Here is a 115343-nt window from a genome sequence, read left to right as displayed (position 1 = left end):
TGATATTCTGATTGCCGGGATCGGCGACGACACCGTCTATGGCGATGGCGGCAACGACATCATCGAAGGTGGCTTCGGCAACGACATCCTCAACGGTGGCGACGGCGACGACATCATTAAGGACATGGGCGGCGACGACAATATCAAGGCCGGCAAGGGTAATGACGTAGTTCACGCCGGCCCTGGCCTCGACCTCGTCATGGGCAATGACGGCCAGGACTTCATCTTCCTCGGCACCGACATGGGCTCGGAAGTGTTTGCCGGCACCGGCGACGACTTCATCTATGGCAACCGCAACGCGGAGCGCATCCTCGGCAACGAGGGCAATGACTGGATCGAAACCGGCACATTCGACGGCGCCCCCGGCGACAACTTCGACGAAATATTCGCGCATGACGATGTTGACGGGCACGACGTGTTCCTGGGTGACGGCGGCTTCGACGAGTTCATCGGCGAAGGCGGCGACGACATCATGGTGGGCAGCACCGGCCGCGGCAAGATGGCCGGCATGTCGGGCTTCGACTGGGCGACCTACAAGGACAACACCTTGGGGGTGAACGCCGACCTGTCCATCCCGATCGTATTCGATGAAAGCCCCACTCTTCCACAGAATGCGGCACTCGACGAGTATGCGTCGATGGAAGGCCTGTCGGGCTCGCGCTTCAGCGACACTCTGGCAGGCTCGGACGCGGTGGCAGCCGATCGTCTTCCGGCCTCGCAAGGCGGCACGGAAGGGTATGCCGGCAGCGCCCTCGACGCGGCGGGTATCGCCCTGATCAAGGGTCTGCAGGAAGTCCTCGGTGCTGGGGTCACCTCCTTCAGCGCAGGTGACATCATCCTCGGCGGCGACGGCAACGATGTCATCAGAGGAAATGGCGGCGACGACATCATCGATGGCGACAAGTGGCTCGATGTGCAGATTGGGGTCTTCGCCCCTGGTGATGTCAACCATACCGGGACGCCAATCGCACTCCATAACAGCATGACGACGCTGGCGGCCAGCATGTTTAGCGGCGCCATCAATCCAGGCCAGCTCTCGATCGTCCGTACGATCAGGACGGACACGACTGCCGGCGACGTTGATATCGCAGCTTTCTCCGGTGCGAGGGCCGAATACGATGTCACCCTCAATGCGAACGGCACCGTCTCGGTGGTTCATGCCCGCGGCACCCAAGCCGATGGCACGGACACGCTTCGCAATATCGAGCGGCTCCGGTTCTCCGACATGGAGATCGTCGTACCCATACCGCCCACCGATATCCAGTGGAACGGTGTGACGCCGGATGATGGAGTTGCCTTGACCGGCAACCTTGCGAACGGACTTCCCTCGGCAGGGACCGTCATCGCTAATCTGGCCACAACTGATGCCGACACCAACTCGGGATTTATTTACGCTCTCGCAGCAGGAAGCAGCCCCGGCTTCGCAGTGAGCCCGGCAGGTGTCGTCACGCGGATCGGTTCGCCCATGGCGTCGAGTGCGACCTACACGCTCAACATCAGTACGACGGACACGACCGGCGCAACCCGTACGGAGACGTTCACTATCACGACCGGAACGAACTCCGTCGTCTTCGGTACAAACGGTGCCAACAACCTCACGGCAGGGGGCACGGACAGTGTCGTCTATGGATCGGGAGGCAACGATACGGTCACCGGCGGCAACGGTAACGACAACCTGTTCGGGCAATCCGGCAATGATACCCTGAACGGCGGGTCCGGCAATGATAACCTGGCCGGCGGAGGCGGCAACGATAACATCAACGGCGGTTCCGGCAACGACACCATCGTGGTCGATATTAACGGTGATCCCAACGAAAATGACGTTATCTCCGGTGGCGCCGACACCGATATGCTGTCGATTATCGATACGGGCGCTGACGGTGAAACCCTCACGGTGGCGTTTGATGGCACCCGCATCACTCAAATCGAAGGCAGCGGCTCCATCGCTGTCGACGTCGAGGCGGTAAATGCCAATCTCGGGGTAGGCGCTGATACCCTGTCGTATGCCGGCTCAACAAGCAGTGTCACGGTCAACCTCGGGACTGCAGCGGCCTCCGGCTTCGGCTCGATCACCAGCATCGAGAACGTCACGGGCGGATCGGGCGCCGATAACCTGACGGGCGACGCCATTGGCAACAGCCTCAACGGCGGGGGAGGTAACGACACTGTCAACGGCGGCGATGGCATCGATACACTCAACGGCGGGGCAGGTAACGACACTGTCAACGGCGGCGACGGCAACGACTTCATCGACCAGGTCAGCAATGAAGGTCGTGACTTCATCGATGGCGGTGCCGGCGTCGACACTTACCGGCTTTCTGGTGTGGCAGGTGGGGAGGTCTTCCGGATCTATACGAGAGAGGCGGCGGCCACTGCCGGCATGACGGGGTTGGGCGCGGCGACCGAAATCGTCGTGACCCGAAACACCAACGGACCTGGCGGCGCCGTTACCAATGCTAACATCATCGCCGAGCTCGACAACATCGAGGAGATCAGCGTCAACTTTCTGAATACTACCGCAAACAACGGCAACAACCCCAACCAACCTGACGGTGGCAGCAGCAATGGCGACACGATCCAGGTTATCGGCAGCTTCAACGGGACGAGCCTGAACTTCAGCACCATCACGGTCGACGGCAATGCCGGGAATGACACGGTGGACATCACGTCGCTGCAGTCGGCGCACCGGATCGTGTTCAAGTCCAACGGCGGCAACGACACTATCGTCGGAACGCTGAGGGATCAGGACGTGATCGAGCTGGCCCCGGGGCTGGATGTCGACGACTACGCCAAGATCGTCAACGCCAATGGCACGGTGACTTGGAAGAGCGCCACACATTCCGTCACCTACGCGAGCGACGGGAATCCCAGTCTCAAGAAGCATGAAAAGGAGGATGACGGCGACGAGGAGACTCCCGACAACGAGGGTCCCGTTGTCATCGGGGAGCGTTTCACGGTCCAGAAGGGGGAGGTTCTCCAGCTGACGGCAGCGCAGCTGCTGGCCAACGACCTCGACCTTGACGGCGGCACGCTCTCCCTCGTCGACCTCGACGAGGACGAGCATGGGACAGCAGTTCTCAATGAGGATGGCACCATCACCTTCACGCCCAAAGCCGGCTTCACCGGCGAGGCCTCCTTCACCTACACGGTGGCGGACGGCCAGGGGGGCTCAAGTGAAGGCACGGTAACCATCACCGTCGAGAAGCCTGCTCCGGGTACGCCTGCCAATCCTGCGCCGGTTACCCCGTCCGATCCCGATCCCGTTCCAGTCGAGAATGTGATCGAGACCGGTTCCAGCTTCAGCTTCGCCTTCAGCCAGGCCAGCGTGAGCTATGCCGGCGGCCATATCGTCATCACCGGGCCCAACGGAGAAACGGCCGATGTCACGAAGGCTCAGCGCCTCACCTTTACTGATGGCACTATCGAGCGCACCGACAACAACCTGCTGGTGGACGACCTGTTCTACTATGCCAACAACAAGGATGTCTGGCAGGCCGGCCAGGACGCCGAGGCGCACTACTTCGCCTTCGGCGAGGCGGAAGGACGCGATGCCAACGCGGTCTTCGATGCGGCGGCTTACCTCTCCGCCAACCCGGACGTGAAGGCCGCCGGCCTGAGTGCTCTCGACCACTATGCCCGCTACGGTGCGGGAGAGGGGCGTGATGCCTCCGCGTCCTTCGATACGCAGCAGTACCTGCAGGCCAATCCGGATGTGGCAGCAGCCGGCGTGAACCCGCTCGCCCACTACGTCACCTGGGGTCAGTTCGAGGGTCGGGCGACCTTCGCGGCGGTCGGCCGGGACATCGTCGGCGGCTTCGACCGGGAGTATTACCTGCTGGCCAACCCGGATGTCGGCGCGGCTGGAATAAATCCTCTCGTGCACTTCAACACCTATGGTTGGAAGGAGGGCCGTAATCCCAATGCGGTGTTCGACACCAGCTACTATCTGGAGACCAACCCGGATGTAGCAGCCGCCGGCGTGAACCCGCTCGAGCACTACTTCCAGTTCGGCGCGAAGGAGGGCCGTGATCCCGCGGCCGGGTTCGATACCACCGCCTACCTGGAGGCCAATCCGGACGTGGCCGCGGCTGAGGTCAACGCTCTCGACCATTTCCTCAACTTTGGCATCTTCGAGGGTCGCATCGCTCCTGAAGACGACATCCCGGTCCTTCAGGGCGTTAAGGAATCCGATCTCGACAGCAGCGGCTTCATCTTCTGACGCTGGTTCGACATCGGTGTGACCTCGCCGGGAGCTATGCCCCCCAAAGCTCCCGGCGGGGTTACTCAAACAAGTTCGGTGCCGCCAAAGGCACTTCACGTGACGCACACTTCCCAAGGTACAAGTCGATGACCAGCCCCCTCAAGAAGCGTCTCAGCCTCATGGCCTCCTGTCGCGGTGCCTTCCTGGGCGTCGCAGTGTTGAGCGGCCTGATCAACCTGCTTTACCTCTCGGGCTCCATCTTCATGATGGAGGTCTACGACCGGGTTCTTCCGAGCCAGAGCATCCCGACGCTCGTGGGTCTCTCCGTCATTATCGTGGTGCTCTACCTCTTCCAGGGCCTCTTCGATGCGCTCCGTGGTCGGATCATGGCGCGCGTCGGCGCAGCCATCGACGAGGACCTGAGCCAGCAGATCTTCCAGGGGCAGCTCAAGGCGCCTCTCAAGGGCAAGGTCGACGGCGACGGGCAGCAGCCCCTGCGCGATCTCGATCAACTGCGCGCATTTCTGGCTGGTGGCGGGCCGTCGGCACTCTTCGATCTGCCCTGGATGCCTCTGTATCTGTTCATCTGCTTCGCCTTCCACCCCTGGATCGGCCTTGCGGCCCTGGGCGGTGCATGCCTTCTCGTGGTGATCACGCTGTTGACAGAAGTGATGACCAAGGAAGCATCAAAGGCAGCCGTGGGCGCGGCCCTCGTGCGCAACGGGATTTCTGAGGGCGCGCGCCGCAACGCCGAGGTCGTCCAGGCCATGGGCATGGCCAGGCGCATCGGCGTGCGCTGGGGCGATGCCAATGCCAGCTACCTGTCTCATCAGCAGCGGACCTCCGACGTGGCGGGTGGCTTCGGCGCCATGTCGAAGGTGCTGCGGATGCTGCTGCAATCCATGGTGCTCGCGATCGGTGCCTATCTGGTCATCGACGGCCAGGCGACCGGCGGCATCATGATCGCCAGCTCGATCCTCACCTCGCGCGCCATGGCGCCGGTCGAGCTCGCCATCGGCAACTGGAAGGGCTTCGTCAGTGCTCGCCAGGGCTGGCGCCGACTTAAGACGCTCCTTGAGGCGAATGCCCAGACTGACGAGCCCCTGAAGCTCCCAGCACCCCGGTCCATCCTGTCGATCGAGAATGCCGGCTCCGGAGCTCCGGGTGGGCAGAGGTTCTCGGTGCAGGACGTGTCCTTCGAGCTGAAGGCCGGGAGCGGTCTGGGCATCATCGGCCCCAGCGCCTCAGGCAAGTCCTCGCTCGCTCGCATGATCGTCGGCGTGTGGCCGACCTGGCGCGGCAAGGTTCGCTTCGACGGCGCTGCCGTCGAGCAATGGCTGCCGGAGGATCTCGGGCAACACATCGGCTATCTCCCGCAGGACGTGGAGTTGTTCGCCGGAACCGTGGCGCAGAACATCGCGCGGTTCGATCCCGAGCCGAAGGCGGAAGCCATCATCGCCGCCGCCAGGGCCGCCAATGTCCACGAGATGATCCTGCAACTGCCGGACGGCTATGAGACGCAGGTCGGCGAGGCGGGAGCGGCCCTGTCGGGCGGGCAGCGCCAGCGCCTGGCTCTCGCCCGCGCCCTGTATGGTGATCCCTTCCTGGTGGTGCTCGACGAGCCGAACTCCAACCTCGACAACGAGGGCGAGCAGGCCCTGACGGCTGCGATCATGGGCATCAGGGCGCGGGGAGGGGTCGTGGTGGTCATCGCCCACCGGCCGAGTGCGCTTGCGGGTGTCGATCTGGTGCTGGTGATGGGCGAGGGGCGGATGCAGAGCTTCGGCCCGAAGGACGAAGTCCTGAGCAAGGTGCTGCGCCCGGTTCCGGCCCCGCAAGTCGCCGAGCCACGGGTGGCGACCGCTACTGCGCTGAAAGCCGTCTAGGATTGAGTCATCAAGGATCTGGGGGAATGTCATGAAGTCCGAACGCAAACCAAGTGCCCGTGCCGCGATCCGCCGCTACTCGCTGGTGGGGCTCTCTTCCGCCTTCTTCCTCGTCGGCGGTCTTGGAGGCTGGGCAGCCGTGACCGAGCTGTCCGGAGCCGTGGTGGCACCGGGCGCCATCGTGGTCGACACCTATGTGAAGAAGGTCCAGCATCCTACCGGCGGTGTTGTCGGTGAGATCCTCGCCCGTGACGGCGACCGGGTCAGGGCAGGCGACGTGGTGGTCCGGCTCGACGAGACCGTTGCACGGGCGAGTCTGTCGATGGTGTCCAAGAGCCTGGATGAGCTGGCCGCCCGCCAGAGCCGCCTCGAAGCCGAGCGCGATGGATCGCAAAAGATTGCTTTCCCGGCTGCTTTCAAGAGCCGTCTGCAGGATGCCGAGCTTGCCAGCCTGATCCAGGGCGAGACTAACGTGTTCCAGGATCGTCGCGAGGCCCGGGCCGGCCAGAAGGCCCAGCTGCAGGAGCGCATCTCGCAATTGCAGGAGCAGATCGACGGCCTCAAGCTGCAGGCCTCAGCGAAGGGAGACGAGATCCAGCTGATCCAGGACGAGCTGACTGGCGTCGAGCAGCTCTGGAAGAAGAACCTCGTGCCGATTACGCGCGTCACATCTCTCAAGCGTGAGGAAACGAGGCTGCGGGGCGAGCGCGGACAGCTGATCTCGAGCATCGCTCAGGCCAAGGGGCGCATCAGCGAAACGTCGCTTCAGATCCTCCAGATCGATCAGGATCTCAGGAGCGAGGTGTCCAAGGAACTGCGCGAGGTGCAGGCCAAGGCGGCGGAGCTCGTCGAGCGCAAGACCACGGCCGAGGATCAGCTCAAGCGCATCGACATTCGAGCCCCACAGGACGGCGTCGTGCACCAGTCAATCGTGCATACGGTTGGCGGCGTGATCAATGCCGGCGAATCCCTGATGCTTGTCGTTCCCGAGGCGGACGAGTTGTCCATCGAGGTGAAGGTTTCCCCGCAGGACATCGACCAGCTCCGCCCCGGTCTCGACACGGTGCTGCGCCTGTCGGCGTTCAACCAGCGAACAACGCCTGAACTCAAAGGCAAAGTGAGCATGATCGCGGCCGATCTGGTGACGGATCAGCGCACAGGCATGCAGTATTACCCGGTGCGCGTGGCCTTCGCGGACGGTGAGCGGGAGCGTCTGGGTGATCTCAAGCTGGTTCCGGGCATGCCCGTGGAGGGGCTGATCCAGACCGGCTACCGCACAGTGTTCTCGTACCTGACGAAGCCGGTCGCCGACAACATGGCCAAGGCTTTCCGCGAGGAGTGAACGCTACAAGGACCGGGGTGCCTCAGCCCCGGTCCTTGTTGTCTCAGCTTAACGTCGCGACGCTCATGTCCCCCTGTTCGGACAGACGAGGGCCGAACTGGGAGGTGCTGATGGTTGGACGGCCGGTGATGAGTTCTGCGCAACGGCTCCCAAGCATCATTGCGGGCGCATTCGTGTTGCCCGCATTGATGTTGGGCATCGCCGAAAGGTCGCAAACCCGCAGGTTCTCGATTCCGCGGACCCGCAGCCTGGAATCGAGAACGGCCATTTCATCACTGGCTCTCCCCATGCGGCAGGTCCCGCTCGGGTGGTAATTCGTTTTCACGAAGCGGCGGCAGTGCTTCATGATCGTCTCGTCGCTGAGATCGTTCGGGTCCGGGATGGAGATGCGCTCGATCCGATCGGCGAGCGGCGTGGTCTGGAAGGCACGGAGGAAGAATCGCTGCCCATCAATCATTGCCCGAGCATCGTCAGGATGGCTCAGCAGATTGGGCGAGACGAGGGGCATATCATCCGGGTTTGCTGAGCGCAGGCGGACATAACCACGGGATTTGGGCTTCACCACGACGGTGGTGATTGTCAGTCCATAGGTGTCCTCGACAAGATTGAGAGTGTCCCGATCCAAATAGACGATCGGGACGCAGAAGGCCTGGATCGTCGGCTCGGCGTCGGGATCGGCCGGGTTCACGAAGGCGCCGGCCTCGACGCCTGCCGAGAGGATCGGGCCGGAGCCGAACAGCCGGAAGTGAATCCCGTTGAGCAGCATGCGCCAGCCGACGCCCTGCTTGTAATAGCCATAGGGTCCGTTGGCTTTTGCGATCAGTGGCACCTCCGGGTGGTCGATGAGGTTCGCGCCGATGCCGGGAAGATCGGCGATGCAGGAAATGCCGTTCTCCCGCAGTTGATCGGCTGGGCCGATGCCTGAGAGCATGAGAAGCTGGGGCGTGACGAGGGCGCCGGATGCCAGAATCACCTCGCCGTCCGCATAGACTTGGTGGTCCAAACCTTTGGCATCGCGATAGGTAACGCCGACGGCGCGCCCGTTCTGGATCTCGATCTTTCTCACCCGCGACTGCAAACGGATAACGAGGTTCGGATTGTCGGCGAGTGGCGCCAGGAAGGCGTAGGCCGCGCTGCTGCGCCGGCCGCGCCGGTTCATGAACTGATAGAAGCCGACGCCGCGCTGCTTGGGGCCATTGAAGTCGGGGTTGAAGGGCTCGCCCAGGGCCTGCACGGCCTGCACGAACCAGCGCGACATGTCGTTGATGTGGCCGGGATCCGATACCAGCAATGGCCCGTCGGCGCCATGCAGATCGTTATAGAACCTGTTGTTGCCTTCCATGGTGCGGAAGTGGGGCAGAACGTCGGCCCAACTCCAGCCGGGATAATCGTTCTCCCCATGCAGCGCCTCGTGCCATTCGTCGTAATCGGATGGGCGGCCGCGCATATAAACCTGTGCGTTGACAGAGGAGCCTCCGCCGAGAACGTTGGCTTGAGGGATGTCGTGCACGCGCCCGTCCAGATGCTCCTGGGGAACCGTCTGGTGATAGCGCATGTATTTGCTGCCGTTGATCATCTTGAAGATGCCCGGCGGCATGTCGAGAAGCGGATGGCGGTGGGAATAGCCGCCCTCGAGCAGCAGCACGCGCCTGCCTTCATTGACGAGGCGAGCGGCGGCCACGGAACCGGATGATCCGCCGCCCACGACGATGTAGTCGAAACGCTCTTTCATTTCTGCATCCTGCTTCACGTGCGCCGGAGGATCTTCGATGCCTCAGGCCCTAATCTTGTCGAGACCGCTCCAATCGAAGGCAATGCCATGGCCAGGGCGATCGGGCGCCAGGGCGAAGCCATCCTGAATCTGCAAGGGTTCGGCGATATAGCGCTCAAGTCCGAAGCCGTGGGCTTCGAGATAGGAGCGGTTGGGGCAGGCAGCGAGGAGGTGCACGGTCACGTCATGGGCGCCGTGGCTGGTCACCGGGAGGTTGAAGGCCTCGGCCAGATGGGCGATCTTCATGAACGGGGTCACGCCGCCGCAATTGGTAACGTCCGGCTCAGGATATGTGACCGCGCCGCCGGCCACGTAGAGCTTGAACTCCCAGAGCGTGCGCAGGTTCTCGCCGGCTGCAATCGGCAGCCCGCCCTCGCGCACGATGCGGGCGTGGCCCGCCGGATCGTCGGGAATGGTCGGCTCTTCGAGCCAGGTGAGGTCAAAGGGCTGGAGCGCGCGCGCCGCACGGATGGCGCCGTCGACGCTCCACTTCATGTTCGCATCCACCATGAGCGGGAAACCGGCGCCAAGATGCTCGCGCATCGCCTTCACCCGCTCCACATCCTCAAACAGGTTAGCGCGCCCGACCTTCATCTTGATGGCGCGAAATCCTTTCCCGAGGTTGTCGTCCGTCTGGCGCAGGAGCTTGTCGAGAGGCAGGTCTAGATCGATGCCGCCGGCATAGCAGGGCACTTTGGGGTCAAAGCCCCCAAGTGCCTTCCAGAGCGGGAGGTTCGCACGTTTGGCCTTGAGGTCCCACAGGGCCATGTCGAAAGCCGAGATCGCCAGGACCGTCGGGCCGCCGCGGCCGCCGTAATGGAGGGCCCACCAGGCCTTGTGCCAGAGGCGCTCGATCTCATCTGCCTCTTCGCCATCCATGATCTCGGGCAGCTCTCGAGCGAGGATCGTGTCGATGGCAGCACCGTTGCGCCCGACCGTGAAGGTGTAGCCGACGCCCTCGGCGCCGTCGGAATCGCGGATGCGCACCGTGTTGAGCTCGAAGGCACGCATCTCGCCATGCATGGAATCGGTCAGTACGGTCGGCAGCGGGATGCGGTAAAAGCCGGGTTCGATGGAGGTGATCCGGGGCATGATTGTCCTTCTCGATAATTGAATGTGTCGCCGTCAGGCAGCCTCTTCCGTGCGCATGCTCAGCCGGGCTTGGATGGCGACGACGAGCAGCAGGAACGCGCCACGGATGACTGATTGCCAGTAGGCCGAGAGGCTGATCCAGCCGAGGCCGTTCTCGAAATTCAGGATGTTGAAGATCAGGCCTAGCAGGAGCACGCCGGCCAGCGTCGAGCCGACGGAGCCGACGCCGCCAGTCAGCAGCGTGCCGCCGACGACCACGGCCGCAATGGCGAACAGCTCCCAGCCGACGCCTTCGATGGGTTGGCCGGCACCAAATTGTGCCGCGAGGATCACGCCTGCAAGGCCTGCAAGGCCGCCGCTCGCCAGATACACGAGCGCCTTCGCCCGCTGGGCCGGCAGCCCCATGAGACGCGCCGCATCCTCGTTGCCGCCGATCGCAAGCACGGTGCGTCCAAAGGAGGTGAAATTGAGAATGAGGGAGCCGAGAAGATACGCGATTATTGCAATCCAGGCTGGAATGGGAAAGCCGAGGAAATCGCCCTGGCCGAGTTCGACGAAGCCCGTCTCGTAGGAGACAGAGACCGACTGGTTGCCGGCCAATAGCAGCGCGCAGCCGCTTGCGGCCAGCATGGTGGCAAGGGTGGCGATGAAGGGCAGTATATTGAGCCGCGTGATGATGAAGGCGTTGCAGGCGCCGACCGCCAGTCCGGCTGCCAGTCCTCCGAGCAGTCCGGGCATAACGCCATAGGAGGAAAGCAGGGCGGCAACGACGCTGCCGAGGGCTGCCGTCGATCCCACCGAGAGATCGATCCCCCCGGTGATGATGACGAAGCACATCCCGAGCGCCACCAGGGCGAACATGCTATTGTAGCGCAGCACCGAGAGCACGTTGAAGGCGCCTAGGAAATTCTCGTAGCGCAGCCATCCGAAAAGGATCAAGGCGATGAGGGCGAGGAGCACGCCGTAGCGTCCGATCCCTTGGAAGAGTTTGAGTGGAAATGTGCTCATCGGCGACCTCAGCGATGGCTCTGCCGCTGCAACCACACGGCCAGCACAATGATGGCGGCTTTCGCCACAAGTGCGGCCGCGTCGGGAACGCCGTTCGCCAAGAGCGTATACCGGACGAGCTGGATGATCAGCGCGCCGACCAAAGTGCCGATGACCGTGGCCCGCCCGCCGGTGAGGAGCGTACCGCCCACTGCTACTGCCGCGATGGCATCGAGCTCCATGCCGAGACCGACGAGATTGGCATCTGCGGCTGAGTTGCGGGCGATAACGATCAGACCCGCGATGCCGGAGAGAAGGCCGCTGATCAGATAGACCCGCTGCTTCACGGACGCTACGTGAATGCCGGACAAGCGGGCGGCCTTCTCATTGCCGCCGATGGCGAGGATCTGTCGGCCGAAGACTGTCCGCCTGAGCATCCAGGCTGCTGCTGCCACGATGATGATCATCAGGATGGCTTGAAACGGGATGCCGAAGACGCGCCCAAGACCGATGAACTGGAAGCTCGGCAGGTTGAAGACCTGCAGATTGCCGTTGGTAAAAACTTGGGCGATGCCGCGCCCGGCGATGAAGAGCACGAGGGTGGCGATGATCGGCTGGATGCGCAGGCGCGTCACCAGCCAGCCATTGAACCACCCGAGTGCTGCCGCGACGAGAACCGGCACGACGAAGGCCAGCGCGATGCCGACGGCCGGGTGGGGCAGGGGGAAGAGCTTGCCGAGGAAGATCAGCGGTGCCAGCGCCCCAGCAATGGCCATAAGAGCACCGACCGAGAGATCAATGCCGCCCGTGGCGATGACAAGGGTCATCCCAACCCCGACGATCACGATCGCGCAGACCTGTGTGAGGTTGACGTTGAGCGTCTGCCACGTGGCAAAGTTCGGGGTGATGGCGAGGTTCACCAAAATCAGGAGCGCCAGGGCAATCCAGGCACCGTAGCGGGTCAGGATGTTTCTGACATCAAAGCGAGGTGCTCCATGTGCCGGAGGCAGGGTGGTAGCGGTGTCAGCCATGAACACCTCCCTGGGTGCTCTCGTGCCCATGGGCCATGGCGGCCATCACACTCTGCTCGTTCACGGCATCGCCCTTCAGCTCGGCTGCAGTGCGGCCGTCGCGGAGCACGAAAATTCGGCTGGCCGCCTCCACGACCTCCTCTAGTTCCGAGGAGATCATCAGGACGCCAAGACCCTGTCCGGCCAGCTCCCGGATCAGGCTGAGGATTTCGGCTTTCGCGCCGACATCGATGCCTCTGGTCGGTTCGTCCAGAATGAGGAGTTTGGGATTCATGCAGAGCCAGCGAGCCAGCAGGACCTTCTGCTGGTTACCGCCGGAGAGTTCACGGATCCGCTGTTCCGGACCGGCGCAACGGATGCCGAGACGCTTGATGAAACGGTCGACGATCTCTCGGCTACGAGCCTCATCCACGATACCGCGCCGGGCCAGCTGCGGCATGAGGGCAAGCGTCAGATTCTCGCGCACGGACATATCGGGAATGATACCCTCGAGCTTGCGATCTTCAGAGCAGAAGCCCATGCCTGCCCGGATGGCATCCGAAGGTGCCGCGATGGCATTCTCGCGCCCTGCGAAGCCGATGGTGCCAGCGCCCGGTTTGTCGGCTCCGAACACGGCACGAACGGATTCCGTTCGTCCCGCGCCCAGAAGCCCGGCGAGACCGACGATCTCCCCAGGCAGGACTTCGAATCTGACATCACGGACCTTGCGGCCGACCGCAAGATTCCGGACCTTCAGCACAGGCTCACCCACCCCATCTGCATCGGCCGTGTCGTGGCCCTCGTGCAGAACCTGCGACAGCTCGCGCCCGAGCATGGAGGTGACGAGATCGAGCCGGGAGAGTTGGTCCATCGGGGCGACTTGCACGGTGCGGCCATCACGCATGATGGTGACCCGGTCGCACACGGCATAGAGTTCGTCGAGCTTATGGCTCACGAAGATCACCGAAACGCCGGTTTCCCTGAGCTGACGGATCACTCCGAACAGTACCTCGACCTCGCGCTCGTCGAGGGAGGAGGTGGGCTCGTCCATGATGACCAGCTTGGCCTCAAAACCGATGGCGCGGGCGATGGCGACCATCTGCTGCACGGCAGTGGGATAAACCATGAGCGGGCGGCGCACGTCGATGTCGATCTTGAACCGGGCGAGGAGGGTGCGCGCCTCCTCGTGCATGGCGGACCAGTCGAGAAGACCGAAGCGGCGCTTCTCACGACCGAGGCAGATGTTCTCCGTCACGGACCGATAGGGTACGAGGTTGATCTCCTGGTAGATCGTGCTGATGCCGGAGCGCTGCGCATCCTGTGGAGAGGAGAACTCCACCGGCTTACCGTCGAACAGGATCTCACCGGCATCCTTCCTGTAGTAGCCGGTTAGTATCTTGATCATGGTGGATTTGCCGGCGCCGTTCTGGCCGATCAGTGCATGAACCTCGCCCTTCTCCACCACGAGCTCAGCCGAGCGCAGAGCCGGTATGCCGGCGAAGCGCTTGTCGATGCCCTGCATGGAAAGAAGCGGCGCCATGGAAGCTCCGTTCATGGTTTATTCATACAAGAAAGGCGCTGCCGCATGTCACGGGCAGCGCCTTTCGGGTTTTAGTAAGCGTCTGCGATGAGCTGGGTCGCGTTCGACTTGTCGAAGAACCGGTCGGTGTTGACCACCCACGGCTCGATCTGCTCGCCCTTGGCGTAGCGGGCAAGGGTCTCGAAGGCCTTCGGTCCGAACTTCGGATTGCACTCCACGGTGGCGAGCATCTTGCCGTCGATAATAGCCTGCAACGCATCGCGGGTGCCATCGATCGAGACGACGATCACGTCTTTGCCGGGCTTCTTGCCGGCCGCTTCAAGGGCTGCAATCGCACCGATGGCCATTTCGTCGTTGTGGGCGTAGATGGCCGTTGCATCAGGGTGAGCCTGCAGCAGCGTCTCCGCCACCTGACGGCCCTTGTCGCGGGCGAAGTCGCCGGATTGCGATGCGACCACCTTCATGCCTGAATGGGCCTTGATGTAGTCTTCAAAACCCTTGCGGCGATCGTTGGCCGGCGAGGAGCCCGTGGTGCCCTCGAGCTGAATGATCTTGGCATTTCCGTTCATAGCCTTGGTCAGTGCCTCAGCCGCGCGCTTGCCTTCGTCCACAAAGTCCGAGCCGATGAAGGTCACGTAATCCCGGCCCGCTTTTGCGAGGCTCTGGTCCACGTTGCGGTCAAGCAGGACGACCGGAATGCCAGCGCGCTTGGCCGCCATGACGGCCGGGATCAGGGGCTTCTCCTCGCGGGGGGCGAGGAAGATCAGATCGACGCCTTGAGCGATCATCGAGTTGACGTCGGCCACCTGCTTGGCCGCGGAACCGGCTGCGTCGGTGTAGACAAGCTGGTGCCCTAGCTTGGCGGCTTCAGCCTTCATGCTCTCCGTCTGCGCGATGCGCCACGGGTTGTTCGACTCGGTCTGGGCGAAGCCGACCTTGTACTTCTCTTTCTGCTTCAGCTTGGGCAATTCCTGCGCGGACACGCCGCCAAGTCCCAGACCAATGGCAGCAACACCGGTCGCGAGCGTAAGGAAAGTCCTTCTCAGCATCATCTTCCTCCATCAGGTTTTTTGATGCCCCTTTTCGGGGTTCTTGAGCTTTTGCCGCAACCCTTTCTGGCTACGGGTCGTCACCAACGGACATAAGTCGTCTGCTTCCGCAGATATCCGTCGAAACCGTACTTGCCGTCTTCGCCGCCGAGGCCCGAGTGCTTCCAGCCGCTATGGAAGCCCTGGACGAGTTCTCCGCAGGGACGGTTGACATAGAGCTCACCGAAGGCGAGCTCCCGGGAGAGGCGCATCACCCGGCGCAGATCGTTCGTGTAGATATAGGCAGACAGGCCATAGCTGCTGTCATTGGCGAAACTGAGCGCCTGTTCGAAACTATCGACCGTCATGACCGGCGCGACCGGACCGAAGATCTCCCGCTGCATGACCGAAGCCTTGTTGGTATCGACCCGCAGCACTGTCGGCTCGAACCAATGACCGCGAGAGAAGTCTCCCTCCGTCAGGCGGCGCCCGCCAGCGAGAACCTCGGCGCCAGCCGCGATGGCGTCGTTCACGATCTCCTCGACCTTGTCGACCTCAGGCCGATTCACCTTCGGCCCCATGTCGGGGTTGGTCATTGGGTCGGCGAGCCGCATCTGCTTCACGCGAGTCACGAATTTGTCGAGGAAGGGCTCCGCAATATCGCGGTGCAGATACATGCGTTCGTTGCAGGTGCAGATCTGCCCGCAATTGGTGAAGCGGGAGACGATAGCGGCATCCACGGCCGCTTCGATATCCGCATCGTCGAGCACGATGAAGGGTGCCTTGCCGCCGAGTTCGAGACGGACGACCTTCAGCTCATGCGCGCCGGCCGCATAGATCTCCCGCCCGGCGCGGACGCTGCCCGTCATGGTGATCATGGCGCTGATCGGGGAGCGTACCAGCGCATCACCCACCGTGCGTCCGTCGCCTGTCACCACATTAAGCACGCCCTTCGGGATTCCGACTTCATGCGCGAGGCGTGCAATCTCAAGCGCAGAGAGGGGCGTGGACTCGTGTCCCTTCACCACCATTGTGTTGCCGGCCACGAGGGCCGGGCCGATCTTTCGTGCCGCCAAGGCTGCCGGATAGTTCCAGGCTGTCAAGCCGACCACCACACCAAAGGGCACACGCCGGATCCAGACTTCCTCGTTCTGGAAGTCGGACGGCAGAATATCGCCTTCGATACGGCGCGCGCTCTCGGCTGCGAAGGTCAGGAAGGTAATGACGGCATCGATCTCGCCTTCGGCCTGGTTCAGGGGCTTGCCCTGCTCAAGCACCACGATGCGGGCGAGATGTGCCTTGTCGCGTTTCACCGCTGCCGCAAGATCAGACACGTAGCCGGCACGGACGATGGGCGGAAGGGCAGCCCACGCCGGTTGTGCGCGGCGTGCGGCCTCCAAGGCATCGGTCGCGTCCTCGGCTGTTCCCGCCGGCACGGAGGCAAAGACGACTTCGTTGGCTGGGTTCTCGACCTCGGATCGTCCTGTCGACCGGCCTTCGGTCCAGGCTCCGTCGATATACATCCGGTAGTGGGTCACAGCCTCGGGGCGGCCAACCTGAGTCGAACTGGTCATGGCCGACCCTCACCAGATCCCCTCATGAGGAGCTGCGGGTTAGAGTTCGACAGCGGGGTGCCTTGCAATGGCGTCACCAGTCTCTCTCCCTGTTTGCTCAAGCGGAGCAGTGTCAAACCAAACGTCAGTTTCTGATCTATTTGGTTCGACCGAAATCAGGATGGTCAGCCAGTCGTGAGCTGTCAAGGCCCATCATCGCTTGCCCATCGGCTTCGATGTTGCGGTTTTGCTGGCTGATTCAGGCGGATGTTGGGCGCTTCAGTCGCGGGTTGATGGATTTTGGTCAGACCATATGCTACGCTCACCTGTCTTTAGGTCAGCTTTGTCTGGCGCTGACGTCGCGCCAAGGGCTGAAGGACAAGCACGAGGGGAGCATGGACCAGAGCGAGAAGCTGCATGGCCGCGCGGCGATGGGGGCAGGAGCGCGGCGGTCAGATGCAGTGGCAGCCGAACTGGTGCGGATGATCGAAACGGGTGGTCTGCAAGAGGGCGAACGCCTTCCGGCCGAACGCGACCTGATGCAGCGCTATGGCGTGAGCCGGGCAGCCATTCGAGAGGCGATCGTTTCGCTCGCGAATCGTGGCCTTGTCGAAACGCGCCTCGGGCATCGTCCTATCGTCCGGAAGCCTGATTATGAGATAGCCGTCGATAAGGTCGGTAATCTCGTCGGTCATCTCATGATCGATCGGAAGGGTGTTTGGAATCTCTTCGAGACCCGGATTTTCATCGAGACAGCGCTGGCGCGCTGGGCTGCGAAGCATGCGCGGCGCGACGACCTCGAAGACCTCCGGGTGGCTCTCGATGCCAACCGGGAGGCAATCGGCAATTCGACCCTGTTCGATGAGACCGACGCTGCTTTTCACGCGGTGCTCTATCGAATCCCTGGTAATCCGATCTACCCGGCGATCCACAAGGCCTATGTGGATTGGCTGACCCAGCATTGGCGTTCGATGAAGCGCGGTGCCGGAATCGATCAGATGAACTGCGCCGGGCACGAGGCCATCTTTGAAGCCATTCTAGCCCGCGACCCCGACAACGCGGAGGAAGCCATGCGCCGCCATCTGGTCGCAGCATGGGAATTCGTGAGATCAACCTTTCCATCTGATAGCTGAACCAGCGCTTGTTGCATCGGATGACGGCTGCGATAGTTGCAGCGATGGGATGGTCATCACGGCGTCACAGAAGCGTCGCTAGAGACCTGTCCAGGAGGAGAGACCATGAACTATCTTGCACTGCTCGGATCCGTGACTGCCATTCTGCCTGCGATGATCGGATCATCTCAAGCTCAGGAAAAGACATTGACGGGCGCGCCGACCATCGTGGTCGCCCATCGCGGCGCCAGCGGCTATCTGCCCGAGCATACGCTCGAAGCCTATAAGATGGCCATCGATATGGGGGCCGACTACATCGAACCCGATCTTGTCGTGACGAAAGACGGCGTGCTGATTGCACGCCACGAGCCGATGCTGAGCGGCACGACCGATGTGGCGAACCGGCCTGAATTTGCGTCCCGCAAGACGACCCGCAAGGTCGATGGCGTGGATACGAACGATTGGTTCGCCAGCGACTTCACCCTTGCCGAGATCAAGCAACTTCGCGCCAAGCAGGCCATGACCGACCGCGATCAGTCGAAGAACGGCCAATTCCAGGTTCCGACCTTGCAGGAGGTGATCGATCTCGCCAAGAAGGAAGGTGCTGCAAGAGGGAAAGCCGTCGGCATCGCTCCAGAGACCAAGCATTCGACTTTCCATGCGGCCCTCGGCCTGCCGATGGAAGATCGGCTGGTGAATGTTCTGAAGGAGGCGGGCTGGGCCGACGCATCCGCCCCGGTGGTCATCCAGAGTTTCGAGGTGGCGAACCTGAAGTACCTGAACACGCGGATCGACGTGAGGCTGGCGCAGCTGCTGGACGCAGAGGACGTGGACAAGGACGGCAACATCGTTCTCAGCGCGCCCTATGCACAACCCTATGATTTCGTCGTTGTCGGCGACAAACGCACCTACAAGGACCTTCTGACGAAGGAAGGTTTGGCCGAGGTGAAGTCCTACGCTGACATTCTGTCGCCGTGGAAGCCCTACATCCTCCCGACCAAGCAAGTTGACCAGAACAACGACGGCAAGGCGGACGACCTGAACGGCGACGGAAAGGCGGATGAGCAGGACCGTGTTCTTGCCCAACCATCCAGCGTCGTGAAGGATGCTCACGCCGCTGGCCTCCAGGTCTTCACCTGGACCTTCCGCAACGAGCCCAAGCGCCTGGCCTCGACTTTCAAGGGCGACCCGGCGGCCGAGTACAAGGCATTCTATGCTCTCGGCATCGACGGGTTGTTCAGCGATTTCCCCGATACCGCCCTTAAGGCGCGCTGATCGTCAGGACGTTTCGAGAAGCCCGGCATCGGATGATGCCGGGCTTTTTGTATGTGCAGGATGCTACTGGCAAACATCGACCCAGTCAGCGCCGACAAGGTCGGCCATGCGCTGCGGATGGATCCGTACGGCTGTGTGAATAGAGCCCGCAGCCGGCACGACCTCGTCGAAAGCCTTCAGCGAGATGTCGCAATAGACGGGCAGGGGCGTTGCTAGGCCGAAGGGGCAGACGCCCCCAACAGGATGTCCAGTCAGCGCCTGGACCTGCTCGGCGTCAAGCATCGACGCCTTGCCGCCAAAGGCCGCCTTGACCTTCTTGTTGTCGAGCCGCGCTGTGCCGCTCGTGACCACGAGGAAGCTTCTCTCGCCGACTCTCAAGGACAGAGTCTTGGCGATTTTCTCCGGCCCGACGCCGTGAGCTTCCGCCGCTTGAGCAACGGTGGCGGTGCTGGTTTCCATTTCGATGATCTCGATATCCGGTGCGTTCTGAGTGAGAAATGCGCGAACGGATTCAAGGCTCATGGCCAGTGGGCTCCCTTCAGGATGATTGGGATATGGAGGCGTCCCTCATAGGGGTAAGGACGACCCCATGATAGCCACCATCCTGCCGGGCCCGCGAAGCCGATAAAGCCTGCCTGGGATGAGATGTTGACGATGTGCCCGCGACGGCGGGTCCGCATGCCGGGCAACACGGCACGGGTCACCGCATGCTTGGTTGCCGCGTAGTAGCCGGAGTTGGTGTCGAACTGGGCGCGGATCTCGTCATCGTCGCCTTCCTCGATGGAAGACTGGTAGCCGTAACCGGCATTGTTCACCAGCACGTCGATCGATCCGAAGCGGTCCTCGGCCGCTTTCAAAGCAGAGGCGATCTGATCAGCTTTGTTGACGTCAAGAGGCAAGGCGAGGGCGTTATCCTCATGTCCCTGTGTTAGATCCTGCACCCTGCCGACATCGCGAGCCGTCACCACCGCGCGCCAGCCTCGGCGCAGTACAATCTGGGCGAGCTCCCTCCCGAACCCGGTAGAGCAACCTGTAATGAACCAGACAGGATTGTCGTTAAGTGTCATGCGCGGTCTCCTCTGCTCGGACGGATTGGGAGGGGCATATAGGGCTGTATCATCGGCCGTGAACCGGGTTCTTAGGTTCGATTTTCAGCGAAGTTAGTTCTTCTGGAACTCGATAAGGGGTTCGTCGTAGATGCCCGTGAGGAGCCTGCCGTCCTGTCTGACGACACCCCGATACATCCCGGAGCAGTTGAAGGGCAGGGACACGTTGCCGGCGCGGTCCACAGCAATAATGCCGCCCGAGCCGCCTGCTGGAGCGAGCATATCAACCACGACGGCACGCGATGCTTGGTCCAAGGTCTGGCCAGCATAGCGCAGGCGGGAGGCGATCTCGTGGGCCGCTGCATAGCGGATGAAGATCTCACCATGACCCGTGGCCGACACGGCGCAGGTCTCGTTGTCCGCCCAGGTTCCGGCGCCGATCACGGGACTGTCGCCAACACGTCCAGGGGCCTTCGCCGTCATCCCGCCGGTGGACGTGGCCGCCGCGAGATTGCCCTGTCGGTCGCGAGCCACCGCACCCACCGTACCGTGCTTGCGCGATTCGTCCTGGTCGTCCGCCCCGCTCTGGCGCATTGCAAGCGTCTCCTGCAGGGCCTGCCAGCGTTGCTCGGTAAAGAAGTAGGACGCCTCCTCGAAGGCCAATCCCTGGCGGCGGCAGAACTCCAGGGCGCTTTCGCCGATGAGCAGCACGTGGCCGGAATGCTCCATGACGGCCCGGGCGGCAAGAACCGGATTGCGCGGGCCGCAGATCCCGGCAACGGCGCCGGCGGAGCGGTCGCGCCCGTCCATGACGGCCGCATCCATCTCCTGCTTGCCGGCAGACGTATAGACCGCGCCGCGTCCGGCATTGAAGAGCGGCTCGTCCTCGAGAGCCATTACGGCGGCGGTGGCTGCATCGAGCGCGGTTCCGCCATAGGCGAGAACGACACGCCCAGCTTCAAGCGCGCGGCGTAAACCGGCGTGATAGGCCGCCTCCCGTTCCGGCGTCATCTTGCTGCGCAGGATCGTTCCTGCGCCGCCATGGATGGAGAGGGCGAATTCCTCGGATGTGGTGCTGGTCATGGGTCAGGCGTCCGATGAGAGTGAAAGAGTGTTGATAAGAGCTGGGCGGTGATGTCCGTCGCGACCGGTCATGGAGCCGGCGGCGATGAGAGCATCGAGAACAGCCTCCTGCGTGCCATCGGCCATCGCCTCGAAGAGCAGATCGATGCGATTCTCGTTCAGGATGCGGATATCGACCAGGGCCGCCTTCTCGTCGTGCGAGAGAACATTAGCCGTCGTGAAGCCGAGCGCGATGTCGCCGCTGCCGTGACCCCAGAAGGATCCGAGACGTGCGAGTCCGACGCCGGAGCGGCGGATGACGCGCTTGAGCTGCCGGTCGCTCAACGGAATGTCCGTAGCCGCGATGATAATGATCGAACCTTTCTCCGCGTCACGTCGCTCCGTCTGAATTTCAGGTGGGGCGATGACCCTGTCGTCGGGAAGGCGCAGATCGCCAGATCGTCCGAAATTGGAAAGAACGAGCACGCCCAAATGATAGCTATGCCCGTCAAGGTCAAGGCGCCGGGACGAGGTGCCGATGCCGCCCTTGAAGCCGAAGGTGCTCATGCCGCAGCCGGCACCCACCGAGCCGACATCGAAACGAGAGGAGGCGTTTGCCAGAGCGGCGTGCGCATCGTCTTCGGTGACGGCGAGCGCCTGGATGTCGTTGAGATAGCCGTCGTTGCATTCGAACACGGCCGGATTCACCGTGGCGGTCTCCCGGCCGATATCCGGGTTGTGCTCAATCGCATGGCGCACCAGGGCTGTGCAGCAGGTGCCGACCGAGAGAGTGTTGGTCAGAAGGATCGGGGTCTCGATCGCGCCCAGCTCCTCCACCTGCACCAAACCGGCGCTCTTCCCGAATCCGTTAAGCACATGAACGGCCGCCACCGGCTTCTCGCGGTAGAGATTGCCGCCATGGGGAACGACGGCCGTCACCCCGGTGCGGATCTCCCCATGCGCGAGGGTTCGATGGCCGACACGAACACCCGGCACGTCCGCAATGCTGTTCAACTCGCCTGTCGGCAGAGTGCCGCAGGCCAAGCCGACATCGCGGGCACGGACAGAATGCTGCATCAGAGGCCCTGCTCCTTCACGAAAGCAGCAATTTCCGCATGGGTTGCCACCCATACGTCAGAGCGCCGGGTGACTTCCTCCAGGAGCTTTTCCAGGATCCAGATGCGCGAGCGGTAGCCGGTCACGTGGGGATGCATGGTCAAGAGGAACAGGCCGCCTTCCTCATAGGCTCGCTCGAACTCCCGAAAGAAGATGTCGTATACCGCAGTCGGCGGCGTGTGTGGGCGAAGGCCGTTGAAGCGGTGCATGTTGAAATAGACCGCGTCGTCGCGAATCCATTCCACCGGCAGCTCCACGATTCCTGTTGGCTCGCCTTGTTCGAGCAACTCATATGGGTCATCGTCGGCCATCAGCGAGGAATCGTACAGCAGGCCGAGTTCGCGCTCGATCCGCAACGTGCTGGGGCTGAAGTCCCATGAGGGGGTGCGCAGGCCAACCGGGCGCACGCCTGTGATCTTTTCCAGGGTATCCGCTGCCCGGAACATCAAGTCGCGTTCGATCTCATATGGGAGCTGGCTGTTGAGTTCGTGGATCCAGCCATGGATTCCGATCTCGTGGCCCTCTGCCACAACCCGACGCTGTTCATCCTCATAAAGCAGCGCGGCGACGGCCGGCACGAAGAACGTCGCCTTGGCATCATGCTTGGCAAGGGCGTTCAGGATGCGTGGCACACCCTGGCGGTTGCCGTACTGGCCTTGGGACATGCGACCAATGGATTTTCCGCCATCACGCAACTCGTTCGTCTCATGATCGGAGTCGAAGGAGAGAGCGACGGCGCAGCGGGCGCCGTTCTTCCACCGGGCAGGCTTCAACGAGCGGCCGGCGCGCACATGGTCCACCTTGTTGCGCCAGGTCTGCTCATCCCATGTCCAGGGCTGGTTGCTCATATCGTCCATGATGCTCTCAGTTCCTTGTCTGACGTAGTCTGAGGGGCGGCAATAGTTCAGGAACGTCCGCCGTCCACCGAGATGATCTGGCCCGAGATCCAGGCTGCTGCATCGGAGGCCAGGAACATCACGGCGTTGGCAATATCCTCCGGATAGCCCAGGCGGCGGGTATGAATGCTCTCTACGAGGCGCGCCTGACCCTCCGGCCCATAGCTCTCCCACTGACGTTGCGTGGCAGGGTTCGAGAGCACGAAACCAGGCGCCACGCTGTTCACGGTGATCCCAAAAGGGCCGAGCTCGAAGCTGAGCTGTTTCGTTAAACCGACCAGCGCATGCTTGGAGGCCGTGTAGGCCTGAATGCCGGTGAGGCTTGGGCGCAGTCCGGCGCCGGACGAGATGTTCACGATGCGCCCGAATTTACCCCGTTTCATGTGCGGAGCCGCCGCCTGCGAGCACCAGAAGGCGCCATGCACATTGGCCTCGAATAAAACCAGCCAGTCCTGCTCGCTTACCTCCTCAATGGGCCTCGCCACCTGACCCCGGACGCCCCCGGCGCAGTTGACGAGGATGTCGATGCCACCGAGCGAAGCCGCCATATCGGCGAAAACCCCGGCAACCGCGGCGCGATCCGCAAGGTCGAGGGTGCGGGTTGCCTTGGCACCAGCCTCAGTGGCTACGCGCAGACCGGCTTCATCGAGATCAAGTGCCCACACATGAGCGCCCTCGGCCGCAAGAGACTGGACGATGCTGCGCCCGATGCCCTGTGCGGCTCCGGTGACGGCGACGCGGCGGTTGGTGAAGTCGAGTTTCATAGGGTGAGCATCTCGTCGAGCGTGGACCAGGACTGTTCGCGGCGGCCATCCTCGATGTCGTGGATCAGGGCGACCAGCTTATCGATGGCAGGCGTGGGGATGCCCGCCTCCTGTCCGAGGGTGCCGATGATGGCAATCTGCGCATCGACCTCAGTCTTGCGCTTGCGCACCGCGAGATCGCGCCAGATGCCGGAATGGGTCTTCGCCGTGTGCCGGTTGAACTCCGCCATATCGGCGACGGAGCGTCTTGCTGCAGCTTCGTCCGCTCCCGGCATGAAGGCATCGGGATTAAATCCGTTAAAGCCCAGGGGCTCCACGCCACGGGCTTTCGCCACCGCCATCACTTCCTGGCCCAGTCGGCAATAGACCGGGAAGTGACGTTCCGACGCCAGATTTTCTGACATGGAGGCATTCGTCAGCGCGGTTGCGAAGAGCAGGGAGCCGTAACCGAGCTTGCCCCAGAGATAGCCCCAGATGTTGTCGGTAAGCACGGCCTTGGGTTCGAAGATCGAGAGCAGGCGGTGATAGTCGCGCACTGGCTCGTTCGCTTGCCCATCCAGCCCGCCGACCGCAACGGCCGCGCGGTTGCCAAAGAGAATGCGGCCGGGCTCAAGCCAGTCGGCTCCGAAGTTGACGAAGCATCCGATTGTGCGCTCGACGCCGATCTCTTCGGCAATGATGATCTCGTTTAACCCGTTCTGGGCGGAGAGGACGGTGCCGTTCTCCGCCAGATGCGGCTTCAGGGCGCGGACCGCATCACGGGTGTGATGAGCCTTGACCGCGAGAATAATGCGATTGAACTGTCCCTTAACCTCGCTGGGCATGGCGGCCCTCACCGGCTGACGGAAAGTCTCCACAGGACCTTCAATCAAGAGGCCGTCCCGCTTCATCGTTTCCACATGCGGCTCGACAATGTCGACGAGCAGCACATCCTCGCCGGCACGGGCGAAATAGGCCCCGAGGGTGCCGCCGATGGCACCGGCGCCCCAGATCAGGATCGTGTTCTCGTTCATCACCAATTCTCGATCAGGGCGCGGGTCTCGTCGATGGCTACCGACCAGATGGCGTTCATATCCTCGTCAGGCCGCTGGAAGTATCCGCCGAAATTGCCGTCCTGCAGGATCTCACGCACGCCTTCTGGGCCGAAGGTCCGCATCCGTTCCAGATCGACCATGGGCTTCTGATGCGATGGCTGCTCAATGCCGGGCAGACGCGTCCAAGGGAAATTCTCCATCCAGGAGGCGTGCGAGGCGACCGGATCGATCTCCTTCACCTTCTCGAATGTGCGCGGAGCGTTCCACCAGTTGTGGAACTTCACACGGCACTCGGGATTCTCGCCCATCCATTCAATGGCTGCGGTATGGCCCGGCGTATTGCCGCCATGACCGTTGACGAAGAGAACGCGGCGAAAGCCCGTGCGCTTCAGAGAATCGAGGATATCCGTAATGATCCGCAAGTAGGTGTCGGCCTTCAGCGATATCGTTCCCGGATAGGCCATGAAATAGGGTGTGATGCCATAGGCCTGAACCGGGAACACCGGAACACCTGTTGGTGCAGCGGCTTCAGAGGCGACTCGCTCAGCCAGGATGCTGTCGACGGAAAGGCTCAGGTAGGCGTGCTGCTCGGTGCAGCCCAGCGGGACAACGGCGCGATCATCCGTCTTCAGGTATTCTTCCACCTGAAGCCAGTTCATCTCACTGATTTTCATGAAGGCACTTCCTCTTGAGACACAATCGACGAGCGCAGGCGCTCGATCACGGGCAGCAGCGTGGCGCGGATCGCATGCGGGTCCGGCACATAGCGGAATTCCAAAGCCTGCCGACCGGACGGAAGAAGTCTCCTCACGGTCGCCTCGGCGCCGCTAGCGTAGATCGCCACGTCAATTTGGGTCAGAAAGGCTGCGAGATCGGGAGCCGTGATCAACCGGACATCGACCGTCGACACATGGGGCGCAAACCGCAGGACGCCGGGCTTCATCAAGGCAGCGAATTCGGGAAAGACCGACACGAGACCAACCCGCGCCATAGGATCCAGCATCGCAAGTTGAGCCCGCGTCTCCTCAGCGGGGATGAAGCTCAAGCCGACGACCGGGATGCCGCTCGGCACGAGATGCTCGACCTCGCCGCGGCGATGCGCCAGCGTCACACAGATGTCGCAGGGCAGGGGAAAGGCCTCCCCTGCATGCAGGGCATCCACTGTCGTGACGGCAATGGTATCGTCAGAGCCGAGATGCTCCTGAATACGGTTGGCATATTGCTGGGTCGTTGCGATGAAGTTGCCCACCATAACCAGCCGTAGCGGGCGCGTCGGTGTCGGGCCGCGTGCGGCGCGGGCATTCACCAGGGACGAGACGACGGATGGGGCGAGACCCAACTGTTCGGCCTCATTGAAGAGCATCTCGACCCGGCGTTGGATCTTGCGGATTGCATGGGAGCGCAGGCCGTCACTGTTGTGCCCGTCTCCCACATAGGTGCCAGCCCCTGGTTTCGCTTCGATGAGGCCTGACTCGCGCAACTCCCTGTAGACCGTCGCCACAGTCATGTGCGCGATCCCAGCCCGCTCTGCCAGTTCGCGCACCGAGGGCAGGCGTTGGCCGGTGGGCAGTTCACCCAGGGCGATTCCGAACTCGATCAACCCTCGCAACTGCGTGCCAAGCGGAACCGGGAGCGTGCGATCGAGTGCCCCGGCGAGATTGGCGAGGATGCGCTCATCGGGGGTCTGTTCCGTGTCACTATAACGGCTGCCCTCATAAGCGTCAGGTGCTGGTTGGACTTTAGGCAAGGTGCTGTTGACTTTTCTTGTTCGGAGGGCCTACCGTTCTAATCGATAAGAACACCTTGGACGAAAAGCCAGGGTCTTAGCAAGAGGGGAAGTGAATTGAAACAAAACTTCAAGCTGGGTGGAACACTCGCAGCGGCTCTCGTCCTTGGCACCGTTCTCAGCGGCGGTGTATCGGCGCAGACTCTCACCATGGGCCTGCGTGCCGGTCCCGACTCCATCGACCCGCATTGGTCGACCCTGGGCAGCCAAGCAGAGGCGCTGCGTCATATCTTTGATACGGTCGTCATGTCCGACGAGAACCTGGGCCTGAAGCCCGGGCTTGCGACCTCGTGGAAGCCGATCGACGAAACGACCTGGGAGTTCAAGATCCGTGAAGGCGTGAAATTTCATGACGGATCGGAGCTCACAGCCGAGGACGTGAAGTTCTCGATCGACCGTATTCCGGTCGTGACCGGCCCGATGAGCATGACCATCTACACGAAGCAGGTTGCGGAGACGAAGGTCGCCGACAAGTACACCCTGCACGTGAAGACCAAGGCTCCGGCTCCGACCCTGCCGAACGACTTCATCCGCCTCTTCGTGGTGTCGAAGAATGTCGGCATGGAAGCCCGCAACGAGCAGTTCAACTCGGGCAAGGCTGCCATTGGCACCGGTCCGTACAAGTTCGTGTCCTGGGAGCCGAAGGGTGACCTCGTCCTTGAGCGCAACGACAACTATTGGGGCGGCAAGCAGCCCTGGCAGAAGGTTGTTCGCAAGGAGATCCCGAGCGATCCGGCCCGCATGGCGGCGATGAAATCCGGCCAAGTGGACCTCGTCAACTACGTGCCGGCCACCGACTACGCCGCGATGCAGAAGGACAAGTCGGTCGACACCTTCGTGGCCGACTCGGTCTACTTCCTGAACCTCACGCCCAACGTGAAGGAAACCCTGCCGAAGAAGGTCAAGGTCGACGGCAAGGAGATCGACGCCAACCCGCTGCGCGATCCCAAGGTCCGCGAGGCCATGGATCTCGCCATCGACCGCAAGACGCTCGTGCGCGTCGTGCTGGAGGGGCTGGGGCGCCCTGCCAACCAGTTGATGCCCGCCAGCTTCTTCGGCGGCAACAAGAACCTGCCCGAGCGCCCGTATGATCTGGCGAAGGCTAAACAGCTTCTTGCCGATGCAGGCTATCCGAAGGGCTTCGAGATCGACTTCCACTGCACCAACAACCGCCTCCCGGGCGATGCGGCTGTGTGTGAGGCCCTTTCGCAGATGTGGGCTCGCGCAGGCCTGAAGGTGAACGCCAATGCCCTCAATGGCACCGTGTTCTTCCCGGCTCAGCAGAAGGGTGAATTCTCCCTTTGGATGAGCGGCTGGGGCACGCTGACCGGCGAGGCAAGCTACACCTATGGCTCGCTCGTTCACACGGCAGACCCGCAGGTTGGTCTCGGGGCCTTCAACAAGCAGGGCTACTCCAACCCTGAGGTGGACAAGTTGCTGCAGGAAGGCGCGCGCACCATGGACGATACGAAGCGTCGCGCTCTCTTCGAGAAGGTGACGGAAGTCTCCATGAACGATCGTGCCCTGATCCCGACCGTACAGATTCAGACGGTCTGGGCCGCCAAGAAGGGGATGCTGACCATCCCGTCTCGGGTCGATCAGGAAACCTTGGCTTACGAGATCAAGCCGAAGAACTGATCCTGACACTGTCAGCCGGAGCGATCCGGCTGACCGCTTCCGGAGGGAAAGAGCTTTCCCTCCGGCTTTTTCATTGGTGGCGTTCGTGGAGTGCCGGGCGGCAATCGTCTGGCTTCCCAGGTTCAAGTCCAGTTACGAGACAGCATGATCGGTTTTCTTATTCAACGCGTCCTGCAGGCTCTCATGGTCGTGATCGCCATGTCGATCATCGTGTTCCTGGGCGTATATGCCATCGGCAATCCAATCGACGTGATGATCGATCCGGCATCCGATCAGGCGCTTCGCGAGGCGCTGATCCAGCGCTACGGCTTCGATCGCCCCTTGTTCGAGCAGTACTTCATTTTCATGAACAACATGCTCCACGGGGATCTCGGTGAGTCCTTCATCTACCGGCTGCCGGTGCTCAACCTGATCCTGTCGCGGTTACCGGCGACGCTGGAGCTCGCACTGACGGCGATGCTGATCGCCACCTGCCTTGGCATCCCACTCGGCCTGTGGGCCGGCTACAAGCCGGATTCGCTCTCCGCCAAGGCCATCATGGGCTTCTCGGTCCTCGGCTTCAGCGTGCCGAGCTTCTGGGTCGGGCTGCTGCTGATCATGGTGTTCGCCGTCGAACTCGGCTGGTTCCCTTCTGGTGGACGTGGGCCGACGACGGATGTGCTCGGCATGAACCTGTCGATCACTTCGCTGGAAGGGTGGAGCCACATCCTCCTGCCAGCGCTGAACCTTGCCTTGTTCAAGCTTGGTCTCCTCATTCGCCTGACGCGGGCAGGCACGGTCGAGGTGATGAGTTCCGACTACGTGCGCTTTGCCCGCGCTCAAGGCCTGTCCGAGAGCAAGGTGGTCGGCCTCCACGTGCTGAAGAACATCTCGATCCCGATTGTGACGGTTTTTGGCCTTGAACTCGGCTCGACCCTTGCCTTTGCTGTGGTGACGGAAACGGTCTTCAACTGGCCTGGCATGGGCAAGCTGATCATCGATTCCATCACAGTGCTCGACCGTCCCGTGATGGTCGCCTATCTCATCCTCGTGGTGTTCCTCTTCGTCATGATCAATCTCGTGGTCGATCTGATTTACGGCCAACTCGATCCGCGCATTCGCGTAAAGGCCGCATCATGAGCAGTTCTCCCGCACTTACTCTGCCTGCCGAGACGACCTGGAGCCGGTTCGCGACCTTCTGGTCCGACTTCCGCCAAAGCCCTGTGGCCGTTGCTGCCCTGATCGTGGTGGTCGTCGTGGTTCTCATGGCCGTTCTGGCACCGTTCGTGGCGCCGCAGGATCCCTATAACCAGGAGGCCCTCGACCTGTTCGACGCCCGGCTCGAGCCCGGTGAGACCGGCTCCGGCGGCTATGTCCACTGGCTCGGCACCGATGCCGCCGGCCGCGACATCTTCTCTGCCATTCTCTACGGATTGCGCACGAGCCTGATCGTTGGCGTCATGGCCGGCACCCTGGCTCTGATCCTCGGCACCACAGTGGGCCTCATCGCAGCCTATTATGGCGGCCGCGTCGAGGCTCTCATCATGCGTGTCATCGACCTTCAGCTCTCTCTTCCGGCAATTCTTCTGGCGCTGGTCCTGGTTGCATTGCTCGGGCAGGGACTCATGCAGCTCGTTGCCGCTCTGGTCGCTGCGCAATATGCCTACTTTGCCCGCACCACCCACGGTGCGGCGAGCGCCGAGCGGCGCAAGGACTACATCGAGGCTGCGCTTTCAACGCCACTTCCGGCGCGCCACGTGCTGTTCCGCCATCTGCTTCCCAACGCGCTGCCGCCCCTGATCGTCGTGGCGACCGTGCAGGTGGCGAATTCGATTGCACTCGAAGCGACACTGTCCTTCCTGGGCCTTGGCCTGCCGATCACCCAGCCTTCTCTGGGCTCCCTGATCTCCAATGGCTTCCAGTTTTTGCTGTCGGGCCGTTACTGGATCTCGATCTACCCGGGCATCGCCTTGATGCTGACGGTCGTTGCCATCAACCTCGTAGGCGACCAGGTCCGCAGCGTTCTGAACCCGAGGAACAGCCGATGAGCGATACTGTTCTTCGCATCAATAATCTCCAGACACAGTTCCAGACGCGGGCCGGCGTTCTGAAGGCGGTCGATGGCGTCAGCTTCGAGGTCGGCCGTGGCCGCATCCTGGGACTTGTCGGCGAATCCGGTTCCGGCAAGAGCGTCACGGGCTATTCGATCCTCGGCTTGATCGAGCCGCCCGGCAAGATCGCAGGCGGCGAGGTCCTCCTGAACGGCAAGGACATCACCCGTCTCAAAGGCGATGCCATGCGTCAGGTCCGTGGCGCTCAGATCGCCATGGTCTTCCAAGACCCGATGATGACGCTGAATCCGGTTCTCAAGATCGGGACGCAGATGATCGCGGCCGTGCGGGCGCACGCCAGGGTTTCTCGCAAGGCTGCCCGCGCGAAGGCACGCGATGCTTTGGCCAAGGTCGGAATTCCAAGCCCGGATGAGCGTCTTGAGGCTTATCCGCATCAACTCTCAGGTGGCATGCGGCAGCGCGTGGCGATTGCGATTGCGCTCCTGCACAGCCCGGCCGTCATCATCGCCGATGAGCCGACGACGGCGCTCGATGTCTCGATCCAGGGCCAGATTCTCGCCGAGGTTCGCCGCTTGGCGGACGAGACCGGCACCGCTTTCGTCTGGGTCACCCACGATCTCGCCGTCGTCTCGAGCCTCGCCGATGATATCTGCGTCATGTACGCGGGACGTGTGGTGGAGAGCGGTCCGGCGGACGCCGTTATCGCATCGCCGCGTCATCCCTACACGGCAGGGCTTCTGGCCTCCGTTCCGGCTGAGCACGAGCCCGGCACAAAGCTGCCGCAGGTTCCTGGGTCGACGCCGTCGCTTGCCAATCTCCCGCAAGGGTGCGCCTTCGCGCCTCGATGCGCCAAGGCAGGGCCTGCCTGCACCACAACTCCGCCTGTCCAGCATTTCGAGGACGGACGCACCGCCCTCTGTCATTACCCGATCGAGCCCATTTCATGCCAGCCGCTCTCCTTGACATCGACCACGTATCGAAGCGCTTCGTAAAGCACCCCAATATCGGGGAGCGGATCGCCGGTCTTCTCGGCGCAGGCCGGTCGACCGAGATTGTGCGTGCGGTGACGGATGTCAGCCTCAGTGTTGACAAAGGCGAAGTTGTGGGCCTTGTCGGTGAATCCGGCTGCGGGAAGTCGACGCTCGGGCGGATGATCGCCGGAATCTATACGCCGAGCGACGGCAAGATTCTGTTCGGCAATGCGCCCGTGGCCAAAGAGCAGGGGCGGCGCACGCAGAAGCTGACGACCCGCGTTCAGATGATCCACCAGGATCCCTTTGCGAGCCTCAACCCGCGTATCCGGATCGGCGACACGGTGGCCGAGGGGCCCGTCGCCCATAACATCGTCAAAGGCCGCGAAGCGGATTCCTACGTGGCCGACATGCTCGGGCGCGTCGGTCTCGACCCGAGCTATCGCCGTCGTTTTCCGCACCAGTTCTCCGGCGGTCAGCGGCAGCGCATTGCCATTGCGCGTGCGCTCGCCATGAAGCCGGATCTCCTGGTGCTCGACGAGCCGGTGGCCTCTCTGGACGTTTCGATCCAGGCTCAGGTGCTCAATCTGTTCATGGATCTTCGCCGGGATCTCGATTTGACGGGCATCTTCATCAGCCATGATCTCGGCGTGGTGCGCCACGTCTCCGATCGGGTCGCGATCATGTATCTCGGCCGCATCGTCGAATTGGCTCCCACGACTGAGCTTTATGCTCAGCCGAACCACCCCTACACCCGAGCCCTGTTCGAGAGCGTTCCCAGGGTGGGCGTTGGCCGGAAGAACTTCCGTCCCATCGCGGGCGAAATTCCATCCCCACTCAATCCGCCGAGCGGATGCCACTTCCACCCCCGCTGCCCCTTCGCCGGTCCACGCTGCAAGCGGGAGGCTCCGCCACTGGCCGCCATCGGACCGGGCCGCTTCTCCGCCTGTCATCTCAACACCGGCGGCACGGACTAACATCAGAGAGCGAAATGAACCAGCAAGCCTCCTTTGCGGCGCTCCAGGAGCGCATCGCCGCCGTCAACGACGTGCTGAACGCCACCTCCCTGCTGACATGGGACTCGCGGACGATGATGCCGGCTGGCGGCGCGGAAACCCGCGGCCATCAGATCGCGACCCTGACCCGCATTGCACGCGACCTTCTTCTCGCATCCGAAACCGAAAGGGCGCTTGAGGAGGCTGAGCGGGCTCTCGAAGGAATGCCGGCGGACGCGGCCGAGCGGCGCATGGTCGAGCAGACGCGCCACGCGGTCGAACATCATCGCAGGGTTCCGGCATCCTTGATCCAGGAACGGGCGGCTCTTCGCACCGTCGCGCAATCGGCCTGGATCGAGGCGCGGTCGAAGAGCGAGTTCTCGATCTACGAGCCTCATCTCGCCAAGACCGTCGAACTGTCGCGTGCCTATGCCGATTGCATCGGCTGGTCCGAGCATCCTTATGACGCCATGGTGTCGATCTACGAGCCCGGCGAAACGGCAGCGACCCTCAAGGCGCTTTTCTCGAAGCTGCGTGAAGGATTGCTGCCGATCCTCGATGCAGCCCGCTCTCGGCCGCAGCCGAGATCCGATTTCCTGTTCCGCGACTTTCCCGAGGAAGGACAGCGGGCCTTCGGCCTGAGCCTCGCCGAGAAGCTTGGTTACGATCTCCGACGCGGGCGTCTCGACACCACGGTACATCCCTTCGAGGTCTCGTTCACCCGCAACGACGTGCGGATCACCACCCGCTACAACCGCAATTATCTCCCCGCCTCCATGTTCGGCACGGCACATGAGGTCGGTCACGGGCTCTATGAGCAGGGGGTCGATCCGGCCTATACCCGCACAACCCTGGCGACGGACCTCGTGGGGCTTTATGCAGTCGGCGGCACCAGCTTCGGGGCTCACGAGTCCCAATCCCGCCTGTGGGAGAACCACATCGTCCGCAGCCGCACGTTCTGGGAGCGGCACTTCCCGGATCTGCAGCGGCACTTCCCGGAGCAACTCGGTGATGTGAGCGCCGAGGAGTTCTATCGCGCCGTCACGCGTGTGGAGCCGGGCTTCATCCGCGTCGAGGCGGATGAGCTGACTTACGATTTTCACATCATGCTGCGTGTCGATATCGAGTGTGCGCTGATGGACGGATCACTCCCGGTCTCCGATCTCCCGGGAGCCTGGAACGCCGCTATCAAGCGCGATCTGGATCTGACGGTGCCGAACGATGCCAAGGGCGTGCTGCAGGACGTCCACTGGTCGACCGGCTATATCGGCTCGTTCCCGACCTACACCATCGGCAATGTCATGGGTGCCCAGGTGATGGAGACCCTGCGCAAGCAGAACAGGTCTCTCGATGCATCCATCGAGGCGGGTGGTTACAGTGTTCTTGCTGAGGAACTCCGCACCAGGATCTGGCAGCACGGGCGCCGCTTCATGCGCGACGAGCTGTTGGAGCGCGAAACCGGCCGCCGTCTCGATCCGGAACCGTATCTCGCCTATCTGCGGAATAAGTACGCTTCTTAAGGCAATCCGCCGCTCAAGAGCCGCCACAGCCCGCAGCCTCTGCCCAATAATGCAGGCTGCGGGTGTTAACGGGGGCTCCAGCCGCCTCGTTCAATGTGAGAATTGCATCATAGAAGGCCTTGGCCTCATCAGGGCCGACGAGCAGCCGCAGACTGTGCAGAATTCGCGTGATCCGTAGGTGATTGTGATCGTGCGAGGTCATCCACCAACGCGTCTTGCGGTAGAAACGAAGCATACGCTGAGTTGCCGTCTTAAGGGTCTCGACAGCACGCGGGTCGGCTCTGATCACATCGATCTCGACCGGCGTCAGAACGGGGGAGTGCGGCTGCGCCGCAGAGCGGGTGGGCAGAGGAAACAGCCACTGAATGTAGTCGTGAACGGCCTCCAGTTCCTGATCGGAGAAGCCGAGCACATCGGCAGAAAGGCGCCCGCGACCATCCCGGCCCACGCCGGCAAGGAAGGCGTGCAGGGGGCCTGCTGTCGCTTCAGTCATTGTACAATCTCCTATCCGGCATGACAGATTGAAGACTGCTCATGGCTCAAGTGAGGAGGCTTGCGGCGAAGCGGGCGCAGACGAGCAGCAGGAAGATGCCGAAAGCCACTTCGAGCCGGCGCTTGGAAAGACGGTGCGCGAGGCGTGCACCCACGGGGGCCATCCAGGTGCTGGTGGGGATGAACAGCACGAAGCCTAGGAGCGACACATAGCCCAGCGCCAGCGGCAGCTGGAAAGCGACGACGTCGGGATAGTCGGCCATGTGCGGCCAGCCGGCATAGATGTATCCGATGGCGCCGGGAATCGAGATGAGAATGCCGAGACCCGATGAGGTCGCCACGGCCTGATGGATCGGGCGGTTGTAGAAGGTCATGAATAGGTTGGAGAGCTGACCGCCGCCGATGCCCATCAGGGCCGAGAGGATGCCGATGAGCCAGCCATACGCGACCATGATGGGCTTTGCGGGCATGTCGAGACCGAAGCGCCAGGTATCCTTGCCAAAGAGCAGACGAATGGCCGAGATGCCGGCCACAACCACGAAGACCGCCTTGAACAGGTCTGCGGGAGCGTAGCGGGCAATGACGCTGCCGATGACCACGCCGAGCACCACAGGCACAGCCCATACGCGCAGGATCGTCATGTCGACTGCGCCTTTGGCCTTGTGAGCGTTGAACGATCGAATCGAAGTCGGGATGATGATAGCAAGCGACGTGCCGACGCAGAGCGGCATGCGCACATCCTCCGGCACTTCCAGGATGCGGAACAGTTCGTAGAGGATCGGCACGGCAACCGCACCGCCACCGACGCCGAACACACCGGCCAGCAGGCCAGTGATGGCTCCAGCCGCCAGGAGCGCCACCACGAGCCAAGCCAAGTCGAAGAGAGGTATGCCGAACATCGGAAGGTCCACGTTAGGAAGCAGAACGGCCGTAGGGTCTTTTTGACCCCACGGCAAGTGAGAGTGTTGCAGAAGCGTCCTAAGACGCAGTTCTGGCAAGCCGCTCCTGGTACTCACGCGCCTTCTGGTCGATCCAGGACCGGTCCGTAACGCCACCGGGGTTCGCGCGAGTCGCCATGGCATCCATGAAGGCCAGGAAGCGCTCGTGGGCGACCCCATAGAGGCGGCGCAACTCGTCCAGCGGTTCGGGATGATCGTCGACACGCAGATCGAGCATCGGGTAGGGCTCATCGCGCCAGATTTTGAGCGCAGCCGATTGCTTGCCGCGCTTGTCGCCGCCCTCGGCCTGTCCTGCATCGAGAGCGGCCAGAAGCCGGTCGGCGAACGGAAGGTCCATCCGGTTCTTGTAGGTATCGAGGGTTGCCTCGATCACTGAGGGTCCGGCCAGCATGTTGCCGGCCACCGACACACCCTCGTCCGTTAGATGCCCGCACCAGTCGACGCATTCCCGGCCCGTGTGGGCCGCGGTGCGGCCATCCCGGTCGATCACGTGAAGCTGGCGGGATTCACGCCCCGGGTCTTGTGCGGTGAGAACCGCCACGATCTCCTCGGCGCTTCGACCTTCTGCCAGAAATCGCATGCCATCTGTGGCGTAGAGCGGATTGACCAAGGCCTGCGTGGCAAGAGCCCCGATCTTCGCCGCGCCATGGGGGCACAGCGCCCCCACGGCGAAGAACTTGGTGGTCACGGCAATTCCGAACGAGCCGGTTTCGGGATCCTTCGCGATGATCGACCAGGTCATGATCCGTGCTCCTTAGCGTCCGACCGCATAGGCCTGCATGAGGCGCGGCGTGGCGGCACCGTGCAGCAGGCCGTCCTTGTCGCGGCTCGCTGCCACGAGGCGTCCGACCGTCCAGGCAGGCGCCACCTCCACCTCGTGACCGCGGGAGCGGAGATCGTCCAGAACCTCTGGGCCATAGGTCTCCTCGGCCATGAGGTGACCAGGCTTCTGCTCGCGCGGGTAGAAGGATGACGGGAAATGCGCCGTGTGCGACATCGGCAGGTCGATGGCTTCCTGCAGGTTCAGCCCATGATGGGCATGGCGCAGGAAGAGGAGCATCTGCCACTGCTCCTGCTGGTCGCCGCCGGGGGAGCCGAACACCATGTAGGGTTCGCCGTCCTTCTCCGCGAGGGTTGGCGTGAGGGTCGTGCGCGGGCGCTTGCCCGGCGCGAGGCTCGCGGGCAAGTTCTCTTCCAGCCAGAACATCTGGGCACGGGAGTTGAGCATGAAGCCGAGTTCCGGAATGACGGGCGAGGATTGCAGCCAGCCGCCGGAGGGCATGGCGGCGATCATGTTGCCGAAACGGTCGACTACGTCGATATGCACCGTGTCGCCGCGACGGGCCGAGCGCATGGATGCCAGCGTCGGCTCACCGCCCGAAACCTTCTTGTCGGTGGTCGAGAGTTCGCGCAACGCCTTCAGGGTGCGATCGACCTGGGCTTCGTAACCTTCGACGCGGCCAGGATGCAACTCCAGAGAGGCCTTGTCGGTGATCAGCTTGCGGCGTTGGTCATTATAGGCATCCGACAGCAGCGCCTGGATCGGCACATCGATGAAATCAGGATCGCCATAATAGGCCTCGCGGTCGGCGAAGGCGAGCTTCATGGCCTCAGTCACCGTATGGACGAATTGTCCGCTGGTCGGGCCCATGGCAGCCAGATCGAAGCCTTTCAGCAGCGCCAGCGTCTGCAGGAAGACGGGGCCTTGGCCCCAGGGCCTGATCTTGTTGACCCGGAAGTTGTGGTACTCGTAGGTCTGGGGCGCATCGTAGGACGCCTGCCACTTGGCCATGTCGTCGGCGGTGAGCACGCCGCGATGGCGTGAGCCGCTCTGGTCCATGACCTCCGTCTTACGCGTGAAAGCATCGATGGCCTCGGCCACGAAGCCCTTGTAGAAGGCGCTGCGTGCCCCTTCGATCTGCGCCTCGCGGTCGCCTCCCTTGGCTTCCGCTTCGCGGACAATGCGCTTCCAGGTATCGGCGAGCTGCGGGTTGCGGAACAGCTGACGGGGTTTCGGAACCTCACCGCCCGGCAGGAACACGGCAGCCGAGGTTGGCCACTCAGTCTCGAAGAACTCCTTCAGGCCTTTGATGGTGTCGGCCACGCGCGGCAGCAGCGGGTGTCCCTGCTCGGCATAATAGATGGCGGGCTCCAGCACCTCCCGGAGCGAGAGAAGACCATGATCGCGCAGCAGCAGCATCCAGGCGTCGAAGGCGCCGGGCACGACGGTGGCGAGCATGCCGTTGCCGGGGATCAGCTTGAGGCCCTCGCGCTTGTAATGCTCGATGGTGGCGCCGTTCGGCGCCGTCCCTTGGCCGCAGAGCACTTCGACCTTCTTGGTCTTGGCGGAGTAGAACACGGCCGGCACCTCGCCGGACGGGCCGACCAGATGCGGTTCGACCACCTGCAGCACGAAGGCGGAGGCGACGCAGGCGTCGAAGGAGTTGCCGCCCTTTTCCAGCATCGCCATGCCGGCAGCGGAAGCCAGCCAATGGGTCGAGGTGACGATGCCGAAGGTGCCGAGGATCTCGGGCCGTGTCGTAAACATGTCTTTTATCCGATGTTTCGAGTTTTTACTGTTCGCGGGGATCGAGCGCGTCGCGCAGGCCGTCGCCGAGAAGATTGAAGCCGAGCACGATCAGGAAGATTGCGGAGCCCGGGAATATCGACATCCAAGGGGCTTGATCCATAAAGTTCTTGGCCGTGTTGAGCATGGAACCCCAGGAGGGATTCGGCGGCTGCTGGCCCAGTCCGAGGAAGGACAGGCTCGCCTCCGCAATGATGGCCGTGGCGATGGTCAGCGTGCCTTGGACCAGGATCGGCGGCAGCACGTTGGGAAGAACGTAGCGCACCATGATCCAGAAGTCGGGAAGACCGATGGCTCGTGCGCCCTCCACATAATCCTCGGCTTTTACCGTCAGCACCTGCCCGCGGGTCAGGCGGATGAAGATCGGCATGGCGGAAAGACCGATGGCGATCATCGCATTGGTGAGGCTGGGCCCAAGGAAGGCCGCGAGCGCGATGGCGAAGATCAGGAAGGGGATTGCCAGCATGGCGTCCGTAGCGCGCGAGATGGTGGCATCGATCCAGCCGCCGAAATAACCGGCGATAAGGCCGAAGGGTACGCCGAGCACGATGGCGATGAAGACCGAGACCACGCCGGCCATGATGGAAGCTCGCGCGCCCCAGAGCATGCGGGAGAGCATGTCACGGCCGAGTTCGTCGGTGCCGAACCAGAATAGCGCCGATGGTGCCTTGCGGATGCTCGTGAAGCTCGGCTTGATCGGGTCGTAGGGGGCAAGATACGGGCCAATGATGGCAGCCAGAATGAAGAACAACACGATGGCTCCGCCGACAACGGCACTCTTGTTCTTCAGGAACTTCGAGAGCACCCGGCTGCGTTTCTTCGGCAGAGCGACCTCATCGGCGACGATGGCTGTAGCGGTCATGCTGAGTGCCTCAGGCGGGGATTGACGAGAACGTAAAGGACGTCCGCCACGAGATTCATGAAGATGAACCCGACGGCCGTGCAGAGAACCACGCCCTGTACGACGGCATAGTCGCGGTTGAAGACTGCATCGACGATGAGCTTGCCGAAGCCGGGGATGGTGAAAATCTGTTCCGTGAGCACCGCACCCGCGAGAAGTTCGCCGAAGAGCAGGGTGGAAAGCGTCACAATGGGAATGAGCGCATTGCGCAGGGCATGCTTCAGGATGACCTTCCGCGACAGGAGGCCCTTGGCACGGGCGGTGCGGATATAGTCGGAGCGCATGACGCCGAGCATGGCGCTTCGGGTATGCCGCATAAGGCTCGCGGCAAGGCCCGTTCCGAGCACGAAGGCCGGCATGATCATGGTCTTGATATTGAGCCACAAATCCTCTGTTGGCGGCACATACCCGGAAGCGGGCAGGAGTTGCCAACGCACCGAGATCAGCATGATAAGCATGATGCCGAGCCAGAAGTTCGGGATCGACAGGCCCGAGAGCGCGATCACGTTGGCGGCATAGTCGACGGTCGTTCCCTTCTTCACCGCCGAAATGATCCCGGCCGGGATGCCGATGGCCAGCGCCACGATCATGGCCAGGATGGCGAGCTCAAGGGTGACTGGGAGCTTGCTCATGATGAGATCAAGGACCGGGATGTCGGTGCGCAGCGATATGCCCAGATTGCCGGTCAGGGCTGAGCCGATCCAGGCGAAGTATTGAACCGGGATCGGATCATCCAGCCGGTACTTCTGGCGCAGATATTCCAGGACCTGCGGGTCGCGCTCCTCTCCCGCCATGGTGAGGACCGGATCACCGGGCAGGAGCTTTTGCAGGGCGAAGACCAGCAGCGACACGATGATCAGCGTCGGGATGGCAATCAGTATTCGTCGTCCGATGTAGCGCAGCATCAGCCTAAGCAACCCGCATCAGAAAAGGGAAGGGGCGTGCCCGATCAAGAAGACCGGGCACGCAGGTTTCAATCGATCAGGAGGCGAACTTGACGCCCTTCAGACGGATCATGCCGTCCGGATACGGCTTGAAGTTCTGCACCTTCTTCGTGTGAACGAAGGGCCAGGGCTGGTAGTAGGTGTAGATGATCGGCAGATCCTGCTTCAGGATTTCCTGAGCCTGATCGTAAAGCTGCTTGCGCTTGGCCTCGTCATTGATGATGCGGGCGTCGTTCAGGAGCTTGTCGACCTGCTCGTTGCAGTACTTGCCGTCGTTCAGGGCACCCTTGCAGGTCACGAAGGGATGGATGTTCCCGTCGGGATCCACACGGCCCGACCAGCCGATCACGTTCACGTCAAAGTTTCCCGCCTGGGCTTCCTTCTGCATGGCCGCGAACTCAGTCGGGCGCAGCGTGATGTCGAAGCCTGTCTCGGCCGCCATGGCCTGGATGATCTCGGCGATCTGCTGAGCCGTTGTCCCGGTGCCGAAGGTCAGCTCGAACTTCACACGGTCGACACCGGCTTCCTTCAGCAGTTGCTTGGCCTTGGCGACATCGCGCTGGGTGGCCATGAACTTCGGATTATTGTACGGGCTCGCCTCAGGGAAAGGCTGGCCGGCCGGCGGATAGATGCCGGCACCCACCACCTCGTTGATCACGTTGCGATCAATGGAGAGTTCGAGCGCCTGTCGGACACGCTTATCCTGACCAAGCTTGGACTTGGCACGCTCACCGTTGTTGGTGTTGATGGTCAGGCCCTGGTAGCCGATGCCGGAGACAGGCGCGAAGACCAGGTTGGAGTCGCCCTTGGCTGCCGGAACATCGCTGGGGGCAAGGCGCTCGATCAGATCGAGATTGCCGGAGCGCAGGTTGGCGAGACGCACGGTCGTGTCCGGAATGGGCTGGAACACGATGCGCTCGAAGTTGAAGTTCTTCGCGTCCCAATGGTCGGCGAACTTCTCAAGCACGATGCGGTCGTTCTGCACCCGCTCAACAAACTTGTACGGACCCGAGCAAACCGGCTTCTGGCCGAAATCAGCGGAAGCCAGTGCCTTCGGCGACATCATCATCCCGGCGCGGTCTGAAAGCTGCGACAGCAGGGTCGCATCGGCACGGGACAGGTTGACCTTCACGGTCAGGTCGTCGACGGCCTCGACATTGTCGACGGACGTGAGCTCGCTCTTGCGAAGCGAGTCCGGGAGGCTGCGGGCGCGCTCAATGTTGGCTTTCACGGCGGCGGCGTTCAGTGGCTCGCCGTCGTGGAACTTGACGCCAGGGCGCAGCTTGAAGGTCAGCGACTTGCCGTCATCACCCCATTGCCATTCGGTGGCGAGCTCAGGCGTGAACTTCAGGTCCGGCGTGATATCGACCAGCTTGTTGCACAGGGATGTGAACACGATGCGGCCGACGAAAGTGCGGGCGCGATGGGGATCGAGCACGTCCGGGTCTTCGTTGAGGCCGATGCGCAGGGTCTGCGCGGAGGCGGCGGTGCTCACAAGGAGCCCGGCAGCCATGGCTATGAGCAGTCTTTTCTTCATTTGTGTCGTCCTCCAATGATCCTCTGGATCAGTCTTCTTTCAGGGGCTCGTCGCGACGGGCTTATCCTGCCGTTCACGCCAAGTTTGGTAGAGCGCCAAGCGCTTGGCGAGCGCCGCGCTCGGGGGCGGGGCGCTGATCGAGCCAGCGCCCGCTCCCTGGATTTCGCGCCAGAAATGGCAGGCTACGCGCCGTCCATCAGGCGCAGCCTCAAGGGCGGGGTGCTGCTCCTTGCACACGGGCCGCGCATGGGGGCAGCGGGTATGAAAGCGGCATCCCGATGGCGGTGCTGCCGGGCTCGGAACATCGCCCTGGAGCAGGACCTTCGGCTGCCTGTTCGACGGGCTCGGAACTGGGATCGCGGACAACAACGCCTGTGTGTAGGGGTGCAGCGGGTTGTCGAAGAGTGCGTCCGTCTCCGACAGCTCCATGATCTCGCCGAGATACATGACCGCCACCCGGTCGCTCATGTGCCGGATCACGGCGAGATCATGCGCAACGATGACGAGCGTGAGGCCGAAGCGATCCTTCAGATCCTCCAGCAGATTGATGATCTGCGCCTGGATCGACACGTCGAGGGCTGAAACCGGCTCATCGCCCACGATCAGCTTCGGATCCCCCGCGAGTGCCCGGGCAATCCCAATGCGTTGGCGCTGGCCGCCGGAAAACTCGTGCGGGTAACGATCCGAGTGTGTGGGCAGTAGGCCGACCGTGCGCATGAGATCCGCAACGCGGTCGCGCTTCGCAGAGCCGCTGGCCAGATTATGAAGCCAGATCGGCTCCGCGATGATGTCACCGACATTCATGCGCGGGTTGAGCGAGGCATAAGGATCCTGGAAGATGATCTGGAGCTCGCGACGTAACCGGCGCAGCTCACTCTTGCTCAACTTCAGGATAGAGCGGCCTTCATAGCGCACATCGCCATCGGTTGGCTCGATCAGCCGGAGGAGGAGACGGCCGAGGGTGGACTTGCCGCAGCCGGACTCGCCGACGATGGCGAACGTCTCACCGCGCCGAATGTCGAGGGACACGCCATCGACTGCGCGGACGACCGTCGGGGAGGACAGCAAGCCTCCACTGCCGAAATGCTTCTTGAGGTCCACGCCTTCGAGGATGACGTCGCCGGTGGGTGCCATCACGCTCATGCGGCTGCTCCACGCTTTTGTTCGAGAGGTGCATACCAGCACCGGGCAAGGTGGCCGGGCCGGATCTCACCGAGAGGTGGGAGTTCATTGCCGCAACGGGCGTCCGAGAAGGGACAGCGCGGCGTGAAGCGGCAGCCTTTCGGCATCAGCTCCGCAGGAGGCACGGTGCCGCGGATCGTCGCGAGACGCCCTTGGCGGCGCCCGAGTGACGGAACCGAGCCCATAAGGCCGATGGTATAGGGGTGTTGCGGGTCCTCGAAAATGGCCTCGACCGGTCCGCTTTCGACCACATGCCCGGCATACATCACGGCCACCTCGTCGGCGACCTCAGCCACGACGCCGAGATCGTGCGTGATGAGGATCATGGCCGTGCCGGTCTCCTCCTGAAGGCGCTGGATCAGGGCGAGGATCTGCGCCTGGATCGTCACGTCGAGCGCGGTGGTCGGCTCGTCGGCAATCAGGAGTTCCGGATCATTGGCGAGCGCCATCGCAATCATCACGCGCTGGCGCATGCCGCCGGACATCTCGTGCGGATAGGCACGCAAGCGCTTCTCAGGTGCAGGGATGCGCACCTTCCTGAGCATATCGAGGGCTTTCTCCATGGCCTCGGCTTTGGAGACCTTGCGGTGTCTGACGATTCCCTCGGCGATCTGGTCACCGATGGTGAAGGCCGGGTTCAGGGAGGTCATCGGCTCCTGGAAGATCATCGCCATGCGGTCGCCGCGCAGATCCGCTCGTTCACGCTCGGTCAGGGTCAGCAGGTTCTGCCCGTCAAATGTGGCGGAGCCTGCAACGATCCTCGCCGGAGGGGTTGGGAGCAGCCCCATGAGAGCCAGCGATGTCACGCTCTTGCCGCAGCCGGATTCGCCGACGATGCAGAGGGTTTTGCCCTTGCGTACCGAGAAGCTGACGTCATCAACCACGTTCACGCCCTTTGGGGCGCCATCAAAGCGGACGGACAGCCCTTGAACGTTGAGTAGCGGTGGTTCCGAGGCGACAGCGGCATTGCCGATCTGATGAACCTCTGCACCTGATTGTCGGAGGGCCTCACGTCCCATGGCGTATCTCTTTTTTGGTGTTTGCTGTCACGGGTGTTTCCTGAATCTGTCCATCCATGCGATTGGGCAGGGGGCTGGTCATCACCTTGAGAAGGCCTTCGCGCACAAGTTCGAGATGCTCGCGCATGGCGTGCTCGGCGGCATGCGCCTCACGCTGAGCGATGGCAGCAATGACCCGGCGGTGCTGCTCGACATAGATCTGCTGACGATCACCGGAGCGAGCCCGCTCCCGCAGGAGCCTCCACGCGGTGTCCTGGCGGATTCGGTCAACCATGTCGAAGATCGCAAGCAGCAGGGAGTTGCCCGCCGCCTCTGCGATAGTCCGATGGAGAGCGCTGTCCCAGAGTTCCCGGCCGTCCGCATCCGAGGAGGAGGCTGTCTTCTCGGCTAAACGCAGAAGGCGCTCGATGTCGCCGTTCGTGGCACGCATGGCCGCCAGTCGGGCGAGGGCCGGCTCAATCTCCAGGCGCACGTCCATGACTTCAAGTGGATGCGTGCGCTTCGATAATTCCTCAAGGTTGGTGGGAGTATGGGCCGGGCGCGGACCGACGAAGGTTCCTTTGCCCTGATGCCGCCAGATTCTGCCTTCCGCCTCGAGCACCTCAAGGGCCCGCCGCAGGGCACGGCGTCCGATCCCGATCTGGGTCGCCAGCACCCGCTCAGGCGGGAGCCGCTCCTCCCCCTCGAAGGAGCTGTCGTCCAGGAGAGCCCGCAACCGCCCGAGAGCGAAGTTGGAGCTGTCTGCTGAAGGATCCGGGTTGGACATGAAAATCCAGCTCCCTGTGAACCAATCTTGCTGCTGGATCAGCAGCCACGACGTCTTGTTGCGCCCTTTGGGGTCTCAACGAAACAAGGCTATCCCGATACCGAACCAATTTGCAAGTGGTTCGATGATGGTTCGTTAGTCGAAGCTGCTTCATTGATCATCAAAGAACCGGTCGAGCCCAAGGCTACGCTCTGGCAAAGCCTTCGGGCTGTGCCTAAGGTTTCCTCACCGATGCGGGTGCACCCGCCTGGAGCAGCTCCTGGAGACCGTCCCGATACATCGGGTACCGGAGCTTTACGCCAAGTTCTGACTTGATCCGCGTGTTGCGAACGCGCTTGTTATCTTCGTAGAAGGCGCGTGCCATGGGCGTCTGATCGGCTTCTTCGAAGGCGATCTCGGGTGGAGGCTCCCTGCCAAGAAGCTCTGCCGCATAGGCAATCACATCCTGAGGCGGACCGGGCTCATCGTCCGCCACGTTGTAGATGGCGTTCCGGCTCGGCTTCTCGATGGAGGCCATGAGAACCTGAGCGATATCCTCCGTGTGGATTCGATTGAAGACTTGTCCAGGCTTCACGATGCGCTTGGCGGTGCCATCCGCAACCTTCAGCAGGGCGTTCCGACCGGGGCCGTAAATGCCGGCGAGCCGGAAGATATGCACCGCAAACGGAGCGCTCGCGCCGAGTTCGAGCCATTGCCGTTCGGCCTCAATTCTCTGGCGTGCGCGGGCTGATGCCGGATTGGGTGGCGTCCCCTCGTCGACCCACCCGCCGCCGGCGTCGCCATAGACACCGACTGTGGAGAGATAGCCGACCCAGCGCAGGCGAGGGGCTGAGCCAATCGCATCGGAACACTGCTCCAGGACCGGATCCTGCCCTTCTGCCGGCGCTGCGGAGATTAGGAGAGCTTCAGTCTGGTCAAGATGCTGGAGAATGGCGGGATCGAAATCCTTCCCATCGAAGCGGAAGGCTTGAACTCCCTCTGCCTCCAGCGCCTTCGCTTTCTCCACGGAACGGACCGTGCCAGCGATACTCGTGAAACGATGACCGTGAAGGTGAATGAACTGGAGAGCGGTGTAGCCGAGGCCGAAAACGAACAGGTTCATAAGATCGCGGAGCCTTTAAGCAGTTGCGGGCAACTTAGCGGCATAGACGCGGTGCGGCAATGAATGGCGAGTTGAACTCCCATCCTTCAGAGTTGCTGTCGTTTCGGTTGATCATGCTCCGGACTCCCGCCATAAACCTGTGCACAAGCAAGCTTGATAGCGTGAGGTCCGCAGCTTGGTTCTTAAATTGCGGGCCCTGGAGGTGAGCGATGGTCCTGACAAACCAAGACATGGTCGAGCTGGTTGCCTTTCGGCGCAAGCTGCACCGCATGCCGGAGCTCTCCAGACAGGAGGAGCAGACCGCCCGTGAGGTTCAGGCCTTTATCAAGGCGACTCATCCCGACTGGACCCTGACGGACCTCGGAGGCCATGGCATTGCGGCGGTCTACGAAGGCCGGGAGCCGGGGCCGACCGTGATGGTGCGCGCCGAACTCGATGGGCTGCCGATCCAGGAGATCTCCGATGCGCCTCATCGCTCCGCTACGCCCGGCAAAGCTCATCTGTGCGGACATGACGGCCACATGGCGATTCTCGCAGCACTGGCGCGGGAGCTGAGTCGCCAGCAGCCGCAGCGTGGTCGTGCCATCCTGATGTTCCAGCCGGCGGAAGAGGATGGTTCCGGTGCGGCAGCCGTCGTGGCCGATCCGCGGTTCCGCCAGATTGCCCCGGACTTCGCCTTTGCCCTGCACAACGTGCCGGGCTTGCCCTTTGGCCACGTGGCACTCACGGAGGGTCCCGTCAACTGCGCCTCGCGCGGCTTACGCATCGTGCTCACCGGCAAGACCGCTCACGCCTCCATGCCCGAGACCGGACTCTCACCCGTGAACGTGGTTGCCCAGCTGATGCCCCAGCTCACGGCTCTTGGTAAAGGTGGGCCACTGGAGGAAGGCTTCTCGATGGTGACGGTGACCCATGCTAGGATCGGCGAGCCGGCCTTCGGCGTGGCGCCGGCCCATGGGGAGATCTGGGTCACTCTCCGGACCCTGACCGATGCAGGAATGGAGGAACTCTGCGCAAGCGCCGAGCAGCTGGTGCTGAGCGCTGCCCGTGAACAGGGGCTGAGCGTGGAAGTGTCCTATGACGACATCTTCCACCATTGCGAGAATGCCCCGGAGGCGGTTGCGCATCTACGTGAGGCGCTCGAAGCCGAGGGGGTGCCCTATGACCGGGGCGGTCTGCCGATCCGCGCCTCGGAAGATTTCGGCCGCTTCGGTCAGAAGGCGCCTGCGGCCATGTTCTTCCTCGGCGCCGGCGAGAAGCACCCCAGCCTGCACAATCCGGATTACGACTTCCCCGATGACCTGATTCCCATCGGTGCCCGCGTGTTCATGCGGACGCTGCGTAATCTGCTCGGATAGGGCTTCCCTCAATCCTCAGAGCGGCAGGTTGCGCAGAGCTGAGATGGCTGTCATCACGCCGCGCAGCTCGGCGAGGCCGCGCAAGCGGCCGATCGCCGGATAGCCCGGATGGGTCGGCTTGCCCACATCGTCCAGTAGTTCATGACCATGGTCGGGACGCATGGGGATGCGCCAATGCGCGTCTCCGGCATCCTTGCGGCGCTTCTGCTCCTCCAGCAGCACCGTCACCAGAGCCACCATGTCCGTATCACCGCCGAGGTGATCCGCTTCCATGAAGGAGCCATCCTGTTCCTTGGCCACGTTGCGCAGATGGGCAAACCAGATGCGGTCCGCGAAACGCTTGGCGATGGCCGGAACATCGTTGACGGGATTGGCTCCAAGGGAGCCGCTGCAGAGGGTAAGGCCGTTTGCAGGCGAGTCGACTGCGTCAAGGATGAACCCGATGTCGTCCGCGTTGGACACGATGCGGGGAAGCCCCATGAGGGGGCGCGGCGGATCGTCGGGATGGATGCACATGCGGATGCCGACTTCTTCCGCTGTCGGGATCACCTCACGCAGGAAGCGGGCAAGGTTTTCGCGCAGGCCCGCAGCATCGATGTGCCGATAGCGGTCGAGCATGGCGCGCAGGCCAGGGATGTCGTAGCGGTCATAGGCGCCCGGCAGCCCGGCCATGATATTCGACAGAAGCTGGCGCCGGTCCGCCTCAGACGAGCGGTCGTACCACTCCTTTGCCTTCTTAGTCACGTCAGGCAAATGATCCGCTTCCGCACCGGGGCGCTGCAGCATGAAGCAGTCGAAGGCAGCGAATTCGTGCGCATTGAAGCGCAGGGCCGTGCCGCCGCCGGGAAGAGGGTAGGCGAGTTCGGTGCGAGTCCAGTCCACCACAGGCATGAAGTTGTAGCAGATCGTGGTGATGCCGCATTGGGCCAGATTGCGCAGCGACTGCCGGTAGTTGTCGAACAGGGGCGTCAGGTCGCCTTCGCCGATCTTGATGTTCTCATGGATCGGCAGGCTCTCGACCACGCTCCAGCGCAGGCCGAGCGAAGGATCGGCAGCGATGAGCGCCTTGCGCTTCTCGATCTCCTCGATGCTCCAGACGACGCCGTACGGAATGTGGTGCAGGGCCGTCACGATCCCGGTCGCGCCGGTCTGGCAGACATGGGACAGCTTGATGACGTCTTCAGGGCCAAACCAGCGCCAAGCTTGTTCCATGGGATTGCCTCTTCAGATTTGAGCCGATTGTGTCTTTGCCGATCTCACGCGCTGAGCGCCTGTGCCACAGCATCGTGTTCCGGTTCGAACAGGTCAGGATACTGCGCGGCAAGTTCGGGCAGTGTGCGAAGGATTTCGCTCAGGTGCTGATGCATCGCCTTCTCCGCTGCGCCCGGATTGGATGATTTGATGGCGTCAACGATCAGCGCGTGCTGGGCCACGATGGTATGGCGCGGCGTGGCCTGCTTCACGTCGAGATACCGTACCCGGTCCATCTGAGGCTTCACATCTTCGATCATGCGCCAGGCTGCCGGCCTGCCGGCGGCTTCCGCCAGGAGGCGATGAAACTCTTCGTCGAGGGCCATGAAATCCTCCGACGATGTGGCGCGCTGGGCTCGGCGCTGCCGGGTCAGGCTGGCATTCAATTCGGCGAGGAGTACGGGTGTGGCCTTGAGGGCGGCCTCGCGTACGACGGCACATTCAACAGCCTGGCGGATGAAGCGGGCATCTTCCACCGCAGCCCTTGAGATCTTGACCACCTGGGTGCCGCGCTGGGGCAGAACCCGCACCAGCCCTGCCTCACTGAGCTTGATCAGGGCCTCCCGCACGGGTGAGCGACTGACGCCGAATCGTTGTGCGAGATCCTGTTCCGACAGCATCTCCCCGGGAGCGATCCGCATGCTGACAATGGCCTGACGCAAGGCGCGCGTGACCTGTCGGGCCATGGGTTCACGGCTGACATCGAGCTTTGCGAGGGCGCTTCTCTCATTCATAAGTGGCACACTACCATACTAGTAGACCATTGCAAACGGTTCTGGATCGTCTTATGGTCATCAGCAATGAGGCGCTTGAAAGTCACCACAAATGACTTGCCAGACGCGCTAAGGGAGAACGCTATGCTGATCCATCCGGACCGGCTTTTTCCGGTAGAGCCCGCTGCCCGCGAGGTGGCGCGCAGGCTTTATGCGGAGATCAGGGATCTGCCCATCATCTCCCCACACGGGCATACGGATCCGCGCTGGTATGCGGAGAACGAGCCGTTTCCCGATCCTGCAGCGCTGTTCGTCATCCCCGACCATTACATCTTCCGCATGCTCTACAGCCAGGGCGTGCGCCTCGAAGATCTCGGCATTCCGGTGAAGGATGGGAGTGCCGTTGAGCGCGATCCGCGTACGATCTGGCGCCGCTTCGCTGCCCATTATCATCTCTTTCGCGGCACGCCGACGCGTGCGTGGCTCGACCACACTTTCGCGACGCTGTTCGGCTTTACGGAGCGCCTTACATCTGCGAACGCAGATGCTTATTATGACCGGATCAATGAGGCCCTGCGCACGCCGGAGTTTCGGCCGCGAGCGCTCTTCGAGCGTTTTCGGATCGAGGCGATCGCCACGACGGAAAGCCCTCTCGATCCTTTGAAGCATCATGAGACCCTTCGGCAATCAGGCTGGGAGGGCAGGGTGATCACCGCCTATCGGCCCGATCCGGTTGTGGACCCCGAGTTCGAGGGTTTCCGGCAGAACCTTGCCCGCTTCGGCGAGATCACAGGATGCGACACGTCCACGTGGAGCGGCTATCTGGAGGCGCATCGCAGGCGCCGTGCCTTCTTCCGGGAGTACGGCGCGACCTCCACCGATCATGGGCACCCGACGGCCCGGACGGCCAATCTTTCGCAAGCGGACGCGGAGGCACTGTTCCGCCGCATCTCGACCGAGAGCGCGAGCCCTGAGGATGCGGAGCTGTTCCGTGCGCAGATGCTGACCGAAATGGCGGCCATGAGCGTGGAAGACGGGATGGTCCTGCAAATCCATCCCGGCTCCTTCCGCAATCACAACGAGGCTCTGTTCCGTCGCTTCGGCCGCGACATGGGCGCCGATATTCCCTCGCAGACTGATTACGTTCGCGCGCTCAAGCCGCTTCTCGGCCGCTTCGGAAACGAGCCGAACCTGACAATCATCGTCTTCACTCTGGACGAGACGAGCTATTCCCGCGAGTTGGCGCCCCTCGCCGGTCATTACCCGGCCTTGAAGCTGGGGCCTGCCTGGTGGTTCTTCGATGCGCCCGATGGGATGCGCCGCTTCCGCGAGCTCACCACGGAGACCGCAGGCTTCTACAACACGGTCGGCTTCAACGACGACACGCGCGCCTATCTCTCCATTCCGGCCCGGCACGACGTCGCCCGCCGAGTCGACTGCGCCTATCTCGCCAATCTCGTGGTGACGCACCGCCTCGACGAGGAGGAGGCGCACGAGGTGGCCTACGATCTCGCCTATCGCCTCGCGAAAGAGGCCTACAAGCTGTGACACGGGACATGGAGAACAGAGCCATGTCGCACAGAACGGGAGGAAGAACATGACGAACCTGATCAACAGGCGGACCTTCGTCGGCGGTGTCGCCGGCGCCGCGGGCGTTGCCGCTTTCGGCGGTTCGGGCTTTGCCCAGGCCACTCTGCCGACGAGCCCGGTCACGCTCAGCATCATCGATGTCGCTGGCAATCTCGCGCTGACGCAGAAAGCCATCGAGAACTACCGCAAGGCGAAGCCGAATCTCGTCTCGCGCATCTCCTTCACCAAGGCGACCGCTCCTGAACTGGCCGGCAAGATCAAGGCGCAGCAGGATGCAGGCCGTGTCGACATCGATCTCGTGCTCACCGGCACCGATGCGCTCTCCGCCGGCATCGAGCAGAAGCTCTGGGTCGATCTGATCGGAAGTCATTCCAACGCATTGCCGAAGCTCGACGACATCTATCTGCCGGCCGCGGCGAAGATGCAGGGGCTGGCCAAAGGGCAGGGCGTGGTTGTGACCTATTATCCGTCCGGTCCGCTGCTCGAGTACATGCCCGACAAGGTCAAGACCGTTCCGACCACGGCCGAGGAATTGCTCGCCTACACAAAGGCCAATCCGGGTCGTTTCCTCTATGCGCGCCCTGCCAATTCCGGTCCGGGCCGCACCTTCATCATGGGCCTTCCCTATATCCTGGGCGACAGCAACCCGCAGGATCCCGCCAAGGGCTGGGACAAGACCTGGGCTTACCTGAAGGAGTTGGGTCAGAACATCGAGTACTATCCCTCCGGCACCGGCGCCGTGATGAAGGAGCTGGGCGAAGGCTCCCGCGACATGACCGTGTCGACCACCGGATGGGACATCAACCCGCGCGTCCTCGGCGTTGTGCCGAAGGAAGCCAAGGTGGCGGCGCTCAAGGGCTTCCACTGGGTGGCGGATGCTCACTACATGTGCGTGCCCAAGGGACTGTCCAACGATAAGATGGCCGTTCTCATCGACCTGATGAACCATCTGCTCACCAAGGAGCAGCAGGCCTATACCTACGATGAGGGCTACTTCTACCCAGGCCCGGCCGTGAAGGGCGTGACCCTCGACATGGCGCCGCCTGAGAGCCAGGCCGCCATCAAGGAATTCGGCCGTCCCGAATACGAGAAGTGGATCGCCGAGAACCCGATCGAATTGCCGCTTCAGCCCGAGCAGATGGTCGTTGCCTTCCGCATGTGGGACGAGCAGGTCGCCGGCGGCAAGCGCAAGTAAATCGAACCCAAGGACCCGCGATGACCATAGCCCTTTCCCAATTCGACGAAGTCCGGCTCGATCGTGTGAGTCGCGATTTCGGGGCGCTCAATGCCTTGCGCGACGTCTCCCTCACCATCCGTCGGGGCGAGTTCATCGCCCTGCTCGGGCCTTCGGGCTGCGGGAAGTCGACAACATTGAACTGCATCGCGGGTCTTCTTCCTGTGACAGGTGGAGCGATCTGGCTCGACAGGAACCGGGTCGACACCTTGCGTCCCGAGGAGCGCGGGTTCGGCATGGTGTTCCAGAACTACGCGCTCTTCCCCCATCTCAACGTCCGCCAGAACATCGGCTTCGGCCTCAAGATGCGCGGGCGGCCGAAGGCCGAAATCGACCGCAAGGTCAACGAGGCCCTGGATCTTGTCCGGCTCCGAGGGCAGGAGAACAAGCTGCCGGGTCAGCTCTCCGGCGGTCAGCAGCAGCGCGTGGCGATCGCCCGCGCCATCGTCATCGAGCCGCCCCTGGTGCTGATGGACGAGCCGCTCTCCAACCTCGATGCCAAGCTGCGCCTCGAGATGCGCGCGGAGATCCGGCGCATTCACAACGAGCTTGGGGCAACAACCATCTACGTGACGCACGATCAGGACGAGGCCCTGTCGCTCGCCGACCGGATCGTCGTGCTGCGCGACGGCGTGGTGCGTCAGGTCGGCGCGCCGAAGGAGCTCTATGAGGCGCCAGCCCACTTTGACGTGGCTGACTTCATGGGGTTCCGCAACAAGCTCAAAGGAAAAGTCGTCGCCATCGAGGGTGACCGTACCGTCCTCGACGTGGAGGGTGCCCGGATCAGCGGCGTGGCCCGTGAGCGGGTGTCCGTCGGCTCGACGGCCTATGCCGCAATCCGGTCGGATGATCTTGAGGTCGGCGAGGCTGGGCCGAACGCCATTGCCGCAACCGTCGACACCATCGAATACCGCGGCCGTGAATTCGTCGGCACCGCCCATTCGGCCGGCGGGCTCGATTTCGTGTTCCGCTCTCATGTCCCGGTGGAGCTGGGATCAAGGATCCACCTGCGGACGGAGGACGAGCGCATTCTCGTCTTCGCGGAGCCTGTCCAAGGGAGGCAGTAATGGACGCCGTTGCCCACGCGCCTGCCGTCGAACACGGACCGAGCCTGCGCCAGCGGCTGGCAGCCCGTGGTTTCGACGCGGTGACTCTCCTCGTCATTCCCGCTGCCATCTTCAGCCTGCTGCTGTTCGTCTATCCCTTCGCCTTCGGCTTCGTTCTTTCCTTCGAGCCCAAGGCCGGCGGCGACTGGCTTGCCAATTACAGGCGCTTTTTCTCGGATCCGTTTCTCTACGAGACGATCGCCAAGACGCTTTGGCTTGCGATTCCCGTCACCCTGGTCAACCTGCTGCTCGCGATTCCCATCGCCTTCCGCGTCCGTCTCATGCGCAATCAGCGCCTTCTGACGACGCTCCTCGTTCTGCCGATCACCCTCGGAACGGTGCTGGTGGCGGAAGGCCTGTTGAACTACCTCGGCCCTCAGGGCTGGTTCAACCGCACCTTGATGACCTTCGGCCTGATCTCCCAGCCGCTGAAGCTCGTTCACAACTACTGGGGTGTTTTCGCCTCGCTCGTGATCACGGGTTTCCCGTTCACCTTCCTGCTCACCCTGTCCTATGTGACCGGCATCGATCCGGCCCTGGAGCAGGCGGCCGCGACTCTCGGCGCAAGCGCTTGGCAGCGGTTCCGCCATGTCTATCTGCCGCTCCTGATGCCGGGGCTTGCCATCACCTTCTGCCTCTCCTTCGTGCAGGCCTTCTCGGTGTTCCCCTCCGCGGTGCTGCTCGGTGAGCCGGCAGGGCCGACCCGAGTCATCTCGATTGCGGCCGCACAGGCGGCTTTCGAGGAATACGACTATTCCATGGGCTCTGCGATTGCGATGATCATGGGCTTCGTCCAGCTCGGCATCGTCGTTGCGGTGCTTGCCTCGCGCGGGCTGTTCTACCGCGGTCCTGCCTCTGGGGCGAAAGGGTAAACCGATGATCCGCGATACCACCATCGGAGCCAAGCTCTGGGCCGCGGCCGTGTGGGCCACGGTCGGCTTCTTTATCCTCAACCTCCTTGCCATGATCGGCACGGTGGTGACGAGCTCGTTCGCCACCCGCTGGCTCGGCACATGGCTGCCCGCCGGCTGGACCACGCGCTGGTACACCTCCGCCTGGAGCGAGTTTCAGCTTTGGGATGTCCTGATCGTCACCTTTCAGGTGATCGGGGCGGTAGTCTTCATCTCCGGCGCGTTGGGAGTCACTGCCGCCTATGCTCTGGCCCGTCGCGACTTCCCGGGCAAGCGGCTTCTCGTGCTGCTCTTCCTGTTGCCGCTTCTCATTCCGCCGATGACCTTCGGCATTCCGCTCGCGACCGTGCTCTATCAGACCGGCCTTGCGGGGACGTTTTGGGGCGTCGTTGCGGCCAATCTCGTACCGACCGTGCCCTTCGTCATCCTCGTCATGATCCCGTTCATCGAGCAGATCGATCCCAAAGTGGAGGCCGCGGCTCGCGTCTTCGGAGCCAATACCTTCAAGCTCTTCATCTATGTGCTTCTGCCGCTGCTCCTGCCGGGCATTCTGGCGGCGCTGCTGCTGGTTCTGGTGCGCACCATCGCCATGTTCGAGCTGACCTTCCTCGTGGCAGGCCCGACCAGCCAGACCCTTGTGGTGGCCCTCTACTATGCCGTGTTCGCAGCCGGCGTGCGGGCGGTGCAGTCCATCGATGCCATGGCTGTGATCTATATGGTCACCACCCTGATATGGCTCATCATCGCGCTACGCTTCGTCAACCCGACGCAGATCGTCACCCGTGCAAAGCAGCAGCCGGCGCATTGAGGATCCAATGTCAGATCGCCTGAACGACGACGCCCTGGCGGACCTGCCTGGGAGGGTTCAACGTCCTGCCTATGATCGAAGGAATGTCAGGACAGGCATCGTCCACCTGGGCGTGGGCGCGTTCCACCGGGCGCACCAGGCCGTCTACACGGACGATGTCATGGCAGCGGATCCGCGATGGGGCATCGTGGCCGCGAGCCTGCGAAGCCCGGACACCTTCGATGCGCTGCAGCCTCAGGACGGGCTATATACTCTGTCCGTACGCTCGCAAGAGGGCGAAGCGCTCCGGGTCATTGGCTCAATCAGCCGCGTCATCGTTGCTCCTCGGGAGATCGAGGATCTTCTCGAAGTCATGGCCGATCCTCAGACGCGGATCGTGACCCTGACCGTCACCGAGAAGGGCTATTGCCACGATCCGGCAACCGGTGCCTTGAACGAGGCCCATCCCGACATTGTGCATGATCTCGCTTATTCGATGAACCCGAAATCCGCCCCGGGCTTCATCGTCGAGGCTCTGCGCCGACGCCGCATGAACGGCGTGCCGCCCTTCACCGTTTTGACCTGCGACAACCTTCCCTCCAATGGCCGCACCGTGAAGCGCGTTCTCACCCGATTTGCCGAGCTGGTCGATCCGGAACTCGGTCGCTTCGTTGTCGACGAGGTCTCCTGCCCCTCGACCATGGTCGACCGGATCGTGCCGGCCACGAGCGATCAGGATCGTGAACGGATTGCCGGAGTCCTCGGCGTCGCGGATGCGTGGCCCGTCGTCACCGAGCCTTTCACGCAGTGGGTGATCGAGGATCGATTCCCGCAAGGTCGTCCGGCCTGGGAAGCCGCAGGGGCCGAGTTCGTGAGCGATGTCGAGCCCTACGAGCACATGAAGCTCAGGCTGCTCAACGGGAGCCACTCGACGCTCGCCTATCTCGGCTATCTCGCCGGCTACGAGACCGTTGCCGATACAATGGCCGACGAGGCCTTCGTCCGGCTGATCCGAGGCCTCATGGACGAAGAGGTCACCCCGACGCTCCACATGCCGCCGGGTGCCGATCTCGAATCCTACAAGAGCGCTCTCATCGAGCGGTTCAAGAACCCTGCTCTGAAGCACCGCACCTGGCAGATCGCCATGGATGGATCGCAGAAGCTCCCTCAGCGCCTTCTCGGTACGATCCGCGACCGCCTGAGCAGCGGCGCGCCGATCGGGCGGCTGTCGCTCGGGGTTGCGGCCTGGATGCGCTATGTGACCGGCACCGATGAGAAGGGCGCGGCAATCGACGTTCGCGATCCTATGGCGGCGCGGTTGCGGGAGGTGGCGGATGGGGCAGGGCCGTCAGCCGAGAAACTCGCCCGAGGCCTGTTCGCCATCCGCGAGATCTTCGGAGATGATCTGCCAGGTGACCTCCGCTTCACAGGCGAGGTCAAGGCCTACCTGACACGGCTTTACGAGCTTGGAGCGAGACGCACAGTCTCCGAGTTCAAAATCGGTTGAACTCGGTAAGCCCTAACCGACAGCAGCTTCTCGTTCACGCTTCTTCTGGCACGAGCGGCACCGGCAACCATGCGGCTTGATGAATGTCTCGAAATAATTCTTTCCGTAATTGTAGGTGATCTCGTCGCCGGCCTTGATGCGCTTGATCGCCTTGATGCGGATCTTGCCGCGCGAGATCGTTGCCTGGGCGTTCGGACGGCATGAATGATTGATATAGCGCGCGGTGTTCCAGCGCGGTGCGCCGTCGATGGTCCAGCGGCTGTTGAGCTCGAACAGGTAGCGCGTATTTCGGCGTCTCTGGACCTCTTCGCTCGTAATCCGCGGACCCACATATTCGATGATGAAGCTTCCCTTTGCGATGACATCCGTCGCGAAGAGCCCGAGGCCTGTTTCCGAGCGCCCGATGCGAAAGGGGCCTTCCGGCCGTTTGGTACTCATAGTCAGCAAGAGCTCCGCGCTATCCGAGAGAGGTTGTCGGTTCCAGAAACATCGATTGATCAAATGGGTCGCCGGATGATGTTCGCCAGATCCAAAGCCGCGTTTCTGCGTTCTGTCTCTTGGTGCCTTGCCGGAACTGGATACCCATGTTCGTCACCGGCATACCAAGATGTGCGCGAGTCGTCTCGAAAAGGATCCGTATGACCATCAATGCCCTTCCTGTGCTGTCGGAGCAGAGCCCCGGCATTGCGGTCAGCCGCCGCTCTCCGCTCGCTGTTTTGCCTGCCCTGGTTCGGGATCCGCTTCAGGCGCTGCCGCCGGAGGTCTATCGGGAACCGCTCGTCTATTCACGGGTAGCCAGCCGAGAGAGAGTTTTCCTTCTCGACCCGGCGCTCATTCAAGAGGCCCTGGTTCGAAACGCCGATTCCTTGTCGAAGGGAGAGGATGTGCGGCGGGCTCTCGGCCCGGCTCTCGGCCAAGGCCTTTTGACGGCGGACGGTGCGCATTGGCGCTGGCAGCGGCAGTCCGTGGCGCCGGCCTTCCGGCATGAGAAGCTCGTCGGGTTGCTTCCCGCCATGATCTCGGCGGCGGAGCGGACCCGTGACCGTTGGCTTGCCGGCGGCTCTAACGCGACAATCAGGATTGGCCACGAGATGATGCGAACGACCTTCGACATCATCGTGGAGATGATGATGTCCGGTCCCGGTGGGATCGACGTGGTTCGGGTGGAGCGGGGTATCACGGACTACCTGAAGCCGACCGGCTGGATCTTCGCGCTGAGCATCCTCAATGCTCCCGACTGGGTTCCGTACCCGGGGCGCAGTCGGGCGAGGGCCGCGACAGGCTATCTTCGCTCCGCCATCACCGGCATGATCGCCGAGCGCCGTCGCCGCAGTGGGGAGGCGCGTGAGGATCTGGTCGCGTTGCTCCTTGCGGCAGCCGACCCTGAGACCGGCCGCACGATGACCGATGAGGAGATCGCCGACAATCTCCTGACCTTCATCACGGCTGGACATGAGACCACGGCCCTTGGGCTTGCCTGGACCTTTCTCCTTCTGGCGCATCATCCGGAGCACGAGGCGAGGGTGCTCTCGGAAATCGATGCAATCACCGGCAAGGGTCCCGTCCGCCCGGAACATATTTCCGAGCTGTCCTATACACGGCAGGTGTTCTCGGAGGCCATGAGGCTTTATCCGCCGGCTCCCATCATCACCAGAACGGCAACACGCGCCTTTCCGCTCGGCAGGTTCATGGTTCCGGAGGGTGCCGTCATCGTCGTTCCCATTCATGCCGTGCACCACCATGCCGCACTCTGGGAGCTGCCCGAGCGGTTCGACCCGGAGCGCTTCTCGCCGGAGCAGGCGAAGGGGCGGCATCGTTACGCCTACATGCCTTTCGGCGCAGGCCCGCGGATCTGCATCGGCAGCGCCTTCGCCCAGATGGAGGCGCTCGCCATTCTAGCCGTGATGCTGAAGGCCTCTCGCCTGCGTCCAAGAGCAGACTTCATGCCGGCACCGATCATGAAGGTGACGCTGAGGCCGAGGGCGGATGCCGAAATGCTGGTTGAATTACGTTCCTGAATGTACGGCCGTTCAGGATTGCACGCCCGAAAGGCGTGCGCTTTCAGAATGTCGGCTCTCCAAAGCTTGGTGCCCATCCCGCGCCACTGGAGTTCAGACAGCTGCCCTCATCTCCGGAACTGCGAGAGCAGTTTGCAGAGTATCGGCGAAGTTCTGGTAGGAAAACGGCTTCGACAAGGTCGGGCAGTCGCGGAAACGTTCCGGGAGAGAGCGGAAATCGTAGCCTGTCGAGAAAATGAAAGGAATTTTGCGGAAGCGCAGAACGTCCGCGACAGGGAAGACGACCGATCCATCCACGTTGATGTCGAGGAGGCCGATGTCGATTTCAGCCTGCAGAGCCAGGGTGAGGGCGTGATCCAGACGAGCCGCAGGTCCCACGACCTGGCACCCGAAATCCAGAACCATATCCTCGATGAGCATCGAGATCATGGCCTCGTCCTCGACGATCAGGACACGCTTTCTGCGATCTTCAAGCATAGCCCCTCCTGGCCAGATTCCACCTGATGCAGCACCTTATGGCGTCGTTATACGAATCAGTTGCAATCACTCTAATCTTTGCGTCGGTTCCATTCTCTATCTTATGTTATTAAGACTTCTGAAAGGTATCGTAACCCTGCTGACAAGCTAAAGTAAATACCTTGTGTTCATGCCCCTTCCGGGGGCGATTTCTGCGCGAACAACCGATGTAAGCCCTACTTCTAATGAGTTCTGGAGCGGATGATCTGCCCCTGCGGCTCTCCCGGTCAGGGCGGCCCGTGGAGCTCGCAACGCTGCGAATTAAGGCTGGAAGACCAGAGGCTATCCAAAGTACCAGCCAGGCCGGGAAGATCCTTATGCAGAATATGAGCTCTACAATCGAGTGGTCTGGTTATCTCGGCTGTCCCTCAATCCTCAAGCTGAGCCGATGAATGGCTACTTTGCTGCTGCTCGCCTCCTAACAGGCATCGAGTATGCTGTTTTCGCCATTTCACGGCTGGGCTGAATATCGGTCCTAAGAGCTTGAAGGCAGAAAGAAATTCTGGACATGAAACCCGAGAATTCGCCAGAACCACCATTTTGAGACCTTGCGTGAAACGTTTAGGTATGAGTAGTTATCTTCTTGCCCTCAATGGTTGGGGGCTGTACGCCTATGGGCGTTTAGGAAACATGAGACTTTAGAAGGCAGTCCTGATGGGCCGGGGAAATGATCACCGTGATCGCCGACGTCAATTTGGCGGTCAACCCGAAGATCACTGGGGCGAATTCGCTCCGCCAACATCTTTTGAACGGCCCATGCGGCAGCAGACATCCTACGGCTCCTCAGCCGCAGGACCCGAGACTGAAGCGCGGGTGAAATGGTTTAATCCCGAGAAGGGCTTCGGCTTTGTCGAGATGACCGATGGCTCGGGCGAGGCCTTCCTGCACGTCCGGCAGGTCGAGGCTGCGGGCCACTCCGCTCTCGAATCCGGCACGACCCTGGTCATCAAGGTCGGCACGGGCCAGAAGGGTCCGCAGGTCCAGGAAATCGTCAGCGTGGACACCAGCACGGCCGAGCCGGAGCCACCGCGCGGTGCGCGTCCGGCCCGTCCGCCGCGTGCAGGTGGCCCAGGTGGCCAGTCCGGCGGGTTCTCCCGCCCGAGCGGTGGCCCCAGCGCCCGTCCCGTGAGCGGTCCGCCGGAGGTGCCGGCCACCGTGAAGTGGTTCGACTCCGTGAAGGGCTATGGCTTCGTGTCCGTCGAGGGAGAGAGCAAGGACCTGTTCCTGCACATCTCCGTCGTGGAGCGGGCCGGTCTCGGCCAGCTCGACCAGGGCCAGGCGGTTCGTGTCGCCATCGTCGAGGGCCGCAAGGGTCCCGAAGTCGGCGCCATCGAACTCGCCTAAGAGGCACTGCCTCCTTCACATTGGTGAAAAGATCCGGGTCCACTGCGTCAGCAGTGGACCTCTTCGAATGCACGCACCCACATCTCGCAGACCCCGGACCGCACGATATCGTTCAGGGTGAACTCGACGATCGGCACCGGCAGCATCTGCGACTTGATGAGGTGGATGACCGTGCGGAGACCCGATGTCTCGCGCAGGTCGCACTGGCTCACATCCCCGTTAATCACCACTTTGCAATCCTCCCCGATGCGGGTGAGGAATGTCTTCATCTCGGCCGGCGTCGCATTCTGCGCCTCGTCGAGAAGGATGAAGGCATCACGCCATGAGCGGCCGCGCATCACCTCGAACGGCACCATCTCGATGTCGCCGTTCTTGATCGCGATATCGAAAGCCGCTGTGCCGATGCGTTCCTTGATGGCCTCGATCACAGGAGCGGCCCATGGGCCGAATTTCTCTTCGAGACTTCCCGGGAAGAAGCCGAGGGAGCGACCGGCGGGAACATTGGGGCGCGTAAGAATGATCTTGCGAATGCGCCGCTGGCGAAACAGGTCCGCCGCGTATGTTGCTGCGATCCAGGTCTTTCCGGTGCCTGCCGGTCCGAGAACGACGATCTGGGAACTGTTCTTCAGAGCATCGAGATAATCGTCCTGTGTGGCATTGAGCGGTTTGATGGGCGGAAGGCTGCGCTCTCCCTGAAACTTGGATCCCGTGAGGTCGAAGACCTGCGCTGTTTCATGGGAGCGGCGGGTCTTGCGTCTCTGCTTCTCATGATGCTTGCTCAATGACCAACTCCGGGGTTGAAACTGCGCACACCAATCATCCAGGCACCGCGCAGAGGCGTCTGGGGAAAAAAACTTGCGAGCGAAGTGGGAATACGAGAGCGCGTCGTTGCGGGCGGTGAATGTCCGCGATCCAGAATGAGAGGATCAGCCTGCCTGCCCATCAAAGCCTATCTTTATCTGCCAGTGGCAAACTATCTTTGATTCTGATGACAGTTTACCGCTGCTACGCCTACCTGCGAGTCAAATGTTGAGTCGGGCTGCTTGGTTCCAAGGCATAACTCCTCTGCGACCCTAGGGGAGAAATAGCTGTGGACGGCTGTCGGAATGCCCCGCAACGGATCGAGCGGCTATCCCTCGCCAATCACGGGCTGCCGATGTTACGAAGGGGCTTCAACGGATGAGAACGGCATGATCGTAGTCTTCGGTTCGATCAATATGGATCTTGTCGCGCGGGTGCCGCGCATCGCCAGGCCCGGCGAAACGGTGCTTTCGCGCCGGGCCGACAGCTTTTTCGGCGGCAAGGGTGCCAACCAGGCCGTCGCGGCGGCGCGGATCGGGCAGCGCGGACCCGGCAGGGTCGCCATGGTGGGTGCCGTCGGAGATGATCCTTTCGGCAAGGCCTGCCGGAAGAACCTCGAAGACAACGGCATCGATGTTCAGGCCGTCCGGGTTGCTGACGAGCCGACGGGCTGTGCCTTCATCACGGTCGATGGGACCGGCGAGAACGCCATCACGGTGGCGAGCGGTGCCAATACGGCTCTGCGCTCCATCGATCTTCCCGACAGCCTGATCTCGAAGGCTTCCGTGCTGGTGCTCCAGATGGAGGTGCCCCTGGCCGACAGCCTCAATGCCGCTGCCATGGCCCGTCGGGCGGGCGCGCGGGTGATCTGGAATTTCGCTCCCGTCCCGTCGACTCAGGAGCGTTCAGGCATGGCCGAACTGCTTGAGGCGACGGACGTGCTGGTTGTCAACGAGCACGAGGCGCTGGCCATTGCCGAACTCGTGGGCGTACCGGCGGCCGACGATTACCTGCAAGCCGCCGCTGCCGTGGCCAAGGATTTCGGTCCAACCTGTATCGTTACGGCAGGCGCGCGAGGTGCTTATGCCGTTTCGGGCGACGGCACACGGATTCATGCCGCGGCGAGGCCGATCACCCCGGTCGACACTACAGGGGCAGGCGACACCTTTGTCGGCGTGCTGGCAAACGGCTTCGCCGAAGGTTTGGAGATCGGTCCCGCCATGGAACGGGCCTGTGCCGCAGCGTCCCTGTCGTGCCTGACGGCGGGAGCGCAAGCCGGAATGCCCCGGACGGACTCCCTGGAGCATTATCTCTCTCAGGCCTGAGCGCTGGCCTCCGGAATGACCTTGGTCAGGCTGCCGGTGGCGGGGAACAGCGGGATCAGGCAGGCCTGGAGTGCGTGGTAGAGATCCGGCCTGCCGGTGAACACGGTCGCGCTGGGCGTCAGATCCTCCGAGAGTTCAGGCCGCCAGCCTCCATGCCGATGGTCGATGAGGTGGCGGTCGGCGAAGCCCCAGAGGGTGCGGCACCATTGCTCGTGAAAGGCGCTCGGGCTGTGCTCAGCGAGAAACGCCGCCGCGCCGATAGCCTCAGCGCAAGGCCACCAGAGCTTCAGCGGCAGCCTCGGCCTGTCGTCCCAGTCGAGGGCGTAGAAGAAGCCGCCCCTGTCCTTGTCCCATCCCAGATCGATGGACTGCCGGAACAGCTCACGGGCCGCATCCGGCATCCAGGCATGACGCTGCCCGCCCAGGGACCAGAGCTGGAGAAGGAGCCTGGACCATTCAAGCCAGTGGCCCGGCGTTGTACCGTAGGGGCGGAACATGTCGTCGCCACGGTAGTCCCGGTCGAGGCTCCAATCCGCACGGAAGTGCTCGGCCACCCGGTACCCTAGGGAGGCCGCATGCCGGCCGATGATGAGGCTCGCAATCCGCTCCGCCCGGTCGAGATAGGTGCGGTCACCCGTAGCCTCGAAGGCAGCCATCAGGGCCTCGGTCAGATGCATGTTGGAATTCTGGCCGCGATACTGGCTCAAAGGTTGCCAGTCGCGCGTGAATTCCTCAGTCACGGCCCCGTGCTGCTCCTCCCAGAAGCGCTCGTCGAGGATTTGCGTGATGTCGTCCAGCAACCGGTCCGCCAGCGGATGGCCGACAACCTTCGCGCTGGAGGCTGCCAGCAGCACGAAGGCATGGCCATAGGCCTGCTTCGTATCGTCCTTCGGGCCATCGTTGTTCAGCGACCAGACATAGCCGCCGTTCTGCGCGTCGCGATGAGCCTTCCAGAGGTAATCCATGCCATGATCGATGACGGCATCGCAGCCGGGCCGCCCAAGGAGCGTGCCGATGGCAAAGCAATGCACCATGCGAGTCGTGTTATGGATATGCCTGACCGGATTGTCGGTTTCGATGGGCTGGCCCCCATCGTCGAGATCGAAGAAGCCGCCAGCCGGATTGATGATCCCGTGCTGAAAGAAGTCGAACAGGTTATTGGCCTGCTCGAACAGCCATTGCCGGTGAAAGCGGTTCGAGCGCCAGGGCGTGCTGAGCGGTGGAAGAACAGGCTGGTTTGTCATCACGCTCTCCCGTTGGGTCAGGTGCGCTCGTTCATGAAACGCTCGACCTCGTCCCATGATGGTGGGTTTGCACCGCGCCGGGTGCAGACGATGGCCGCCGCCGCGGCAGCAAAAGCAAGAGCTGCGGTAACCTGGGTTTCGCTCAGGCCAGCCACTCTCTCAGGTATGAGCACGCTATTGGCGTCAAGCCACGCCAGCAGACCGGCATGGAACGTGTCGCCCGCACCAACCGTATCGACGACGTCGATCTTCGGAGCCGGACGCTCCAGGACCTTGTCACCGAAAGCCGCAAGGAGCCCTTTCTCGCCGCGGGTGATGATCACGAGCTTCGGTCCGTGGCGAAGCCAAGTCCGCGCGGCGGATGCGAAATCGTGCGTCCCGTAGAGCAGCTCGATGTCCTCGTCGCTCGCTTTCACGATGTCGGCATAGGCGAGCAGGCGCTCGAACCGCTCCCGATAGGCGTTGAGATCGCCGACGACGCGGGGCCTGACATTCGGATCGAGCGAGATCACGCGCGATCCGGATTCCCGGCGCAGCAGGGTCTCGATGGCGCTGGCGATCGGCTCGACACCCAGAGCATAGGAGCCGGCCGCGATGGCGTTCACCTCTTCGGGCAGGTTGGCGGGCAGCGCCTCTTCTGTGAGAGCGCGGTCGGCGCTGTTGGGCGCGTAGAACGAGTATTTCGGCTGACCGTCTGGGCTGGTTGCTACGACGCTCAGCGTTGTGACGTTCGGCAGGTGCTGGATGTAGGTTGAGCTCACGCCGGATTCGGCAAGCTTTTCAGCCAGGAACGAGCCGAAAACGTCATCCGACAGCGTGGACAGGAAGGCTGCAGGGCGACCAAGGCGCCCGATCCCAATCGCGACATTGAAGGGCGAGCCTCCTGCAATCGCTTCGGCGGTGAAGCCGGCGGTCCCTGGGGCACCGATGAACAGGTCGATCAGGGCTTCGCCGGAAACCAGAATCATATGAAGGCTCCTGACAGGATCATACCTGTATTCAAAAGGTTCAGACCGAGACGCGCTCGGCAATGTCCAATGGAATGGGCTCAGAGGACAGAGCTGCGATACGCTTGAGATCGCGCAATACATGGTCGAGCGCCACCGGTCCAGAGACGCCGCCGAAGCCGAAATATAGCGCCTTGAAGTGCTGGAAGAGCTGTTCATAGACCGCATGCGTGGCGGGATCGGGCTCAAAGGTGCGGAACGGCAGGCAAATCGCTGCCTGGGCGCTGTCGAGATCCGGGTGGGAACCGGCCACAAGGCTTGCGAAGATGCTTGAACCAAGCCCGGTCGGAATGCCGTTCGGCACCAGCACGGGGCGGCCGAGGACGTTGGCATATACCTGGTTGAGCACTGGGTTGTGCTGCGGAATGCCGCCAGCGTTAATCACCCGCTCCACCGGCACCCCACCCGCTGCCATGCGCTCGAGAATGATGCGGGTGTGAAAGGCGGTGCCTTCGATGGCGGCAAACAGTTCGTCCTGCGCCGTGTGCAGCAGGTTCCAGCCCAGGGTGATGCCCCCGAGATCCGCTTTTACAAGAACAGTACGGTCGCCGTTGTCCCAGGTCAGCCGCAGGAGCCCCGTCTGGCCAGGACGATACTGCTCCAGACCCTTCGATAGCTCCTTCACAATGGTATTGGCGCGGCGCGCGATCGCTTCGAAGATGTCGCCGGTTGCCGAGAGCCCGGCTTCGATACCGACGAGGTTCGGATCGACGCTGCCCGGCACGACGCCGCAGACGCCCTGAATCAGGCTGGTGTCCTGCGCCATGGCGATGATGCAGGTGGAGGTGCCGACCACGTTCACCACGTCCCCAACCCGGCAACCCGCCCCAATAGCGTCCCAATGGGCATCGAAGGCGCCGACCGGGATCGGAATGCCGGATTTCAGGCCGAGCTGTTCCGCCCAATGGGATGTGAGATAGCCGGCAATCACATCGGAGGTTGCGTATTCGCCCGCGAGCTTGTCGCGAATGCCGTCGAAAAGCGGGTCAACCTTGGAGAGAAATTCCTGCGGGGGGAGGCCGCCCCAACGCGGATTCCACATCCATTTGTGGCCCATGGCGCAGATGCTGCGCTTCAACCTGCGCGGATCGGTGACGCCTGTGAGCGTCGCCGCCATCATGTCACAATGCTCGAGCGCGGTGACCAGCCGCTCGCGCTTTTCGGGATTATGGCGCAGCCAGTGCAGGAGCTTCGAGAAGCCCCATTCGTGCGAGTAAACGCCGCCGCACCATTGGATGGCCTCGAGGCCTTCCTGATGGGCAAGGCGGGTGATCTCCTCAGCCTCAGATTTGGCCCGGTGGTCGCACCAGAGATAGTACTCGTCGAGCGGCTCAAGGCCGTCGCCTACCATCACCACGCTGGAGCCGGTGGTGTCGATGGCCAGCGCTGCCACGTCCTCGCCATTCAAACCGGCCGATGCCAAAGCTCCGCGCATGGCAAGGGCAAGGGCATTCATGTGATCGGCGTGGGCTTGGGTTGCGTAGTCCGGGTTCTCGCGCTTGCGGTGAAGGGGATATTCCGCAGTAGCGAGCCCGAGTGGGCCCTTGCGGTCATCGACGAGGGTGACCCTTACGCTCAAGGTGCCGAAGTCGACACCTGCTACAACGGCCATGGATCTCTCCCGAACAAGGCTATCTGCAAATGAAGAGGCTGGATCCTACTTTTCCGTCTGGCCATAGGTCGCGCTTGTACCATGCTTGCGGAAATAGTGCCGGTCCAGAAGAGCCTGCGACACACCTTGCGCATCAGGCCGCAGCGAGAACGTGTACATGGCCATGCGGGCTACGGCCTCCAGCACGACGGCATTGTGCACGGCATCGTCCGGCGTCCTGCCCCAGGCAAAGGGGCCATGGCCGGCGACCAGAGCGGCAGGAGCTTCCATGGGGTCACGGTTGCCGAAAGCTTCTGTAATGGCGATGCCAGTTGCACGCACATAGTCATTCTTGATCTCGTCCGCCGTCAGCTCCCGGGTGATCGGAACCGGGCCGTAGAAATAATCGGCGTGGGTTGTGCCCAGGGGCGGGATCGCGCGACAGGCTTGCGCCCAGGCGGTAGCGTGCTCGGAATGGGTGTGCACCACGCCGCCGATCTCTGGAAACGACCTGTAGAGGTGAAGATGCGTGTCCAGATCCGAGGAAGGACGCAGACCGCCCCAGATGATCTTGCCATCCAGATCCGTGATCACGATGTCGTCCGCCTTCATGCGTTCATAAGGAACGCCGCTCGGCTTGATGGCCACAAGGTTATCCGCCCGGCTGATACCGCTCACGTTGCCGAAGGTGTAAAGCACGAGGCCGCGGCGCACCACTTCCAGATTGGCCTCCAGAACCTGTTCGCGCAGCTGCTTCAACATCGGGGCGCCTCCTGATGTCCCATGAATGGAAAACAGCGGCCACAGCTCGCGCTATGGCCGCCGCAGGTCGGAGCAAGGATTAGCGGACGGCCTGCCAGCCCTTGTAGTCCTTGATGTTGTCGGCGGTGATCAGCTTGGGCTCGAGAAGGATCACGTTCTTCTCGGGTTTCTTGCCGTTCACGATGCCGACGGCAAGCTCATAGGATTGAGCCGCCATGATGTACGGGTCCTGCGAAGCCGAGGCCTTGATCAGGGAATTGCCCGATTTCAGCTCGGTCTCAATATCCGGAGCGCCATCAACCGCCGTGATAATGAACTCGTTGCGGTTGAGCTGCTTGGCGGCGAGATTGATGCCGATGGCGGTCGGGTCGTTGATCGCGAAGACGGCGTCGATCTTGGGGAATCGGGTCAGCAGGCTCTGGCCGACGGCGAAACCGCCCTCACGGGACCCCTTGGCATCCTGATTGTCCGACAGGATCTTGATGTCCGGGTGTTTCGAGAACACGCCCTTGCAGCCGGTGACGCGATCCACGATGGACGAGACCTGCGGACCATTGATGATCAACACGTCGCCTTTGCCCTTGAGGCGGTCGGCGATGTACTGGCAAGCGAGTTCGCCGGCCTTCACGTTGTCGGTCATCACCGTCACGTCGGCGCCGGCCGCGGCCACGTCGAAGGCGGCAACGACCATGCCGGCGGCTTGCGCGCGCTTGATCGATGGCTCGATGGCCTTCGGGTCGACCGCGTTGATCATGACGATGTCAGTGCCGGCCGCCGAGAAGTTGTCCATCTGGGTGAACTGCTTGTTCAGATCGTAATCCGCAGACACGGAGGTGATCTTCGCGGCCGGCGTGACCTCCTTCGCCTTGGCCTCGATACCCTTGATGGTTGCCACGAAGAACGGGTTGCCGAGCAGGCCGACCGAGATGCCGACGTTCTTCACGTCCTTGGCATAGGCCGGAGCTGCCAGAAGGGCAGCAACCGCAACGCTGAGTGTGAGACGGGAAAGTGTCATAGATTCCTCCAGGTGCATATGTTTCGCGATGCCCGGAGCTTGTGCAATCTTCCGGGAAATCGCTTATACGAGCGCCGTTCAGAGCGCTGGTATCTCGTGTCAGGTACGCGCCGATCCCTTGAGACGGTAGCGGTCAAGCGCCACTGCCCCGATGATCACGAGCCCCTTGATGATGAACTGCCAGATGTCGGACACGCCCACGAGAATGAGCCCGTTCGTCAGGATGGCGATGATGAGCGCTCCGATCAGCGTGCCCCAGATTGAGCCGATGCCGCCCACGAAGCTGGTGCCGCCCAGAATGACGGCAGCGATCGCGTCCAGTTCATAGGACTGACCGAGCTGCAGACCGTTCGCTGCGAACAGGCGAGCCGCCGACATGACCCCGCCGAGGCCGGCTGCGAGGCCGGAGAAGGCATAGACGAAGAGCAGGACCGCCCAGACCTTGATGCCGCTGAGGCGCGCCGCATCCGGATTGCCGCCGACCGCATAGATGTGAACGCCCAGGACGGTTCGCCTGAGGATGAACCACGAGATGATCACCACCGCGAAGGCGATCCACACCAGCCACGGCAGGCCGAACAGGGTGCCGTTTCCGATGAAGGCGAATGGGAGCTGCGGGTTGAATTGGGTCGTATCCCCGCCGAGCAGACGTGCAACGCCGCGCACGGCAGTGAGTGATCCGAGCGTGACGATGAAGGGCGGCAGCTTCGCAAAAGCGACCAGTGCGCCATTCAGGAGCCCAAACCCGAGCCCTGCCAGAAGAGCTGCCGGAATGCCGAGCATACCCCATTCGGGAATGAGAGATCCCAGGATTGCCACCATGGCGGCCGCTGCCAGGATCGAGCCGACCGAAAGGTCGATGCCACCCGTGAGGATGACGAAAGTCATCCCTGCGGCGAGCACCGTGTTGATCGAGGCCTGCTGCATCACGATCGACAGGTTCTGGAAGCTCATGAAACGGCCGGACATCAGCTCGAACACGACGCCGAGAATGATGAGCACCGGCAGCATGCCGATGGCCTGCAAGGTCGAGCGCCACGCGAGGCGGCGCTGCTTGCTTTGAGATGCCGCATCGACGCCTGCGGCTCCGGTCGCTTGGATAGATGCGCTGGTGTCATTCGGGGATGTCATTCGGCCGCTTCCCTTACGCCTGTCGCAATGCTGATGATGTTTTCCTGTGTCACCGGTGGGTGGCCCGCGCCGCCGACCTCACCCTCGATCCGGCCCTCGCGCATCACCAGCACGCGATCGCAGATGCCGACGATTTCCGGCAGCTCGCTGGAGATCACGATGACGCCCACGCCGTTTCGCGCGAGATTGTCGATGAGGCGATAGATCTCGGACTTTGCTCCGATATCAACGCCGCGGGTCGGCTCGTCGAGGATGAGCACCTTCGGCTTCGTCTCCAATAGGCGCGAGAGAAGAACCTTCTGCTGGTTGCCGCCCGAGAGGCTGCCGACCGGAACTACATCGCCCGCGACCCGGATCGCGAGCGACCGGATGGCAGCGGCGGCCCGGTCCCTGGCTGCTTTCAGGTTGAGCACCCCGCCCATGCGGGCATCGCGCCCGAGCACGTTGACGTTCACGTTCACGCGCACCGTGAGGTCGAGAAACAGACCGAGATGCTTGCGGTCTTCCGTCAGATAGACGACGCCTGAACCGATGGCATCTTCCGGAGCGTTGATCGAGAGCCGTTTGCCTTGCAGCAGGATCTCGCCGTGGGCCCGCGGGTCGGCCCCATAGATGAGGCGCGCCAGTTCCGTGCGTCCTGCGCCAACGAGACCGGCAATGCCCAGGACCTCACCCTCGTGCAGCTGGAACGAGCAGTCGCGCACTCTCACGCCGTCGCTCACGTTCCTCACCTCGAACAGGATCGGTCCGCGACTCTGGTGGGCATCATGCTCCTTCTTGTAGAAGGAGGACAGATCGCGGCCGACCATCATCTGAACCAGCCGCTCGGCGGAGATCTCCTCAGCCACGAGGGTGCCGACATAGGATCCGTCCCGAAGCACCGACACACGGTCGGCGAGCTCATAGATTTCCGCCATCCGGTGGCTGATATAAATAATGGCAAGCCCCTCCGCGCGCAGCTGGCGCACGAGGGCAAACAGCGTTTCCGTCTCACGGGAGGAGAGGGATGTCGTGGGCTCGTCCATGACTAGGATGCGCGAATTCGCAATCAGCGCGCGAGCGATCTCCACGAGCTGCCGCTCGGCCATCGAGAGTTCGCTGACCTTCGTCGTTGCCCTGAAGTGCACCCCGAGCCGTCCGAGAACGTCCTGGCATGCCTTTTCCATGGAGCGCCGATCGACCATCGGGCCGGATGTGTGCTCGCGCCCGAGCAGCATGTTCTCCGCCACCGTCAGGTTGGGAGCGAGAGAAAGCTCCTGGTAGATGATGGAGATGCCGTGCTGCCGAGCCGCGAGAGGTCCGTTAATGGTGACGTGCTGGCCGCTGATGAGGATCTCTCCGCCGGGATCTGCCTGGTAGGCCCCAGACAGGATCTTCATCAGCGTGGATTTGCCGGCGCCGTTCTCCCCCATCAGCGCATGAATCTCGCCGGGATAGACGGTGAGCTTGACGTTCGTGAGCGCTTTGACCCCAGGAAAGGTCTTGGAGATGTCCTTCATCTCAAGGATCGGGGTGGATCCTACCATGGGCGCTCCCCTAAAGGTGCTTCATCGAAGCGGCACTTGTCTGCTCGAACTCAGCCAATCTACCATATCGATCAAGCGGCTGGCTGAGCAGATGTTATGACTGGCGTAAATGCTTCATGCCAATTGGTTTTCAATCCCTCGTTTTCTCGCTCCAACCTGAGTCCACAACTTTTCCTGAGAAGCCGATCTGAGATGTTCAGGAAAGACTCTTTTTGAGTACGCAGGTGCTTTCGTAAATCGCGTAACACTCTTGCGAAATCTATTTCAGGAGCGTGTGAATTCAGGCTTCAATGCACGATAGAGGCTGCGGAATGATTCGATGCGGGGACGGTAGAGCTCTGCCAGCTGCGGGTCGGGCTCGACAGTCTCAAGAATGCCCGGGGCAGTGCAAACATCTTCCGGAGCTTCCCCTGTCACGGCAATCCGCGCCAGACGCGCTGCGCCGAAGGCCGGTCCCTTGTCGCTGCCTTGATAGCGCATAATGGGAATGTTCAGCACGCTGGCGAAAATCTTCGTCCAAAATTGGCTCCTCGAGCCTCCTCCGATGATGCCCGCCTGTGTCAGAGGTGTGCCGGCCTGCTCGAGTGCTAGCTTCGCGTCGGCAAAACTGTACGCGACACCTTCGAGAACGGCTTGTGCCATGTCCGTCTGCCGCGTGTCGGGAGACAGACCGAAGAACACGCCACGTGCATGAGGGTCGTTGTGCGGGGTCCGCTCGCCCGCGAGGTAGGGCAGGAAGAGAACATCGGACGGTTTGCGATAGGCGGCTTCCGTCTCTCTCAAGATTTCGCCGATATCCCGCTTCAGAAGATTGGCCGCCCAGGCAAGGCAGCTTGCGCCGTTCAGCATGGCGGCCATCTGAAACCAGCGGCCGGGTACCGCATGGCAGAAGGAATGCACCAGGGCCTCGGGGGCCGGACTGAAGGTTTCCGTCGTCACCAAAAGCTGGCCGGAGGTCCCCAGGGAGATGAAGGCCGAGCCATCCGCGATCGCACCCATGCCGACGGCTCCGGCCGCCGCATCGCCGGCACCGCCGGCGACGACGACATCGCGCCGCATCCCCCATCGCCGGGCGACCTCAGGGTCGACGGTGCCGGAGGACTGCGAACCTTCCACGAGGTTTGCCATGTGATCGCGGGTCAGGCCCGTGGCCGCGAGCGCCTCGTCCGACCAATCCCGCTCGGCTTCATCCAGCCACCAGGTGCCCGCTGCGTCCGACATGTCCGTGACGATGGCGCCGGTGAGCTGGAAGCGGATGTAGTCCTTGGGCAGAAGCACCTTGCGGACGGCGCGGAACGTCTCGGGCTCATGCCGTGCAAGCCAGACGAGCTTCGGTGCCGTAAAGCCGGGCATCGGGATGACGCCCATGGCGGGCGAGAGCTCCGGATATTCCGCGCCAAGCTCCTGTGCTTCGCGGTACGACCGTCCGTCGTTCCAGAGAATGGCCGGGCGCAGCGGCCGGTTTGCCGCATCGAGCAGCACCGCGCCATGCATCTGCCCCGACAGGCCGATGCCGCGCACATCTGCGAGGGCTGCCGCATCCTTTGAACGAAGTTGATCGAGGCTCGCCTGCACGGCCTGCCACCAGTCTTCGGGCTCCTGTTCCGACCAGAGGTCTCGCGGCCGGGAGATCGGCAGAGAAACATCCGCCTCTGCAATCGTCGTCTGCCGCTCATCGACGAGAATCGCCTTCACCGCCGATGTGCCGACATCGATGCCGAGGTAATGAGGCATGCTGCGTTTCCCTTCATGGCTGCCGGCTCATGGCTTGGCCGTCGTGACCAGCCTATAGCTCAGTCGCCGCCATTGGGCACCTATGCGACGAAATCCAGATGCTCGACTATGAAAAAATCTCATGGTCGAATTGTCGCCAGGATATTTAAATGGCCACGGCATGCCCCAAATAGTGCCGCATGCCCGAGAAATCGAAAAACCAGTCTCACTTGATCCATTCTGATGCGCCGTCTCCGGCGGCTGCGCTGAGCGCTAACGTCCGGCTGCATCTCGGAAAGCAATTGCGGGCGCTGTATGGCGATCCCGCTGAAGACAAGCTGCCGCGCGATCTCGCGCGGCTCGTCGATCGCGTCGCCCAGGTCATCCGTGCGCATACGGAGCCTGTCGATCAGGACTTCGTCAACGGTGTCATGGACGCGCTGCCGAACCTGCGTGCCTTCGCCCTGTCACTGACCGGAAAGGTCGATCAGGCGGAGGATCTGGTCCAGGATACGGTGCTCAAGGCGCTGACCAAGCAGGATACCTTCGAGACCGGCACCAACCTCCAGGCCTGGCTCTTCACGATCCTGCGCAACGGCTTCTACTCGACCCACCGCAAGACCAGCCGCGAGGTTGAGGACGGGGACGGGACCCATGCGGCCAGCATGATCGCGATCCCCGACCAGGAGGACAAGCTCGCGCTCCAGGACCTCTCGTCTGCGCTCGACAAGCTGCCCCAGGAGCAGCGCGAGGCGATTATCCTGATCGGCGCCGAAGGCATGTCCTATGAGGATGCCGCCGAGGCGCTTGGCGTGAAGGTCGGGACAATCAAGAGCCGCGTGAATCGCGCCCGCAATCGCCTGGCGGAGCTCATGGGTACGCCCAGGACCACCGATCACGATCACCCGGCGACCGTCTGACCCTATCTGCCCGATGCCGCTCTGGCGTCGGGCCTTTGCTGCGCCTGCGGCCTGAGACAGGCGGCAGTGCCGGGTGCCCCTGCCCAAAATAGCAGCGGCGGTTCACCGCCTGTTCCTCGAACTTTCCCAAGGCTTCAAGGTTGAGCTTGTAGCTGGGTGGCTCGAAACCGCTCTTCCGCCAAGGAGGGGAGCATGGAACACAGGCCTCTTTCCGAACTCACTAGCATTGCCGACCTGAAGACCCCTGAAGACGTCAAGGTCCCGGTCCTGTCGAAACGGGAACGGCTGGATCGTTGGATCGATCTCCTGGAGCAGGAGCCCGACCGGGAACTCAAGACCCTCGATGAGATCGAATGGAAGCCCAAGGCCCAACGCCTCGCCATGCGGGCCGACGGATCCGCCCTCACGGTGGCCTATTCCGATCCCGTGCTCCGGCAGGCCGGGCTGCGCAGCGACACCTTCGGGGATGCCGTCGATTTCTTCCAGATCTCCGAACATGACGCTCACATCGTCCTGTGCTCATGCCACGGCGGTGAGTTGATGCGGGCCGATGAGACGGCCCGCCGGGTGCGCGGGGTCCGGTCGCCGAGCCTCTGGTCGCTCTATTTCGGCTGGTTCCGATAAAGCTGCGGCCCTGGCCGAGTTCAATCCTTGTAAGGATCGAACTCGGCCGGGCCTGCCATGGCGACGGCGAACGGACGTAAGGTGTGCTCCACCTCGACCGTGCCCTTGTGGTAGGCGAGCACGTCCTCGAGGCGGCGATAGACCATCGGGCTCTCGTCCACATCTCCGCCGCGCAGGATAATGCCTTTCTCGCGCAGCCACGCGTCCATCTCATCGCGGGTGAAGCGGGGAGGGCGGGTCCATTGGCCCGCCTTGTTCTTCTTGCCCTTCGCGTCCATGCGGCCGAAGAGGCGGCCTGCTCCATGAACCGTCGAGTAGAGGCTGTCGGCGCTCTCGGGGCTGTCGACCCCCTGCAGGATCACTGCATTGTCGCCCATGGAGCCGCCGACGAAGCCGCGCTGACCCGGAAAGGCGGGCGTCGCGCCCTTGCGCACCACCCAGTAATCCCGGCCGCCATGGCTCTCCCGCCAGACAAAGTTGTGGTGATTGTGGACTGAGTCCGTGATCTGCCCGCCGATGATCCAGCGCACCCGCTCCACTACCCATTCGCGGCCGGCATAGGCATAGAGACCGCCGAGCTTCACCCCGGCAAGGTAGCTTTGACCGACCTCGCTGTCCTGGTGGACGAGGGCCGGCTCGACCTCCATGCCGTCGTTGGCGCCGACGAGGGCCAGATGCTTGGTGGTGATCCTGTGGCCGAGGCCGCGGGAGCCGAAATGCACCCCGATCCAGACGAAGCCCTCCTCATCCTCGAACAGATCCACGTAGTGATTGCCGGAGCCGACCGTGCCGAGTTGCTGCCGGGCCATTGTCTTGAGATCTCGGGCCCCGGCCTCGTCCCATAAGGTTGAGTCGAACAACTCGTGGTCGACCTTGACGGCGTTCTTCTGCCCGACGCCGAAGCTGATGGAGCGCCCGATATCCGAGAGGATCCGCCCAGCTTGGGCCGCGATGTCCTCGTAGCGGGTGTCGAGCCGGACCGCCATGTTGCCGCAGGCGATGTCGAAGCCGACGCCGCTGATGGAGATGTGCTCCTCGTAGGCCACGACCCCGCCGATGGGGTGGGCATAGCCGAGATGCCCATCGGCGCAGAGCACGCCTTTGAAGGCGCTTCCCGCCTCCATGCAGCGGTCGAGCTGTCTAATGGTCTTCTCGTCGTGCTCGCCATAGATGCGGGTATTCGCCGGCACTCTGCTCTCCTTTAAGGACGGTTGTTGTAGCGCTCGCGCAGGCGTTCGACCTCGCGTTGCAGGGCGTCCAGGCCACGCGCAATGTCCCGCCCCATGTTCTCCACGACTCCCGTGCCGGCGGCTACGTCGGGGCAGTCGAGGGTCCCGTCCCGACGATGCCGGGGCGTGATGCCGCCCTGCGGGGTGAGCAGATAAGCGCAGCCGGTATCCTCGTCCCGCCAGACGACGGGCCGGTCGAGGGCCATGGCCGGGTGGGCCAGCAGCACCGGAAGGGCGGCGGCGCACCAGCGGGCGAACCTGTTCATGGCAGTGCCTCCAGGGTTCAACATGACCTTTCAGGCAATGCCTGCTCGAGTGTGCGTGTTCCTTGGTGGACAAGCTGCTGGCTTCCGTCGATTTGACTTCCCGACGGGTTTGGAGGACATCACGCGGTTTGACGGCCTGTGCCTGCGGGAAATCCTCCCGGCACGACGGCTTTCCCGCCTCCGGAGTCATTGATGGACGGTTCTGTCCCCCAGCAGCGGATGTCCTTGCGCCACGTTTCCGTGGCCCAGCTGACGAGCATTGTCGAGCGGAGCCATGCGCGCCTCTGCGCCGTGCTCGTGCTGCTCTCGCTCGTCTGCTTCCTGCCGGGCTTCACCACGCTTCAGCCTATGGACCGGGACGAACCGCGCTATGCGCAAGCCTCCAAGCAGATGCTGGAGACCGGCGACTTCGTCGATATCCGGTTCCAGGACGAGGCCCGGCACAAGAAGCCGGTGGGCATCTACTGGCTGCAGAGCGCCAGCGTCGCCCTGGGCGAGGCTCTGGGCGTGCCGGAGGCCCGGACCGCCATCGCGCTCTACCGAATACCATCCCTGCTGGGAGCCATCGCCACGGTCCTGCTGACCTACTGGGCGGCCCTGGCTTTCTTCGGGAGGCGAGGGGCCTTCCTGACCGCCGCCCTCATGGCCACCTGCGTCATCCTCATGGTCGAGGCGCGCCTCGCGAAGACGGATGCCATGCTCACAGCCTGCTCGGTGGCGGCGATGGGAGGCCTCGCCCGCGCTTACTTGAGCCGGGGCGCCGGCGTACTGCCCCGGCGGGCCCTGGTGATCTTCTGGACCGGCTTTGCCTTGGGCATCCTGATCAAGGGCCCCCTCGTCCTCATGTTCGCCGGCCTGGCGGCAGCGGTTCTGTCTTATAAGGAGCGCTCCGCCCGCTGGCTGCTGACGCTGAGACCGGGCCTCGGCCTCCTCTTCACCCTTGCAATCGTGCTGCCGTGGTTCGTGGCCATCGCCATCAAGAGCGGTGGCGAGTTCTTCGCAGCCTCGGTCGGGAAAGACATGCTGGGCAAGGTCGGCACGGCGCAGAAGTACCACTGGGCGCCGCCCGGCTTCTATCTGCTGTCATTCTTCGCGACCTTCTGGCCCGGCGCCATCCTGGCCGCCATCGCGGTGCCCTTCGCCTGGATCCACCGGCGCGAGGAGCCGGTGGCCTTCGCGCTCGCCTGGATCGTCCCGTCCTGGATCGTTTTCGAGGCGGTTCCGACGAAGCTGCCGCATTACACGATGCCGCTGTTTCCCGCGGTGGCGATTATCACCGTGATGGCCATAACCCGGCACTTCGTGGGCCCGCATCGGCCTGCCGCAAAGCCGGCAGCCTTGCTGATTCCGTTCATCCCGGTCGGCCTCACTATCGGCCTGTCGGCTGTCGCCTGGTCCTTCGACGGCCTGCCGCCCTTCCGGGCGCTGCCGGCGCTCGTCATTTCGTCGCTCCTGGCCCTCTGGGCTTGGTGGATGTTCGTGAAGAACCGGATGGTGCCGACCCTGTGGGCCGGCTTCCTGTCCTCGGCCTTCCTCGCCATCGGCGTGTTCGGCTTCGCACAGCTCGACCTGCGGTCTCTCAAGATCTCCGACCGCCTCGCCGACGTGGCCCGCAACGTGCCCTGCGGGAATCCGCAGGTCGCGACTCTCGGCTACCGGGAGCCCAGCCTCGTGTTCCTCACGGGCACGAATCTCGACATGCTCGACACCGGAGCCGAGGCCTCGCGCTTCCTGCGCCAGGGCGGCTGCCGCATCGTCTTCGTGGACAAGCGCTTCGAGGGCGAGTTCCAGGCCGAGAACGAGCGCCTGCGCCAGCAGCCGGTGCTCTCGACCAGGGTTCAGGGATTCAATATCAACAGCGGGCGGCAGGTCGACATTGCGGCCTACGCGACCGGGTTCTAGAGCCTGAACATGCCCTTCGAAGAGGTGGCCGAGCATGGCCCTGGACGGATGACCGACCTTTCCACAAGCCCGCGCATCAGCGTCGTGGTGCCCGTCAAGAACGAGGCGCTCAATATCCTCCCCCTGGTCAAGGAGATCGAGCAGGCCTGCGCCGCGCTGGCGCCTTTCGAGGTGATCTATGTGGACGACGGCTCAACCGACGATACCGGGCAGCAGGTCCTGAGCGCCCGCGCCACCCGGCCGTGGCTGCGCCTCATGCGCCACGAGGCGAGCTGCGGCCAGAGCGCCGCCGTCCGGACCGGGGTTCAAGCCGCGCGCGCGCCCATCGTCATCACCCTGGACGGCGACGGGCAGAACGATCCCGCCTTTATCCCTCAGCTCGTGGCCGCCCTCGACGCTCCGGACATAGCCCTTGCGGCCGGACAGAGGGTCGGGCGCAAGGACGGCGCCTACAAGAAGTGGCAGTCCCGCATCGCCAATGGCGTCCGGGGTCGTATCCTGAAGGACGGCACGCGGGATACGGGCTGCGGGCTCAAGGCCTTCCGGCGTGACGTCTATCTGCGGCTTCCATACTTCGATGCCCTGCACCGTTTCATGCCGGCCCTCATCAAGCGCGAGGGCTACCGGATCGCCCATGTGGACGTGGTCGACCGGCCCCGCCATGCGGGGCGCTCGAATTACGGCATGTTCGACCGGCTATGGGTCGGAATCCTTGACTTGGCAGGGGTCTGGTGGTTGATCCGCCGCCGCCGCCGCGTTCCCGCTGCCCAAGAAATCGTCTGATGGAAATCGTCTGATGCTGATGCGCCTGTCCCACGATCTGGGGCTCTATTTCTACGACGTCCTCGTCGCCCGCTTCGATCTCTGGGCTGCCTTCGGGGTTCTGGCTCAGCTGGTGTTCGGCGCCCGCTTCATCGTCCAGTGGATCGCGAGCGAGAAGGCGGAAAAGAGCGTGATCCCGATGGGATTCTGGTTCCTGTCCATCGCCGGCGGTCTGATGACCATGGTCTACGGCTTTGCCCGGCGCGACATCGTCATCATCCTGCCCCAGACGCTGTCGATCTTCATCTACATCCGCAATCTGATGCTGATCGCCAAGGACAAGCGGCGGAAGGCCGAGGCCGATCTGCCGACGTAATGGCCCTCATTCCGTCGGCATCCGTAATCCTCGACCTTTGACCGTCAGTCCGCTTCGCGCAGGCGGGCAAACCCTGCATCGAGATCCCGCTTCAGATCGTCCAGGTCTTCAAGCCCGATATGGAAGCGAAGTGAGTGTCCGCCGGGCTCCCAGCGAGTGGCCGTGCGATAGCTGGCGCAATTGAAGGGAATCACGAGGCTCTCGAACCCGCCCCAGGAATAGCCCATGCCGAAGAGGGCGAGGCCGTCGAGCATGGCGGCGAGCGCCCGGTCCGAGCAGGGCTTGAGAATGACCGAGAACAGGCCTGACGAACCCTTGAAGTCCCGCTTCCAGATATCGTAACCCGGATAGCTCTCGAGCGCCGGGTGGAGCACCCGTGCCACCTCGGGACGAGCCTCGAACCACCGGGCCATCTCCAGGGCCTGCTTCTCGTGCTCGCGCAGGCGCAGCGCCATGGTGCGCAGGCCTCTCAAACCTAAGAAGACGTCCTCAGGTCCCGGACACATGGCGAAGGAATCGTAGGTGTCGCGGAGGGCCTTGAAGCAGCGCTCGTTGGCCGAGACAAGGCCGAGCAGCAGGTCCGAACCTCCGCTGAGATACTTGGTGCCGGCCTCGATCGCGATATCCACGCCGCGCTCGTGCGGCGGGAAGAGCAGGGGGGTGGCCCAGGTATTGTCCATGAGAACCACGGCCCCATGCCGGTGCGCCACCGCGGCGATAGCCGGGATGTCCTGCATCTCGAACGACTGCGATCCGGGAGCCTCCGTGAACACGGCCGTGGTGTTCGGACGGAGCAAGGCTTCGATCCCGGCGCCGATGTGCGGGTCGTAATAGGTGGTTTCCACACCAAATTTCTTGAGCACGCCGTTGCAGAAGTGCCGGGTCGGCAGATAGACCGAATCCGTCATCAGCAGATGATCGCCGGCCTTGAGGCAGGACAGGAGGGCGACGGTGACCGCGGCAAGACCCGAGGGAGCCAGAACCGTTCCCGCAGCGCCGGTCAGCTCGGTCCAGGCGGTTTCGAGGGAGTTGGTGGTCGGAGTTCCCTTCGTGCCATAGGAATAGCGCCCACGCCTGTGCAGAAGGTCGTCGGTGGTGGGGTAGAGGACTGTGGAGCCGCGATAGATCGGCGTATTCACGAATCCGTGCTGCTCGAAGGGCTCCCGTCCGGCATGGACGAGGCGGGTGCGTTCCGAGACGTTTTCAGGCTTTGGAGGGAGTTTTGACATTGCTTCAAGGGCTTGCTGAGGGGGCTGTGATCTGAGACCGGGCAGCCTCTGCCGTCAAGTCAGCCACGAATTGCCTCCCATCAAGACTTGACCAGTGATCAATCATTGAATTTGATGGATTTCGATGCCGTCTCGACCGAGGCGGCGCGGAACGGTCTAACCGGGGCTCGGCTGGGGGGTACAACCAGGTCCGTCGAGTCATGTGGAACTATTGGGAGAACATACAAACATGAAAAAGGCTCTCGTATCGATTGCCTTCGGTCTGACGGCCAGCCTGTTCGCCACGGGCGCCTCGGCCCAGGCGACGCTCAACAGCGTCAAGCAGAAGGGCTTCCTGACCTGCGGCTCGAACACGGGTCTCGCCGGCTTCGGCCAGCCTGACGCTCAGGGCAGCTGGACGGGCCTCGACGTCGATCTGTGCCGCGCCATCGCGGCCGCGATCTTCGACGATCCGACCAAGGTCCGCTACATCCCGCTTGCCGCCAAGGACCGCTTCACGGCGCTCCAATCGGGCGAAGTGGACGTGCTGTCCCGCAACTCGACCGCGACCATGTCGCGCGACACGCAGCTCGGCCTCGATTTCCCGGTCATCAACTACTTCGACGGCCAGGGCTTCATGGTCCGCAAGAAGCTCGGCGTCTCCTCCGCCAAGGAGCTGAACGGCGCTTCGATCTGCACCCAGCAGGGCACCACGACCGAGCTGAACCTCGCGGACTACTTCCGTGCCAACAACATGAAGTACGAAGTGGTGGCGTTCGCCACCTCGGACGAGACCTTCAAGGCTTATGACGCCGGCCGCTGCGACGCGTTCACCACCGACGCCTCGGGCCTGTATGCCGAGCGTCTGCGCGCTTCGGCTCCGGACGATCATATCGTTCTGCCCGAGATCATCTCGAAGGAGCCCCTCGGCCCGGCCGTGCGCCATGGCGACAGCAACTGGGGCGACATCGTCCGCTGGACCCATATGGCCATGCTGAATGCTGAAGAGCTCGGCGTGACCAAGGCCAATGTCGACCAGATGAAGACCTCCGACAACCCGGAGATCAAGCGCCTGCTCGGCACGGAAGGCAAGTTCGGTGAGGCCATCGGCCTGCCCAACGACTGGGCCGTTCGCGTCATCAAGCACGTGGGCAACTATGCCGAATCGTTCGAGAAGAACGTCGGCGAGGGCTCGCGCCTGAAGATCAAGCGCGGCCAGAACGCGCTCTGGACCAAGGGCGGCCTGCAATACGGCATCCCGGTTCGCTAAGCCAACCGAAACAGGGCGCCCGGATCTTCCGGGCGCCCTTCAAGAATACGCCTCGACAATAACAAAAAGCCGCTTGACCCGGGCACCAACAGGGGATGACGGCCTGGTATCAAGAGCCGCCAGAGGATGAACTCAGTGCAGACCGCTGTCAGTCAGACATCGCCCCCCAAGAAATCGTTTCTCTACGATCCGAAGGTTCGTGGAGTTTTCTATCAGGTCGTTCTCGTCGCCGCGATCATCTTCCTGTTCTATGTGGCCGCGACGAACGCCATCGAGAACCTGCAGCGCGCCAAGATCGCCTCAGGCTTCGGCTTCCTCAACAACACCGCCGGCTTCGACATCAGCCAGACGCTGATCCAGTTCAGCGCGGCAGGCGGCACCTATGGCGACGCCTTCATCGTCGGCCTTCTGAACACCCTGATCGTCTCGGCGATTGGCATCTTCTTCACGACCTTTCTCGGGTTCCTGATCGGCATCGCGCGCCTGTCCAAGAACTGGATGGTGGCGAAGGTCGCCATGGTCTACGTGGAGGTGCTGCGCAACATCCCGCTGCTGGTCCAACTGCTGTTCTGGTACATCGCCGTGCTCGGCGCCCTGCCGCAGCCGCGCAACTCGCTCGAAATGGGCGCAGGCTTCTACCTGAATGCCCGCGGCCTGTTCATGGCGCGGCCCATCTGGGCGTCCAACATCGAGATTCTGGTCGCCGTTCTCCTTATCGGCTTGGTCGTCACCTTCATCTATCGCCGCTGGGCGAGGAAGCAGCAGGAGCAGACCGGCCGTCAGTATCCCGTCGGCAAGGTGACGCTTGCGCTGGTCCTCGGCCTGCCGATCCTCACCTGGATCGTGCTGGCGCTCCTCGGCGCCAACCCCATCAGCTTCGAGCTGCCGCGCAAGGGCACGTTCAACCTGACCGGCGGCATGCAGATCCTGCCGGAATTCGTGGCGCTGCTTCTCGGCCTCGTCACCTACACGGCCGCCTTCATCGCCGAGGTCGTCCGCGCCGGCATCCTCGCGGTGTCGAAAGGGCAGACGGAAGCCGCGGGTTCGCTGGGCCTCACACCGGGTCAGACCTTGCGCCTCGTGGTGATCCCGCAGGCCATGCGCGTCATCATCCCGCCGCTGACGAGCCAGTACCTGAACCTGACGAAGAACTCGTCCCTTGCGGTCGCCATCGGCTACCCGGATCTGGTGCAGGTCTTCATGGGAACCGTGCTCAACCAGACGGGTCAGGCCATCGAGGTCGTGGTGATCACCATGGGCGTGTACCTGACCATCAGCCTGCTGACCTCGTTCATCATGAACATCTACAACCGCCGTGTGGCGATCGTCGAACGGTAGGAGATTCTATGAGCACCGCCGTCGATATGCCCCGTTTCGTCCGTGCCCGGCAGGTGGAGGCTCTGCCTCCGCCCAATCTGGCCCGCGGACCCATCGCGTGGGTTCGGGAGAATCTGTTTTCCGGCCCCTTCAACACGATCCTGACCCTGGTGGTTTTCTTCCTCCTTTACGTCAGCGTTCCGCCGCTGATGAAGTTCCTCTTCATCGATGCGGTCTGGACCGGCACCGACCGTGCCGCCTGCCGCGCCGATACGGGCGGCAGCGAGAGCGGCGCCTGCTGGGCCTTCATCTGGGACAAGCTCAACTACTTCATCTACGGCTCCTACACGATCTCGGAGCGCTGGCGGGTGAACATCTTCTTCATTCTCCTGGCCGTCGGCGTCGTGTGGCTCCTGTGGCTGAAGGCGCCGCGCCGGGACTTGGGAGCGGTCTATTTCTTCTGGGTGTTCCCGGTCGTCTCCTATGTGCTGCTCACGGGCGGCAACGAGAGCTTCAGCGGCCGCTTCTGGATCGGCTTTGCCATCTTCGGCGCGTTGGTCATCGCGCTCTTTGCCTTCGTGGCGGCTCTGCTGAAGGCCTCCTTGCGTCCGGCGCTCATCCTGGGCGGCGGCATCGTGGCGGTGATCGGCATCACGCTGGCATTGGTCGACCTCGATTTCGGCCTCGCGCATGTGCCCACGTCCCTGTGGGGCGGCGTTCTCGTGACCCTACTGGTGGCAACGGTGGGCATCGTGGTCTCGCTGCCATTCGGCATCGTGCTGGCCCTCGGTCGACGCTCCAAGCTGCCGATCGTCAGGATGGCCGCGGTGATCTTCATCGAGTTCGTGCGTGGCGTGCCGCTGATCACGGTTCTGATCATGGCCAACACCATGCTGCCGCTCTTCCTGCCGGGCGACATGACGGTGGATCGCCTGCTGCGGCCGCTCATCGGCACCGCACTCTTTGCCTCCGCCTACATGGCCGAGGTGGTGCGCGGCGGCCTCCAGGCCATGCCGAAGGGCCAGTATGAAGGTGCGATGTCGCTGGGCCTCAACTACCCGCAGATGATGTCCCTCATCATCCTGCCGCAGGCCCTGCGCATCGTGATCCCCGGCATCGTGAACACCTTCATCGGCTTGTTCAAGGACACGTCGCTGGTGGCCATCGTGGGCATCTTCGATCTGGTCAAAACCATCGAGGCGTCCCGCATCGATCCGGCCTGGGCGGCGCCCACGATCGGCATCACGGGCTATGCCTTTGCGGCCCTGTTCTACTTCGTCTTCTGCTTTGGCATGTCGCGATACTCCCTTGGAGTCGAGCGCCGCCTTGCGGCTGGTCAGAAACGATAAACATTCATGGCAACGACAATGTCTGCTCAGTACATCCCCTCTGCGGCGATCGACCCGAAGGCGCAACCCGCCATCGAGATGATCGACGTTCACAAATGGTTCGGCGAGTTCCACGTTCTGCGGGACATCAACCTGAACGTGAAGCGCGGCGAGCGCATCGTGATCTGCGGCCCCTCGGGCTCCGGCAAGTCCACGATGATCCGCTGCATCAACCGGCTTGAGGAGCATCAGAAGGGCCGCATCATCGTCGATGGCGTCGAGCTTCTGGACGACCTCAAGCGCATCGACGAGGTGCGCCGGGACGTCGGCATGGTGTTCCAGCACTTCAACCTCTTCCCGCACCTGACCATCCTGGAGAACTGCACGCTGGCGCCGATCTGGGTGAAGAAGATGCCCAGGAAGGAGGCCGAGGAAGTCGCCATGCATTACCTGACCCGGGTCAAGATCCCGGAGCAGGCCAACAAGTATCCGGGCCAGCTCTCGGGCGGTCAGCAGCAGCGCGTGGCCATCGCCCGCTCCCTGTGCATGAGCCCCAAGATCATGCTGTTCGACGAGCCGACCTCGGCGCTCGATCCCGAGATGGTGAAGGAAGTGCTCGACACCATGGTCGGCCTGGCCGACGAGGGCATGACCATGCTGTGCGTGACCCACGAAATGGGCTTTGCCCGGCAGGTGGCGGACCGGGTGATCTTCATGGATTACGGTCAGATCGTGGAGATGAACACGCCCGACGAGTTCTTCCGCAACCCGCAGCACGAGCGCACGCGGCTGTTCCTGTCTCAGATCCTGCACTGAGGCACATCTCACAACATGCAAAAGGCCCCGAGGCATCTCGGGGCCTTTTTTGTTTGGCTTGGTCACTCATCCTGACGTCATGGCCGGGCTTGTCCCGGCCATCTCGATTGGAAAAGTGCGGCGCCTCACTTCATCGAGATCACCGGCACTGGGCCAGTGATGACGTGGGGGTGAGGGATCTGTGAGGATTATTCTCTCTTCTTTCCCGACCCTGTTGCGACCGGCAGATCCTCCCGTGCACCCCATTCGGCCCAAGCGCCGTCATAGATCGCCTTGATCGGGCGTCCCGCGACCTCAAAGGCAACCCCGAGAATGGCGGCCGAGACGCCGGAGCCGCAACTGGTGATCACCGGCTGGCTGGGATCGATTCCGGCCTCGGTAATTGCCTTTTCGAGACCCTCCTTGTCCTTCAAGCGACCGTTCTCGACGATCCTGTCGAAGGGCAGGTTGAGGCTGCCCGGGATATGCCCCATGCGAAGGTCGGGGCGCGGCTCAGGGGCCTCGCCCATGAAGCGATTGGCCGGTCGGGCATCGACCACCTGGGCGGCCTTCGACTGCAGGGACTCCTGCACGACGGAGGCATCGGCAACGACAGAAGCGTTGAAAGCCGGCGCGAAAGTGCGGGGCGCGCGGGGCTTTTCCGGTCCGGTCTCGACCGGCCGTCCTTCCGCCTTCCAGGCGGGAAAGCCGCCGTCGAGGATCGAGACGTTGCGCGCGCCGAAGGCCTGGAAGGTCCACCGGACACGCGGGGCCGAGAAGAGGCCGGCGCCATCGTACACGACGATGGTCATGTCTTCGCTGATGCCCATCGCACCAACGGCCTTCGCGAAATCCTCAGGCGACGGCAGCATGTGGGGCAGGGACGATGAGGTGTCCTTCACGGTGTCGATGTCGAACCGGACCGCGCCGGGGATGTGGCCGGCGAGGTACTCGACCTGCGGATCCCGGTTCTGCGTCGGCAGATACCAGGAGCCGTCCACGACTGCGAGGTTCGGATCATCGAGGCGCTCCTGCAGCCAGGCGGTCGACACGAAGGGTTGGGACATAGGCCACTCCTCTTGAGGGGGTGAGAGGGTTATTCGGCTAGGGACAGGCGAACGCGGCGGTTCTGCTTGCCCTTCTTTTCGATGTCGGTGATGACGACCCTGCCGATCTCGCTCGTGCGTCGCACATGCGTGCCGCCGCAGGGCTGAAGATCGATGCCTTCGATCTCGACGAGGCGCACCCGCCCGGACCCACGCGGCGGCTTCACCGACATGGTCTTCACCAGTCCCGGATTAGCATCGAGCTCTTCGTCGCTGATCCAGCGCTCGGTGACGGGAGCATCGCGGGCGACGAGCGCGTTCAGCTGGTCCGTGATGGCCGCCTTGTCGAGGCCCGCATCCTGGATGTCGAAATCGAGCCTCCCATCGCCATCGCCGATGGAGCCGCCGGTGACCGGATAGGGCAGCACGACGCTCAGGAGATGGAGCGCGGTATGAACGCGCATGCGCTTCAAACGTCTCGGCCAGTCGAGCTGAAGGGTCACGGCCTCGCCTTCCGCCAGCCGGGATGCTGCTTCCACCCCGATCAGATGCGCCACCTGCGAGCGGTCGGCGGCATAGACAGTGTTGGTGATCTCGATCCTGTGGCCATCGGCCGTCACGAGAGCGCCTACATCTCCCGGCTGCCCGCCGCCCTGGGCGTAGAACACCGTGCGGTCGAGAATGACGCCGCCCTCTGGCGTGGTTCCGAGAACCCGCGCGTCGCAGGAGGTGGCATAGGCGTCGTCGCGGAAAAGCAGTGCGGTGGCGGTCATGAACGTCTCAACATGTTGAAAGGCGAGGGGCGATGCTGACGGCAATGGGCGCGATGGGTCAAGCCATTCGCGTCGCCTGACGTCAGACAATTGGCTCGGACGCCAAGTCCCGAGAGCTACGAAACGCCTGAAGGGCACGCTCGCGTGCCGGGCCATGCGGAATGATGGGTTCGGGGTAAGTCTCGCCCAGTGCCACGCCGGCTTCGCGAAGCACTGCGGCCGGAGCCTCCCAGGGCTTATGGATGAAGGCCGGCGGGAGCCGCGAGAGCTCGGGCACATAGGCTCGGATGTAATCTCCCGCGGGATCGAACTTCTCACCCTGCGTCACTGGGTTGAAGATCCGGTGGAAGGGGGCCGAGTCCGGGCCGGAGCCTGCGATCCACTGCCAGCTGAAGGCATTGTTGGCCGGATCCGCATCGACCAGCGTGTCCCAGAACCAGGCCTCGCCCTGACGCCAGTCGGCGAGCAGGTGCTTCACCAGGAAGGAGGCGGTGATCATGCGCACCCGGTTGTGCATCCAGCCTGTCCGCCAGAGCTGGCGCATGCCGGCATCGACGATGGGGTAGCCGGTGCGGCCTCGCTGCCAGGCCTTGAGGGACGGGCCATCCTCAATCCAGGGAAAGTTGTCGAACCGGCTGCTGTGCGGCCTGTCCGGCAGATGGGGGTGGAAGTGGAGCAATTGGTGGGTGAAGTCGCGCCAGGCGATCTCGCTCAGGAACTTGTCCGCATCGCGCTCCAGGCCGGGCTCGTCCGCAACTGCATGCAGGACGGCATGCCAAACCTGCCGCGGGCTGATTTCCCCGAAGCGCAGATGCGGCGAAAGGCGCGAGGTTCCCGCCTGCGAAGGTCGGTCCCGGCCTTCGGCATAGCCTTGCAGCCCCGTCTCGATGAAGCGGGACAGCTTGGCCTGTGCGGCAGGCTCACCCTGCTGCCATTCCTGCCTGAAGCCGCCGGCCCAATCAGGGCCTGAGGGTTCGAGGCCAAGCTCCTTGAGCGGGACGGCTTGATCGAGAATCGGTGGCGCCCAAACGCAACCCGCCAATGATCGAGGCGCGGGAAGGGCGGGCTTGATGGACCGGGCGTTCACGGCCCGAAGATAGGGGGTAAAGACCTGGAACGGCTTGCCGGCCTGGTTCGTGATCTCCCAGGGCTCGTGCAGGAGGCGGCCGCTGCGACTGTGAACCTTGGTACCGGCATCCGACAGGCGCTTCTTGATGGCACTGTCCACGGCAATCTCTGCCGCGCCATAGCGGCGGTTCCAGTAGATCGCCGATGCGCCGGTTTCCCTCACTAGATTTTCGACCAGGGTAGGCGCTGGGCCTCTCAGGATGAGAAGGCTGGAGCCGCCGGCACGCTCCAAAGCCTCCCCAAGCGCCTTCAGCGATCCATGGAGCCACCAGCGGGCTGCGCCGCCGAGCGGCCGGATCCCTTGCGAGGCATCATCGAGCACGTAGAAGCATAGAACCTGCGATCCGGTCGCCGCCGCTGCAGACAGGGCAGGGTTGTCGCTCAGGCGATGATCGTCACGGAACCAGACGAGGACGGGGCGTTGGGAATCGCTGTTCATGGCGGCACAATACAGCCGCGCTTTGGACGCGCGACAGCAGACCAGCCAGATCTACGAAATTTGATGGAGAAGAATAGGGAAGGTTGGCTCCGGCGGTAGGATTCGAACCTACGACCAACGGATTAACAGTCCGCTGCGCTACCGCTGCGCCACGCCGGAATAAGCCTAACCTCCAAAGAAGCTGATTTGTGAGCTTCTCGAGCGCCGCGGTGTCTTCAAAGACCGTTCCCCGGCGAGGTGGGAGGCATATAGCACGGGTTTCAGGCGTTGCAACCCCCTTCTTGGCATGCCGGAGTTCAAAAGGCCCTGTTGCTCTTTGGGGGGACGCTTGCTATGGAGCAGCCGTCGCGTTCGCGGCACGCCCCGGATGGCCTCGTGGCGGAGTGGTTACGCAGAGGACTGCAAATCCTTGCACCCCGGTTCGATTCCGGGCGAGGCCTCCAACAATTTCTAAAGGCACTGTAGATGGTCGATTTCGCTCAAGCGCGCCGTATCATGGTTGATGGCCAGCTGCGCACTTTCGATGTGAACGACATTCCTCTTCTCGACGCCATGGATAGTGTGCCGCGCGAGCTTTTCGTGCTGCCGGGCCGCGAAGAGCTTGCCTATATCGACCAGGATGTTCTCGTCGGCGACGGCGCCGAGCGGCGCTACATGCTCTCCCCGATGATCCTGGGGCGCCTGGTTCAGGCTCTCGGGATCGAGAAGGGTGACCGCGTTCTCGACGTGGCCTGCGGCCGCGGCTATGCCTCAGCAGTGTTCAACGAGCTTGGCGCTCAGGTGACGGCGCTCGAATCCGACGATGCTCTTGCCGGTGCAGCACGCCAGAGCCTGAGCGCAGCCGGCGCAGGAAACGTCACCGTCGTGGCGGGGCCTCTGGAGCAGGGCCATGCAGGCAATGCTCCCTTTGACGCCATTCTCATCAACGGTGCCGTCGAGGTTCGCCCGGAGGCGCTGCTCCAGCAACTCGCCGAAGGTGGGCGTTTGGCCTGCGTGAAGGGTCGTGGGCGCGCAGCCCGGGCCACACTTTATGTGCGTACGGGCGATGCCGTCGGCGAGCGTGCCCTGTTCGAGGCGGCCGCGCCCCTGCTGGCTCCCTTCGTTCAAGTCCCTGGTTTCACGTTCTAATCCTTTCTAAATCCTTTATTTCTCGAGATTGCGGTGTCGCTTTTTTGCGCCACCCCGGCGCAAAAATGGAAATGGGCGCAGCGCGTTGTTGCCGACTCGCTTCCCTTGATTATTGTTGCGCTTTGAGTCGGAACGATTTCTAGATGGCGTCGATGGCGGTCGATTGCCTTGGATCGCTAGGCAGGTGCGCGTGAACGAGAAGAATTCCAAGAAGACGTATCGCTTGCTCTTTGGGGCGATGACCTCGGTGCTCGTGCTGATGGGGGCTAGCGGCGCGTCGGCAGAAACCTTGGAGAGCGCCCTGGCGCGCGCCTACGGCAACAATCCAGATCTGAATGCCCAGCGGGCTGGCGTCCGTGTCCGGGACGAGGACGTCGCGCAAGCAAAGTCTGGATATCGCCCACGGATCACGGGAACGGCGGACATCGGCCGGACCTTTGTGGACGCTGATACGGGCAGGCCGAGAACTCCATTCGGTGGTGGAAACACCATCAGCCGCTCGACGCCCCGTGGCTTCGGCGTCGAGATCAATCAGCCTATCTTCGACGGATTTCAGACCAGCAACCGCGTCCGTGCAGCCGAGTCCGGTGTGCTCGGATCGCGGGAACAACTCAACACGACCGAGCAGAGCGTGCTGCTCGATGCCGCCACCGCCTATATGGACGTCCTTAGGGATACGGCCATCCTTGACCTGCAGCGCAACAACGTCGAAGTCATCGACGAGCAGTTGCGGCAGACGCGAGACCGCTTCAATGTCGGCGAAGTGACCCGAACCGACGTTGCTCAAGCGGAGGCCCGCTTGGCTGCGTCCCGGTCCGAGGCGAGCTTGGCCGAGGCAAACCTACGCAACAGCATTGCCACCTATCGCCAAGTCGTCGGCATCGAGCCCCAGCGGCTTGCGCCCGGGCGTCCTCTGGATGCCCTGACGCCGCGCTCCGTCGATGCAGCCGTGAAGGTTGCGCTGAACGAGCATCCGGCGATCAAGGCGCGTCAGCACGCCGTGGATGTGGCCGAGCTTCAGGTGAAGGTCGCTCAGGGCGCGCTTGCGCCGCAACTGGGTGTGGCTGGATCGGTCGACCAGCGCTATGACCGCCAAGCGGTGGGAGACAGTGCCCTCTCGGCTTCCGTGGTCGCCCGGCTGACGGTCCCGATCTACGAGGGCGGACAGGCCTATGCCGCCACCCGGCAGGCCAAGGAGGAGGCCGGACAGCGTCGCCTTGAGGCCGACTCGGTGCGTGACCAGGTCCGCGCTGCCGTGCAGTCGTCCTGGGGACGGCTCGAGGCCGCCCGTGCACAGATCCAGGCCGCTCAGGCGCAGATCGATGCCGCTGAAACGGCGCTGAGCGGTGTGCGCGAGGAGGCCCGTGTCGGCCAGCGCACCACCCTCGACGTGCTGAACGCCCAGCAGGAACTCCTTACGGCACGTGTGAACCTCATCCAGGCTCAGCGCGACCGGGTGGTTGCCTCCTACAGCCTCGTCAACGCAATGGGCCGCCTCAACTCCCGTGCTCTAGCCTTGAAGGTGAATCACTACAGCCCGAAGATCCATTACGATCAGGTCAAGGATCTTTGGATCGGCACATCGACGCCGGATGGTCGTTGATAAGTTTTGGGGCCAGAACTAAAAAGTTCTGGCCCCGCTTGTTTTCTTAAAGATTGAGTAAAATACTTAACGAACATTCTTGAGAATGTGATTCTTGAAGTTTTTGATTTGGATGCGGCTATGGGTTCATCGAGCCTGAAACTTAACGAGCCATCGATGGAAGATATTTTGGCTTCCATCCGGCGGATCATCTCCGACGACCAGGAGGATCCGTCCTCCCCCGAGCCCCAGGAGCCGAGTTCATCACCCCTGAAGAGCGTGCTGAACATCGCGGAGATTCATGTCTCGCCCCTCGTCGGCACGAGCCCCAATGAGCCCCTTCTGGGGCCTTGGAGCCGAGGGGATGCTGCGTTCGTCGATCCTCGGTCCGACGCGGAACCAGGTCCTGACTGGAGAACCCTTGATGGACCGGAAGAGCCGGCGCCGATCATCGTGCCTGAGCCCGTCCTGAAGGCCGCGGCAAGGCCTACTCCGCCAGCCGCCGATAGCCTCCTCTCGCGCGAGACCAGTACCTCGGTGTCCGGCGCCTTCTGCCTCCTGACCGAGACGGTCAAGCCCGCACAGCCGCAGACCGTGGAGGACCTGATGAAGGAGATGCTGCGGCCGATGCTGAAAACGTGGCTCGACGACAATCTTCCTTCCCTGGTCGAGCGCTTGGTCCGGACCGAAATCGAGCGCGTGACCCGCAGCCGGGGCTGAGATTTCAGCCCCTCTGTTGACTTCGGCCGGTCGGTCCGGTTTGTAGCCGTCTTGCTTGCGCGTTGTTCGCGCCAACAGGCCGGTATCTATCATGATGGACAAGACGTTCGATCCCTCCGCTGTCGAAGCACGCATTTCCACCCGCTGGGAGGAGGCCGAGGCCTTCAAGGCCGGCCGCGAGGATCGCAAGAACGCCGTACCCTACACGATCGTCATCCCGCCGCCGAACGTGACCGGCACGCTCCATATGGGGCATGCCCTCAACAACACGATCCAGGACATCCTCTGCCGCTTCGAGCGCATGCGGGGCAAGGACGTGCTCTGGCAGCCGGGCATGGACCACGCGGGCATCGCCACCCAGATGGTGGTGGAGCGTCAGCTCGCCGCGCGCCAGATCCAGCGCCGCGACCTCGGCCGCGAGGAATTCATCAACCGCGTCTGGGAATGGAAAGAAGAATCCGGCGGCAAGATCAAGAGCCAACTCCAGCGTCTCGGAGCCTCCTGCGACTGGTCGCGCGAGCGCTTCACCATGGACGATGGCCTGTCCCAGGCGGTGCTGAAGGTCTTCGTCGACCTCTACAAGCAGGGCCTGATCTACAAGGACAAGCGCCTCGTGAATTGGGACCCCAAGTTCCAGACCGCGATCTCCGACCTGGAGGTCATGCAGGTCGAGGTGAAGGGCAATCTCTGGCACATCCGCTATGCCATCGACGGTCAACCCGATCGCTCCATCACGGTTGCCACGACCCGGCCCGAGACCATGCTGGGCGACGTGGCTGTGGCCGTGCATCCGGAGGACGAGCGCTACAAGGATCTGATCGGACAGTTTGCGATCCTGCCGCTGGTCGGTCGCCGCATTCCCATCGTGGCGGATGAATACTCCGATCCGGAGAAGGGCACCGGCGCGGTGAAGATCACGCCCGCGCATGACTTCAACGATTTCGAGGTCGGGAAGCGCCACAAGCTGCCGCTCATCAACATCTTCGGCACGGAGGCGCAGCTTGCGCTTTCCGGCAACGAAGACTTCCTCGATGGGCTCGCGCAGACGGACGATTTCAAGGCCGTTCTCGCCCTCGATGGACTGGATCGCTTCGAGGCCCGCAAGCGCATCATCGCCATGCTCGAAGAGCGCGAGATCCTCGTTCAGATCGAGCCGAACACTCACGTGGTGCCGCACGGCGACCGCTCGAATGTGGTGATCGAGCCGTATCTCACGGACCAGTGGTACGTGAACGTGAAGCCGCTCGCGGATCGTGCTCTCGACGTGGTGCGCAAGGGCCAGACCAAGTTCGTGCCCGAGAATTGGGAAAAGACCTATTTCCAGTGGCTCGAGAACATCGAACCCTGGTGCGTCTCGCGCCAGCTCTGGTGGGGTCACCAGATCCCGGCCTGGTATGACGACCAGGGCAACGCCTATGTCGCCATGAGCGAAGAGGAAGCTCGGGCCGAGGCGCGTGCGAAGCACGGGACGGACGTTGCCCTCAAGCGCGACGAGGACGTGCTCGACACGTGGTTCTCGTCCGCCCTGTGGCCGTTCTCGACCCTCGGCTGGCCGGACGATGCGCCGGAACTCAAGCGCTACTATCCCACCAACACCCTGGTGACGGGCTTCGACATCATCTTCTTCTGGGTCGCCCGCATGATGATGATGGGCCTGCACTTCATGGACGAAGTGCCATTCGACACGGTCTACATCCACGCCCTCGTCCGTGACGAGAAGGGCGCCAAGATGTCGAAATCCAAGGGCAATGTCATCGATCCGCTCGACGTGGTGGAACAGTACGGCGCCGACGCCCTGCGCATGACGCTCGCCTCGATGGCAGCCCAAGGGCGCGACATCAAGCTCTCCGTGCAGCGCGTGGAGAACTACCGGAACTTCGCCACCAAGATCTGGAACGCGGCCCGCTTTGCCGAGATGAACGAATGCCGGCGCGTGGAAGGCTTTGATCCGAAGGCCGTCAAGGAGACGCTCAACAAGTGGGCGCTCAGCGAATGCGCCAAGGCGATCAACGAGGTGTCAGCGGGCATTCACGCCTACAAGTTCAACGAAGCGGCTGGCGCAGCGTACCGCTTCGTGTGGAACGTGTTCTGCGACTGGACGCTCGAACTCTCCAAGCCTGTGCTGCAGGGTGCGGATTCGCCTGCGAAGAATGAGACCCGCGCGACGATTGCGTTCATCTTCGATGAGATCTGCAAGCTCCTGCACCCGTTCATGCCTTTCCTCACGGAGGAGCTGTGGGCGATCAAGGGCGAGGACGGTCCGCGGCGCGAGATGATTCTGGCGCTGAGCGCGTGGTCGAACCTCGATCACCTCATCGACGGGCAGGCAGAGGCTGAGATCGGCTGGGTGGTGGACCTCGTCAACGAGATCCGCTCGGCCCGCTCCGAGACGAACGTGCCGGCGGGTGCGCAGATCCCGCTGGCGCTCGTGGCACCCTCCGCCGACGTGCAGGCCCGCGCCGGTCGCTGGGGCGATATCGTGAAGCGCCTGGCGCGCATCTCCGATATCTCTTTCGCGGAGGCCGCTCCGAGGAGTTCGATCCAGCTCCTCATCCGCGGCGAGGTGGCGGCCCTGCCGTTGGAGGGCGTGATCGACCTTGATGCGGAACGCGCCCGACTCGCCAAGGAGATCCAGAAGCTCGATGTGGAGGTCGGCAAGATCGACGCGAAGCTCGGGAACGCGGACTTCATCAAGCGTGCGCCAGAAGAAGTAGTCGATGAGCAGCGCGAGCGCCGCGACGAGGCTCTGACCCGCAAGGCGAAGATGGAAGAAGCGCTCGGACGTTTGAAGGACGGGTAAGGCGATGTCATTCCGGGGCCGCGCAGCGGAGCCCGGAATCCATATCCTCAAGGTTCAAAGGAGAAGGCGCTGCGACTGCCGCAGCGCCTTTCTTATTCTTGTTGTGTTTATGGATTCCGGGCTCGCCTTCGGCGCCCCGGAATGACGGTCAGCACCCTTTATCCCAGCACGAAATCCACCAAGAGCTTCACGTTCAGCACCACGATCACCACCGCGATGATTCCGGCAAAAGCCGTGAGCCAGCGCGGGGTGACGAGGGCGCCCATCTTGGCTTTCGAGGCGGTCATCGTCACCAGGGGAATGATCGCGAAGGGGAGCTGGAGGCTCAGGATCACCTGGCTCAGGATCAGCAGTTTCGCCGTGCCGCCCTCGCCATAGGCAATGGTGACGGCGGCCGCCGGGATGATGGCGATGCCGCGGGTGATGAGACGGCGCATCCAGGGCGCGATCTTGAAGTTGATGAAGCCCTCCATGACGATCTGGCCGGCCATGGTGGCCGTGACCGTCGAGTTCAGCCCGCAACACAGGAGCGACAGGCCGAACAGCATCGGGGCGATGGCGCTGCCGAGGATCGGCTGGAGCAGGGTGTGCGCCTCGCCGAGCTCGGCGATCTCGGTGCGTCCTGTTCCATGGAAGGCGGCGGCTGCGAGGATGAGCAGGGAGGCGTTGATGGTGAGGGCGAACATCAGCGCGATCGTGGAGTCCCAGGTAGCGAAGCGCAGGGCCTCACGCCGTTCCTTCACCGTGTCACCATAGGCGCGGGTCTGCACGATGCCGGAATGCAGGTAGAGGTTATGCGGCATCACCGTCGCGCCGAGGATTCCGAGCGCGAGATAGAGCATGTCCGGATCGGTGACGATCTGAGTCGTCGGCGCAAAGCCGGTGATCACGCCCGACCAGTCCGGATCGGCCATGGCGATCTGGATGCCGAAGCAGACCGCGATCACGCCGAGCAGAGTGATGATGAAGGCTTCGACCCAACGGAAGCCGAGGTTCTGGAGATACAGGATCAGGAACACGTCCAGCGCCGTGATGATGACACCAATCTCGAGCGGAATGCCGAAAAGCAGATTGAGGCCGATGGCCGTGCCGATGACCTCGGCCAGATCGGTGGCACAGATGGCGAGTTCGGCCAGCAGCCACAATCCCCAGGCGACCGGCCTGGGATACGCGTCCCGGCAGGCCTGGGCGAGGTCACGGCCGGTGGCCACGGCGAGCCGTGCGCAGAGCGACTGCAGGATGATCGCCATGATGTTGGAGATCAGCGCCACCGAGAGCAGGGCGTAGCCGTATTTCGAGCCGCCCGCGAGGGAGGTCGCCCAGTTGCCCGGGTCCATGTAGCCCACGGCTACCAGATAGCCCGGCCCCATGAAGGCCGCTGCCCGTCGCCACGTCGATCCCGGTCGCACGGCGATCGAGCGGTTGACCTCCGGCAGGGAGGGCAGTTCCGCGGAGCGCCGCCATGCGGCCTTCTGCACAAGGGAGACGGGAGCCGGTTGATCCATGGTCACTTTCTGCAGTTGCAAATGATTTGCAAAAGAAGGCTAGCGTGGAACAAGCGTCCCGGCAAGAGGAGAGTTGCACAAAGTTGCATAAGGAATGGCGCTCTAGCCCTTATGAGGCGTCCAGCCTGTTGGAGACGAGCGTCAAGGACGGTTCCCGCGTGACAAGAGGCTTGAGGTTTGCTCTAGGTTTCCCAAAACCTGAACAGACATCAGACAAGGGATGGACATGCTCGAGAGCGTCCTGATCGCCAATCGCGGCGAGATCGCGTGCCGCATCATCCGCACGGCCCGGCAGCTGGGTATGCGCACCATCGCGGTCTATTCGGAAGCCGACGCGGATGCGCTGTTCGTGCAAATGGCCGACGAGGCCCATCCCATCGGCCCGCCGCCTGCCCGCGAGAGCTATCTCCAGATCGACAGGATCATCGAGGTCGCCAACCGCACGAACGCCGCCTCGATCCATCCAGGCTACGGCTTCCTGTCCGAACGGGCCGAGTTCGCCGAAGCGTGTGCTGCGAACGGCATCGTGTTCGTCGGCCCGCCGGCCTCCGCCATCAAGGCCATGGGCCTGAAGGATGCCGCCAAGGCGCTCGTGCAGCAGGCCGGCGTGCCGGTGGTGCCGGGCTATCACGGCGCCAAGCAGGATCCGGACTTCCTGCGCCAGAAGGCCTATGAGATCGGCTATCCGGTTCTCATCAAGGCGGTCGCTGGCGGCGGCGGCAAGGGCATGCGGCGGGTCGAGAAGGCGGCCGATTTCGATGCCGCGCTCGAGAGCGCCCAGCGCGAGGCCGCGAGCGCGTTCGGCGACCCGCGCGTGCTGGTGGAGAAATACATCCTCTCGCCCCGCCACATCGAGATCCAGGTCTTCGCCGACAGCCACGGCAACGTGGTGCATCTCTTCGAGCGCGACTGCTCGCTCCAGCGCCGCCACCAGAAGGTCATCGAGGAGGCGCCGGCTCCCGGCATGCCGCCCGAGATGCGTGACGTGATGGGCCGCGCCGCCGTCGAGGCCGCCCGCGCGGTGGGCTATGTGGGCGCCGGCACCGTCGAGTTCATCGCCGACGGCCGCGAGGGCCTGCGCCCGGACCGCTTCTATTTCATGGAGATGAACACCCGCTTGCAGGTGGAGCATCCCGTCACCGAGTTGATCACGGGGCTCGACCTCGTTGAATTGCAGTTCCGCGCGGCGTCCGGCGAGACGCTGCCCTTCGGCCAGGACGACCTCACCATCGACGGTCATGCGGTCGAGGCGCGGCTCTATGCGGAGGATCCGGAAAAGGAGTTCCTGCCCTCGACCGCAAAGCTCTGGGCTCTGGAGTTTCCGGAACACGAGGGCATCCGCATCGATACCGGCGTTGAGGCCGGAGCGGAGGTCACGCCTTATTACGATCCGATGATCGCCAAGGTCATCGCGCACGGCGCAACCCGTGAGGAAGCGCTGGACAGGCTGGCGGAGGCGCTCGGGCAGACCATCGTCGCCGGCCCCAAAACCAACGCGGCCTTCCTGAAGAAGCTCTGCGAGGCGGAAGGCTTCAGGGCAGGGCAGTTCGACACCGGCTTCATCGACCGCAACCTCGATGCGCTTGGTGTCGGGCCTCAACCGCGCGACGATGTCGCCGTGTCGTTCGGCGCGGCGGCGCTCATCTCGCGGGAAATCGAGCGGCTGCGCATGGCCGAACTGCAGAAGAGCGACGAGCCATCCTCGCCCTGGTCGAACCCAGATGGCTTCCAGTTGCTCGGCGCGCGCAGCGTTGGCGTGCCGCTTCTTGTGGATGGCGAGCGGGTTGATGCCCGCGAGGTGTTCAGCCCCGAGCATCACGGCGCGAGCACGGTGGCTTTCGGCGAGAGCGACCCTTGGGCGGATGAGGAGATCGACCAGGAGGTCGAGGCACCGCATGGCGTCTATATCCTGCGCAACGGGCGCCAGACCCTTGTGCAGCCTTACGATCCCTTCGATGTGGATCTCGAGCACATGGATGAGGGTGGCTCAATCAAAGCTCCCATGCATGGCAAACTGATCGCGATATTCGTGCAGCTGGGCGACCGGGTCGAGAAGGGGCAGCGGCTCGCGATCGTCGAAGCGATGAAAATGGAGCACGTGCTGGTGGCACCGGCCGATGCGGAAGTGGCGGAGATCGCCGCCGAGCCGGGCGCCCAGGTGGCGGAAGGCGCACGACTGATCGTTCTCAAGACCGAGGAATAGCCTGCGGCGCATCGCCGGATGTCCGATCCGCGATGCGCATGGTTGAAACCAGACATGACACTTCACCTGATCAAACTCTGCGTCGGCTGCGACTCGATCACCGATCTTGAGGAATGGATCGAGGAGAACCGTGTGCTTCATCAGAGGCTCGGGCGCGACTACGAGCAGACGCACACGACCCGCATGGTGCCCAAGCGCGTTGACGAGCTTCTGGGTGGCGGCTCGCTGTACTGGGTCATCAAAGGTCATGTTGCGGCCAGGCAGGCACTTCTCGATGTTCGTCCCTTCACCGACGGCGATGGCATCGGGCGCTGCCGGCTGGTGCTGGATCCGAAGGTGGTCGCGGTGGAGCCGAGGCCCTACAGGCCGTTCCAGGGCTGGCGCTATCTCGTTGCCAAGGACGCCCCGCGTGATATCGATGGCAAGGCAGGAGACCTTGCCAAGATGCCCGAGGACATGCGCAGGGAACTGGCCGAACTCGGTCTTCTGTAACTTATGTGAATCCCTGGAGACGTTGCGATGAGGCTCCCGATCGTCTTTTCCCTGCTGCTGATTGCCTCAGCCGGATCGGCGCTTGCGAAAGAGTGCCGCACGCCTCACCTGCCGCCCGGCGTGGAAGTGAGGCTTCCGCCGGGCTGCGAGGAGCCCCTCCCATCTGCTCGTAACAGAGCGGAAAGGCGCGACGGCCTCAGGGCGGACCAGGGTTTCATCGATCTCGGCAATGGGACGAAGGTGCGGATCAGCGGCCGCGTCCGAGCTGAATATGGGTTCAGCCGTTAGACTCTTTTGCTGGGGATCTTCCTGGAACCTCGCTGCCACGATTCGCATTGGCTCAGCAGTTCAGTTGAGTGGAGGTTCCGATGCTGATGTGTGCATCCGAAGGCCGGCACTGGCGTTACGAGGTCTGTGAGCATGACGACGGCTATCTCGTCCAAATGCGCGACCTGACGACCGGGGAGCTGGATGAAGAATTCTCCACCATCTTCCGCACCCTGCCGGTTGCGTTCGCCTATGCCGAAATGTCGGCCGCCTACGAGCGCTATGCGGCCTGCGAGCTGGAGCAGTCGGAGGACGAGCAGATCGAGTTCGATGTGGAGGCCACCGAGCGTCACTTCATCGATCTGAGCGACAGGCTGCACGACTCGGGCATCAACGGCGTCGTCGTGGAGGCCTGGGATCGCGAAAGCCAGCGCGGTGCGGTTCGCCTTCTGCACTGAAACTTGATCGGCGGCAGCGGCTTCGCGGTTGCAAGCCGTTGCCACCCCTCTAGCATCCCTCCACCACGACTCACGTCGCTGATGGAGTTCCCATGGCCGATCTCTCCGCCTTCCCGATCACCAGCCGCTGGCCGGCTCAAAATCCCGACCGCATCCAGCTCTATTCCACACCGACGCCGAACGGCGTGAAGGTCTCCATCATGCTGGAGGAGACTGGGCTGGCCTACGAGCCGCACTTCATCAACATCGGCGAAAACGAGACCTGGGGTCCGGAATTCCTGTCCCTGAACCCGAACGGCAAGATCCCGGCGATCATCGATCCCGATGGACCGGGCGGCAAACCGTTCGGCCTGTTCGAGTCCGGCGCCATCCTCCTATACCTCGCCGAGAAGACAGGCCAGCTTCTGCCCTCCGACCCGGTGCGCCGCTACGAGACCATCCAGTGGGTGTTCTTCCAGATGGCCTCTGTCGGCCCGATGTTCGGCCAACTCGGCTTCTTCCATAAGTTTGCCGGTCGCGAGATCGAGGACAAGCGGCCCCTGGAGCGGTACCGCAACGAGTCCAAGCGCCTGCTGGGCGTGCTTGAGACCCGGCTCGAGGGGCGCGACTGGATCATGGGCCAGGACTACACCATCGCCGACATCTCCCTGCTGGGCTGGGTGCGCAACCTTATCGGCTTCTATGGTGCGGGCGAACTGGTGGAGTTCGACAGCTTCAAGCGGGTGCCCGCATGGCTGGAGCGGGGCCTGGCCCGTCCGGCAGTTCAGCGCGGCCTCACCATTCCGGCGCGCCCGGCCTGAGCCGGCTGCCGCTGCATTATTCCTGGCGGCGATTTACATCCGTCCCATCCCGGCCCACATGTTGGGGTGGGGACATAGAACCATGATGCTTCTTTTCGGAATCGCCGCAGTCGCCCTTCTGTGGTGGCTGGGCAAGACTTACACGCGCACCGAGCCGAAGGCGCTGGCGAAGGCCGTCAGAACCATAGGCGGCGTCGCCGCCCTCGGCGCGGCCGTGTGGGTGGGTGTCAAAGGCCAGCCCGGCCTTGCGCTCCTCATCGGCGGGCTCGGCGCCTGGGCGCTGGGATGGAACGTCCTCAAACTCTCAGGGCCGTGGAGCCGGTTTCAGCCCCAGCCCGGCCGCTTCTCCCGCATCCGCTCGGCCATGATCGAGATGGAAATCGACCATGCGACGGGTGCCGTCGAGGGCAGCGTTCTGGTCGGGGCCTTCGCGGGAAGGCGCCTGTCCAGTCTCGATCCGGGGAGCCTGCGCCGCCTCTACGACGAATGCAGCGCCCACGATCCGCAGGGCGTTCCCCTCCTAGAAGCGTATCTTGATCGCCGGTTTGCCGGCTGGCGTGAAAACGCTCAGGGAGATCGTGACACGCGGACGCGCACCCATGCGCAGTCGGGCGTAATGACGAAAGAAGAAGCCTATCAGATCCTGGGGCTTCAGCCGGGTGCGAGCCTCGACGAGATCCGAAAAGCGCATCGAACCTTGATGAAGAGGCTCCATCCCGACCATGGGGGGACGGCGTACCTCGCGGCTCGCGTCAACGAGGCGAGAGAAGTCCTGCTGGGCCGACATCGCTGATACTCCACGCGCGATCCGGTGATCTTCGCCGAGACGGTGCAAGCACACGCACCGTCTCAGGGTTCTTCAATCCTGCCTCAGGCGCGGGAGGCGAAGCAGTTCACGCCGCTCTTCTTCAGCTGCTTGCACGCTTTGGCAGCATCATCCGACTCCGAGAAGCCGGAGAAGCGGGCGCGGTAGAGGGTGCTGCCGTCGACGGTCACCTTCTCGGTGAACGGCGCGGCCTTGCCGAGCACCTTGCCGAAGCGGCTGCGGGCGGAGTCGAGCATTTCCTTGGCCTTGATCTCGTCGTCCGTGGCGCCGAGCTGGATTACCCAGCCGGTCACCGAGGGACGCTCGACCTTCTTCGGCTCGGGAGCTTCGACCTTGAGCGATGCGGTCTTGGTCACGACCGGGGTCGATGCAGCCGGAACCGCCTCGACGGGCTTTGCCTCGATCTTGGCTACCAGAGCAGCCTTCTGCGATGCCGGGATCTGGGCCGGTGCAGCCTGCGGGGGCAGGGCGGCGTAGGCCTGGGCGTTCAGCGGCAGCGGCTCCTGACCCTTCTGCCAGCGCACCGAGGAGGTGGAGGACGGCGTCGTGGTGGAGCTTGCACCGGTGGCGGATGCCACCACTGGGCGCAGGGTGTTCATGTCGAGGGGCTTGCGCTCGGGGGCAGGCTGCGGCGTCGTCGCTTGGGCCATGGGAGCCTCCGGGGTAGCGGACGCGACCCTGACCGGAGCCTGGACGGGAGCCGGCTCGACCGGACGGGGAGCGGGAGCTTCGGCCACCATGGTGGGCTGGGCGGAGCCTTCGACCACCGGCGGGGCGATGCGGGCGCCGGCATAGGCGCGGGGCAGGTGATCGTCGATCAGGCCGGCCATCTTCTGGTCGCGGGAGGCGCCGGAACGGCCGCCGAGCACCACGGCGACGATGCTGCGGCTGGCGGTGTTGACCGAGGTCAGCAGGTTGAAGCCGGACAGGCGTGTATAGCCGGTCTTGATCCCGTCTACGCCCTCGACCTTGCCCAGGAGCCGGTTATGGCCACGGATCGTGCGCTTGCCGTACTGGAAGGAGCGGGTCTCGAAATAAGCGAAGTATCTTGGGAAGCGGTCCTGGATCGCCCGGCCGAGCACGGACAGGTCGCGCGCCGTGGTGATGTTCGGCGGATCGTGCGGCAGGCCGTGCGGGTTGTAGAAGGCCGTGGAGCTCATGCCGAGTTCCCGGGCCTTGCGGGTCATCATCTGGGCGAAGGCCTCTTCCGAACCGGCAATGTTCTCGGCGACCACGACGGAGACGTCGTTGGCCGAGAGGGTGACCATCGCCTTGATGGCGTCGTCAACCTGGATGGTCGATCCGGGACGCAGGCCGAGCTTGGTCGGCGGCTGGCTGGCCGCATAGGACGACACCGTCAGGGGCGTGTCGACGCTCATCCGGCCCCGTTCCATCTGCTCGAAGAGCAGGTAAAGGCTCATGACCTTCGTGATGGAGGCGGGAATCCGGGGCGCATCGATGTTTTCACCCTGCAGAATCTTGCCGGTCTTGGCATCGACGACGATGGAAGCGCTGGGAGGGCCGTAGCCGCCGCCGGCCGGAGCCCTGCGGCGCGCCGCTTCAGCGGGAGAGGTGACCGTAATAGCAAATGACGCGACGATACCAACGAGAGCCCATGCCTTTCGGTGTCCTGTCCAAACCGAATTCATGCTGAAAAATCCCTGTTTCGTTTGGTTCTTAGGCCCATGCGCCCGGCTCTCTACAAGGAACCGTTGCCGGCGCAACACATGCTCTGACGGTAAGGGGTTGCGGTTACGGGGGGGTTAACAGGGACAATTCCGGTGCACGACATATTGTGCACTGCACAAAATAATTTGACAATTTTTTGTGCAGTGCATATATCGAGCTCCGTCAGCTGCTCAGCGGCGCCGACCATCATTAAACGCCTTATTGTCGAGGTTCACAATGCTTCAGCCGTTCACCCAAATTCAGAAGCTCGGCCAGGATAACCTGGATGCCACCATGAAGGCGCTCGGCGCTTTCTCCAGCACCTCGCAGGCGATCGCCACCGAGGCGGCCGAATTCGCCCGCAAGTCGTTCGAGCACACCTCCTCCACGGTCGAGAAGCTGCTCGGCGTCCAGACCCTGGACAAGGCAGTCGAAATCCAGACGGCCTACGTGAAGGGCGCCTTCGACAACCTGGTCAGCCAGTCGACCAAGATGGGCTCGCTCTACTCGAACCTCGCCACCGAGACCCTGAAGCCTTACGAAGGCCTCCTGTCCAAGACCGCTGCCTAACGCAAGCAGTCTCGTATCCTTTAGGATGAAGCGCCCGGCCTTGTGCCGGGCGTTTTGCGTTGAGGTGAACGACGCCCCGAGGTCCGGCTGCCGGTCGCGAAGGCGTGACCAAGATGTCGCTCTTTTCATCCATGCTGCGACCACCCATCTGGTTGATCTGGCGAACTGAATGGAGCGACTATAGATTTGGCTGTGTGATGTGGCTCGAACCGGGATGTGAGCCACGGGCAGGGCCAGACGAGAACAAGGGGCGGTCGTCCGACGATGCTGCGGTTAGCTTACGGTACAATGACTCTGTCGAGGCAGTCTCCGATCTCGGCTGCCGGCGGGTCGGAGCCTCCTGGGAGAGATCCCGGAGGCGATGATGGCGGCCGCTCCAACACGGCCATCATCACGAAAACCAAGCCGCGCACGAAACGGCCGAACCTTTACCGCGTTCTCCTCTTGAACGATGATTACACCCCGATGGAGTTCGTGGTGCATGTGCTGGAGCGTTTCTTCAACAAAAACCGGGAGGATGCGACCCGGATCATGCTTCATGTGCACCAGAACGGCGTCGGGGAATGTGGAGTTTTTACCTACGAAATTGCCGAGACCAAGGTGACCCAGGTGATGGACTTCGCCCGAAAGCACCAGCATCCTCTGCAATGTGTAATGGAAAAGAATTAGCCGAGCCCCGCTCATAAAGGACAAGCCGTTGCCGAGCTTTTCTCGCAGTCTTGAACAAGCCCTTCACCGAGCCCTCGCTCTTGCCGGCGAGCGCCGCCACGAATACGCAACCCTCGAACACCTTCTCCTGGCCCTGATCGACGACCAGGACGCGGCCGCCGTCATGCGGGCTTGCAATGTCGATATCGAAGTTCTCCGCCGCAACCTGGTGGATTACGTGGACAGCGAACTCGCCAACCTCGTTGCGGACGGGCGTCAGGACTCCAAGCCGACGGCCGGCTTCCAGCGCGTGATCCAGCGGGCGGTTATCCATGTCCAGTCCTCGGGACGGGATGAAGTGACCGGCGCCAACGTGCTGGTCGCCATCTTCGCCGAGCGGGAGAGCCATGCGGCCTACTTCCTGCAGGAGCAGGACATGACCCGCTACGACGCGGTCAACTACATCAGCCATGGCATTGCCAAGCGCCCCGGCCTCACCGAGAGCCGCTCTCCGCGCGGTTCCGAGGAGGAATCCTCCAACGAGCGTCCGACCCAGGACGAGGGCGACGCGCGCCAGAAAAAAAAGGGCGACGCTCTTGAGGCTTACTGCGTCAATCTCAACAAGAAGGCGAAGGAAGGCCGGATCGATCCGCTTATCGGGCGTGAGTCCGAAGTGCAGCGCACCATCCAAGTCCTGTGCCGCCGCCAGAAGAACAATCCGCTCCTCGTCGGCGATCCCGGCGTCGGCAAGACCGCCATCGCGGAAGGTCTTGCCCGCAAGATCGTCCAGGGGCAGGTGCCGGAGGTTCTGAAGGGCGCGACCGTCTTCTCCCTCGACATGGGCACCCTGCTCGCCGGCACCCGCTATCGCGGCGACTTCGAAGAGCGCCTGAAGCAGGTGATGAAGGAGATCGAGGCCCATCCGAACGCCATCATGTTCATCGATGAAATTCATACGGTGATCGGCGCCGGCGCCACCTCGGGCGGTGCCATGGATGCCTCCAACCTCCTGAAGCCTGCCCTGGCACAGGGCAGCCTGCGCTGCATCGGCTCGACCACCTACAAGGAATACCGCCAGTATTTCGAGAAGGATCGGGCCCTCGTGCGTCGCTTCCAGAAGATCGACGTGAACGAGCCGTCCGTGCCGGATGCCATCGAGATCGTGAAGGGCCTCAAGCCCTATTTCGAGGACTTCCACAAGCTCAAGTACACCAATGACGCCGTGAAGGCCGCGGTGGAGCTGTCGGCCCGCTACATCAACGACCGGAAGCTGCCGGACAAGGCGATCGACGTGATCGACGAGACCGGCGCGTCGCAGATGCTTCTCCCCGAGGGTCGTCGCAAGAAGACCATCGGCATCAAGGAGATCGAGGCCACCATCGCTACTATGGCCCGGATCCCGCCCAAGACCGTGTCGAAGGACGACGCGGAGGTGCTCGCGCATCTGCAGGACACCCTCAAGCGGGTGGTCTACGGGCAGGACAAGGCCATCGAGGCGCTGTCCTCGGCGATCAAGCTGGCCCGCGCCGGCCTGCGCGACGCGGAAAAGCCCATCGGCTCCTACCTGTTTGCCGGCCCGACGGGCGTCGGCAAGACCGAGGTCGCCAAGCAGCTTTCCGTATCACTAGGCGTCGAGCTCCTGCGCTTCGACATGTCGGAGTATATGGAACGGCACACGGTCAGCCGCCTGATCGGCGCGCCTCCCGGCTATGTGGGCTTCGACCAGGGCGGTCTCCTGACCGACGGCATTGACCAGCATCCGCATTGCGTGCTCCTGCTCGACGAGATCGAGAAGGCGCATCCGGACCTGTTCAACATCCTGCTCCAGGTCATGGACCACGGGAAGCTGACGGACCACAACGGCAAGCAGGTCGATTTCCGCAACGTGATCATTATCATGACCACGAATGCGGGCGCCGCCGACATGGCCCGCCCGGCCTATGGCTTCACCCGCACCAAGCGGGAGGGTGACGACACCGAGGCCGTGAACAAGCTGTTCACGCCGGAGTTCCGCAACCGCCTCGATGCCATCATCTCCTTCGGCCACCTGCCCAAGGAAGTGGTCCAGAAGGTTGTCGACAAGTTCGTGATGCAGCTGGATGCCCAGCTCGCCGACCGCAACGTGTCCATCGAGCTCACGGACGAGGCCCGCGACTGGCTGGTCGAGCACGGTTACGACGAGGCCATGGGCGCCCGCCCGATGGGCCGTCTGATCCAGACCACCATCAAGACGCCGCTCGCCGACGAGGTACTCTTCGGACGCCTCAAGGAGGGCGGAGCGGTCAAGGTCGTGGTCAAGACCGACGAGATCGGCCTGCAGAGTCTGGGCTTCGAGTATGTGGAAGGCCCGGTGAAGCCGAAGCCCGAGAAGGTCGTGACGAACGCCAAGAAGAAGCCCAAGGCGAAGTCCACGTCCACGAAGGCGAAAAAGTCGGTGAAGCCGAAGGGCTCCGATGGTAATGGAGGCGGAGGTGTCCGCACCGTTCCGAAGGTACCATTGGTTAGAGCATGACGACTGAACTTCACGAGGGGCCGTTGCAGGCCTCCCGCACCCTGGATGCTCCGGCGAAGGTCTCGAAAGCCTCTTGGCGCGAGAAGCGCTACCAGCGTCGTCGCCGGCGCGTCTGGCTCGAGGAAATCCTCGGCTGGATCCTCGTGCCGGTGATCATCCTTGGCTGCTACTGGTTCCTGGAAGTAGGCCTGAGCGCTCTCGGCACATCGCCGGCAGCGATCATGGAAGGTATTGAGGCCATCATAGCCACTCTCTGAGGCCCGACCCTCAGCCGAACTTATACAGAGCCGTACCGGACACCAGTCCGGTACGGCTTTTCTTTATTGCTTCAGGCGATCGGGGCGTCGACCGTGCAGACGATGCCGGCCGGAGCAAAATCGATCATCGCCTTCCCGTGGAGATCCTGAGCAAGGCTGCGTTCGATGAGCCGGGTGCCGAAGCCCCGGCGTTTGGGGATCTCGACCGTCGGTCCGTTCGTCTCGGACCAGGTCAGATGCAGGCGCTTGTCCGCCCCATCGCTTACCGACCATGCAATCCGCACCTCGCCGCGCTCATTGGACAGGGCACCATACTTCACCGCGTTCGTGGCGAGTTCCTGGAGGGCCATGGCGAGCGCCAGCGCCATCCGTGGCGAAAGGCGGGTATCCGGCCCGTCCATATGGATGCGCCTCTCGCGCTCGTGCCTGTAAGGAGCCATGGCTTCCCTGACGATCTCAAGGAGACCGGCGCCTTCCCAGTTCTCCCGGGTGAGCACGTCATGGGCGCGGGAGAGGGCGAGCAGGCGCGCCTCCATGGCTGAGCGCGCGCCTTCCATGGTGTCGGCGTTGCGCAGCGTCTGGGAGCCGATGGATTGAACCGTCGCCAGGGTGTTCTTCACCCGGTGGTTCAACTCATTGATCAGCAGCTGCTGGTGTTCCTCCCAACGCTTGCGTTCGGTGATGTCCATGACGACGCCGCGGGACCGGATGATGTTGTTCTTCTCGTCCCGGACATACTCACCTCGCCCGCTCACCCATCGGGTTGTGCTGTCGGGCATCATCAGGCGAAGCGTCCATTCGAAGTTGCGGAAGCCGGTGTCCTCCCGCTCCCTATCGCGCTTGTTGATGATCTGCGCGATGTCGTCAGGGTGATAGCGCGCCCGGATGTCCGCGAGGGTCAGCACATGGTCGGGCGGGTAGCCGTAAAGCTCGCTGAGGCGAGGCGAGGGGTTCATCCTTCCCTTGATGTGATCGAAGTCGAAGATGGCCAGAGAGCCGGCCTCGAGAGCGGCCATCAGCTCCGCCTCTCTCTCGAGCAGCGCCTCCTCGGCGGCCTTGCGGTCGGTAATGTCCAGGAGAACGCCGATGGTCCTCGTTGGAAACCCATCGGGGCCGAGCAGCATCTCGGCGCGCATCAGGAGCCACCGCAGGGATCCGTCGACCCTGTAGAACCGGTACTCGACCTCGAAGAACCGCTCACCCTTCTTGAGAGCGCCCATCGCGGCAGCTGTCAGCAGCTCCCGGTCCCCAGGATAATACCGTGTTCGGACCTCGGCGATATCGAGTTCGGCATCCGCCGGGTACCCGAGCATGCGATTGAGCTCGGGGCTTGCCGTAATGCGATCGGTTGCCGTTTCATGCTCCCACACAGCCATGCGGCCTGCATCGATGGCCAGCCGCAGGCGATCCTGGCTGGCCCGCAATGCGGTTTCCGCGCGGGCGCGCTCGACGGCATCCCAGGTCCGCTCAGCAACATCTTCGATGAGTTTGACTTCGTTCTCGTTCCAGAGGCGAGGGGTTCTGTTGTGGACGTAGAGGGCCGCCACCATGCGTCCCTGCTTGACCAGGCTCACGGTGACGGCCGCGGATGTTTCCAGGTATGCGAACGCTGCCTGATGTTCCGGCGAATTGGTGCGCGGATCGACTGACACGTCATGGATCGCAAGCGTCTCCCCTCGCTTGAGGGCGCCATGGATCTCGGGACCGAAGGCTGCAAGATCGTGGGTTCCGGCGCGATGCGCGACGGTACCGTCGGTCCAATTGCGTTCCGTGGTGAAATAGCGGGCCGTCTCCTCGACCTCTCCATAGCCGACACGGCTGGTTGCGAGATGGGCACCCAGCATCTCCTGAGCGGCCGTGATCACCTCGATGGGGTCGTGGAGCCCACGCAGGCGGTCGCTCAGCCGGACGAGGAAGTTGAGGCGCTGTTCGCCGAGCACCTTCGAGGTCGTTTCATGCACGATGCAGAGAACGCCGGCCACATCGCCGTTCTCGTCATGGACGGGGCTGTACGAGAAGGTCCACCATGTCTGCTCCGGATACCCTTTCCGCCCAAGGGTAATCGGCAGGTCCTCAAAATAGCTGGCCTCGCCGGCGAGGGCCTGTTCCGCAATCGGCCCCATCACGTTCCAGGCTTCCGACCAGATCTCCCGAAAAGGCCGGCCCAGGGCCTCGGGCTTGGTGCCCAGCATGGGCCTGTAGGCATCGTTATAGAACGCGGTCAGCTCCGGCCCCCAGACCATGAAGGTCGGAAACTTCGAATGGAGCATCATGCTCACGGCCGTGCGCAGGGAGTGCGGCCAAGTCTCGATGGCGCCGACCGGAGTTGACGACCAGTCGTACTGGCGGACGCGCTCGCCCATGGTGCCGCCATTGGCAAGGAAGTCCGGCAGGGTCGCGAGACGATGCTGCATCACGGGGCTACCAGCGGGTCGGGTTTGAAGTCATCCAAGGATCGAGAAACCTGAAACGGCAGACAATCGTCTCTGTTGGGCTGCATCGGGGACTTGAGGAGACAATTCCATGAAGTTTCGAAGGGATGGAAGAAGGGTTCGAGGTCAGCAAGACACATATGAACCGTTATCCCGTGATTTCTAGGACGCTGACATCGACTTACCAGTGTCGCGGAGCTGATGGCCGTATCGCGTTGCCAACCTTGATGGTTTAACCTCGCCGCACGCGGGGCATGGGCTGGATGAGGTTCCGATCCCGCAACGGAATGCCCAGACGGGCTTGCACAATCACGAGGTCCCCATGACGACACTGATCGGCCTGTCAGGCAGCCTGCGGCAGGCCTCCTACAACACCGCGCTCCTTCGCAGCGCGGCCGGGATGATGCCGGAAGGTTCGGAGCTCGTCGTCGAGACCATTCGTGGCATTCCGCTTTACGATGCGGATCTGGAAGCCTCGGAGGGCATCCCGGAGACGGTGACGGCGCTGAAGGATACCATCGCGGCTGCGGACGGTCTGCTCCTCGTGACGCCGGAATACAACAACTCGATTCCGGGCGTGTTCAAGAACGCCATCGACTGGCTTTCGCGCCCGGACTCGGACATCAAGCGCGTTTTCGGCAACAAGCCTGTGGCCGTGATCGGCGCCTCGCCCGGCGGTTTCGGCACCATTCTGTCCCAGAACGCATGGCTCCCGGTCCTGCGCACCCTGAAGGCCGACTTCTGGTCGGACGGCCGCCTGATGGTGTCGCGGGCCGGAACGGTGTTCAATCAGGACGGGAGCCTGACCGACCAGAAGATCGAGAGCCAGCTTCGGACATTTCTCGAGGGCTTCGTCGCCTTCGCGCGGCAGCGTGCACCTGCCGCGGGCGCTTAATCCTCTTCCCGATGCTTGAACGGGGTCGCGTCCTCCAGCTCCTCGGCTGCTTCGGATACGTAGAGGCGCTCCTGATCGAGATAGGCCCGCACGGCCCGGCGCAGTCCGGGATCGGCGATGTCGTGGGCCGATGAAGTGATCACGGGCCTGTAGCCGCGCGCCAGCTTGTGCTCGCCCTGCGCTCCCGCCTCAACGCGGTCGAGGCCGCGTTCAATGGCGAATGCGATCGCTTGGTAGTAGCAGACCTCGAAATGCAGAAAAGGGTGATCCTCGATGCAGCCCCAATTGCGCCCGTAGAGGCGCTTGTCGCCGATGAAGTTGATGGCGCCTGCGATATAGCGGCCATCGCGCTTCGCCATGACAAGCAGCACCCGGTCCGCCATGCGCTCGCCGATGAGGGAGAAAAAGAGGCGATTGAGATAGGGCCGGCCCCATTTGCGGGAGCCGGTGTCCATGTAGAAAGCGAAGAAGGCGTCCCAGTGGGCTTCAGTGATGTCCTTGCCCGTCACCCACTCGATGGTGATGCCGGGGCTCAATGCATCGCGTCGTTCGCGCCGGATGGCTTTGCGCTTGCGCGAGGCAAGCGCCGCGAGGAAGCTGTCGAAGCTGCCATAGCCGTCGTTGAACCAGTGGAACTGCTGGTCGTTCCGGAGCAGGAACTCGTCAGACGTAAACGCTTCGAGATCGTCCTGCTGCAGGAAGGTCGCATGGATGGACGAGGCGCCGGTCTGATCCCGCAGCGCCCGGAGGCCGGCGATGAGAGTGGAGCGGGTCTCCGCCGCCTGGGGTCCGTTCGGCACGAGGAGGCGCGGGCCGGTAGCGGGCGTGAACGGCACCGACACCTGGAGCTTAGGATAATAGCGCCCGCCGGCCCGCGAATAGGCATCCGCCCAGGAATGGTCGAACACGTATTCGCCCTGGGAGTGAGATTTCAGGTAGCAGGGTGCGGCGCCCAGGATCGTCTCGTCCTCGTCCTCCACAAGAACGTGCAGGGGCGCCCAGCCGGTCTTTGCTCCGACACAGCCGGAGTCTTCCAGCGCGGACAGAAAGGCATAGGACACGAAGGGATTGAACGGCTCGTCGTCGCCTGACCCCACGCCGAGAGCACAGGCATCCCACTGGGCGGCAGGAACCGCCTTCAGGCCCTGGGCGATTTTGACTTGGATGTTCACTGGGTGGAGGGACCCCGCCGTTAGGGATTAAGAGCTAATCACTCGGCGAGATCCTTGCAATATCAGTGTGTGACAGCTCGCACCTTCGTCATCCCGGGGCTGCGGAGCAGAGCCCGGGATCCATAACCGCTGACGGAGCAGAAAGAAGCGCGACGCTGTTCGTTTTGTCTTGAGTCGTCGTGTTTATGGATCCCCGCCTGCGCGGGGATGACAAGAGGATAGATCAGGGCAGGAAGCCCTCGAACACCATCTGGTCCGCGTGCTTCTCCGCATGGGCGCGTTCCTCAGGCGTCCGCACGGTCCAGGTCATGACCGGCAGGTTTCCGAGGAGCCTGCTCAGATGGGTCGAGGCGCAGGGGATGTCCTTCACGCGCCAGGACAGGAAGTGCGGCTGCGACTCGCCGAAGTGCAGCAGGTTGGCCATCCGGTGCTTCTTCTCGGGCGTCAGGAAGCTGTCGGCCTTGGACGCATATTCCAGCTCGCCGATGAACCCGCGCGTGATATTCGGCGCATGCTCGCGCAGATGCGCGACGATGTCCGGATCGAAGGACTTGATGACGAACGGGCCGCTGTAATCCTTGAGGATCTCAATGACCCGCTTCGTGAGGCGCATATCCTCGTTGAACTGGCTCTTGATCTCGACGACCAGCGGCGTGCGCCCGGCGATGGTGCCGAGATAATCCTTGAAGGAGGGAATCTTGTCTCCGCCTTTGGCGCCAGCGATGTCGATCCGGGTGAGGTCGGAGAGCTTGCGCTCGGCAACCAGACCCTTTTCGCCGGTAAGACGGTCGAGTTCGAAATCGTGGAAGACGATAGCCTCGTTGTCGGCAGTCAGCTGAACGTCGAGCTCGATGGGGAACCCGCGCGCGATGGCGGCTTCCGCGGCCGAGATCGTGTTCTCGATGACGCCTTCGGCTTTGTTGTGAAGGCCGCGATGGGCGATGGGCTTCGCGACGAGCCAGCCGGGAATGCTCATTGGACTTCAAACATCCCTTCGACTTCGACACAGGCATCGAGCGGCAGTTCCGCCACGCCGACGGTGGAGCGGGCATGCCGGCCCGCATCGCCCAGCACTTCCACCATCAGGTCCGAGGCGCCGTTCATGACGGGAGCGAGCGCCGCGAAAGTCGGCACCGCGTTGATGAAACCGCCGAGGCGCACGCAGCGGGTGACCTTGTCCAGGTCGCCGACCGCTGCCTTGAGCTGGGCAAGAAGATTGATGGCGCAGAGCCGCGCGGCCTCCTGGGCGACCTCAGGCGAAACGTCTGCCCCGACCTTGCCCTTGTGGGCGTCGGCCATCTTGCCGTCGAGCCCGAGGCAGAGCTGGCCGGAGATGATGACGAGGTTGCCGGTGCGGACGAACGGCACGTAATTCGCCACCGGTGCCGCCGGGGTCGGCAGGGTGATTCCCAGGTCCTGAAGTTTCTTGTCGACTTTGCTCATTTCAAGCCTCGATGTGTGACATCATCCGGACGGAGTAGTGGCGGATGAGCCGGAAGGACGCAAGCGGGAACATTGCCCTGTGGGCAGGAGCGGCCTATCTTGGCTGCCGTTGCGTCGGGAGAAGATATGCGTTTGTTCGTTGCGGCCGCCGGCCTGTCCATCGCCTCGCTGATGCCCGCTGCCGCGGAGACGGCGAAGACCCCTGTTCAGCTCGCGCCCCATCGGGCGGTCTACGATCTGTCGCTCCTGCGGGCGGGTGGCTCCAATGGAGTCGAGAGTGCGAGGGGGCGCATTGCCATGGAATTCGGGGGCGATGCCTGCGATGGCTACACTCTCAAGTACCGGCAGGTGACGATCCTCAACAGCAGCGAGTCCGGCGCCAACACCATGGACGTGCAGACCGCCACCTACGAGACCGGCGACGGCCGCTCCATGCATTTCAAGTCCACGTCGTTCCGGCAGGGCCTGATCAAAGACAGCGAGGTCGACGGCGACGCCAAGATCACGCCTGAGGGCATGCTCAATGTCGACCTCAAGCAGCCGAAGAAGACTGCGTTCGGCGCCGCCGGCGAGACGGTGTTCCCGACCGAGCACCTTAAGCGCCTCATCGAAGCCGGACGCCGGAGCGATACGACCCTGTCGGTCAAGGTCTATGACGGCTCCAACAAGGGCGACAAAGTTTACGATACCCTCGGGCTGATCGGCCGCAAGATCGAGCCCGGCGCGGCTTTGGCCTCATTGGAGGAACCCGTCCGGAAGGACGATCTCGCCTCCCTGGCCCGCTGGCCGATCACCATCAGCTATTTCGAGGAAGGCAAGGGCGACCGGACCCCGGTCTACCGGATTTCCTTCGAGCTCTTCGAGAACGGCATCAGCCGGGACCTCAGGCTCGATTACGGGGACTTCGCCCTCAAGGGCGAGCTGAAGAGCCTCGACGTCCAGAAGACGAGCGGCTGCCAGCGCTAGAGCATCGGACCCAAAGTGGATTTGCACTTTTAGGATTGATCCGATGCTCCTTCTTGGAAGAGTGCGCTGTCCCGGAACGACGCGTTAGTTCTTGCGCAGCACGATTCCCTTCTGCAGGGCGCCCACGCCGAACTTGTCGCGGATCTTGTCGATGGCGGCCTCCATGTGGGCCTGCCGCACCACGGATTGGTCCGCAAGGTCGCCCTTGTCCGCGTCCACCGCGTCGCACAGGTCGGCGGCCCCGATGCCGATGAGGCGAAACGCGGTGCCATCGCAGGAGGCTTTGAGGAGCTGCCGGGCCGGGTCGAAGAGGCGGGCGGCGAGCTGCGTGGGCGCGAAGCCGGAACGGGTGCGGGTGATCAGCCGAAAGTCCTTGTCCTTGAGCTTCAGGGTCACGCTGCGCCCGGCGAGGCCCGACTTCTTGAGGCGGCGCGAGACCTTCTCGGCGAGTCGCCAGAGGATCGGCTCGAGCTCGTCGAATGATCGCAGGTCCGTCTCGAAGGTCGTCTCCGCCGAGATGCTCTTGGTCTCCCGCTCGGAGATCACCTTCCGGTGATCCTCGCCCCAGGCGAGCCGCGACAGGCGCTGTGAGTCGCGACCGAGCGCCTCGAACAGGGTCTTCAACTCCACGCCCCGCAGGTGCGCGATCTGCGTCACGCCGACCTTGGCGAGCCGAGCCTGAGCCGAGGCGCCGATGCCGGGAATGATCCCCACCGGCTTGTCGGCCAGGAAGTCGGCGGCTTCCACGCGGCCGATGATCGAGAAACCCCGCGGCTTCTGGAGATCGGACGCGATCTTGGCCAGGAACTTGTTGTAGGAGAGCCCAACCGAGATGGAGATCCCGATCTCGTTCTCCACCTTGCGGGCGAAGCGCGCCAGCGTCAGGGCCGGGCTGCCGTGGTGCAGCCGTTCCGTTCCGGTGAGGTCGAGAAATGCCTCGTCGATGGAGACCGGCTCCACCAGCGGCGTCAGCTCCAGCATCAGCTGGCGCACCTCGCGGCCGGCCTTGCTGTACTTCTCGCCGTTGGGCTTGATCACCGTCGCATGCGGGCAGAGCTTCAGCGCCTGGAACATGGGCATGGCGGAGCGCACCCCATAGATGCGCGCCATGTAGCAGGCGGTCGACACGACACCGCGCTTGCCGCCGCCAATGATCACCGGCTTGTCTGCGAGGCTCGGATCGTCCCGCTTCTCCACGGCGGCGAAGAAGGCGTCGCAATCCACATGCGTGATGGAGAGGCTGTCGCGCTCCTTGTGCCGCAGCAGGCGAGGGGACCCGCAAGCCTTGCACCGTTCCGCCAGGAGGCTGGCGGATATGGTCAGGCAGTCACGGCAGAAGGGCGCATCGTTCATGGGACAGTGCGGCTATTCGAATTCGGAGGGAGACAGGGTCCAGCGGGCGCTCATAATGTGCTCAGGCTTGGTGTCCATCTCCTTGGCCAGCGCGATCAGCAACGGCTCGTCGGAGACCACATAGTCGAGGATACCGGCGAAGAAGCCGGGCGATGAGGCGGCCGAGCGAATAGTATCCGGCCCGAGGCCGGAGACGGCCAGGAACCGTCCGAGGCGCTCCTCGTCGCTCGTGATGAAGGCAAAAGCCCCCACTGCGACATTTTCGGCCTCCTCGCGAGTAACTCTTTTTAAGGGTGTGTTCATGCTGTCAGTTTGCATTTCATCAATAGGTTTGGACCTAACTATACCATCAGACGAAAATTCGGGCCGATGAAGTGCGTTTTGGGCCCCGGGATAGCGCCAATGAAGAAGACCGTGCTCATTGTTGAGGATAACGAACTCAACATGAAGCTCTTCAACGATCTCCTCGAGGCCCATGGCTATGCGACCCTCAAGACCAGCCATGGCATCGAGGCCATGGAACTGGCCCGGGCCCACAAGCCGGACCTGATCCTCATGGACATCCAGCTGCCCGAGGTCTCCGGTCTCGAGGTGACCCGCTGGCTCAAGGCCGACGAAGAGCTCAAGTCGATTCCCGTCATCGCCATCACGGCATTTGCCATGAAGGGCGACGAGGAGAGGATTCGGGAAGGCGGCTGCGAAGCCTATATGTCCAAGCCGATCTCGGTGGCCAAGTTTATCGCGACCGTGAAGACTTACCTTGAGGCAGACAGCAAGCCGACATGACTTGGAGAGATCCTCAGCCGGTGTGAATCCGACGCCTGAGCAAGCGGATTCATCTCCTTGAGATACCTTTGCTTTAAATTTTTTGGGAAAATGCCGCTTTTTGGCCACATGGGCGCTTGCAACGCCTCATGTTTCCTATACGTTCGACCATAGTTTCCGCCTTGAGCGGAAGAAATGCCCTACGGATGCTCAGGTCCGCCGCATCTCCTGGGACTTCGTGGGCTCGGCCAGCCTGGGAGCAGATCGTTGCCTCCTCAACGCTGCTCCCAGCTGGCCACCAACTTTTTCCAATAAGGCGCCGCAAGGCGCCTTTTGTTTTGGCCAGCTGCTCTCTCAGGCGGGTTCGGCTCGAACCTCCTGTTTCTCCAAGCGAATCAGTTACATACCTGTTTAAGCCAAGCTTGGCCGTAAGGAAATATCCCCTTAGGTAAACTTGGCCCCGATGCGATGCGAGATGCAGTTCCGATCCTGCCCTGCTAGCTTAAGGCCGACGCTTTCCAACGGGATGAGGGATCATGGACCATCGCACACCTTCCTTGCCGCCCAAGACGGCGCTGACCCGCTTTTCCGTCTCCCCCCTGTCCACGATGACCCGGCGGCTGGCCGATGTCGCGTCCGGCCGCGCACCGGCCGATCTCGTGATCACCGGCGCCCGGGTGCTGTCCACCTACAGCGAGCGCATCGCGCCCGAGCGTGAGGTCTGGATCGCGGGCGGACGCATCGCCGCCGTGAAGCCCGCCGGTTCCTACAGGCAGGTCGGCGGTGCACCGGGCCGGATCTATGACGCCCGCGGCGGCATCATCGCGCCGGGGCTGGTCGATCCGCATATCCATATCGAGAGCAGCATGATCACGGCCTGCGC

The 115343-nt window shown here is 62.9% G+C and carries 101 protein-coding genes, 2 tRNA genes and 1 pseudogene (2 of these 104 only partly in view); 49 read left to right on the top strand and 55 right to left on the bottom strand.

The features are described 5' to 3' along the window. The 3 genes from IC232_RS15010 to IC232_RS15000 form a co-directional block, all read left to right on the top strand. Window positions 1–4219: the 3' portion of a peroxidase family protein gene (locus tag IC232_RS15010; RefSeq protein ID WP_190845785.1), read on the top strand. It extends 3110 nt beyond the left edge of the window; the window shows 4219 of its 7329 coding nt (coding positions 3111–7329); its start codon lies beyond the left edge, outside the window; its stop codon occupies window positions 4217–4219. Between the two features lie 128 nt (window positions 4220–4347). After that, window positions 4348–6087 (top strand): type I secretion system permease/ATPase, encoded by a 1740-nt coding sequence (locus IC232_RS15005; protein ID WP_190845784.1) that lies wholly within the window; start codon window positions 4348–4350, stop codon window positions 6085–6087. 31 nt (window positions 6088–6118) lie between these two features. Then, a complete protein-coding gene (locus IC232_RS15000) occupies window positions 6119–7429 on the top strand; it encodes an HlyD family type I secretion periplasmic adaptor subunit (protein WP_190845783.1) in 1311 nt (436 codons plus the stop codon). 43 nt (window positions 7430–7472) lie between these two features. On the opposite strand, the gene IC232_RS14995 is transcribed toward IC232_RS15000, so the two are convergent. The 7 genes from IC232_RS14995 to aldA form a co-directional block, all read right to left on the bottom strand. Further along, window positions 7473–9161, bottom strand: coding sequence for a GMC family oxidoreductase (locus IC232_RS14995; RefSeq protein ID WP_190845782.1), 1689 nt, complete (start codon window positions 9159–9161; stop codon window positions 7473–7475). A 42-nt stretch (window positions 9162–9203) separates the two neighbouring features. Further along, window positions 9204–10292: a mandelate racemase/muconate lactonizing enzyme family protein gene (locus IC232_RS14990; RefSeq protein ID WP_190845781.1), complete on the bottom strand. Its 1089-nt coding sequence runs from the start codon at window positions 10290–10292 to the stop codon at window positions 9204–9206. A 33-nt stretch (window positions 10293–10325) separates the two neighbouring features. Next, window positions 10326–11300: an ABC transporter permease gene (locus IC232_RS14985; RefSeq protein WP_190845780.1), complete on the bottom strand. Its 975-nt coding sequence runs from the start codon at window positions 11298–11300 to the stop codon at window positions 10326–10328. Between the two features lie 8 nt (window positions 11301–11308). Next, window positions 11309–12310, bottom strand: coding sequence for an ABC transporter permease (locus tag IC232_RS14980; protein ID WP_190845779.1), 1002 nt, complete (start codon window positions 12308–12310; stop codon window positions 11309–11311). Next, window positions 12303–13829 (bottom strand): sugar ABC transporter ATP-binding protein, encoded by a 1527-nt coding sequence (locus IC232_RS14975; RefSeq protein ID WP_190845778.1) that lies wholly within the window; start codon window positions 13827–13829, stop codon window positions 12303–12305. Before IC232_RS14975 ends, IC232_RS14980 begins: the two co-directional genes overlap by 8 nt. A gap of 71 nt (window positions 13830–13900) precedes the next feature. Continuing rightward, the gene (locus IC232_RS14970; RefSeq protein WP_190845777.1) at window positions 13901–14881 is read right to left on the bottom strand and encodes an ABC transporter substrate-binding protein; all 981 of its coding nucleotides are present in this window, start codon (window positions 14879–14881) and stop codon (window positions 13901–13903) included. Between the two features lie 77 nt (window positions 14882–14958). Beyond that, the gene (gene aldA, locus IC232_RS14965) at window positions 14959–16431 is read right to left on the bottom strand and encodes an aldehyde dehydrogenase (protein WP_210335368.1); all 1473 of its coding nucleotides are present in this window, start codon (window positions 16429–16431) and stop codon (window positions 14959–14961) included. Window positions 16432–16493: 62 nt separating this feature from the next. Here aldA and IC232_RS14960 point away from each other — a divergent pair, with 62 nt between their 5' ends. Beyond that, window positions 16494–17543, top strand: coding sequence for an FCD domain-containing protein (locus tag IC232_RS14960; RefSeq protein ID WP_246812218.1), 1050 nt, complete (start codon window positions 16494–16496; stop codon window positions 17541–17543). Window positions 17544–17648: 105 nt separating this feature from the next. Then, complete coding sequence (locus IC232_RS14955; protein ID WP_190845776.1) at window positions 17649–18797, top strand: glycerophosphodiester phosphodiesterase; 1149 nt, start codon at window positions 17649–17651, stop codon at window positions 18795–18797. 63 nt (window positions 18798–18860) lie between these two features. Here the strand turns inward: IC232_RS14955 and IC232_RS14950 are convergent, their stop codons facing one another. The 9 genes and pseudogenes from IC232_RS14950 to IC232_RS14910 all read right to left on the bottom strand — a co-directional run bounded on the left by IC232_RS14950 (window position 18861) and on the right by IC232_RS14910 (window position 26462). Next, complete coding sequence (locus IC232_RS14950) at window positions 18861–19319, bottom strand: YbaK/EbsC family protein (protein WP_190845775.1); 459 nt, start codon at window positions 19317–19319, stop codon at window positions 18861–18863. Window positions 19320–19411: 92 nt separating this feature from the next. Continuing rightward, window positions 19412–19864 (bottom strand): annotated as a pseudogene (locus IC232_RS14945) (SDR family NAD(P)-dependent oxidoreductase); the annotation flags it as partial. A gap of 93 nt (window positions 19865–19957) precedes the next feature. Then, complete coding sequence (locus tag IC232_RS14940) at window positions 19958–20926, bottom strand: isoaspartyl peptidase/L-asparaginase family protein (protein WP_190845773.1); 969 nt, start codon at window positions 20924–20926, stop codon at window positions 19958–19960. A 3-nt stretch (window positions 20927–20929) separates the two neighbouring features. Further along, the gene (locus tag IC232_RS14935) at window positions 20930–21982 is read right to left on the bottom strand and encodes a P1 family peptidase (protein WP_190845772.1); all 1053 of its coding nucleotides are present in this window, start codon (window positions 21980–21982) and stop codon (window positions 20930–20932) included. Beyond that, a complete protein-coding gene (locus IC232_RS14930) occupies window positions 21982–22878 on the bottom strand; it encodes a polysaccharide deacetylase family protein (protein ID WP_190845771.1) in 897 nt (298 codons plus the stop codon). Before IC232_RS14930 ends, IC232_RS14935 begins: the two co-directional genes overlap by 1 nt. 47 nt (window positions 22879–22925) lie before the next feature. Continuing rightward, complete coding sequence (locus IC232_RS14925) at window positions 22926–23681, bottom strand: SDR family NAD(P)-dependent oxidoreductase (protein ID WP_190845770.1); 756 nt, start codon at window positions 23679–23681, stop codon at window positions 22926–22928. After that, window positions 23678–24694, bottom strand: coding sequence for a ketopantoate reductase family protein (locus IC232_RS14920; RefSeq protein WP_190845769.1), 1017 nt, complete (start codon window positions 24692–24694; stop codon window positions 23678–23680). Before IC232_RS14920 ends, IC232_RS14925 begins: the two co-directional genes overlap by 4 nt. Continuing rightward, window positions 24694–25389, bottom strand: coding sequence for a creatininase family protein (locus IC232_RS14915; protein WP_190845768.1), 696 nt, complete (start codon window positions 25387–25389; stop codon window positions 24694–24696). The genes IC232_RS14920 and IC232_RS14915 overlap by 1 nt, the downstream gene beginning before the upstream one ends. After that, window positions 25386–26462 (bottom strand): GntR family transcriptional regulator, encoded by a 1077-nt coding sequence (locus IC232_RS14910; RefSeq protein ID WP_190845767.1) that lies wholly within the window; start codon window positions 26460–26462, stop codon window positions 25386–25388. Before IC232_RS14910 ends, IC232_RS14915 begins: the two co-directional genes overlap by 4 nt. A gap of 96 nt (window positions 26463–26558) precedes the next feature. Between IC232_RS14910 and IC232_RS14905 the strand changes: the two genes are divergently transcribed. The 6 genes from IC232_RS14905 (at window position 26559) to IC232_RS14880 (ending at window position 33676) form a co-directional block, all read left to right on the top strand. Beyond that, entirely contained in the window at window positions 26559–28139 is a 1581-nt protein-coding gene (locus tag IC232_RS14905) for an ABC transporter substrate-binding protein (RefSeq protein WP_190845766.1), read from the top strand. 144 nt (window positions 28140–28283) lie between these two features. Then, complete coding sequence (locus IC232_RS14900; RefSeq protein WP_190845765.1) at window positions 28284–29258, top strand: ABC transporter permease; 975 nt, start codon at window positions 28284–28286, stop codon at window positions 29256–29258. Further along, window positions 29255–30166 (top strand): ABC transporter permease, encoded by a 912-nt coding sequence (locus IC232_RS14895; RefSeq protein WP_190845764.1) that lies wholly within the window; start codon window positions 29255–29257, stop codon window positions 30164–30166. Before IC232_RS14900 ends, IC232_RS14895 begins: the two co-directional genes overlap by 4 nt. Continuing rightward, entirely contained in the window at window positions 30163–31182 is a 1020-nt protein-coding gene (locus IC232_RS14890; protein WP_190845763.1) for an ABC transporter ATP-binding protein, read from the top strand. The genes IC232_RS14895 and IC232_RS14890 overlap by 4 nt, the downstream gene beginning before the upstream one ends. Then, entirely contained in the window at window positions 31134–32138 is a 1005-nt protein-coding gene (locus IC232_RS14885; protein WP_190845762.1) for an ABC transporter ATP-binding protein, read from the top strand. Before IC232_RS14890 ends, IC232_RS14885 begins: the two co-directional genes overlap by 49 nt. Window positions 32139–32152: 14 nt before the next feature. After that, window positions 32153–33676 carry a carboxypeptidase M32 gene (locus IC232_RS14880; RefSeq protein ID WP_190845761.1) on the top strand — a complete coding sequence of 508 codons (1524 nt, stop codon included), beginning with the start codon at window positions 32153–32155 and terminating at the stop codon, window positions 33674–33676. A gap of 13 nt (window positions 33677–33689) precedes the next feature. On the opposite strand, the gene IC232_RS14875 is transcribed toward IC232_RS14880, so the two are convergent. The 11 genes from IC232_RS14875 to IC232_RS14825 all read right to left on the bottom strand — a co-directional run bounded on the left by IC232_RS14875 (window position 33690) and on the right by IC232_RS14825 (window position 45165). Continuing rightward, entirely contained in the window at window positions 33690–34169 is a 480-nt protein-coding gene (locus IC232_RS14875; protein ID WP_190845760.1) for an opioid growth factor receptor-related protein, read from the bottom strand. Between the two features lie 46 nt (window positions 34170–34215). After that, window positions 34216–35067 (bottom strand): sulfite exporter TauE/SafE family protein, encoded by an 852-nt coding sequence (locus tag IC232_RS14870; RefSeq protein WP_190845759.1) that lies wholly within the window; start codon window positions 35065–35067, stop codon window positions 34216–34218. Window positions 35068–35146: 79 nt separating this feature from the next. Beyond that, window positions 35147–35869 carry a DUF1028 domain-containing protein gene (locus IC232_RS14865; RefSeq protein WP_190845758.1) on the bottom strand — a complete coding sequence of 241 codons (723 nt, stop codon included), beginning with the start codon at window positions 35867–35869 and terminating at the stop codon, window positions 35147–35149. A gap of 12 nt (window positions 35870–35881) precedes the next feature. Beyond that, the gene (locus IC232_RS14860) at window positions 35882–37675 is read right to left on the bottom strand and encodes a gamma-glutamyltransferase family protein (RefSeq protein ID WP_190845757.1); all 1794 of its coding nucleotides are present in this window, start codon (window positions 37673–37675) and stop codon (window positions 35882–35884) included. Between the two features lie 25 nt (window positions 37676–37700). After that, complete coding sequence (locus tag IC232_RS14855) at window positions 37701–38576, bottom strand: ABC transporter permease (RefSeq protein WP_190845756.1); 876 nt, start codon at window positions 38574–38576, stop codon at window positions 37701–37703. Beyond that, window positions 38573–39520 (bottom strand): ABC transporter permease, encoded by a 948-nt coding sequence (locus tag IC232_RS14850; RefSeq protein ID WP_190845755.1) that lies wholly within the window; start codon window positions 39518–39520, stop codon window positions 38573–38575. The genes IC232_RS14855 and IC232_RS14850 overlap by 4 nt, the downstream gene beginning before the upstream one ends. 76 nt (window positions 39521–39596) lie before the next feature. Further along, entirely contained in the window at window positions 39597–41096 is a 1500-nt protein-coding gene (locus IC232_RS14845; protein WP_190845754.1) for an ABC transporter substrate-binding protein, read from the bottom strand. 39 nt (window positions 41097–41135) lie between these two features. Further along, window positions 41136–42239, bottom strand: a complete 1104-nt coding sequence (locus IC232_RS14840) for an ABC transporter ATP-binding protein (protein WP_190845753.1) — start codon at window positions 42237–42239, stop codon at window positions 41136–41138. Further along, window positions 42236–43297 carry an ABC transporter ATP-binding protein gene (locus tag IC232_RS14835; protein ID WP_246812217.1) on the bottom strand — a complete coding sequence of 354 codons (1062 nt, stop codon included), beginning with the start codon at window positions 43295–43297 and terminating at the stop codon, window positions 42236–42238. Before IC232_RS14835 ends, IC232_RS14840 begins: the two co-directional genes overlap by 4 nt. Further along, a complete protein-coding gene (locus IC232_RS14830) occupies window positions 43287–44063 on the bottom strand; it encodes a FadR/GntR family transcriptional regulator (RefSeq protein WP_190845752.1) in 777 nt (258 codons plus the stop codon). The genes IC232_RS14835 and IC232_RS14830 overlap by 11 nt, the downstream gene beginning before the upstream one ends. Before the next feature lie 214 nt (window positions 44064–44277). After that, entirely contained in the window at window positions 44278–45165 is an 888-nt protein-coding gene (locus tag IC232_RS14825) for an SDR family oxidoreductase (RefSeq protein ID WP_190845751.1), read from the bottom strand. Window positions 45166–45374: 209 nt separating this feature from the next. Between IC232_RS14825 and IC232_RS14820 the strand changes: the two genes are divergently transcribed. Then, window positions 45375–46523: an amidohydrolase gene (locus IC232_RS14820; RefSeq protein ID WP_190845750.1), complete on the top strand. Its 1149-nt coding sequence runs from the start codon at window positions 45375–45377 to the stop codon at window positions 46521–46523. 15 nt (window positions 46524–46538) lie between these two features. Here IC232_RS14820 and uxuA read toward each other — a convergent pair whose 3' ends face one another. Both uxuA and IC232_RS14810 read right to left on the bottom strand, forming a co-directional pair. After that, a complete protein-coding gene (uxuA, locus tag IC232_RS14815) occupies window positions 46539–47735 on the bottom strand; it encodes a mannonate dehydratase (RefSeq protein WP_190845749.1) in 1197 nt (398 codons plus the stop codon). Between the two features lie 44 nt (window positions 47736–47779). After that, window positions 47780–48508, bottom strand: coding sequence for a GntR family transcriptional regulator (locus IC232_RS14810; RefSeq protein ID WP_190845748.1), 729 nt, complete (start codon window positions 48506–48508; stop codon window positions 47780–47782). A 123-nt stretch (window positions 48509–48631) separates the two neighbouring features. On the opposite strand from IC232_RS14810, the gene uxaC reads away from it, so the two are divergent. The 6 genes from uxaC to IC232_RS14780 are packed head-to-tail and all read left to right on the top strand — an operon-like array spanning window position 48632 to window position 55622. Continuing rightward, window positions 48632–50035, top strand: coding sequence for a glucuronate isomerase (uxaC, locus tag IC232_RS14805; RefSeq protein ID WP_190845747.1), 1404 nt, complete (start codon window positions 48632–48634; stop codon window positions 50033–50035). A gap of 49 nt (window positions 50036–50084) precedes the next feature. Beyond that, on the top strand, window positions 50085–51272 hold the full coding sequence (locus IC232_RS14800) for an ABC transporter substrate-binding protein (RefSeq protein ID WP_190845746.1): 1188 nt from the start codon (window positions 50085–50087) through the stop codon (window positions 51270–51272). A 20-nt stretch (window positions 51273–51292) separates the two neighbouring features. After that, the gene (locus IC232_RS14795) at window positions 51293–52378 is read left to right on the top strand and encodes an ABC transporter ATP-binding protein (RefSeq protein ID WP_190845745.1); all 1086 of its coding nucleotides are present in this window, start codon (window positions 51293–51295) and stop codon (window positions 52376–52378) included. Further along, on the top strand, window positions 52378–53289 hold the full coding sequence (locus IC232_RS14790) for an ABC transporter permease (RefSeq protein WP_190845744.1): 912 nt from the start codon (window positions 52378–52380) through the stop codon (window positions 53287–53289). The genes IC232_RS14795 and IC232_RS14790 overlap by 1 nt, the downstream gene beginning before the upstream one ends. Window positions 53290–53293: 4 nt before the next feature. Continuing rightward, entirely contained in the window at window positions 53294–54136 is an 843-nt protein-coding gene (locus IC232_RS14785) for an ABC transporter permease (protein ID WP_190845743.1), read from the top strand. A gap of 7 nt (window positions 54137–54143) precedes the next feature. After that, window positions 54144–55622, top strand: a complete 1479-nt coding sequence (locus IC232_RS14780) for a mannitol dehydrogenase family protein (RefSeq protein ID WP_190845742.1) — start codon at window positions 54144–54146, stop codon at window positions 55620–55622. Between the two features lie 12 nt (window positions 55623–55634). Here IC232_RS14780 and IC232_RS14775 read toward each other — a convergent pair whose 3' ends face one another. Next, window positions 55635–56060 carry an SET domain-containing protein gene (locus IC232_RS14775; protein WP_190845741.1) on the bottom strand — a complete coding sequence of 142 codons (426 nt, stop codon included), beginning with the start codon at window positions 56058–56060 and terminating at the stop codon, window positions 55635–55637. Window positions 56061–56260: 200 nt separating this feature from the next. Here IC232_RS14775 and IC232_RS14770 point away from each other — a divergent pair, with 200 nt between their 5' ends. Continuing rightward, window positions 56261–57640: a cytochrome P450 gene (locus IC232_RS14770; protein ID WP_190845740.1), complete on the top strand. Its 1380-nt coding sequence runs from the start codon at window positions 56261–56263 to the stop codon at window positions 57638–57640. Window positions 57641–57733: 93 nt separating this feature from the next. Here the strand turns inward: IC232_RS14770 and IC232_RS14765 are convergent, their stop codons facing one another. After that, the gene (locus IC232_RS14765) at window positions 57734–58117 is read right to left on the bottom strand and encodes a response regulator (RefSeq protein WP_190845739.1); all 384 of its coding nucleotides are present in this window, start codon (window positions 58115–58117) and stop codon (window positions 57734–57736) included. Between the two features lie 795 nt (window positions 58118–58912). Between IC232_RS14765 and IC232_RS14760 the strand changes: the two genes are divergently transcribed. Next, the gene (locus IC232_RS14760) at window positions 58913–59500 is read left to right on the top strand and encodes a cold-shock protein (RefSeq protein WP_190845738.1); all 588 of its coding nucleotides are present in this window, start codon (window positions 58913–58915) and stop codon (window positions 59498–59500) included. A 47-nt stretch (window positions 59501–59547) separates the two neighbouring features. Here IC232_RS14760 and IC232_RS14755 read toward each other — a convergent pair whose 3' ends face one another. Further along, on the bottom strand, window positions 59548–60282 hold the full coding sequence (locus IC232_RS14755) for a PhoH family protein (protein ID WP_210335367.1): 735 nt from the start codon (window positions 60280–60282) through the stop codon (window positions 59548–59550). Window positions 60283–60690: 408 nt separating this feature from the next. Here IC232_RS14755 and IC232_RS14750 point away from each other — a divergent pair, with 408 nt between their 5' ends. After that, a complete protein-coding gene (locus tag IC232_RS14750; RefSeq protein ID WP_190845737.1) occupies window positions 60691–61626 on the top strand; it encodes a ribokinase in 936 nt (311 codons plus the stop codon). Here the strand turns inward: IC232_RS14750 and IC232_RS14745 are convergent. The 8 genes from IC232_RS14745 to xylB form a co-directional block, all read right to left on the bottom strand. Then, a complete protein-coding gene (locus IC232_RS14745) occupies window positions 61617–62870 on the bottom strand; it encodes an AGE family epimerase/isomerase (protein WP_190845736.1) in 1254 nt (417 codons plus the stop codon). The genes IC232_RS14750 and IC232_RS14745 overlap by 10 nt on opposite strands. 17 nt (window positions 62871–62887) lie before the next feature. After that, window positions 62888–63838 carry a carbohydrate kinase family protein gene (locus tag IC232_RS14740; protein WP_190845735.1) on the bottom strand — a complete coding sequence of 317 codons (951 nt, stop codon included), beginning with the start codon at window positions 63836–63838 and terminating at the stop codon, window positions 62888–62890. Window positions 63839–63878: 40 nt separating this feature from the next. Beyond that, window positions 63879–65489 (bottom strand): ribulokinase, encoded by a 1611-nt coding sequence (locus IC232_RS14735; protein WP_190845734.1) that lies wholly within the window; start codon window positions 65487–65489, stop codon window positions 63879–63881. 45 nt (window positions 65490–65534) lie between these two features. Beyond that, complete coding sequence (araD, locus tag IC232_RS14730) at window positions 65535–66230, bottom strand: L-ribulose-5-phosphate 4-epimerase AraD (protein ID WP_281413389.1); 696 nt, start codon at window positions 66228–66230, stop codon at window positions 65535–65537. 79 nt (window positions 66231–66309) lie between these two features. Continuing rightward, a complete protein-coding gene (locus IC232_RS14725; protein WP_190845733.1) occupies window positions 66310–67245 on the bottom strand; it encodes an ABC transporter substrate-binding protein in 936 nt (311 codons plus the stop codon). Between the two features lie 99 nt (window positions 67246–67344). Next, complete coding sequence (locus IC232_RS14720; RefSeq protein WP_190845732.1) at window positions 67345–68376, bottom strand: ABC transporter permease subunit; 1032 nt, start codon at window positions 68374–68376, stop codon at window positions 67345–67347. Beyond that, on the bottom strand, window positions 68373–69902 hold the full coding sequence (locus IC232_RS14715; RefSeq protein ID WP_190845731.1) for a sugar ABC transporter ATP-binding protein: 1530 nt from the start codon (window positions 69900–69902) through the stop codon (window positions 68373–68375). The genes IC232_RS14720 and IC232_RS14715 overlap by 4 nt, the downstream gene beginning before the upstream one ends. Window positions 69903–70166: 264 nt before the next feature. After that, on the bottom strand, window positions 70167–71636 hold the full coding sequence (xylB, locus tag IC232_RS14710) for a xylulokinase (protein ID WP_190845730.1): 1470 nt from the start codon (window positions 71634–71636) through the stop codon (window positions 70167–70169). 209 nt (window positions 71637–71845) lie between these two features. Between xylB and IC232_RS14705 the strand changes: the two genes are divergently transcribed. Beyond that, a complete protein-coding gene (locus IC232_RS14705) occupies window positions 71846–72535 on the top strand; it encodes a sigma-70 family RNA polymerase sigma factor (RefSeq protein WP_246812216.1) in 690 nt (229 codons plus the stop codon). A 192-nt stretch (window positions 72536–72727) separates the two neighbouring features. Further along, window positions 72728–73159: a hypothetical protein gene (locus IC232_RS14700; RefSeq protein WP_190845728.1), complete on the top strand. Its 432-nt coding sequence runs from the start codon at window positions 72728–72730 to the stop codon at window positions 73157–73159. A gap of 20 nt (window positions 73160–73179) precedes the next feature. Here IC232_RS14700 and IC232_RS14695 read toward each other — a convergent pair whose 3' ends face one another. Both IC232_RS14695 and IC232_RS32390 read right to left on the bottom strand, forming a co-directional pair. Further along, complete coding sequence (locus IC232_RS14695) at window positions 73180–74349, bottom strand: RtcB family protein (protein WP_312895171.1); 1170 nt, start codon at window positions 74347–74349, stop codon at window positions 73180–73182. An 11-nt stretch (window positions 74350–74360) separates the two neighbouring features. Further along, window positions 74361–74654, bottom strand: coding sequence for a hypothetical protein (locus IC232_RS32390; RefSeq protein ID WP_246812215.1), 294 nt, complete (start codon window positions 74652–74654; stop codon window positions 74361–74363). 192 nt (window positions 74655–74846) lie between these two features. Here IC232_RS32390 and IC232_RS14690 point away from each other — a divergent pair, with 192 nt between their 5' ends. Genes IC232_RS14690 through IC232_RS14680 form a run of 3 tightly spaced genes read left to right on the top strand, consistent with a single transcriptional unit; the run spans window position 74847 to window position 77694 of the window. Next, window positions 74847–76556, top strand: coding sequence for an ArnT family glycosyltransferase (locus IC232_RS14690; RefSeq protein WP_190845726.1), 1710 nt, complete (start codon window positions 74847–74849; stop codon window positions 76554–76556). A 48-nt stretch (window positions 76557–76604) separates the two neighbouring features. Continuing rightward, on the top strand, window positions 76605–77339 hold the full coding sequence (locus IC232_RS14685) for a glycosyltransferase family 2 protein (RefSeq protein ID WP_190845808.1): 735 nt from the start codon (window positions 76605–76607) through the stop codon (window positions 77337–77339). Between the two features lie 13 nt (window positions 77340–77352). Continuing rightward, window positions 77353–77694 carry a lipid-A-disaccharide synthase N-terminal domain-containing protein gene (locus tag IC232_RS14680; protein WP_190845725.1) on the top strand — a complete coding sequence of 114 codons (342 nt, stop codon included), beginning with the start codon at window positions 77353–77355 and terminating at the stop codon, window positions 77692–77694. A 44-nt stretch (window positions 77695–77738) separates the two neighbouring features. Here the strand turns inward: IC232_RS14680 and metC are convergent, their stop codons facing one another. Beyond that, a complete protein-coding gene (gene metC, locus IC232_RS14675) occupies window positions 77739–78923 on the bottom strand; it encodes a cystathionine beta-lyase (protein ID WP_190845724.1) in 1185 nt (394 codons plus the stop codon). A 229-nt stretch (window positions 78924–79152) separates the two neighbouring features. On the opposite strand from metC, the gene IC232_RS14670 reads away from it, so the two are divergent. The 4 genes from IC232_RS14670 to IC232_RS14655 all read left to right on the top strand — a co-directional run bounded on the left by IC232_RS14670 (window position 79153) and on the right by IC232_RS14655 (window position 83633). Next, complete coding sequence (locus IC232_RS14670) at window positions 79153–80172, top strand: amino acid ABC transporter substrate-binding protein (RefSeq protein WP_190845723.1); 1020 nt, start codon at window positions 79153–79155, stop codon at window positions 80170–80172. A gap of 126 nt (window positions 80173–80298) precedes the next feature. Next, entirely contained in the window at window positions 80299–81510 is a 1212-nt protein-coding gene (locus IC232_RS14665; protein WP_190845722.1) for an amino acid ABC transporter permease, read from the top strand. Window positions 81511–81518: 8 nt separating this feature from the next. Continuing rightward, window positions 81519–82838, top strand: coding sequence for an amino acid ABC transporter permease (locus IC232_RS14660; protein ID WP_190845721.1), 1320 nt, complete (start codon window positions 81519–81521; stop codon window positions 82836–82838). A gap of 6 nt (window positions 82839–82844) precedes the next feature. Further along, entirely contained in the window at window positions 82845–83633 is a 789-nt protein-coding gene (locus tag IC232_RS14655; RefSeq protein ID WP_409564929.1) for an amino acid ABC transporter ATP-binding protein, read from the top strand. Between the two features lie 188 nt (window positions 83634–83821). On the opposite strand, the gene sseA is transcribed toward IC232_RS14655, so the two are convergent. The 4 genes from sseA to IC232_RS14635 all read right to left on the bottom strand — a co-directional run bounded on the left by sseA (window position 83822) and on the right by IC232_RS14635 (window position 87157). Continuing rightward, window positions 83822–84679, bottom strand: coding sequence for a 3-mercaptopyruvate sulfurtransferase (gene sseA, locus IC232_RS14650; RefSeq protein ID WP_190845720.1), 858 nt, complete (start codon window positions 84677–84679; stop codon window positions 83822–83824). A gap of 29 nt (window positions 84680–84708) precedes the next feature. Further along, a complete protein-coding gene (locus IC232_RS14645; protein ID WP_190845719.1) occupies window positions 84709–85431 on the bottom strand; it encodes an alanyl-tRNA editing protein in 723 nt (240 codons plus the stop codon). A gap of 82 nt (window positions 85432–85513) precedes the next feature. Beyond that, a complete protein-coding gene (locus IC232_RS14640; protein ID WP_190845718.1) occupies window positions 85514–86998 on the bottom strand; it encodes a cryptochrome/photolyase family protein in 1485 nt (494 codons plus the stop codon). Between the two features lie 84 nt (window positions 86999–87082). After that, window positions 87083–87157, bottom strand: a tRNA-Asn gene (locus tag IC232_RS14635). 210 nt (window positions 87158–87367) lie between these two features. On the opposite strand from IC232_RS14635, the gene IC232_RS14630 reads away from it, so the two are divergent. The 5 genes from IC232_RS14630 to IC232_RS14610 all read left to right on the top strand — a co-directional run bounded on the left by IC232_RS14630 (window position 87368) and on the right by IC232_RS14610 (window position 93228). Beyond that, window positions 87368–87441: transfer RNA gene (locus IC232_RS14630), tRNA-Cys, on the top strand. 22 nt (window positions 87442–87463) lie between these two features. After that, window positions 87464–88126, top strand: coding sequence for a protein-L-isoaspartate O-methyltransferase family protein (locus IC232_RS14625; protein WP_190845717.1), 663 nt, complete (start codon window positions 87464–87466; stop codon window positions 88124–88126). Between the two features lie 190 nt (window positions 88127–88316). Next, on the top strand, window positions 88317–89729 hold the full coding sequence (locus IC232_RS14620; protein WP_312895170.1) for a TolC family outer membrane protein: 1413 nt from the start codon (window positions 88317–88319) through the stop codon (window positions 89727–89729). Window positions 89730–89849: 120 nt separating this feature from the next. Then, window positions 89850–90428 carry a DUF2497 domain-containing protein gene (locus IC232_RS14615; protein WP_409564928.1) on the top strand — a complete coding sequence of 193 codons (579 nt, stop codon included), beginning with the start codon at window positions 89850–89852 and terminating at the stop codon, window positions 90426–90428. 91 nt (window positions 90429–90519) lie between these two features. Next, complete coding sequence (locus tag IC232_RS14610; RefSeq protein WP_190845715.1) at window positions 90520–93228, top strand: valine--tRNA ligase; 2709 nt, start codon at window positions 90520–90522, stop codon at window positions 93226–93228. Between the two features lie 158 nt (window positions 93229–93386). On the opposite strand, the gene IC232_RS14605 is transcribed toward IC232_RS14610, so the two are convergent. Continuing rightward, on the bottom strand, window positions 93387–94733 hold the full coding sequence (locus tag IC232_RS14605; protein ID WP_190845714.1) for an Nramp family divalent metal transporter: 1347 nt from the start codon (window positions 94731–94733) through the stop codon (window positions 93387–93389). Between the two features lie 226 nt (window positions 94734–94959). On the opposite strand from IC232_RS14605, the gene IC232_RS14600 reads away from it, so the two are divergent. The 6 genes from IC232_RS14600 (at window position 94960) to IC232_RS14575 (ending at window position 99746) form a co-directional block, all read left to right on the top strand. Then, the gene (locus IC232_RS14600) at window positions 94960–96936 is read left to right on the top strand and encodes an acetyl/propionyl/methylcrotonyl-CoA carboxylase subunit alpha (RefSeq protein WP_190845713.1); all 1977 of its coding nucleotides are present in this window, start codon (window positions 94960–94962) and stop codon (window positions 96934–96936) included. Between the two features lie 54 nt (window positions 96937–96990). After that, the gene (locus IC232_RS14595) at window positions 96991–97428 is read left to right on the top strand and encodes a DUF1489 family protein (RefSeq protein WP_190845712.1); all 438 of its coding nucleotides are present in this window, start codon (window positions 96991–96993) and stop codon (window positions 97426–97428) included. Window positions 97429–97455: 27 nt separating this feature from the next. After that, the gene (locus tag IC232_RS14590) at window positions 97456–97716 is read left to right on the top strand and encodes a hypothetical protein (RefSeq protein ID WP_190845711.1); all 261 of its coding nucleotides are present in this window, start codon (window positions 97456–97458) and stop codon (window positions 97714–97716) included. A gap of 80 nt (window positions 97717–97796) precedes the next feature. Then, window positions 97797–98153 (top strand): hypothetical protein, encoded by a 357-nt coding sequence (locus IC232_RS14585; protein WP_190845710.1) that lies wholly within the window; start codon window positions 97797–97799, stop codon window positions 98151–98153. Between the two features lie 92 nt (window positions 98154–98245). Continuing rightward, a complete protein-coding gene (locus IC232_RS14580; RefSeq protein ID WP_190845709.1) occupies window positions 98246–98953 on the top strand; it encodes a glutathione S-transferase N-terminal domain-containing protein in 708 nt (235 codons plus the stop codon). Window positions 98954–99035: 82 nt separating this feature from the next. Next, entirely contained in the window at window positions 99036–99746 is a 711-nt protein-coding gene (locus tag IC232_RS14575) for a DnaJ domain-containing protein (protein ID WP_190845708.1), read from the top strand. 77 nt (window positions 99747–99823) lie between these two features. On the opposite strand, the gene IC232_RS14570 is transcribed toward IC232_RS14575, so the two are convergent. Beyond that, a complete protein-coding gene (locus IC232_RS14570; RefSeq protein ID WP_190845707.1) occupies window positions 99824–101428 on the bottom strand; it encodes an SPOR domain-containing protein in 1605 nt (534 codons plus the stop codon). A gap of 256 nt (window positions 101429–101684) precedes the next feature. Between IC232_RS14570 and IC232_RS14565 the strand changes: the two genes are divergently transcribed. The 4 genes from IC232_RS14565 (at window position 101685) to IC232_RS14550 (ending at window position 105434) form a co-directional block, all read left to right on the top strand. After that, window positions 101685–102017: a phasin family protein gene (locus tag IC232_RS14565; protein ID WP_190845706.1), complete on the top strand. Its 333-nt coding sequence runs from the start codon at window positions 101685–101687 to the stop codon at window positions 102015–102017. Between the two features lie 288 nt (window positions 102018–102305). Then, a complete protein-coding gene (clpS, locus tag IC232_RS14560; protein ID WP_246812214.1) occupies window positions 102306–102686 on the top strand; it encodes an ATP-dependent Clp protease adapter ClpS in 381 nt (126 codons plus the stop codon). Between the two features lie 28 nt (window positions 102687–102714). Further along, window positions 102715–105177, top strand: coding sequence for an ATP-dependent Clp protease ATP-binding subunit ClpA (clpA, locus tag IC232_RS14555; RefSeq protein WP_190845704.1), 2463 nt, complete (start codon window positions 102715–102717; stop codon window positions 105175–105177). Further along, window positions 105174–105434 carry a hypothetical protein gene (locus tag IC232_RS14550; protein WP_190845703.1) on the top strand — a complete coding sequence of 87 codons (261 nt, stop codon included), beginning with the start codon at window positions 105174–105176 and terminating at the stop codon, window positions 105432–105434. The genes clpA and IC232_RS14550 overlap by 4 nt, the downstream gene beginning before the upstream one ends. Window positions 105435–105505: 71 nt before the next feature. On the opposite strand, the gene IC232_RS14545 is transcribed toward IC232_RS14550, so the two are convergent. Further along, window positions 105506–107848: an HWE histidine kinase domain-containing protein gene (locus IC232_RS14545; protein ID WP_190845702.1), complete on the bottom strand. Its 2343-nt coding sequence runs from the start codon at window positions 107846–107848 to the stop codon at window positions 105506–105508. A gap of 340 nt (window positions 107849–108188) precedes the next feature. Here IC232_RS14545 and IC232_RS14540 point away from each other — a divergent pair, with 340 nt between their 5' ends. Continuing rightward, a complete protein-coding gene (locus IC232_RS14540) occupies window positions 108189–108761 on the top strand; it encodes an NADPH-dependent FMN reductase (RefSeq protein ID WP_190845701.1) in 573 nt (190 codons plus the stop codon). On the opposite strand, the gene IC232_RS14535 is transcribed toward IC232_RS14540, so the two are convergent. The 3 genes from IC232_RS14535 to IC232_RS14525 all read right to left on the bottom strand — a co-directional run bounded on the left by IC232_RS14535 (window position 108758) and on the right by IC232_RS14525 (window position 111376). Beyond that, window positions 108758–109933 carry a GNAT family N-acetyltransferase gene (locus tag IC232_RS14535; RefSeq protein ID WP_190845700.1) on the bottom strand — a complete coding sequence of 392 codons (1176 nt, stop codon included), beginning with the start codon at window positions 109931–109933 and terminating at the stop codon, window positions 108758–108760. The genes IC232_RS14540 and IC232_RS14535 overlap by 4 nt on opposite strands. 223 nt (window positions 109934–110156) lie before the next feature. After that, on the bottom strand, window positions 110157–110909 hold the full coding sequence (locus IC232_RS14530; RefSeq protein ID WP_190845699.1) for a glycerophosphodiester phosphodiesterase family protein: 753 nt from the start codon (window positions 110907–110909) through the stop codon (window positions 110157–110159). Beyond that, the gene (locus IC232_RS14525) at window positions 110906–111376 is read right to left on the bottom strand and encodes a RidA family protein (protein WP_190845698.1); all 471 of its coding nucleotides are present in this window, start codon (window positions 111374–111376) and stop codon (window positions 110906–110908) included. The genes IC232_RS14530 and IC232_RS14525 overlap by 4 nt, the downstream gene beginning before the upstream one ends. A gap of 126 nt (window positions 111377–111502) precedes the next feature. Here IC232_RS14525 and IC232_RS14520 point away from each other — a divergent pair, with 126 nt between their 5' ends. Further along, a complete protein-coding gene (locus IC232_RS14520; protein ID WP_190845697.1) occupies window positions 111503–112342 on the top strand; it encodes a cell envelope integrity EipB family protein in 840 nt (279 codons plus the stop codon). Between the two features lie 84 nt (window positions 112343–112426). On the opposite strand, the gene IC232_RS14515 is transcribed toward IC232_RS14520, so the two are convergent. Together IC232_RS14515 and IC232_RS14510 are read right to left on the bottom strand one after the other, a co-directional pair. Next, window positions 112427–113695, bottom strand: coding sequence for a DNA polymerase IV (locus IC232_RS14515; protein WP_190845696.1), 1269 nt, complete (start codon window positions 113693–113695; stop codon window positions 112427–112429). Between the two features lie 12 nt (window positions 113696–113707). Then, the gene (locus IC232_RS14510) at window positions 113708–113998 is read right to left on the bottom strand and encodes a DUF3572 domain-containing protein (protein WP_246812213.1); all 291 of its coding nucleotides are present in this window, start codon (window positions 113996–113998) and stop codon (window positions 113708–113710) included. A 99-nt stretch (window positions 113999–114097) separates the two neighbouring features. On the opposite strand from IC232_RS14510, the gene IC232_RS14505 reads away from it, so the two are divergent. Further along, a complete protein-coding gene (locus tag IC232_RS14505; protein ID WP_190845694.1) occupies window positions 114098–114481 on the top strand; it encodes a response regulator in 384 nt (127 codons plus the stop codon). A gap of 515 nt (window positions 114482–114996) precedes the next feature. After that, window positions 114997–115343 carry the 5' end (the start) of an adenine deaminase C-terminal domain-containing protein gene (locus IC232_RS14500; protein ID WP_190845693.1) on the top strand. It continues 1495 nt past the right edge of the window, so the window shows 347 of its 1842 coding nt (coding positions 1–347); it begins with the start codon at window positions 114997–114999; the stop codon falls past the right edge of the window.

The sequence above is a fragment of the Microvirga sp. genome (assembly GCF_014699075.1).
Lineage (GTDB): Bacteria > Pseudomonadota > Alphaproteobacteria > Rhizobiales > Beijerinckiaceae > Microvirga.
Note: the sequence above shows the minus strand (reverse complement) of the source record. Positions and strands in the feature narration are given on the sequence as shown.

Excerpts from the sequence above, each read along its gene's own strand:
- IC232_RS14570 (WP_190845707.1), bottom strand. The coding sequence starts at position 101,428 with ATGAATTCGGTTTGGACAGGACACCGAAAGGCATGGGCTCTCGTTGGT.
- IC232_RS14760 (WP_190845738.1), top strand. The coding sequence starts at position 58,913 with ATGCGGCAGCAGACATCCTACGGCTCCTCAGCCGCAGGACCCGAGACT.
- IC232_RS14830 (WP_190845752.1), bottom strand. The coding sequence starts at position 44,063 with ATGTCCAACCCGGATCCTTCAGCAGACAGCTCCAACTTCGCTCTCGGG.
- IC232_RS14720 (WP_190845732.1), bottom strand. The coding sequence starts at position 68,376 with ATGACATCCCCGAATGACACCAGCGCATCTATCCAAGCGACCGGAGCC.
- IC232_RS14800 (WP_190845746.1), top strand. The coding sequence starts at position 50,085 with ATGACGAACCTGATCAACAGGCGGACCTTCGTCGGCGGTGTCGCCGGC.
- IC232_RS14545 (WP_190845702.1), bottom strand. The coding sequence starts at position 107,848 with ATGCAGCATCGTCTCGCGACCCTGCCGGACTTCCTTGCCAATGGCGGC.
- IC232_RS14700 (WP_190845728.1), top strand. The coding sequence starts at position 72,728 with ATGGAACACAGGCCTCTTTCCGAACTCACTAGCATTGCCGACCTGAAG.
- IC232_RS14855 (WP_190845756.1), bottom strand. The coding sequence starts at position 38,576 with ATGACCGCTACAGCCATCGTCGCCGATGAGGTCGCTCTGCCGAAGAAA.
- IC232_RS14575 (WP_190845708.1), top strand. The coding sequence starts at position 99,036 with ATGATGCTTCTTTTCGGAATCGCCGCAGTCGCCCTTCTGTGGTGGCTG.
- IC232_RS14670 (WP_190845723.1), top strand. The coding sequence starts at position 79,153 with ATGAAAAAGGCTCTCGTATCGATTGCCTTCGGTCTGACGGCCAGCCTG.
- IC232_RS14895 (WP_190845764.1), top strand. The coding sequence starts at position 29,255 with ATGAGCAGTTCTCCCGCACTTACTCTGCCTGCCGAGACGACCTGGAGC.
- IC232_RS32390 (WP_246812215.1), bottom strand. The coding sequence starts at position 74,654 with ATGAACAGGTTCGCCCGCTGGTGCGCCGCCGCCCTTCCGGTGCTGCTG.
- IC232_RS14515 (WP_190845696.1), bottom strand. The coding sequence starts at position 113,695 with ATGAACGATGCGCCCTTCTGCCGTGACTGCCTGACCATATCCGCCAGC.
- araD (WP_281413389.1), bottom strand. The coding sequence starts at position 66,230 with ATGTTGAAGCAGCTGCGCGAACAGGTTCTGGAGGCCAATCTGGAAGTG.
- IC232_RS14595 (WP_190845712.1), top strand. The coding sequence starts at position 96,991 with ATGACACTTCACCTGATCAAACTCTGCGTCGGCTGCGACTCGATCACC.
- IC232_RS14810 (WP_190845748.1), bottom strand. The coding sequence starts at position 48,508 with ATGAATGAGAGAAGCGCCCTCGCAAAGCTCGATGTCAGCCGTGAACCC.
- IC232_RS14590 (WP_190845711.1), top strand. The coding sequence starts at position 97,456 with ATGAGGCTCCCGATCGTCTTTTCCCTGCTGCTGATTGCCTCAGCCGGA.
- IC232_RS14750 (WP_190845737.1), top strand. The coding sequence starts at position 60,691 with ATGATCGTAGTCTTCGGTTCGATCAATATGGATCTTGTCGCGCGGGTG.
- IC232_RS14845 (WP_190845754.1), bottom strand. The coding sequence starts at position 41,096 with ATGAAGAAAAGACTGCTCATAGCCATGGCTGCCGGGCTCCTTGTGAGC.
- IC232_RS14850 (WP_190845755.1), bottom strand. The coding sequence starts at position 39,520 with ATGCTGCGCTACATCGGACGACGAATACTGATTGCCATCCCGACGCTG.
- IC232_RS14715 (WP_190845731.1), bottom strand. The coding sequence starts at position 69,902 with ATGGTAGGATCCACCCCGATCCTTGAGATGAAGGACATCTCCAAGACC.
- IC232_RS14745 (WP_190845736.1), bottom strand. The coding sequence starts at position 62,870 with ATGACAAACCAGCCTGTTCTTCCACCGCTCAGCACGCCCTGGCGCTCG.
- IC232_RS14875 (WP_190845760.1), bottom strand. The coding sequence starts at position 34,169 with ATGACTGAAGCGACAGCAGGCCCCCTGCACGCCTTCCTTGCCGGCGTG.
- IC232_RS14530 (WP_190845699.1), bottom strand. The coding sequence starts at position 110,909 with ATGAGCATTCCCGGCTGGCTCGTCGCGAAGCCCATCGCCCATCGCGGC.
- IC232_RS14825 (WP_190845751.1), bottom strand. The coding sequence starts at position 45,165 with ATGAACCTGTTCGTTTTCGGCCTCGGCTACACCGCTCTCCAGTTCATT.
- IC232_RS14820 (WP_190845750.1), top strand. The coding sequence starts at position 45,375 with ATGGTCCTGACAAACCAAGACATGGTCGAGCTGGTTGCCTTTCGGCGC.
- IC232_RS14920 (WP_190845769.1), bottom strand. The coding sequence starts at position 24,694 with ATGAACGAGAACACGATCCTGATCTGGGGCGCCGGTGCCATCGGCGGC.
- IC232_RS14585 (WP_190845710.1), top strand. The coding sequence starts at position 97,797 with ATGCTGATGTGTGCATCCGAAGGCCGGCACTGGCGTTACGAGGTCTGT.
- sseA (WP_190845720.1), bottom strand. The coding sequence starts at position 84,679 with ATGTCCCAACCCTTCGTGTCGACCGCCTGGCTGCAGGAGCGCCTCGAT.
- IC232_RS14550 (WP_190845703.1), top strand. The coding sequence starts at position 105,174 with ATGACGACTGAACTTCACGAGGGGCCGTTGCAGGCCTCCCGCACCCTG.
- IC232_RS14990 (WP_190845781.1), bottom strand. The coding sequence starts at position 10,292 with ATGCCCCGGATCACCTCCATCGAACCCGGCTTTTACCGCATCCCGCTG.
- IC232_RS14565 (WP_190845706.1), top strand. The coding sequence starts at position 101,685 with ATGCTTCAGCCGTTCACCCAAATTCAGAAGCTCGGCCAGGATAACCTG.
- IC232_RS14870 (WP_190845759.1), bottom strand. The coding sequence starts at position 35,067 with ATGTTCGGCATACCTCTCTTCGACTTGGCTTGGCTCGTGGTGGCGCTC.
- IC232_RS14775 (WP_190845741.1), bottom strand. The coding sequence starts at position 56,060 with ATGAGTACCAAACGGCCGGAAGGCCCCTTTCGCATCGGGCGCTCGGAA.
- IC232_RS15000 (WP_190845783.1), top strand. The coding sequence starts at position 6,119 with ATGAAGTCCGAACGCAAACCAAGTGCCCGTGCCGCGATCCGCCGCTAC.
- IC232_RS14955 (WP_190845776.1), top strand. The coding sequence starts at position 17,649 with ATGAACTATCTTGCACTGCTCGGATCCGTGACTGCCATTCTGCCTGCG.
- IC232_RS14765 (WP_190845739.1), bottom strand. The coding sequence starts at position 58,117 with ATGCTTGAAGATCGCAGAAAGCGTGTCCTGATCGTCGAGGACGAGGCC.
- IC232_RS14770 (WP_190845740.1), top strand. The coding sequence starts at position 56,261 with ATGACCATCAATGCCCTTCCTGTGCTGTCGGAGCAGAGCCCCGGCATT.
- IC232_RS14510 (WP_246812213.1), bottom strand. The coding sequence starts at position 113,998 with ATGAACACACCCTTAAAAAGAGTTACTCGCGAGGAGGCCGAAAATGTC.
- IC232_RS14640 (WP_190845718.1), bottom strand. The coding sequence starts at position 86,998 with ATGAACAGCGATTCCCAACGCCCCGTCCTCGTCTGGTTCCGTGACGAT.
- IC232_RS14930 (WP_190845771.1), bottom strand. The coding sequence starts at position 22,878 with ATGGACGATATGAGCAACCAGCCCTGGACATGGGATGAGCAGACCTGG.
- IC232_RS14925 (WP_190845770.1), bottom strand. The coding sequence starts at position 23,681 with ATGAAACTCGACTTCACCAACCGCCGCGTCGCCGTCACCGGAGCCGCA.
- IC232_RS14610 (WP_190845715.1), top strand. The coding sequence starts at position 90,520 with ATGATGGACAAGACGTTCGATCCCTCCGCTGTCGAAGCACGCATTTCC.
- clpS (WP_246812214.1), top strand. The coding sequence starts at position 102,306 with ATGACTCTGTCGAGGCAGTCTCCGATCTCGGCTGCCGGCGGGTCGGAG.
- IC232_RS14890 (WP_190845763.1), top strand. The coding sequence starts at position 30,163 with ATGAGCGATACTGTTCTTCGCATCAATAATCTCCAGACACAGTTCCAG.
- IC232_RS14835 (WP_246812217.1), bottom strand. The coding sequence starts at position 43,297 with ATGGGACGTGAGGCCCTCCGACAATCAGGTGCAGAGGTTCATCAGATC.
- IC232_RS14735 (WP_190845734.1), bottom strand. The coding sequence starts at position 65,489 with ATGGCCGTTGTAGCAGGTGTCGACTTCGGCACCTTGAGCGTAAGGGTC.
- IC232_RS14505 (WP_190845694.1), top strand. The coding sequence starts at position 114,098 with ATGAAGAAGACCGTGCTCATTGTTGAGGATAACGAACTCAACATGAAG.
- IC232_RS14900 (WP_190845765.1), top strand. The coding sequence starts at position 28,284 with ATGATCGGTTTTCTTATTCAACGCGTCCTGCAGGCTCTCATGGTCGTG.
- IC232_RS14655 (WP_409564929.1), top strand. The coding sequence starts at position 82,845 with ATGGCAACGACAATGTCTGCTCAGTACATCCCCTCTGCGGCGATCGAC.
- IC232_RS14740 (WP_190845735.1), bottom strand. The coding sequence starts at position 63,838 with ATGATTCTGGTTTCCGGCGAAGCCCTGATCGACCTGTTCATCGGTGCC.
- IC232_RS14970 (WP_190845777.1), bottom strand. The coding sequence starts at position 14,881 with ATGATGCTGAGAAGGACTTTCCTTACGCTCGCGACCGGTGTTGCTGCC.
- IC232_RS14540 (WP_190845701.1), top strand. The coding sequence starts at position 108,189 with ATGACGACACTGATCGGCCTGTCAGGCAGCCTGCGGCAGGCCTCCTAC.
- IC232_RS14665 (WP_190845722.1), top strand. The coding sequence starts at position 80,299 with ATGAACTCAGTGCAGACCGCTGTCAGTCAGACATCGCCCCCCAAGAAA.
- IC232_RS14520 (WP_190845697.1), top strand. The coding sequence starts at position 111,503 with ATGCGTTTGTTCGTTGCGGCCGCCGGCCTGTCCATCGCCTCGCTGATG.
- IC232_RS14975 (WP_190845778.1), bottom strand. The coding sequence starts at position 13,829 with ATGGCGCCGCTTCTTTCCATGCAGGGCATCGACAAGCGCTTCGCCGGC.
- IC232_RS14865 (WP_190845758.1), bottom strand. The coding sequence starts at position 35,869 with ATGACCTGGTCGATCATCGCGAAGGATCCCGAAACCGGCTCGTTCGGA.
- IC232_RS14645 (WP_190845719.1), bottom strand. The coding sequence starts at position 85,431 with ATGACCGCCACCGCACTGCTTTTCCGCGACGACGCCTATGCCACCTCC.
- IC232_RS14795 (WP_190845745.1), top strand. The coding sequence starts at position 51,293 with ATGACCATAGCCCTTTCCCAATTCGACGAAGTCCGGCTCGATCGTGTG.
- IC232_RS14860 (WP_190845757.1), bottom strand. The coding sequence starts at position 37,675 with ATGTTTACGACACGGCCCGAGATCCTCGGCACCTTCGGCATCGTCACC.
- IC232_RS14995 (WP_190845782.1), bottom strand. The coding sequence starts at position 9,161 with ATGAAAGAGCGTTTCGACTACATCGTCGTGGGCGGCGGATCATCCGGT.
- metC (WP_190845724.1), bottom strand. The coding sequence starts at position 78,923 with ATGTCAAAACTCCCTCCAAAGCCTGAAAACGTCTCGGAACGCACCCGC.
- IC232_RS14935 (WP_190845772.1), bottom strand. The coding sequence starts at position 21,982 with ATGCAGCATTCTGTCCGTGCCCGCGATGTCGGCTTGGCCTGCGGCACT.
- IC232_RS14525 (WP_190845698.1), bottom strand. The coding sequence starts at position 111,376 with ATGAGCAAAGTCGACAAGAAACTTCAGGACCTGGGAATCACCCTGCCG.
- IC232_RS14725 (WP_190845733.1), bottom strand. The coding sequence starts at position 67,245 with ATGACACTTTCCCGTCTCACACTCAGCGTTGCGGTTGCTGCCCTTCTG.
- IC232_RS14880 (WP_190845761.1), top strand. The coding sequence starts at position 32,153 with ATGAACCAGCAAGCCTCCTTTGCGGCGCTCCAGGAGCGCATCGCCGCC.
- IC232_RS14600 (WP_190845713.1), top strand. The coding sequence starts at position 94,960 with ATGCTCGAGAGCGTCCTGATCGCCAATCGCGGCGAGATCGCGTGCCGC.
- IC232_RS14685 (WP_190845808.1), top strand. The coding sequence starts at position 76,605 with ATGACCGACCTTTCCACAAGCCCGCGCATCAGCGTCGTGGTGCCCGTC.
- IC232_RS14780 (WP_190845742.1), top strand. The coding sequence starts at position 54,144 with ATGTCAGATCGCCTGAACGACGACGCCCTGGCGGACCTGCCTGGGAGG.
- IC232_RS14790 (WP_190845744.1), top strand. The coding sequence starts at position 52,378 with ATGGACGCCGTTGCCCACGCGCCTGCCGTCGAACACGGACCGAGCCTG.
- xylB (WP_190845730.1), bottom strand. The coding sequence starts at position 71,636 with ATGCCTCATTACCTCGGCATCGATGTCGGCACATCGGCGGTGAAGGCG.
- IC232_RS14690 (WP_190845726.1), top strand. The coding sequence starts at position 74,847 with ATGGACGGTTCTGTCCCCCAGCAGCGGATGTCCTTGCGCCACGTTTCC.
- IC232_RS14840 (WP_190845753.1), bottom strand. The coding sequence starts at position 42,239 with ATGAGCGTGATGGCACCCACCGGCGACGTCATCCTCGAAGGCGTGGAC.
- IC232_RS14660 (WP_190845721.1), top strand. The coding sequence starts at position 81,519 with ATGAGCACCGCCGTCGATATGCCCCGTTTCGTCCGTGCCCGGCAGGTG.
- aldA (WP_210335368.1), bottom strand. The coding sequence starts at position 16,431 with ATGACCAGTTCGACTCAGGTTGGCCGCCCCGAGGCTGTGACCCACTAC.
- IC232_RS14950 (WP_190845775.1), bottom strand. The coding sequence starts at position 19,319 with ATGAGCCTTGAATCCGTTCGCGCATTTCTCACTCAGAACGCACCGGAT.
- IC232_RS14615 (WP_409564928.1), top strand. The coding sequence starts at position 89,850 with ATGGGTTCATCGAGCCTGAAACTTAACGAGCCATCGATGGAAGATATT.
- IC232_RS14625 (WP_190845717.1), top strand. The coding sequence starts at position 87,464 with ATGGTCGATTTCGCTCAAGCGCGCCGTATCATGGTTGATGGCCAGCTG.
- IC232_RS14940 (WP_190845773.1), bottom strand. The coding sequence starts at position 20,926 with ATGACCAGCACCACATCCGAGGAATTCGCCCTCTCCATCCATGGCGGC.
- IC232_RS14580 (WP_190845709.1), top strand. The coding sequence starts at position 98,246 with ATGGCCGATCTCTCCGCCTTCCCGATCACCAGCCGCTGGCCGGCTCAA.
- IC232_RS14785 (WP_190845743.1), top strand. The coding sequence starts at position 53,294 with ATGATCCGCGATACCACCATCGGAGCCAAGCTCTGGGCCGCGGCCGTG.
- IC232_RS14985 (WP_190845780.1), bottom strand. The coding sequence starts at position 11,300 with ATGAGCACATTTCCACTCAAACTCTTCCAAGGGATCGGACGCTACGGC.
- IC232_RS14915 (WP_190845768.1), bottom strand. The coding sequence starts at position 25,389 with ATGAAAATCAGTGAGATGAACTGGCTTCAGGTGGAAGAATACCTGAAG.
- uxaC (WP_190845747.1), top strand. The coding sequence starts at position 48,632 with ATGCTGATCCATCCGGACCGGCTTTTTCCGGTAGAGCCCGCTGCCCGC.
- IC232_RS15005 (WP_190845784.1), top strand. The coding sequence starts at position 4,348 with ATGACCAGCCCCCTCAAGAAGCGTCTCAGCCTCATGGCCTCCTGTCGC.
- IC232_RS14680 (WP_190845725.1), top strand. The coding sequence starts at position 77,353 with ATGCTGATGCGCCTGTCCCACGATCTGGGGCTCTATTTCTACGACGTC.
- IC232_RS14980 (WP_190845779.1), bottom strand. The coding sequence starts at position 12,310 with ATGGCTGACACCGCTACCACCCTGCCTCCGGCACATGGAGCACCTCGC.
- IC232_RS14605 (WP_190845714.1), bottom strand. The coding sequence starts at position 94,733 with ATGGATCAACCGGCTCCCGTCTCCCTTGTGCAGAAGGCCGCATGGCGG.
- IC232_RS14885 (WP_190845762.1), top strand. The coding sequence starts at position 31,134 with ATGCCAGCCGCTCTCCTTGACATCGACCACGTATCGAAGCGCTTCGTA.
- uxuA (WP_190845749.1), bottom strand. The coding sequence starts at position 47,735 with ATGGAACAAGCTTGGCGCTGGTTTGGCCCTGAAGACGTCATCAAGCTG.